General features: G+C 32.9%; 92 protein-coding genes (2 of these 92 running past the window's edge). 67 read left to right on the forward strand and 25 right to left on the reverse strand.

The features are described from left to right. The 3 genes in view from M4I21_RS05835 to M4I21_RS05845 are tightly spaced (at most 24 nt apart) and all read left to right on the forward strand, a layout consistent with a single transcriptional unit that may run on beyond the window. A protein-coding gene (locus M4I21_RS05835) for a sialate O-acetylesterase (RefSeq protein WP_249558181.1) crosses the window boundary here: on the forward strand, positions 1-81 show its final stretch. The gene continues 744 nt to the left of window position 1, outside the view; 81 of the gene's 825 nt are visible here — the last part of the coding sequence; the start codon falls outside the window, past its left edge; its stop codon occupies positions 79-81. 4 nt (positions 82-85) lie between these two features. Further along, entirely contained in the window at positions 86-1,534 is a 1,449-nt protein-coding gene (locus tag M4I21_RS05840) for a sulfatase family protein (protein ID WP_249558182.1), read from the forward strand. A gap of 24 nt (positions 1,535-1,558) precedes the next feature. Then, positions 1,559-3,115: a sulfatase gene (locus M4I21_RS05845; RefSeq protein ID WP_249558183.1), complete on the forward strand. Its 1,557-nt coding sequence runs from the start codon at positions 1,559-1,561 to the stop codon at positions 3,113-3,115. 67 nt (positions 3,116-3,182) lie between these two features. On the opposite strand, the gene M4I21_RS05850 is transcribed toward M4I21_RS05845, so the two are convergent. Continuing rightward, the gene (locus tag M4I21_RS05850) at positions 3,183-3,812 is read right to left on the reverse strand and encodes a chloramphenicol acetyltransferase (RefSeq protein ID WP_249558184.1); all 630 of its coding nucleotides are present in this window, start codon (positions 3,810-3,812) and stop codon (positions 3,183-3,185) included. 178 nt (positions 3,813-3,990) lie between these two features. Here M4I21_RS05850 and M4I21_RS05855 point away from each other — a divergent pair, with 178 nt between their 5' ends. The 29 genes from M4I21_RS05855 (at position 3,991) to M4I21_RS05995 (ending at position 45,802) form a co-directional block, all read left to right on the forward strand. After that, positions 3,991-5,919, forward strand: coding sequence for an FAD-dependent oxidoreductase (locus M4I21_RS05855; RefSeq protein ID WP_249558185.1), 1,929 nt, complete (start codon positions 3,991-3,993; stop codon positions 5,917-5,919). 77 nt (positions 5,920-5,996) lie between these two features. Beyond that, positions 5,997-7,061 carry a hypothetical protein gene (locus M4I21_RS05860; RefSeq protein ID WP_249558186.1) on the forward strand — a complete coding sequence of 355 codons (1,065 nt, stop codon included), beginning with the start codon at positions 5,997-5,999 and terminating at the stop codon, positions 7,059-7,061. A 9-nt stretch (positions 7,062-7,070) separates the two neighbouring features. Continuing rightward, entirely contained in the window at positions 7,071-8,489 is a 1,419-nt protein-coding gene (locus M4I21_RS05865; protein ID WP_249558187.1) for a carbon starvation CstA family protein, read from the forward strand. A 227-nt stretch (positions 8,490-8,716) separates the two neighbouring features. Further along, positions 8,717-11,815, forward strand: a complete 3,099-nt coding sequence (locus M4I21_RS05870; protein WP_249558188.1) for a SusC/RagA family TonB-linked outer membrane protein — start codon at positions 8,717-8,719, stop codon at positions 11,813-11,815. A gap of 19 nt (positions 11,816-11,834) precedes the next feature. Continuing rightward, positions 11,835-13,640 (forward strand): RagB/SusD family nutrient uptake outer membrane protein, encoded by a 1,806-nt coding sequence (locus M4I21_RS05875; RefSeq protein WP_249558189.1) that lies wholly within the window; start codon positions 11,835-11,837, stop codon positions 13,638-13,640. 28 nt (positions 13,641-13,668) lie between these two features. Next, complete coding sequence (locus M4I21_RS05880; RefSeq protein ID WP_249558190.1) at positions 13,669-14,133, forward strand: DUF5018-related domain-containing protein; 465 nt, start codon at positions 13,669-13,671, stop codon at positions 14,131-14,133. Between the two features lie 142 nt (positions 14,134-14,275). After that, entirely contained in the window at positions 14,276-16,921 is a 2,646-nt protein-coding gene (locus M4I21_RS05885; RefSeq protein ID WP_249558191.1) for a hypothetical protein, read from the forward strand. Between the two features lie 243 nt (positions 16,922-17,164). Continuing rightward, positions 17,165-18,532 carry a TlpA family protein disulfide reductase gene (locus M4I21_RS05890; RefSeq protein ID WP_249558192.1) on the forward strand — a complete coding sequence of 456 codons (1,368 nt, stop codon included), beginning with the start codon at positions 17,165-17,167 and terminating at the stop codon, positions 18,530-18,532. Positions 18,533-18,589: 57 nt separating this feature from the next. Further along, positions 18,590-18,910, forward strand: coding sequence for a hypothetical protein (locus M4I21_RS05895; protein WP_249558193.1), 321 nt, complete (start codon positions 18,590-18,592; stop codon positions 18,908-18,910). Between the two features lie 237 nt (positions 18,911-19,147). Continuing rightward, positions 19,148-19,777, forward strand: a complete 630-nt coding sequence (locus M4I21_RS05900) for a hypothetical protein (RefSeq protein ID WP_249558194.1) — start codon at positions 19,148-19,150, stop codon at positions 19,775-19,777. A gap of 251 nt (positions 19,778-20,028) precedes the next feature. Then, positions 20,029-22,617, forward strand: coding sequence for an AAA family ATPase (locus tag M4I21_RS05905; RefSeq protein WP_249558195.1), 2,589 nt, complete (start codon positions 20,029-20,031; stop codon positions 22,615-22,617). A gap of 351 nt (positions 22,618-22,968) precedes the next feature. Continuing rightward, on the forward strand, positions 22,969-23,859 hold the full coding sequence (locus M4I21_RS05910) for an energy transducer TonB (RefSeq protein ID WP_249558196.1): 891 nt from the start codon (positions 22,969-22,971) through the stop codon (positions 23,857-23,859). Between the two features lie 136 nt (positions 23,860-23,995). Continuing rightward, on the forward strand, positions 23,996-24,733 hold the full coding sequence (locus tag M4I21_RS05915; protein ID WP_249558197.1) for a hypothetical protein: 738 nt from the start codon (positions 23,996-23,998) through the stop codon (positions 24,731-24,733). A gap of 80 nt (positions 24,734-24,813) precedes the next feature. Beyond that, positions 24,814-25,398 carry a hypothetical protein gene (locus tag M4I21_RS05920; RefSeq protein WP_249558198.1) on the forward strand — a complete coding sequence of 195 codons (585 nt, stop codon included), beginning with the start codon at positions 24,814-24,816 and terminating at the stop codon, positions 25,396-25,398. Positions 25,399-25,480: 82 nt separating this feature from the next. Continuing rightward, positions 25,481-26,752 carry an outer membrane protein assembly factor BamB family protein gene (locus tag M4I21_RS05925; RefSeq protein ID WP_249558199.1) on the forward strand — a complete coding sequence of 424 codons (1,272 nt, stop codon included), beginning with the start codon at positions 25,481-25,483 and terminating at the stop codon, positions 26,750-26,752. A gap of 83 nt (positions 26,753-26,835) precedes the next feature. After that, the gene (locus M4I21_RS05930; protein ID WP_249558200.1) at positions 26,836-27,339 is read left to right on the forward strand and encodes a hypothetical protein; all 504 of its coding nucleotides are present in this window, start codon (positions 26,836-26,838) and stop codon (positions 27,337-27,339) included. A 168-nt stretch (positions 27,340-27,507) separates the two neighbouring features. Next, positions 27,508-28,572 carry a hypothetical protein gene (locus tag M4I21_RS05935; protein ID WP_249558201.1) on the forward strand — a complete coding sequence of 355 codons (1,065 nt, stop codon included), beginning with the start codon at positions 27,508-27,510 and terminating at the stop codon, positions 28,570-28,572. A gap of 291 nt (positions 28,573-28,863) precedes the next feature. After that, positions 28,864-30,468 carry a putative Ig domain-containing protein gene (locus M4I21_RS05940; protein ID WP_249558202.1) on the forward strand — a complete coding sequence of 535 codons (1,605 nt, stop codon included), beginning with the start codon at positions 28,864-28,866 and terminating at the stop codon, positions 30,466-30,468. 12 nt (positions 30,469-30,480) lie between these two features. Continuing rightward, positions 30,481-31,887 (forward strand): sulfatase, encoded by a 1,407-nt coding sequence (locus M4I21_RS05945; protein WP_249558203.1) that lies wholly within the window; start codon positions 30,481-30,483, stop codon positions 31,885-31,887. A 14-nt stretch (positions 31,888-31,901) separates the two neighbouring features. After that, on the forward strand, positions 31,902-33,317 hold the full coding sequence (locus M4I21_RS05950; protein WP_249558204.1) for a sulfatase: 1,416 nt from the start codon (positions 31,902-31,904) through the stop codon (positions 33,315-33,317). Between the two features lie 60 nt (positions 33,318-33,377). Beyond that, on the forward strand, positions 33,378-34,934 hold the full coding sequence (locus M4I21_RS05955; RefSeq protein WP_249558205.1) for a sulfatase: 1,557 nt from the start codon (positions 33,378-33,380) through the stop codon (positions 34,932-34,934). 11 nt (positions 34,935-34,945) lie between these two features. Continuing rightward, a complete protein-coding gene (locus tag M4I21_RS05960; RefSeq protein WP_249558206.1) occupies positions 34,946-36,406 on the forward strand; it encodes an alpha-galactosidase in 1,461 nt (486 codons plus the stop codon). 9 nt (positions 36,407-36,415) lie between these two features. Next, positions 36,416-38,488: a glycoside hydrolase family 2 protein gene (locus M4I21_RS05965; protein ID WP_249558207.1), complete on the forward strand. Its 2,073-nt coding sequence runs from the start codon at positions 36,416-36,418 to the stop codon at positions 38,486-38,488. 10 nt (positions 38,489-38,498) lie between these two features. Next, positions 38,499-39,968 carry a sulfatase family protein gene (locus M4I21_RS05970; protein WP_249558208.1) on the forward strand — a complete coding sequence of 490 codons (1,470 nt, stop codon included), beginning with the start codon at positions 38,499-38,501 and terminating at the stop codon, positions 39,966-39,968. A 167-nt stretch (positions 39,969-40,135) separates the two neighbouring features. Continuing rightward, positions 40,136-41,593, forward strand: coding sequence for an arylsulfatase (locus tag M4I21_RS05975; protein WP_249558209.1), 1,458 nt, complete (start codon positions 40,136-40,138; stop codon positions 41,591-41,593). Between the two features lie 47 nt (positions 41,594-41,640). Beyond that, positions 41,641-43,353 carry a GMC oxidoreductase gene (locus tag M4I21_RS05980; protein WP_249558210.1) on the forward strand — a complete coding sequence of 571 codons (1,713 nt, stop codon included), beginning with the start codon at positions 41,641-41,643 and terminating at the stop codon, positions 43,351-43,353. After that, entirely contained in the window at positions 43,353-43,913 is a 561-nt protein-coding gene (locus tag M4I21_RS05985; RefSeq protein ID WP_249558211.1) for a gluconate 2-dehydrogenase subunit 3 family protein, read from the forward strand. Before M4I21_RS05980 ends, M4I21_RS05985 begins: the two co-directional genes overlap by 1 nt. 21 nt (positions 43,914-43,934) lie before the next feature. Further along, complete coding sequence (locus tag M4I21_RS05990) at positions 43,935-44,852, forward strand: hydroxypyruvate isomerase family protein (RefSeq protein ID WP_249558212.1); 918 nt, start codon at positions 43,935-43,937, stop codon at positions 44,850-44,852. Positions 44,853-44,863: 11 nt separating this feature from the next. Next, positions 44,864-45,802, forward strand: coding sequence for a sugar phosphate isomerase/epimerase family protein (locus M4I21_RS05995; protein WP_249558213.1), 939 nt, complete (start codon positions 44,864-44,866; stop codon positions 45,800-45,802). A gap of 43 nt (positions 45,803-45,845) precedes the next feature. Here M4I21_RS05995 and M4I21_RS06000 read toward each other — a convergent pair whose 3' ends face one another. Beyond that, positions 45,846-48,575: a carboxypeptidase regulatory-like domain-containing protein gene (locus tag M4I21_RS06000; protein ID WP_249558214.1), complete on the reverse strand. Its 2,730-nt coding sequence runs from the start codon at positions 48,573-48,575 to the stop codon at positions 45,846-45,848. A gap of 247 nt (positions 48,576-48,822) precedes the next feature. On the opposite strand from M4I21_RS06000, the gene M4I21_RS06005 reads away from it, so the two are divergent. The 11 genes from M4I21_RS06005 to M4I21_RS06055 all read left to right on the forward strand — a co-directional run bounded on the left by M4I21_RS06005 (position 48,823) and on the right by M4I21_RS06055 (position 68,032). Further along, a complete protein-coding gene (locus M4I21_RS06005) occupies positions 48,823-50,181 on the forward strand; it encodes a glycosyl hydrolase family 28-related protein (RefSeq protein ID WP_249558215.1) in 1,359 nt (452 codons plus the stop codon). Positions 50,182-50,391: 210 nt separating this feature from the next. Next, on the forward strand, positions 50,392-51,804 hold the full coding sequence (locus M4I21_RS06010; RefSeq protein ID WP_249558216.1) for a sulfatase: 1,413 nt from the start codon (positions 50,392-50,394) through the stop codon (positions 51,802-51,804). 12 nt (positions 51,805-51,816) lie between these two features. After that, a complete protein-coding gene (locus M4I21_RS06015; RefSeq protein WP_249558217.1) occupies positions 51,817-53,238 on the forward strand; it encodes an arylsulfatase in 1,422 nt (473 codons plus the stop codon). Between the two features lie 4 nt (positions 53,239-53,242). Further along, entirely contained in the window at positions 53,243-54,781 is a 1,539-nt protein-coding gene (locus M4I21_RS06020) for a sulfatase family protein (RefSeq protein ID WP_249558218.1), read from the forward strand. 12 nt (positions 54,782-54,793) lie between these two features. Next, positions 54,794-57,139 carry a glycoside hydrolase family 2 TIM barrel-domain containing protein gene (locus M4I21_RS06025; RefSeq protein ID WP_249558219.1) on the forward strand — a complete coding sequence of 782 codons (2,346 nt, stop codon included), beginning with the start codon at positions 54,794-54,796 and terminating at the stop codon, positions 57,137-57,139. A gap of 377 nt (positions 57,140-57,516) precedes the next feature. Then, positions 57,517-59,421: an alpha-1,3-galactosidase-related protein gene (locus M4I21_RS06030; RefSeq protein ID WP_249558220.1), complete on the forward strand. Its 1,905-nt coding sequence runs from the start codon at positions 57,517-57,519 to the stop codon at positions 59,419-59,421. 84 nt (positions 59,422-59,505) lie between these two features. Next, positions 59,506-62,616 (forward strand): SusC/RagA family TonB-linked outer membrane protein, encoded by a 3,111-nt coding sequence (locus tag M4I21_RS06035; RefSeq protein ID WP_249558221.1) that lies wholly within the window; start codon positions 59,506-59,508, stop codon positions 62,614-62,616. A 10-nt stretch (positions 62,617-62,626) separates the two neighbouring features. Further along, positions 62,627-64,375: a RagB/SusD family nutrient uptake outer membrane protein gene (locus M4I21_RS06040; RefSeq protein ID WP_249558222.1), complete on the forward strand. Its 1,749-nt coding sequence runs from the start codon at positions 62,627-62,629 to the stop codon at positions 64,373-64,375. A gap of 12 nt (positions 64,376-64,387) precedes the next feature. Continuing rightward, positions 64,388-64,870, forward strand: coding sequence for a hypothetical protein (locus M4I21_RS06045; protein WP_249558223.1), 483 nt, complete (start codon positions 64,388-64,390; stop codon positions 64,868-64,870). Between the two features lie 88 nt (positions 64,871-64,958). Continuing rightward, complete coding sequence (locus M4I21_RS06050; protein ID WP_249558224.1) at positions 64,959-66,524, forward strand: sulfatase family protein; 1,566 nt, start codon at positions 64,959-64,961, stop codon at positions 66,522-66,524. A 32-nt stretch (positions 66,525-66,556) separates the two neighbouring features. Beyond that, a complete protein-coding gene (locus M4I21_RS06055) occupies positions 66,557-68,032 on the forward strand; it encodes an arylsulfatase (RefSeq protein ID WP_249558225.1) in 1,476 nt (491 codons plus the stop codon). A gap of 70 nt (positions 68,033-68,102) precedes the next feature. Here the strand turns inward: M4I21_RS06055 and M4I21_RS06060 are convergent, their stop codons facing one another. After that, the gene (locus tag M4I21_RS06060; RefSeq protein WP_249558226.1) at positions 68,103-69,116 is read right to left on the reverse strand and encodes a LacI family DNA-binding transcriptional regulator; all 1,014 of its coding nucleotides are present in this window, start codon (positions 69,114-69,116) and stop codon (positions 68,103-68,105) included. Positions 69,117-69,267: 151 nt separating this feature from the next. Here M4I21_RS06060 and M4I21_RS06065 point away from each other — a divergent pair, with 151 nt between their 5' ends. Further along, positions 69,268-70,290, forward strand: coding sequence for a sugar kinase (locus M4I21_RS06065; RefSeq protein ID WP_249558227.1), 1,023 nt, complete (start codon positions 69,268-69,270; stop codon positions 70,288-70,290). Between the two features lie 42 nt (positions 70,291-70,332). Next, a complete protein-coding gene (locus M4I21_RS06070) occupies positions 70,333-71,004 on the forward strand; it encodes a bifunctional 4-hydroxy-2-oxoglutarate aldolase/2-dehydro-3-deoxy-phosphogluconate aldolase (protein ID WP_249558228.1) in 672 nt (223 codons plus the stop codon). 519 nt (positions 71,005-71,523) lie between these two features. On the opposite strand, the gene M4I21_RS06075 is transcribed toward M4I21_RS06070, so the two are convergent. Then, positions 71,524-71,661 carry a hypothetical protein gene (locus tag M4I21_RS06075; RefSeq protein ID WP_249558229.1) on the reverse strand — a complete coding sequence of 46 codons (138 nt, stop codon included), beginning with the start codon at positions 71,659-71,661 and terminating at the stop codon, positions 71,524-71,526. A gap of 465 nt (positions 71,662-72,126) precedes the next feature. On the opposite strand from M4I21_RS06075, the gene M4I21_RS06080 reads away from it, so the two are divergent. After that, the gene (locus M4I21_RS06080; RefSeq protein WP_249558230.1) at positions 72,127-73,266 is read left to right on the forward strand and encodes a hypothetical protein; all 1,140 of its coding nucleotides are present in this window, start codon (positions 72,127-72,129) and stop codon (positions 73,264-73,266) included. 155 nt (positions 73,267-73,421) lie between these two features. On the opposite strand, the gene M4I21_RS06085 is transcribed toward M4I21_RS06080, so the two are convergent. The 4 genes from M4I21_RS06085 to purU form a co-directional block, all read right to left on the reverse strand. Continuing rightward, on the reverse strand, positions 73,422-74,195 hold the full coding sequence (locus M4I21_RS06085; RefSeq protein ID WP_249558231.1) for a hypothetical protein: 774 nt from the start codon (positions 74,193-74,195) through the stop codon (positions 73,422-73,424). A 159-nt stretch (positions 74,196-74,354) separates the two neighbouring features. Continuing rightward, on the reverse strand, positions 74,355-74,963 hold the full coding sequence (locus M4I21_RS06090; RefSeq protein ID WP_207174468.1) for a short chain dehydrogenase: 609 nt from the start codon (positions 74,961-74,963) through the stop codon (positions 74,355-74,357). A gap of 67 nt (positions 74,964-75,030) precedes the next feature. Continuing rightward, positions 75,031-75,369 (reverse strand): Crp/Fnr family transcriptional regulator, encoded by a 339-nt coding sequence (locus tag M4I21_RS18645; protein ID WP_349628837.1) that lies wholly within the window; start codon positions 75,367-75,369, stop codon positions 75,031-75,033. A gap of 488 nt (positions 75,370-75,857) precedes the next feature. Beyond that, positions 75,858-76,706, reverse strand: a complete 849-nt coding sequence (gene purU / locus M4I21_RS06100) for a formyltetrahydrofolate deformylase (RefSeq protein WP_249558232.1) — start codon at positions 76,704-76,706, stop codon at positions 75,858-75,860. 144 nt (positions 76,707-76,850) lie between these two features. Between purU and M4I21_RS06105 the strand changes: the two genes are divergently transcribed. After that, a complete protein-coding gene (locus M4I21_RS06105; protein WP_249558233.1) occupies positions 76,851-80,300 on the forward strand; it encodes a methylmalonyl-CoA mutase family protein in 3,450 nt (1,149 codons plus the stop codon). A gap of 75 nt (positions 80,301-80,375) precedes the next feature. Here M4I21_RS06105 and M4I21_RS06110 read toward each other — a convergent pair whose 3' ends face one another. Continuing rightward, complete coding sequence (locus tag M4I21_RS06110; protein WP_072304772.1) at positions 80,376-80,765, reverse strand: hypothetical protein; 390 nt, start codon at positions 80,763-80,765, stop codon at positions 80,376-80,378. Positions 80,766-80,879: 114 nt separating this feature from the next. On the opposite strand from M4I21_RS06110, the gene M4I21_RS06115 reads away from it, so the two are divergent. The 3 genes from M4I21_RS06115 (at position 80,880) to M4I21_RS06125 (ending at position 83,776) form a co-directional block, all read left to right on the forward strand. Continuing rightward, complete coding sequence (locus tag M4I21_RS06115) at positions 80,880-81,344, forward strand: Lrp/AsnC family transcriptional regulator (protein ID WP_249558234.1); 465 nt, start codon at positions 80,880-80,882, stop codon at positions 81,342-81,344. 57 nt (positions 81,345-81,401) lie between these two features. Then, complete coding sequence (locus tag M4I21_RS06120; RefSeq protein ID WP_249558235.1) at positions 81,402-82,235, forward strand: mechanosensitive ion channel family protein; 834 nt, start codon at positions 81,402-81,404, stop codon at positions 82,233-82,235. A gap of 128 nt (positions 82,236-82,363) precedes the next feature. Further along, on the forward strand, positions 82,364-83,776 hold the full coding sequence (locus M4I21_RS06125; protein ID WP_249558236.1) for an alpha/beta hydrolase: 1,413 nt from the start codon (positions 82,364-82,366) through the stop codon (positions 83,774-83,776). Here M4I21_RS06125 and M4I21_RS06130 read toward each other — a convergent pair. Together M4I21_RS06130 and M4I21_RS06135 are read right to left on the reverse strand one after the other, a co-directional pair. Next, positions 83,763-84,524, reverse strand: coding sequence for a DJ-1/PfpI family protein (locus M4I21_RS06130; protein WP_249558237.1), 762 nt, complete (start codon positions 84,522-84,524; stop codon positions 83,763-83,765). The genes M4I21_RS06125 and M4I21_RS06130 overlap by 14 nt on opposite strands. Then, the gene (locus M4I21_RS06135; RefSeq protein WP_249558238.1) at positions 84,521-85,723 is read right to left on the reverse strand and encodes an MFS transporter; all 1,203 of its coding nucleotides are present in this window, start codon (positions 85,721-85,723) and stop codon (positions 84,521-84,523) included. Before M4I21_RS06135 ends, M4I21_RS06130 begins: the two co-directional genes overlap by 4 nt. A 229-nt stretch (positions 85,724-85,952) precedes the next feature. On the opposite strand from M4I21_RS06135, the gene M4I21_RS06140 reads away from it, so the two are divergent. Beyond that, the gene (locus M4I21_RS06140; RefSeq protein WP_249558239.1) at positions 85,953-86,600 is read left to right on the forward strand and encodes a DUF1684 domain-containing protein; all 648 of its coding nucleotides are present in this window, start codon (positions 85,953-85,955) and stop codon (positions 86,598-86,600) included. Positions 86,601-86,669: 69 nt separating this feature from the next. On the opposite strand, the gene M4I21_RS06145 is transcribed toward M4I21_RS06140, so the two are convergent. The 4 genes from M4I21_RS06145 to crcB all read right to left on the reverse strand — a co-directional run bounded on the left by M4I21_RS06145 (position 86,670) and on the right by crcB (position 90,080). After that, a complete protein-coding gene (locus M4I21_RS06145) occupies positions 86,670-87,686 on the reverse strand; it encodes an outer membrane beta-barrel protein (protein WP_249558240.1) in 1,017 nt (338 codons plus the stop codon). Between the two features lie 120 nt (positions 87,687-87,806). Beyond that, a complete protein-coding gene (locus M4I21_RS06150; RefSeq protein WP_249558241.1) occupies positions 87,807-89,087 on the reverse strand; it encodes an ammonium transporter in 1,281 nt (426 codons plus the stop codon). A 30-nt stretch (positions 89,088-89,117) separates the two neighbouring features. After that, positions 89,118-89,456 carry a P-II family nitrogen regulator gene (locus M4I21_RS06155; protein WP_072304763.1) on the reverse strand — a complete coding sequence of 113 codons (339 nt, stop codon included), beginning with the start codon at positions 89,454-89,456 and terminating at the stop codon, positions 89,118-89,120. 252 nt (positions 89,457-89,708) lie between these two features. Then, complete coding sequence (gene crcB / locus M4I21_RS06160; RefSeq protein WP_249558242.1) at positions 89,709-90,080, reverse strand: fluoride efflux transporter CrcB; 372 nt, start codon at positions 90,078-90,080, stop codon at positions 89,709-89,711. A 529-nt stretch (positions 90,081-90,609) separates the two neighbouring features. On the opposite strand from crcB, the gene M4I21_RS06170 reads away from it, so the two are divergent. Next, a complete protein-coding gene (locus M4I21_RS06170; protein ID WP_249558244.1) occupies positions 90,610-90,996 on the forward strand; it encodes a pyrophosphohydrolase domain-containing protein in 387 nt (128 codons plus the stop codon). Between the two features lie 53 nt (positions 90,997-91,049). Here the strand turns inward: M4I21_RS06170 and M4I21_RS06175 are convergent, their stop codons facing one another. Then, positions 91,050-92,117 carry a branched-chain amino acid aminotransferase gene (locus tag M4I21_RS06175; RefSeq protein ID WP_249558245.1) on the reverse strand — a complete coding sequence of 356 codons (1,068 nt, stop codon included), beginning with the start codon at positions 92,115-92,117 and terminating at the stop codon, positions 91,050-91,052. A 107-nt stretch (positions 92,118-92,224) separates the two neighbouring features. On the opposite strand from M4I21_RS06175, the gene M4I21_RS06180 reads away from it, so the two are divergent. The 9 genes from M4I21_RS06180 (at position 92,225) to M4I21_RS06220 (ending at position 100,490) form a co-directional block, all read left to right on the forward strand. Continuing rightward, positions 92,225-92,728, forward strand: a complete 504-nt coding sequence (locus tag M4I21_RS06180) for a DUF4920 domain-containing protein (RefSeq protein WP_249558246.1) — start codon at positions 92,225-92,227, stop codon at positions 92,726-92,728. A 4-nt stretch (positions 92,729-92,732) separates the two neighbouring features. Continuing rightward, on the forward strand, positions 92,733-93,395 hold the full coding sequence (gene mnmC2, locus M4I21_RS06185; RefSeq protein WP_249558247.1) for a tRNA (5-methylaminomethyl-2-thiouridine)(34)-methyltransferase MnmC2: 663 nt from the start codon (positions 92,733-92,735) through the stop codon (positions 93,393-93,395). Positions 93,396-93,495: 100 nt separating this feature from the next. Next, on the forward strand, positions 93,496-94,056 hold the full coding sequence (locus M4I21_RS06190; protein WP_249558248.1) for a nucleotide exchange factor GrpE: 561 nt from the start codon (positions 93,496-93,498) through the stop codon (positions 94,054-94,056). Positions 94,057-94,065: 9 nt separating this feature from the next. Then, positions 94,066-95,193: a molecular chaperone DnaJ gene (gene dnaJ / locus M4I21_RS06195; protein ID WP_249558249.1), complete on the forward strand. Its 1,128-nt coding sequence runs from the start codon at positions 94,066-94,068 to the stop codon at positions 95,191-95,193. A gap of 120 nt (positions 95,194-95,313) precedes the next feature. Next, positions 95,314-96,243 (forward strand): ABC transporter ATP-binding protein, encoded by a 930-nt coding sequence (locus tag M4I21_RS06200; RefSeq protein ID WP_249558250.1) that lies wholly within the window; start codon positions 95,314-95,316, stop codon positions 96,241-96,243. Beyond that, positions 96,243-97,580, forward strand: a complete 1,338-nt coding sequence (locus M4I21_RS06205; protein ID WP_249558251.1) for an ABC transporter permease — start codon at positions 96,243-96,245, stop codon at positions 97,578-97,580. Before M4I21_RS06200 ends, M4I21_RS06205 begins: the two co-directional genes overlap by 1 nt. Position 97,581: 1 nt before the next feature. Then, positions 97,582-98,427 (forward strand): mechanosensitive ion channel family protein, encoded by an 846-nt coding sequence (locus tag M4I21_RS06210; protein ID WP_249558252.1) that lies wholly within the window; start codon positions 97,582-97,584, stop codon positions 98,425-98,427. A 23-nt stretch (positions 98,428-98,450) separates the two neighbouring features. Further along, positions 98,451-99,317 (forward strand): DUF6268 family outer membrane beta-barrel protein, encoded by an 867-nt coding sequence (locus M4I21_RS06215; RefSeq protein WP_249558253.1) that lies wholly within the window; start codon positions 98,451-98,453, stop codon positions 99,315-99,317. 9 nt (positions 99,318-99,326) lie between these two features. Beyond that, on the forward strand, positions 99,327-100,490 hold the full coding sequence (locus M4I21_RS06220; RefSeq protein WP_249558254.1) for a sigma-54-dependent transcriptional regulator: 1,164 nt from the start codon (positions 99,327-99,329) through the stop codon (positions 100,488-100,490). Positions 100,491-100,563: 73 nt separating this feature from the next. On the opposite strand, the gene M4I21_RS06225 is transcribed toward M4I21_RS06220, so the two are convergent. From M4I21_RS06225 to M4I21_RS06250, 6 genes are all read right to left on the reverse strand, one after another. Next, positions 100,564-100,941: a PH domain-containing protein gene (locus M4I21_RS06225; protein ID WP_249558255.1), complete on the reverse strand. Its 378-nt coding sequence runs from the start codon at positions 100,939-100,941 to the stop codon at positions 100,564-100,566. Between the two features lie 14 nt (positions 100,942-100,955). Beyond that, positions 100,956-101,327 carry a hypothetical protein gene (locus M4I21_RS06230; protein WP_249558256.1) on the reverse strand — a complete coding sequence of 124 codons (372 nt, stop codon included), beginning with the start codon at positions 101,325-101,327 and terminating at the stop codon, positions 100,956-100,958. 56 nt (positions 101,328-101,383) lie between these two features. Further along, positions 101,384-102,169: a carboxypeptidase-like regulatory domain-containing protein gene (locus tag M4I21_RS06235; RefSeq protein WP_249558257.1), complete on the reverse strand. Its 786-nt coding sequence runs from the start codon at positions 102,167-102,169 to the stop codon at positions 101,384-101,386. Between the two features lie 156 nt (positions 102,170-102,325). After that, complete coding sequence (locus M4I21_RS06240) at positions 102,326-104,170, reverse strand: DEAD/DEAH box helicase (protein ID WP_249558258.1); 1,845 nt, start codon at positions 104,168-104,170, stop codon at positions 102,326-102,328. Between the two features lie 154 nt (positions 104,171-104,324). Beyond that, a complete protein-coding gene (locus M4I21_RS06245; RefSeq protein ID WP_249558259.1) occupies positions 104,325-104,954 on the reverse strand; it encodes a DUF4337 domain-containing protein in 630 nt (209 codons plus the stop codon). Then, positions 104,947-105,531, reverse strand: a complete 585-nt coding sequence (locus M4I21_RS06250) for a non-canonical purine NTP diphosphatase (protein ID WP_249558260.1) — start codon at positions 105,529-105,531, stop codon at positions 104,947-104,949. The genes M4I21_RS06245 and M4I21_RS06250 overlap by 8 nt, the downstream gene beginning before the upstream one ends. 94 nt (positions 105,532-105,625) lie before the next feature. Between M4I21_RS06250 and M4I21_RS06255 the strand changes: the two genes are divergently transcribed. Both M4I21_RS06255 and serA read left to right on the forward strand, forming a co-directional pair. Continuing rightward, positions 105,626-106,078: a methyltransferase family protein gene (locus M4I21_RS06255; RefSeq protein WP_249558261.1), complete on the forward strand. Its 453-nt coding sequence runs from the start codon at positions 105,626-105,628 to the stop codon at positions 106,076-106,078. A 148-nt stretch (positions 106,079-106,226) separates the two neighbouring features. Further along, positions 106,227-108,119, forward strand: a complete 1,893-nt coding sequence (serA, locus tag M4I21_RS06260; protein ID WP_249558262.1) for a phosphoglycerate dehydrogenase — start codon at positions 106,227-106,229, stop codon at positions 108,117-108,119. 62 nt (positions 108,120-108,181) lie between these two features. Here serA and M4I21_RS06265 read toward each other — a convergent pair whose 3' ends face one another. The 3 genes from M4I21_RS06265 to rlmH form a co-directional block, all read right to left on the reverse strand. After that, positions 108,182-109,189 (reverse strand): PDZ domain-containing protein, encoded by a 1,008-nt coding sequence (locus M4I21_RS06265; protein ID WP_249558263.1) that lies wholly within the window; start codon positions 109,187-109,189, stop codon positions 108,182-108,184. 165 nt (positions 109,190-109,354) lie between these two features. Next, a complete protein-coding gene (locus M4I21_RS06270) occupies positions 109,355-110,917 on the reverse strand; it encodes a TlpA family protein disulfide reductase (protein ID WP_249558264.1) in 1,563 nt (520 codons plus the stop codon). A gap of 85 nt (positions 110,918-111,002) precedes the next feature. Then, entirely contained in the window at positions 111,003-111,476 is a 474-nt protein-coding gene (gene rlmH, locus M4I21_RS06275) for a 23S rRNA (pseudouridine(1915)-N(3))-methyltransferase RlmH (RefSeq protein WP_249558265.1), read from the reverse strand. A 124-nt stretch (positions 111,477-111,600) separates the two neighbouring features. On the opposite strand from rlmH, the gene nadC reads away from it, so the two are divergent. The 4 genes in view from nadC to priA are tightly spaced (at most 8 nt apart) and all read left to right on the forward strand, a layout consistent with a single transcriptional unit that may run on beyond the window. Continuing rightward, positions 111,601-112,458: a carboxylating nicotinate-nucleotide diphosphorylase gene (gene nadC / locus M4I21_RS06280; RefSeq protein WP_249558266.1), complete on the forward strand. Its 858-nt coding sequence runs from the start codon at positions 111,601-111,603 to the stop codon at positions 112,456-112,458. Then, complete coding sequence (locus M4I21_RS06285; RefSeq protein WP_249558267.1) at positions 112,458-113,444, forward strand: YihY/virulence factor BrkB family protein; 987 nt, start codon at positions 112,458-112,460, stop codon at positions 113,442-113,444. Before nadC ends, M4I21_RS06285 begins: the two co-directional genes overlap by 1 nt. Beyond that, the gene (locus tag M4I21_RS06290) at positions 113,431-113,871 is read left to right on the forward strand and encodes a DUF2147 domain-containing protein (protein ID WP_249558268.1); all 441 of its coding nucleotides are present in this window, start codon (positions 113,431-113,433) and stop codon (positions 113,869-113,871) included. Before M4I21_RS06285 ends, M4I21_RS06290 begins: the two co-directional genes overlap by 14 nt. Positions 113,872-113,879: 8 nt before the next feature. Then, positions 113,880-115,343: the 5' portion of a replication restart helicase PriA gene (gene priA / locus M4I21_RS06295; RefSeq protein ID WP_249558269.1), read on the forward strand. The gene runs 993 nt beyond the window's last position; the window shows 1,464 of its 2,457 coding nt (coding positions 1-1,464); it begins with the start codon at positions 113,880-113,882; its stop codon lies beyond the right edge, outside the window.

Raw genomic sequence — 115,343 nt, forward strand, 5'->3', positions numbered from 1 at the left:
GACAATGTGCATTATAATGCAGAAGGACAAAAACGTTTAGGAATTGCCTTTGGAAAAAAAATTATTAAATTAAATAAATAAGAAAATGAATTTAACTAGAGTAATGGGAGTCTTGCTTATGGGGACTCTTTTAATAAGCTGCAACTCCAAGCCTAAAAAAGAAAATCAAGTTGCTATAGATTCTACAGCCCAAGACAAGGTAAACATATTATGGGTTTTTGGTGAAGATATAAGCCCTTGGATGCCTGCTTACGGAGATAGTACGGTTACTACACCAAACATAGATTTTTTAGTAGACAGTGGTGTTTTATTTAAAAATGTATATTCTATGTCTGCAGTATGTTCGCCAACTAGATCTGCAATGATTACAGGTTCTATGCCAACAACAATAGGTGCGCATAACCATAGATCGGGTAGGTCTAAAAATGTAAAAGTTACATTGCCAGAATATGTGCAAATACTACCTCAAATATTTAAAGAAAAAGGATACCATACTTTTAACGAGGGTAAGGACGATTTTAACTGGCAGTACAATTGGGACGATTATTGGACTGGCCCACATAAAGTAAATAAATTTTACGGAATAGAAGGTCACGGTAGTTGGAACGACAGAAAAGAGGGTCAGCCATTTTTTGGTGTCATAGAGTTATTTGGAGGTAAAAATAAAAATAAGCCGCCAACATTAGTTAACCCAGACTCTGTTAAAGTACCACAGTATTATCCAGATATTCCTGAGATTAGAAAAGAGATAGCGGCACATTACAATCAAATTAAAATGACCGATATTGAGATTGGTACCATTATAGAAAAACTAAAAAAAGATAATTTATACGATAAAACAATTATTATTTTTATGTCTGATAATGGCTATAAAACACCAAGAGATAAACAGTTTTTGTATGATGGTGGTTTGCATATGCCTTTGGTAATTGCTAGTCCAGGAAACCCAGAGTTATTAAATAAAAAAGGAATTCGTGAAGATATGATTAGCTTGTTAGATGTTACTGCAACTACATTGGCTTTGGCAGATATAGAAATTCCTGAGTATATGGAAAGTAAAGATATTTTTGCATCCGATTTCCATAGAGACTTTATTATTGCAGCTAAAGACAGATGCGATTTTACTATTGATAGAGTTAGAGCAGTGCGTACAAAAGACTTTAAATACATAAAGAATTTTATGACCGACAGGCCATTAATGCAACCGCAGTATAGAGACAATAGACCAACGTTTATTGCATTAATGAAAGCATTTAAAGATGGTGTTCCTTTTACCAACGACTGGTTAAAAGATTTTAGACCTGCGGAAGAATTGTACAATTTAAATGAAGATCCAGATGAAGTACATAATTTAGCTAACGATCCTAAATACGCAGATGTATTAGAAAAACTTAGAGGTAATTTAGACGATTGGATAAAAAAAACGGATGATAAAGGACAGTACCCAGAGTCTAAAGAGCAATTAAAAGTTATTTACGATCGCTGGGGAGAACGTTGTGTTAACCCGGAGTACGATGTGGTTAAAAGTGAGTAAAATCAAAATTATAAACTAAATAAAATGCGTAATTTTTTAAAAGTAAATACACTTTGTTTTTTTATAGGTACACTGCTATTTGTTTCTTGTAAAGAGAAACCAGAAAGTAAAGATGTAGCACAGGAAACAAGAAGTAAACAGCCAAATATTGTATTTATTTTGGTTGATGATCTTGGCTATGCAGATGTTGGTTTTAATGGGTCTAGTTATTATGAAACTCCAAATTTAGATGCCTTAGCTAAGGAAAGTTTGGTGTTAGATAACGCCTATATGTACCCAACATGTTCGCCATCTAGAACTGCAATTTTTACGGGTAAACAATCTTTTAGAACCGGTGTTTATACAGTGCCAGTCTTGGAAAAAGGTACGGCAGAAGAAAATATTTTTTCTAGGTGGACAGTAGGTAAAGAGCATACCATTTTTGCAGAACCATTGGCGGAAGCTGGTTACAAGGCCATACATATTGGTAAGTGGCATATTGTTGGTCCTAATCCGTTGCAAGAATTAGAAATGACTTTTCCTATACAACAGAAACTTACGCAACCAGATCCGGGAGATTATAGTTGGGTGGCAAAACATAAAACACCAGAAATACAGCAGTACTACCCAGAAGGTCGTGGTTTTATAAAAAATGTTGCGGGTACCTACCGTGGTGATCCTGCTTTGGAACCCGGTGGATACAAAAGCGTAGGTGGTGGTTATATAGCACCATTTAGCAATCCGTTTATAGAGCAGAAACCAACAGATGAATGGCTTACAGATAGACTTACAGATGAAGCTATTGAGTTTATTGGAGATCATAAAAATGAGCCTTTCTTTATAAACTTAGATTATTATGCAGTGCACGCACCTGTTAGAAAACGTAATGAAGAATTATATCAAAAATATTTAAACAAAGAGGTAGATTCTGTTACAGGTCAAGGTATTGCAGCTAAAATGAAAAGAAAAGAACATTATGCCGGTTATGCCTCTATGGTAGAATCTGTAGATGATAACGTAGCCAGAATTGTAAAGTATTTAGATGATAATGGTCTTAGAGAAAATACAATGATAATTTTAACTTCAGACAACGGGTATAATGGCGGACAAAGTAAAAACGATTTACTACGTGGTGCTAAAGGTTATATTTATGAAGGCGGAATAAAAGTACCCGCTTTGGTAAACTGGCCAGGTAAAGTACAAGCAAGAAGAAGTAAAGAAGCTATAACAGCATTAGATTTTTTCCCTACATTTTTAGATGTCGCTGGTATTAAAGATTACCAAGGTGAGTTAGATGGTAACTCTATTACACCAATATTTAAGAATGATGTAAAAGAGTTTGCAGAACGTCCTTTGTTTTGGCATTTGGCTAGTCAATGGAAACACGGTACTTGTTCTGTAATTCGTAAAAACAATTACAAGTTAATTCAGTTTTTAGCAGATGGTAAGTTAGAGTTGTACAACTTAAATGAAGATCCGTCTGAGTCTACTAACTTAGTAGAAACTAATAAAGATGTGGCTAATACTATGTTAGCAGAATTAGTAGAATGGCGCAAAGAAAATAAGGTGCCCTTGCCTCCAAATTCTATTTTAGAGTTTTAAAATATTTTACAGATAGTTAAAAATAAAATCCTTGTTAGCGTAGTAAAATGCGATAACAAGGATTTTTTTATTCATTCAATAAAGCCTGAAACTTATCTACAAAAAGACCCACGTGGTAACCATCTACCAAACCGTGATGCGCGTGTATAGATACAGACATTGTTTTTGTATTGTCTACTGTAATTAGTTTTCCAAAAGATATTTTAGGGCAGCTATCTGGGTATTTGTAATTTCTTGCGTGAGACATACTGGTAAAGTTTAACCACGGTAAAGCAGAAAAATGTATCACGTTAATTTTATCATCTTCACCAGGAAATAAACTGGTAGATTCTTGTACTCTTTTTATCACTTGTAAAGCATCATCCCTAAAAGCAATTTCATCTTCATTATAATTTACAAAAGAAAAACCAAAAGTATGGTCTGGTCTGCTTATGGTTGGTGATGCGTTTATAGTATCAAACAAATACACCTGATCATCTATAATTCTATATTTAAAATTTTCAATTTGGTTTGCTGCTTCTAATGCACGGTATAAATAATAAAGAAAGAACGAAGTGTTGTTTTCTTTTGCTTTTTTGTATGCCTTAGTACAGTCAACGGTAACCGTGATTCCAAAAAAAGGTTCATCAAACTTAGAAAAAAAGTTATAATGATCTTTTCTATTCCATGTATCAATGGCAACCAAAGTTTTAGTCATAGTCATAATTTTCAGTAAAAATAGTAAAGAAAATGGGCAACATACTTTATAATTTACAGAAATAAAAATGAAATAGTACGCTTAACTACATTATAATTACGCACCAAAACATTTATATGTATAGGAACTAGTAATTTGTTCCTATAAAGAATACAGACCAACATTTTAGCATTATATAATGGAAAGAAGAAAGTTTTTTAAAACAAGTACAAAAGGGGTATTAGCAGCTAGTATGTTGCCAATAGTAGGGGAGTTAACAGCGCAAACATCACACACAGAAGATGTAGCTGCTCCTAACTGGAATACAGATGCAGACGGACAACAATTTCATTTAAATAGAAAAAAAACAATTACAGCAGATGTTGTTGTAGTTGGTGCTGGTATGGCAGGTATTTGCGCCGCAGTATCTTCTGCAAGAATGGGGAATAAAACAGTTTTAATACAAGACAGACCAGTACTGGGTGGTAATGCCTCTAGTGAAATTAGAGTAACCGTAAACGGCGTACAGAGTTTAAAAAATAAACATATTGTAGAAAGAGAAACAGGTGTCTTAGAAGAAATGCTTATTGAAAATTGGCATTTTAACGAGCAAGAATCTTATCCTGTTTGGGACCACGTTTTGTATGATTTTGTTAAGAGAGAAAAGAATTTAGAACTGTTTTTAAATACACAGGCGTATGATGTGGTTAAAGATGGCGATAAAATAAAATCTGTTTTTGCTAGGCAAACTACAACAGAAATGGCATATACCTTTAATGCAGATGTATTTATAGATTCTTCTGGTGACGGTTTTATGGCTGCAATGGCCGGAGCAGAATACAGAATTGGTAGAGAAGGTAAAGAGGAATTTGGAGAGTCTTTTGCCCCAGATGTGCCAGATAATTGGGTAATGGGAGATTGTATTATGATGGTGACCAAGGATATGGGCAGACCAATTAAATTTAATCCGCCAGCATATGCAATTCCGTTTGACTCAGAAACTGCTTTTAAGGATAAACATCGTAAAATTAAACAAGTTAAAGAAGGCTTTTGGTGGGTAGAAATTGGTAGTAATAATGATATTATTGGCGAGAGAGAAGAAATAAAACACAAACTGCTAGCACGTTTTTATGGGGTTTGGGATCATATAAAAAATTCAGGTAATTTTCCTGAAGCTGAAAATATAGCTTTAGATTGGATAGGTTCTGTACCTGGCCGTAGAGAATCTCGTAGGTTTATGGGAGATTATATTTTAACGCAACCAGATATGGAAGAATACCGTCATTTTAATGATACTGTTGCCTATGGTGGCTGGTCTTTAGATGAGCACTGTCCGGGCGGCATAGAAAATTTAACCGAGCCAGCTAGTTATTTTCATTCTAGGTTTGAGCAGGTTTATGAGATTCCTTTTCGTTGCTTGTACTCTAAAAATGTAAGTAATTTAATGATGGCTGGGCGTAATGTAAGTGTATCGCATATGGCATTATCATCATCACGTATTATTGCCACATGTGCATTAATGGGGCAAGCCGTAGGTACAGCTTCTGCTTTGTGTGTACAGCATAAAGCTACACCTAGAGAAATAGGTGAAAAGTATATAAATGATTTGCAAGAGCAGTTGTTAAGAGACGATTCTTACCTGCCTAACAGACCTGCAAATGATAAAAATGACAAAGCAAAACAAGCAAGTGTAATCTTTGGTTCTTCTACAATATCTGGTGATGTAAAAAACTTGGTAGATGGTGTTGGTAGAGATGAGGTAGAAAAAATACACCATTGGCAAGCAGATGGTTTGCAGGCAGAATTACAGTTAGAATGGAAAAAGAATATAGATTTATCTAGTGTAGAGTTTAAGTTTGATACCAATTTGCAACGTAAAATGATGATGCATAAAAATCCGGCTAAAAATAAAGGCCAGGTTATTGGTGTACCGCCAGAATTGGTAAAATCTTTTACGGTAGAAGCAAGAGAAAAAGGAAGTTGGAAAACCATTGCTGAAGTTAAAGACAATAGAACACGTTTGGTGAAAGTTAATTTTAGTACATTAAAAACCAACGCAATACGTGTTACATTTAATGATACACATGGCGACCCTAATATTAAACTTTTTGAAGTTCGTTGTTATTAATGTTTTTACGATATACATACATAGTCACAGTTGCTTTTTTAGCGCTTTTATTTACTGATAAAAGTGCTAAAACGCATTTGGCGCAATCGAAAAACGAAATAAAACACCACATAAAAGTCCACCATCCTGGTAAAGGACAAAATAATATTGAAGATGCAGTACTTGTAGAAGTAAAAGGTAAAAACAACTTACCGGTATCTTATTATATGGATGTAGAATCTGTAATTTGTTACGAGAACTTGTGTAAAATTGTTCCAGTGCGTATTATTTGGAACACTATTGGCGAGTACCAAAAATATGAGCTAGCAGAAGGTGTAGCTTTAGAAAAGTATGAGGGAGAACCATATGCAGAAGAAGATTATAGTAAAACACAAAAAATACTTTTAGATGGTGACTCACCTTTTAAAAGCATTAGAATAGATGAAATTTTAACAACCGTAAAGTCGCACGATATTGTAGACGCTGTTGCAGGCGAAACCTTGTTAGAGTTAAACGAAGAAGATACTGTTCACGGCGCGTCCTTAACATGTTATACGCTTTGGCATTGGGCACACGGCCCTGTTGTAGATAAAATAAAAGAGGTAACAGCTTCTAATTTTTCAAGCAAGGAATATGTTGCTTATTTAAATAGTGGTAATCGTCAAAAACAATTATTTGCTATAGCTCAGTTAGAAAATAAAAAAATCTATACTAAAAATGTATTAGTAGCCTTAGAAAAGCAAACGCTTGCGGCTAATGAGCTTATTCGTTCTTCAATTCAATATCTAGAGAAAAGCGAGCCAACGGTATATACATCAACCTTAAAAACTTTTTTGCAAGAAGGTAATGATGTGTTAAGTGTTGCAAGTTTGCAATCTTTACTAAACTCAAAAGTACCGGTAACAAGCAACTACGTAACAAGTTTAAGTAAGCTGTTATCTAAGGAAGTAACGTACCAAGAGGTAACCTTATTTATTAGGCTTTTAAAGCAACAAAAAAATGCTTTATATAGTACGGAATTGGTGGCTAACTTTATACCGCTTTTGCAAAAGGATATTCTTATATCTAGAAATGTATATTGGTTTTTACAAGACCAGAATTTAACTGCATCACAAAAAAATACGCTTGCCAGCTTTGCTAAAAAGCATAAAAATCAACTTTAAAAAACCAGTATGATCTCTTTTGTAATTTGTGTAGTAATTCTAGTACTTGGTTATTTTGTATACGGCAGCTATGTAGAAAAACAATTTGGTATAGATGTAAACCGTAAAACGCCAGCAATAACAAAGGAAGACGGTGTAGATTTTGTACCGCTTAAACTGGGTAAAATATTTTTAATACAGTTTTTAAATATAGCAGGTTTAGGACCTATTTTTGGTGCTATATCTGGTGCACTTTGGGGACCTGTAGCTTTTTTATGGATTACATTTGGGTGTATTTTTGGAGGCGTAGTACATGACTACTTTTCCGGAATGCTATCTATGCGTCACGGCGGACAAAGTATACCTGAAATAGTGGGTAAATATTTGGGTAATGGTGTAAAGCATTTTATGAGAATTTTCGCCGTAGTACTGCTAGTTTTAGTGGGCGTGGTTTTTGTAAAAGGACCAGCAAGTATACTGCAGGAACTTACAGGTATTAGCGCATCTACAATGGTTATCGTTATATTTTTATACTACATTTTAGCCACTATGATCCCCATAGACAAGCTTATTGGTAAAGTATACCCATTGTTTGGACTGTCTTTATTACTTATGGCTTTTGGTTTATTTGGAGCACTAGTTTTTCAAGATTTTACCATTCCAGAAATTACTTTTAGTACGTTAAAAAATATGCATTCAGATCCAGATACATTTCCTGTGTTTCCATTGGTATTTGTTACTATTGCTTGTGGTGCGGTATCAGGATTTCATGCAACACAGTCGCCTTTAATGGCACGCTGTATTTCTAATGAGGCAGATGGTAAAAAAGTATTTGCTGGCGCCATGGTTACAGAAGGTATTATAGCTTTAATCTGGGCAGCAGTAGCAATGTCATTTTTTGGTGGTGTTGGTCAGTTAGGAGAGGCAATGGCACAAGACGGACACAATGCAGCTTGGGTGGTAAATATAATTTGCAATACCATGCTGGGTAAAGTAGGTGGTATTTTAGCCGTATTTGGCGTAGTAGCAGCACCAATAACATCTGGAGATACTGCTTTTAGAAGTGCACGATTAACCATTGCGGATTCCTTTAAAATAAATCAGTCTAAACTATCTAAAAGATTGCTAGTTACCATACCACTTTTTGTTATTGCAGTAGTACTTACCAAGGTAGATTTTGCCATTATATGGCGTTATTTTGGGTGGTCTAATCAGGTAATGGCAACTATAGTTTTATGGGCAGCAGCCGTTTATATGAAAAAACAAGGCAAAAAGACCTGGTTTATTCTTTTTCCGGCTGCATTTATGACTACTGTAGTGGTTACTTATATCTTGGTCGCGCCAGAAGGCTTTATGTTAAATTACACCTTGTCTTATAGTTTAGGTATAGTGGTAGCATTATTTGTAACTGCGTGGTTTTTAATGTCTAAAAAAGTAGCTAAAGAATAGGTAATTGACTTCCTTTTGCCTTTTTCTTATCGATTTAACGACTACGTTATAAAATATTTTTAAAGTGTAATTTATTGGTTTGTAGCATTCTGTACTAATATGCACATATTATTTACCATTGAATACAAAAAAAAATAGAAAGTAGATACCTTCGATATCAGAAATAACATCAAATTAACAATCTCTGTTAAAAGGTGTTTAATTTTTATAACAACTAAAACTTAAAAATGAAAAAAAACAAACTCAAAAATGCTATGAGGTGGAAGTTGCCACTTTATGTGTTGTTGCTGTTGGTAGGTATTAGCGCTTATGGGCAAAATACAACTATTACAGGTGTTATTAGTTCTACCGATGATGGTATGCCATTGTTAGGAGCTAATGTATTAGTAAAAGGTACAACAATAGGAGTTGTATCGGATTTTGATGGAAATTATAGTATTAACGCGCCAAGTGGTTCTACGACTTTGGTCTTTTCTTATATTGGTTTTAAAACCAAAGAGATAGCTATAAATGGAAAAACAGCTATAAATATTTCTTTAGATTTAGACGCTGCTCAGTTAGATGAGGTTGTAATTATTGGTTATGGTACTTCTACCAAAAGAAAGATGGTAGGAGCTATATCTACTTTAGATAACGAAAAATTAGAGCAAACACCTTATATGAATGTGGGTGAGGCATTGCAAGGGCAAGTTGCTGGTCTTATTGTACAAAATAATGGTGGTGGCCCAGGTGCTTCTCCGTCTGTGTCTATTCGTGGTGGCGGTAGTCCATTGTACGTAATAGATGGTGTTATCTTGGGAGAACAAGATTTTAATGCAATTAACTCAAACGATATAGAATCTATTAGCTTCTTAAAAGATGCTTCTGCAACAGCAGTATATGGTTCTAGAGCAGGTAATGGTATTGTACTAGTTACAACCAAAAGAGGTAAAGATGGTAAAATGAATATTAACTATTCTTACAACTACCAAATTAGTGAACCTACTGTTTTACCAGAGCAAATGAACTCTTACCAGTATGCGCAAGTGCAAAATGCAGCTAGTGCTTTTGAGGGGTTACCAGTACCGTATTCAAATGCGCAATTAGAAACAATACGTAACCATTCTGATTTAGATACGTATCCAGATAACAACTGGTTAGATTTAACCTTAAAAGATTATGCTCCAGAGCAACGTCATAATTTATCTTTAAATGGAGGTAATGAAAAATCGAACTACTTTGTTTCTTTAGGGTATGTAGACCAAGGCGGAATTTTAAAAGAAGACGTTGTAAACTACGAACGTTTTAACATAAGAAGTAACCTTACTACTAATTTTGAAAAAATTGGTTTAGAGGTGGGTTTAAATGTAAATGCCAGTTTAGAAAAATACGAGGAACCTTATGCAGGTATGTTTAGTATTTGGCGTGCTGCAAACCAAAATACAAGTGCTCTTTATAGAGCATATAATTTAGATGGTACCCTAGCAGGTGGAGGTAATGGCGATAACCCATTGGCATTAATAGATCCGGATGAAGGGTACAACAGAACAAGAGATAAATTTATAAACACACAGTTAAGTCTTAAATGGCAAGTACCTGGTGTAGAGGGTTTAAAAATTGGCGCAATGGCCAACTACAGAGATGGTGATGGTTGGGGTAAATTATGGGAGTACAATGTACCGCTTTATATGCAAGACGGTTCTTTAGCTCCACAAAAAGCACCAGCATTAAGTCAGTCATCATATTACAATACAAGTACGTATTTAGAAACGAGTATAGCTTACGGGCGTACTTTTGGCGTACACGGTATAGATGCTACTTTTGTGTATAACCAAGGAAATAATTTTGCAGCAAACTTAGGAGCTTCTCGTAGAGATTATATTTCTGGTGCAGTAGACCAGTTATTTGCAGGGCCAGCTATTGGTAAAGATAATGATGGTAGTGAAAGAGAAGGAGCTAATGCAGGTTATGTATTTAGATTAAAGTACGATTATGATTATAAGTACATTTTAGAATTAAGTGGTCGTTATGATGGTAATGATAACTTTACAGAAAAGAAGCGTTGGGGATTTTTTCCGGCATTCTCATTTGCGTGGAATGTTACAGAGGAAGATTTTATGCAATCACTTAAAGAAAAAAATATAATAAATTCTTTAAAACTAAGATCATCTTACGGTAAAACAGGGGTAACACAAGGTGTAAATAGGTTTGGTTATATTCCTGTTTATAACTTAGAAGCTAGTGCTTACACTATTGGTAATTCCTTAGTAAATGGATATTCTGAAGGTAATTTGGTTAAGCCAGAAGAACTTACGTGGTACACAAGAGAGTCTTTTAATTACGGATTAGATTTTTCTTCTATGGGTGATAAGTTAAGCGGTACTTTTGAATACTTTAATTACTTAACTACAGGCTTTTTGGTAAGTCCAAGAAATGTGTATTCTCAGCCTTTAGGAAAAGATTTACCACAAGTAAGGTCTAACTCTGCGCAACGTAGAGCAGGTTTTGAGCTTGGTTTACGATATAAAGGTGGTAAAGGAACAGATTTTCAGTATGAAGTTGGAGCAAACTATGCTTACTTTAATCAGCTATGGGAACAGTTAGATACAGAAGATCAAGCTACTTTATACAACCCGTACACAAGACAAACACACCGTACAGATTACTGGCAAGGTGGTGCAGTATACCAAACAGATGGTTTATACCAAGGAAACGGTGATATTTTAAATACTCCAAGACTATTAAGTTCAACCGCAACTCAAGGCGGAGATATACGTTACGTAGATTCTAACGGAGATGGTAAAGTAGACGAGCAAGATAAAAGGTTATTAGGTAAATCTTCTGTACCACACGGAACTTACGGTATAGATTTTAAACTTAAATACAAAGGGTGGTCTATGTCTGGTTTGTTCCAAGGAACAGGAGATAGGTATATTGGTTTTGATCGTTTTATAGCAGCAGAAGCAAAAAGATTAACGTATGTGTACCAGTTAGATTATTGGACACCTAACAATACAAATGCTTTATATCCTAGACCAATAACTAGTGTTGGGGTTAATGGTGGTAATAACGATATTATTAGTAATCCATCAGACTACTTCCTTAAAAACGCAAAGTATTTTAGACTTAAAAATCTTCAATTAGGGTACGATTTTAAAAAGACATTATTAGCAGATGCAAAAGGCTTATCAACCTTTAGAATGTTTGTTAACGGAACCAATTTGTTTACTGTATCTCCAGTAAAAGATTTCTTTGATCCGGAACAAGTACAAGGTAATGCTGGGGTAGTAAGTTATGGTTACCCAATACAACGTACATATTCTTTAGGTTTAACTGTTGGATTTTAATAAAGTAAAAAAGTAAGCGATGAAAAAAATATCGACATATATAATAATAGCAATACTAGGCTTCATTAATTTTTCATGTGATGATGATCTTTTAGATACAAAACCTCTAGATAAGTATACAGAACTAGATGTTTGGAGCGATTTTAACTTAGCGCAAGGCTTTGTGTATAACACCTATGCATCTGTAATACCAGAACTAATGGTGAACCCATTAGATCCAGACCCAAAAGGTGGCGGAGCAGGTGTAGACGATTTTACAGATAATATGGTACTGGTAAAATCTAACAAAGTGGCACTAGATTTAATGGATCAGTTTTATGATGCTGGTTGGGCAACAAACAACTCATACTACTTTTTTGGTAACGCACCTTTGGGTAAAAAAGCACCTATAAAAAGAAATTCTTTTGAGGTTATTAGAGACTGTAATTTAATTATAGAAAAAGTAGCAGCATCTCAAGGAATACAAGAATCTGCTAAACCAGGTTTAATTGCACAAGGTAAAATGCTACGTGCTTTAATCTACTTTTCTAAAGCACGATTATTTGGTAAGTATGTTATTGTAGATAAGGTGTTAACAGAAGAAGACAATTTAAAATTACCACGTTCTAAAACTATAAAAGAAACGTACGATTTTATTATAAAAGATTTACAAGCAGCAGCAGAAGATTTACCATTGGCTAATAATGCAGAACCAGGTAGCTTAACAAAAGGTGCAGCATATGCATATTTAGCAGAAATTGCTTTACACGGTGCTGCTTATATAGAAACTGGTAAAGACGATTATTACGCAATAGCTAAAAAAGCCAGTGAAGATTTAATTGGTTTAGGTTATGCTTTAGATGATGATTATGGTGCTGTTTTTAATAGTTATGATACCGCTTTAAATTCTTCTGGTATTATTTTAGGATTGTATTCTAATATAGATGCAACCTTGTGTGTGCTAACGCCTATGCAACGTACAATGCCTAATATGGAAGTTGCAAAAACAACGGGAACGCCACAATTAAAAGAATCGTTTTTAGGGTGGACAACCTGTATGCCTTCTGCAGACTTAGTAGATGATTATTTGGTAGAAGATACAGATGGTGTTGCTAAAAAATGGGATCAGACTTCATATTATCAAGACTACATAAATACAGGTGGGTTTTTATCTGAAGCTATTTATAATGAACATAGAGATGCTCGTTTTTTTGCATCAATAGTACAAGATTCATCTAAATTCTTTTCTAATACAGTAACTACAAGAGTAGGTGGTAATATGCACTATGCACAAAGTACTAAAGGTACAGAGGCATCTACTATTTCCGGATACTTTTTACGTAAAGGTATTTATGAAAGTATAGAGGGCTATAAGTCTACAGTATTTACAGATCACCACCAAGTGGTTATGCGTTTGGGAAGAGCGTACTTAAATTATGCTGAGGTTTTATTGCGTTTAAACGATGTGTCTACGGCTGTAGAATACATAAACAAAACAAGAACGGTACACGGTAAATTACCAGCACTATCTACAGGTATTACTAGCGCAGAAGCGTGGAATATGTATAAGATAGAGCGTAGAGTAGAATTGTTTTTTGAGAACGATAGATACTGGTCTCTTTTACGTTGGGGTAAAGAAGATGGTGGCGGAGTAATACCAGAACTAAACGATAAGCAATACACGTATTTTGAAATTTCTGAAGACGGAAAATCTTTTGAAAGAAAACCAGTATTACTTAAAGTAGGGAACCAAAAGAAAAGGTTTAGCCCTAAGCGCTACTTGTTCCCTGTACCGCAAAACGAAAGAATTTTAAACGATTTACTAGACCAAAACCCAGGGTGGTAATCTACTAATAAATTAAAGTATACTTAAGATGAAAACAATTATAAAATATATAACCGTACTAGTACTTTGCATCGTAAATACCTCTTGTTTAAAATCTGGTTTAGAAGATTTGCCTGCCTTTAGTGATGCAGAAATTACAAGTTTTAAGTTCGAGTATAGATGGGTAGATAACGCTACAGAAAATAGTCAATTACAGGTAATACAATTGCCTACAGAAACTATAATTAATACAGATGATGCTATAATTAACTGTATTATAACCGTACCAGCTGTTAACGCAGATTTTTCTGCTGCGGTAAGGGACAATGTTACACTGGCTGGCATTGTTGGATATACAGATATTTCTACGGCTGCTACCATAGCACCAGTAGGTACTGCGCCAACACTTGGTAAAGTCGCAGATTTTAGTGCAGATACAATGGAGTATAAAGTTACAGCTGCAGATGACTCTAGTAAAGTTTGGACCTTAGTAATTTCTGATTTTATAAAGTAAAAAATAAGAAGGTATTATGTTTGGAATTAGGAGCTGAACATATGTTTGTTATCTTGTATAAAGAGTAATGATGGTCTTAAAATGTAGTACTATTTAAGATGTATAATCATTACTCTTTTTTTTTAAAACAAAACCATTAAAAATGAAAAATCAATATACATTTATACTTGTATTTCTTTTAATTATAGGAAATGCTAAAGCACAAAATTTTACAACAGAAGGCAATGGCATACGCAATGCTATTGTTGCAAACATAAATAAAGATCAAATTTTATACGTATCCGAGTTAGATGGTGCGGTAGCTGCATACACACTCTCTGGTGAAAAAATATGGAGCCAACCAAGTACAAACCCAGCCTTACTATTTAATATAGCAGCAGCAGATATTACAAATAATGGTAAAGATGAGCTTATTGCGGCAAGTGCTAACGGTTCTGTGTACTGTTACAATCACAAAGGAGAAATCCTGTGGACGTTTACCCCAAAAGATAAAGTTAGGTTTAGTGAAGTTGCTGTTATAAACAACGGAAAACCACAAATATTTGCAGGCGGTAATAACTATAAGTTGTATGAGTTAGATGCTAAAGGTAATTTGGTGTCTACCACAAAAATAGATGGCGTAGTACGTAAATTAATGCCGGGTAACTTTATAGAAAAAGACAAACAGAGTCTTTTTGTAATGACCTATGTTCACGATAAATTTAGATGGGAGTTTTTAGGCTTTTTAGATCCAGATACAAAAGAAGCGCTTAAAAGTTTAGATTTTAAAGACAATACCTTAAAAGAACTAGGCAAAGCAATGATTACAGATTTTGCTGTAGCAGATATAAATAACAACGCTTTAGACGATATTTTAATTTTTGGAGACACGTCTTTTAACCCATTTTTTACAGCAATAGACGCTAATTTTAAAGAGTTGGCAAGTTACAGTGGCGGCAGAAAAGAAACTCAGAGGTATGCACATAGCAAAGGAGCATATTTACCAAAGAGTAAAGAAATTATGTTTCAGCACGGTAGTGTAATCTACATTTTAGATACAAAAGGAAATTTAGTACTAAAGGCAGGTAAAAACTACAAAAACAAGGTGTATAGTGATATTACCTACGTACCAAGTAAAAACAGCCTATTTGCAGCTGGTGAAGTAGATGGTGGTAATGCAGTTTATGTATACAATTTAGATGCTAAAAATTGGTGGAATACAACCCAAGAAAAGCAAGGTAGAATGTTAGAGGTTCAAGAAAATTTAGCCAAGCTTTACCAACAAACATTAGATTTTAAGTTACCAGCATATCAAAAAAAATCTGAGAAAGATTGGGTAATGATTACCTCTAAAAAAGTAGATGCTGCGGTAAATAACCTAAACGGAAACAATGTAAAATTTGTAATTCAGAAATCGCCAAAAGAGAGTACAGATCGTTCTGCATTGGTAAAAATTATTGGTAAAGATGCGCTAAAAAAAGACAAGCGTGGCAAGTACCAAGACTCTAGAGAAGACATTGTACAAATGGCCATAAAATATGAGGCAGAAGGGCAGCCATTTACCTTTTGGGCAGGCCACGGTAACGATCCTTTTTACATACAAATAGAAACCTTAGAAAAAATATTAGAAGTAGCACCAAACACCTGTTACGGTTTTGTGTATGCAGAAATGGCAAATGTAGACGACCCTAGAGTGCAACACTTTGTAAGGGAGTATATGCCAAGACTAGCAAAGGCAATTCGTAAAAACAACAGAGCAAAACTGTATTTTAGATACAAAAATATGTTTTGGGCAGCAACCGCTCACTTACCATTATGGAAAGAGATGTTCTTTTCTAATACCTATACTGATATTTTAGTACCAGCGTCAGAAGATACAAGTAACAGAATACAAGAACTTAATTTAGCAGGTCGTGTAGGTATGCAATCTAGCGGATATGTAAACGATTTTGCAATGCGTTTAATAGACGATAACCCAACAAGCTGGAGACCACTTTCTCCAGGCGGACAAACATCTATTTCTCCTTATTTAAGACAAGGAACATTAATGGCAGCTTATGGTGCTAGGTATGGTGTAGTAGCAAACAACCCTTTTACGGAAGAACCGGGTTTAAACGTACTATTTGCTTTAATGAAATCTGGAGTTTTACCATTAGTAGAACCAAAAGATATTATGTCTATTAGTTCATGGCATTTAATACAAGATGTAGATGAAAAACTAATACACACCGTAGACAACCACCATAATTTAAAACAATATAGTAAGGCAGATGCCGATGCCGTATTCTCATTAGGACAAATGCATTGGGCAGGTACAAACATACCAGAGTACGATTTTTCTAGCGCAGCCTTAGGCGTAAAATACAGATGGTTAAACTATATGCCAGTACTGCCAAACGGTATGGTAGCCGTAGCACCAATAGAGGCTAAAAGTTTTGTAGAAAAACAAGGCAAACCCTATTTTGTATCTACAGCCAAAGTAGGTATTAAAAACGGAGTTAAGGTACCTGCAAAAGAGTTTGGTGCGGTTATAAAGGCAACAGTAGCAGAAGGAGCTAAACAATTACCAATAATAGTTTCTGGAGCATCTTGGAGCGCTATACGATTAGATGATACGCATACACGTTTAATTTTAATAGATCCAGGTTACATAAACCCACAAGACACAAAAGTTATGGTAACCTTTGCGCACAAAACACCCAAACAAATAGTAGATATTTTATCTAAAGAGGTGTTTACAGCAACCAACAATAAAATAGAAGTAACAGTACCAGCAGGATCTATGCGTTTTATAGATGTAGCGTATTAAGCACCTAACACTTATTTATTTTCTCCTTTTATAGTGGTTTGTAAAAACTAGCGTAAAAGGAGATTTTTTTTATGGGCAAATTGCAAATAAACACCCAATTGATGCCATTTATATATTATATTAATGCAATTACACATATCTATAATTGTACTACAAAAAAATAGTTTTATATTGTAAGAAAATTAAGCGCGTTAAATTTGTAGTTGCGTTTACTAACTAGTTGTAAAACATTTTAACAAACCAATGAACAAAATTCTATTCCTAATATTAATAACACTTTTATTAACTTCTTGTAAAGAAGAAAAACATACTGAATTAGAAAATCCACAAAAGAATATAATAGTCAAAAAAGATTCCTTTTCCATTTCATTAGAAATGCCTGCAAAAACATCTAAGAATATAAATGTTTGGCTAAAACCTTATGATGAGTTTAGTTTAGTATTTAAAAATAATAGTAATAAAGATACTATAATCACAAAAAAACTTCCTTTGTTTTATGACTATTATCAAATGATATTTCTCAAGTCGAAATTTGACGAAAACAAGAATTTGCAAATAATATACAGACATTTTATTGCAAGCCAAGAAATGACTGATTTACAACTTAAATGTGATTCAAATTTAATTGAATTAAAAAATAAAACTTCTCAAAGCATTCTCACAGACAGTATTCATAAAAGCTACAAGTATTTAAGAAGAAAACATTTAGAAAATAAAACAATAGGGAGTGAAAATTATAGTAAAGAATTGGATAGTCTAAACGGTTATTTTAAAAAATTAACAAACAATCAAATACCGAACTCTCAAATAAATGAAATGCTCTATTTGGGTGAAATACAAGAAGCAAATCCCAAAGACAAACGAGTAGAAGAGTTTATAAAAAATAGCGATATAATAATGATAGGACACGCTCAATTAAACCTATTATTCAATTACTTTAAAAATAATGCCGAATTATTAGATTACGAAAATTTAAATACAAAAAACAATTCTGAAACTTATATTGAACAACTTGCTATTGGTGCATATCGTTTTTTGAAATTAAAGGATAACAAGGGAGATGCAAAATATAATAAAGCTGTGGATTGGCTAAAAACTACTGATTTTTATAAGAGAGATTCAACACATATTAGAAAAGAAATAACACCTTTAAATAACAAAAAATTTAAGGAATATTTGAGCAAAATAGAGATGATTGACATAAACGATAAGAAAATCAAAATTGCTGAAATACTTTCTGAAAATAATTCTAAATATTACTTAATTGACTTTTGGGCTACGTGGTGTGTGCCTTGTATACAAGGTGTAAAGACAATGAATAATATGGTAATTCCAAAAGATGTTAAGGTTTTGAGTTTTAGTGTTGATAAGAAAAAAGACAAGGAAAAATGGAAGATAAAAACAAACGAATTAGAACAGAAATTGACTTTTTGGTTTGATGAAGAAATAGAGACTAACAAAGGATTTACCAAATTTATGGAAATGCAGAGTATTCCTCGTTATGTGTTGATTGACAGAAATATGAACTTAATTGACCCGGCGTTTTATCTTCCACAAGAAATACAGTTTTTATTAAAATTAAAAGACATAAAAAACCATAATTATTGGTAAAAATCGTTTTAGAACAATGGCTATAATTAATACGGGTTTTGGCGCTTAACCATAAGTTTGGGTATATTTACTAAGTCCGCAAAAGAGTTTGGTGCGGTTATAAAGGCAACAGTAGCAGAAGGAGCTAAACAACTACCAATAGTAGTTTCTGGAGCATCATGGAGCGCTATACGATTAGATGATACGCATACACGTTTAATTTTAATAGACCCAGGTTACATAAACCCACAAGACACAGAAGTTACTGTAACATTTGCCCATAAAACACCCAAACAAATAGTAGATATTTTATCTAAAGAGGTGTTTACAGCAACCAACAATAAGATAGAAGTAACAGTACCAGCAGGATCTATGCGTTTTATAGACGTAGCGTATTAAGCACCTAACACTTATTTATTTTCTCCTTTTATACTGGTTTGTAAAAACTAGCGTAAAAGGGGATTTTTTTTAACAGTGAAATGTAAACTATCACCCAATTGCTACCGTTTATATATTATTTTAATACAATTACACATATCCGTAATTGCACAACAAAAAATGTTTTTATATTGTAAGATAATTAAGCGCTAAGAATAGAAATATGCGTTTATTTATAGTTGGCAATAATTAACCAGAATGAGAATAACAAATCAGCAAAAAAAAGAACTTTCAAGTATTTTCAATCAAAATGAACTTAATTTACTTGATTTTGAAGCTTCAGGCAGTTATCAGGAATTTAAGATTAAATTTAAGTTTGATTATTTCTCTTTTAATATTATAAAAACGGATAAAGACCAATATCAAATCACAATACAGTCGATTGATAACACAAATGCTGGTACGACTGTTACGAAATGGGATGGAGTCATACATCGTTTTAAGTTATGGTCAAACGAAATAAGTTCTGAATTAAATACACCAAATGGTTGGGGAACATTTGAGAACGAGAATTACTTAAATACAGATTATGATGATTTAAATAAGTCTTTTTCAAAGAATGAAAAGGAATCAATAAGACAGAGTCTTAAGTATATTAAGAAAAAGGTAAAAACATTGGATGTTTCTTCTGACACACTAAAGATTATTGAACATAAACTAGATGAGTTAGACACCAAAGTAGATGATTTGAAAAAGTTTGATTGGAAATCTTTGTTCATAGGAACTATAGCCAGTCTAATTATGTCATTAGGTATTACACCAGAATCAGCAGGGATGTTATGGGAAATGATTAAAAGTTCGTTTAGTGGACTAAAACTTAAAGGTTGAATATAAAATAACTATTGCCAACAAAGCCTAAACGTAATGCGGACTTTTGGGCAAAATTGAAAGGTCTGTGTTTATTTGCAAAGTCTGCTAAATCTTATGGATTTAGCTTTGGACAAAATAAAGAAAAAGCAAAATCCATAAGCTTTAGCTTCGTGCGCAAACGGAAACGAAAAGTTTCCTTGCCTCCGCACTACGCTTAGCTCAAACGTTAGCTGTAAGCCAAAAAAACTATATAACTAATAATTTAAAAGATGTCTATATACCAAGAAATTTTAAACTGGTCGCAAAGTAGACCTCTTTTTATCCAAGATGCATTAAGAAGGATAATAACTTCAACAACAATTGTACAAAACGATATTGATGAACTGTTATTATTGCTCAAAAAAGAATGTGGAGATACATCAATAATTTTAAATGCAATTCCATTAAACAATACTCATATACCAACTTCCACATCCGCCAACGGAATTTACCCAAAGTTGGTCAGTCTTAAAAATCCGATTAATATTTGTGCTTTACATAGTCAGGGAAATTTACAGTTTTCAAAAAATGGATTAAATGTTGTTTATGGAAATAATGGTTCCGGAAAATCAAGTTACTCAAGAATTTTAAATAAACTCTGCTGGAGTCGTAACCCAAGTGTTGAATTAAAAAAAAACGTTTTCAATCCTATTTCAAATCAACAACAAGTTGAACTCACAATTGAACACAATAGCTCTAATATTGACTTTACTTGGACTGAGAACAGTCCAAGTCATCCATCTCTAAATTCAATTTTTATTTTTGACAATGGTTGTAGTGACGTCTATATAAATGGAGAAAATCCTACTGAATACAAACCGATTGGAATTGATGTACTTGAAAAATTAGTTTCAATCTTTGGGGAACTTTCTCAATCATTAAACTTGGAGGTCATTACTTTAAACACTCAAAAACCTATTATAGATAATTCTCTTTCTTCTTCAATTTCCGCTCAATGGTTCGCAAATATTGAAAACTTAATTAAGACAGAGATTGATACTTATATTCAATTTAGACAAGCAGATATTGACAGAAAACAAGAATTAATACGATTAACGAATTCACAAAACCCTCAACAGAATATTGAAGTTTTAAATGGTAGAAAAATTAGACTTACCAATTATATAAGGCAACTTTCAGCAATAGAAAATTTATTTAGCGAACAGAACATTACTGAACTAATAGGAATTAGAACAACTTTTGAAAGTACTAATCAAGCATATCAAATTTCGGTAAATGGTTTAAGTGAACTTAACACAATTGAAGGACTTGGAAATAATCCTTGGAGAACACTATGGGATTCTGCTAAGAATTTTGCTCATAGTTCCAATATGTCAGATGGAGAAAATTTTCCTTCATCCGAATCTTTAGAAAAGTGTGTGTTATGTCAACAAGACTTAGATGAAACAGCACAGCAAAGACTAGTTGCCTTTAACCAATTTGTTTTAAATGACATTTCTACACAACTAACCGCAATTAACTCTACTATTCAACAAAGAAAGCTATCCTATAACTCATTAGTCATTCAACCAATAGAAAATTTTGCAGAATTAGAACAATCAATTCCTGATTTCAGAAATAACTATACTCAATTTACTCAACTCATTACAACATTAAAAAGTAGAGTTGTCGCATACTTGGAAAACGGTGGCGAATTTAATATTACTAAGCCTATTTTGTCTGAACACATTTCAAGTTTAATCCCAGCTATTGATGTACAAATTCAGCAAAACACCCAGCTTCTATTAAATAGAAATGCATTAGATATTGAACTGAAAGAGCTAAATACAAAAGAATTTTTATTCGCCAATAAAACAGCTATTCTTCAAAATTATGACGAGTATAAATTTAAAGCTTGGATTAGTCAATGCCGAGCTAAATTAAATACTAGAACAATATCAATAAAGATTGGAGAAATAATGGAAAATCAAGCTGTCAACTTGCAACACCAAGAATTTATTTCTCACTTAAATTCATTTAATACTGAACTCGCATCTAAGGTGTTAATTTCGCGAACTCGAACAAGTCAAGGTAATACATTTCAAAGATGTAGTTTGAGCGGTATTAATGATAGTATCAACACTGTTTTGAGCGAAGGCGAGCAAAAAATAGTAGCCTTATCAAATTTTTTGGCAGAATGTACTATTGATGGTCGATTAAACTCAATAATTTTTGATGACCCAGTAACATCATTAGATATGGATTATCGAGATTTAATTGCATCTAAAATCGTTCAATTATCACAAAATAGGCAAATTGTAGTTTTAACTCACGATTTATCTTTCTTACGTCTTTTAATAGATACTCATAAATCAGTAACTACAATAGACTGTGCTATTATTGGTATTGATAAATATAATGGGATTAGTGGAATAGTCACGGATGAAATTCCTTATTTGGCTAAAAACGTTCAAGAAAGAATTGATTCAATAAGAAGAATTTTAAGAGAACACGATTCGCTTGGGTTAACAGATGCTCACGGCAGAGAAACTAAACTAGATTCTGCTCGAAAAAGGTTTAGAATGCTTGTAGAACGTACTGTTGAAGAAATTCTTTCAAATAAAACGTACGAACGTTTTTCTAAGAATATTCATTTAAAAAAAGGAAATCTTTCAAGCTATATAGTTACTGAACAATCAGATATAGACTTTCTTTTAAACCTATTTGGTAAATACTCTATAACTGAACACGATGGAGGAACATCAACAATTCCACAACTACCGAATAAAACTGTGATTGAACAAGACATAACTGATTATTCTAATTGGAAAAATACATTTAAAAGTAAGCTAAGAAATTTCCAAGCAACATATAACTAAAAAGGCGAACTGCTAACAATGGATATAATAAATAGACCTATTGTGCTAACTCCAAAGTTTTGTGCTTTTCTACTATTTTTGTTTTTAAACTTAAAACAAAAGTGTTTTTAACCTGCTACGTTTCTTATACTTAGCGTTAGCTGTAATTTAATGTGAAAGCACTTAAAAACTCAAATACTCAAGGAATCGTGGAAAGCTACTTTGACATTGAAAAAGGGTATTCTTATTTACTTCTCCCCAACAAATTTTTAATATCGAATATTTATTAATAACTAACAAATATATGTTGGTGGTTACATTAGTCCTAAAAGTTTTTAATATTTGGAGTGTTAACTACACAATAAAACCATTATGAAATTTAAATTAGCTTACAACACTTTCTTTGTCGCTTTGTTTTTTACTTTCACCTTAAGTGCACAATACAACCAAACCAATGGTGATGGTATGGAAATAACTTCTTACAGACCGTTTGAAGAAGTTACCGATTATGCCAATTTTAGCGAATGTACAGCAACCACGGCAGGAGCACAAAACGTTTGTTTTACAGGTAAATTACAAGCGTTTTTTAATGAGAACTTAAAGATGCCTAAAGATTCTATTTCTCAAAATTTTAATGGAAAAGTATATTTTAAATTCTTTACAGATACTAAAGGAGAGCTAGAATCTACGGAGATGTATAGTAGGCCAGAAACTAAATTTATTGAAGAAAAAATAGATCTGATTCTAAAAAAACTCCCTGCACTAAAAGTGGTTCAATTAAAAGATACGGCTGTTAGTACTGGTTATGTGTTGTATGCAAAATTTAATCCAGGAGAACGTATTCGTTTAAAGGTTATAGATATTAAAGTAAGTAAAGAAAATTTAAAAGAAGAAGAAGAAATAGCTGAAGATAATGTACCCTTTTTTATTGTAGAAGATGTACCCATATTTCCTGGATGTGAGGATATGGACAAAAGCAGCCAGAAATCTTGTTTTCAAAATAAATTAGGCAAACACATTGTTAAAAATTTTAGATACCCAGAAGAAGCTGAGGAATTAGGAATGCGAGGTAGAGTAAACATAATGTTTGTTATTGATAAAGATGGATCTGTAAAAAACATAAAAACCAGAGGACCACACCCTTTATTTGAATTGGAAGGGCGAAGAATTTTTGCAAAACTTCCTCGTATGACTCCTGGTAAAGTAAAGGGAAAACCCGTTAGAGTTCCTTTTAGTATACCTTTAACGTTTAAACTTAACTAATTACAAGAAACTTAATTTTAAAATTAGAGCAAGTAGTTTAGGCATATCTATTAGGGCATTCAAATACTTTGTTTTTAGTTAAATACACCATTAATTATTTAGATAAAAAACGTTACACAACATTAACTAGCAACAAATGAAAATAGCACTGAACATACTTTTATTTCTTTTTTTAACTTCTTGTTCTAGTCAGGTATATTTAGAAGACGGAAATTTTAGTTTAGAAAAAATAAATCTTAGCTCATTTAACGCAAAAGAATTCTACTCTAAATCTTTGAAAGCTGAGTGGTCTGATTACCATAAAAAAAGAAAAAATGATGTTAGTCCTATCTATTTTTTTCAAACAGATAGAGATACAATTGATGGCGGAGGAAACTCTTTTAGAATAGATACGCCTTATGCAGTAACATACATGCAGAGTGCTAGAGCAGGAGGTAATACTTGGGAGAAAGATTATTGTTTAGCTACATACAGTTCTTTAAAATTTGATGAGCTCAATGCTGTAACCGATTTAAGTAATAACACAATATTGGTTTGTGCGTATGCAGAGGAGGCTGAAAAAACAGAGATTAAAAATACAATTAAGGGGTTAAACAATAAATATGGTGCTTTTAAACTTTCAGAATCTTCTGCGGGTTTTACTAGATCTAGTGTTCGGAAATGGGATGCCGGTGATGTTATAATTTCTATGGTGTCTGATGTTATAGTAGACTTTAAAAATGTAATATTAACAGAAGAAGAAAAGGAAGAGATAGCTAAAATAGAGTCTGAAAATTTGAGTTCTGTATATTTATTTTTTACAAAAAAAGAGTCCTATAACAAAATTAAAGAAATGAACACTAGAATTGGATTTCTGACTAGTTTTGAAGATTAATGTCAGTTTCGAACTTTAGTGCTTAATCACGGAATAAATGATATATAAGAACGTTACCTCACCTTTGAAGAAACCATTTTATGAGAAATTTTTTACTGATTTTACTTTTAGCAATAAGTTTTCAATCTTTTGGCCAAAAAAACTACCGCATTGAAAAGTGTATTTGGAGTATTACACCACCAGCGGCATATAGTGCTAGAGTAGATAATTTTGAAAAAATAGTAAAAGCTGGAGAAACATATATTAAAAAGCAAAAAAATGATGGTGTTACACTATCTACAGATGATACAGTCCTCTTTTCATTAGCAAAAACAGATGCTGTACAAATGAATATTGTTTTAGCGAGTTATAAAAATAATGAAAGTATTGAGCAATACACGCTTAAGGGGTATGCAGAAATACTAGGAGAATATTTAAAAATTCACCCAAAAGATAATAACCCCAAAAATACCGTAAATGTACTAGTGCGTGAATTGGTTATTGATAAAATAAAATTCTACCTAATTAGAAAAACCACAAATTATACAGTAGAAAAATATTCCTATACGTCTGACTATTATGTTGCAGAAATTGAAGGTAAAGAGTTTTCTATAACTGCAATTTATGATAATGAATTTGATAAGCAAAAAATAGAAAAAGCAGTGCTAGAATCTACTTTTAAATAAAGAACACCGTACCAACAAAATAAAGCACAAACTTTCTATTTTGAGCTTTGTGGTATTTATAAAAACAAGACAATATTTATTTATGAAATCTCAGTTATTATTATTTTGTATCTCAGTATTACTTATTTCTAGTCAGTGTACATCTCAAAAAAAAGAAGAGCCTTCTAAAACTTCAGAAACAGCTATACATACCAAGAATTATAAAAATAAAAGCTGGCCACAATATATGGGGCCTGCTATGGACGGAAAGGTTAAAAGTAAATTTATACCAAAGAGAAAGCCAAAAGTTACGTGGGAATTTAAATATGAAGGAGGCAAACCAACACCACTCGTTGTAGATAATGGAACAACTTTTTTTGGTACAGAGTCAAAAGATATTTATGCAATTGACAGTATTGGTAATTTAAAATGGAAAATTAAACTGGATAGTAAAATTAAGCATAGCCTATTAGTTTCTAATCATATTTTGGTTGCGGCTCCAGATTCAACATTTGTGTATGGTATTAATGCTAAAAATGGTAAAGTGATTTGGAAACGAGACTTTTCATACGAATATAAAAGTTATATATCTGATAAGAAAGATATGTTTGGAAACGCAATTGTAACAGACACTGCAGCGTATACCATTAATAAAAAAAGAACAAATGAAACGGCACCTTTGCTTAGAGGAGATAACGTTTTTATTACGTTAGAAAAACATATGGTGGCATTGGATATTAAAACAGGTGGTACACAGTATTTTTTTAATGCAAATATAGGAAGTGGTATCCCTCCTTTAATAACGGAGAATGTTATATACGTTAATGATGGCCACCGTAACTTATACGCACACAGTAAAAAAAACGGAGATTTAAAATGGAAGTCTAAATTATATGATTTAAACGAAGGAAAACCTTTTGTATATGAAGACACCTTATATGTTTCTAGTTATAGCCATTTAAATAAAATAGATAAAAAAACAGGAAAGCGGTTAGGCATAATGGCTTTTTCCGATTCTGAAAAAAAATATGACATTGTAGATAATGGTACACATTACCTAACAGCAGATGGTTACCATACCCATATGGGTGTAAATTATGGCTCTTATGTAAAAGCATTTAACTTAAGTTCTGGTGAAAAAATATGGAGTTATAATGTAGAAGGTAAATATATAACCGAATTAATTATGGTAGGAGATTATTTATATTTTGGAGACTCTACTGGCACTGTATATATACTGGACAAAACTACCGGAGAAAAGTTTTTTAGTGGGTATCTTGAAGGTGCTATAACAGACCCATTATCTTATGCCAATGGGACCATATACGGAGCTTATGAAAAAAATAAGCACTTTGTAATTTTTGCTCTAAATTAAATAACAAGAAACTGAACGAATAAAAAACGCGTCACAGCACCTTATAAATCACACGTAATACGAATCATTAATACGCATTAAAAATGAACAAATTACTTATAATAATTTCAATATTATTTTTAAATATTGGAACTAAAGAACATAAAGGTTTAAACTCTAAAATAGAGATTAGCACTGAAGATATACATCTTGAGGGTGCTACAAACGTAAATAGGAATATTTTATACAAAGGAACTCTAAACGGAAAAACTAAAATATCACTGTACTTAAATGAGCAAGAACATCCTTGCGGTGGAGAAATGACTTTATTAAACGCTATGTACAAGTATGATAATCAAAAAAAATGGTTGCTGCTTAATACAACTACAGACATTCAAAAAAAGAAATACTGTATGGTCGAGGATAATTTTACCGGAGCGTTATTTTTAGAAGAAGAAGGGGATTATTTAAGAGGCAATTGGGTAAGTCCTGATACAAAACAAAAATACGAAGTTGAGTTAAAAAAAGTTGATTTAAATAAAATAGAAAAGGATAAATTAGACGAAATTTTATTTGATGATTTATTATATAGCAAAAATGATTGCTAAGTATTTTTTATAATTTTTGGTGGTCTAGTTTTAAAAGGATATAAAATATACTACCAACAATATAGGCTATACTTAATTAATATTTTCTTAGTTGTGTAAAACTTATGTAACTTTCTATTCAGTTTTTATTTGTTAATTTAGAGGCGTAACTATAAAATTAAACCATTAATGAAAAATATTTTTAGAGCTATTACCATAGCGGTATTCGTAATTGTTGCATCTTGCTCAGAAGACGATACAAAAGATCAGCAAGCCGTAAACCAGGAAACTATTCCGTTAGCAGCAAATACGGTATCAGATAACGTTATAATTAAAGGAGCAACCAAAGAAGAAGGTATGCCGCCGGTACCTAATGAGGCAATAACGTTAGGCATTGCAAATAGTGGTAAAGCAGCTTTTTTAAATGAAGGTTTTGAAATTAATTTAAAATCTAACGTAGATATAGTTGGTGCTTATTTACAATTTAAAGATGAAAGTGGTACTGTATCTAGCAGTTATTATGATATTGACCTTACAGAGAACAGTTTGTCTGGTAAAGTAAGCACGATTAGTGCTAAAGGAGATGAATTTACTTTAGACGTTGGTTTTAACAGCGATGTTAAATCTGGTACTTTTTGTTATGTAGTTTGCGTTTATGATAGTCAAGGAAATATAAGTGCACCTATACAAGTATGTACTACAGTAGAAAGCTGGGGAGGAAATTCAGATTTAGTGGGTACTTGGAATTATACTAAAAAAGAGGTTACCGAAGATGGTGAAACAAAAATAGTTTTAGTAGGAGAGAATGGTTGTAATGAAAGGTCTATATCTTGTGAGGATGAAGAATTATTTTACGAGGATTGTACGCTTATAGAATATCAAAACTTCACTTTAAATGAAGATGGCACTTTTACCTATGAATATAAGAATGTGATTAACAATTTAGATTTTGGAGCCACATTTTCGGAATGCGAGCCTATTTTTAAAGAGGAATATGTATTTATTGAAAAGTTTAAGGGCTTTTGGGCATATCGCGAAGCAGAGTCAAGTTTAAGTTTGGTCTTTTATGAGCAAGTTCGCATCACTGATGGTGAGGTAGAAAACAGAAGCTTTGAGAATGGTGAGGGCATTGTTCTTAGTGATACACCTATAGAGCTTAATGACAAAATACTTGTCCGTATCATTAATAGAGATACCGATGAAGACGGTATCAATGATTATACTTTTAAAACTTTTTCAGAAAAAGCGAATTAAAAACACAAACAATAGTATTAGTAATTTAATTGGTGCATTTATGTTGTAGTTGTGAAGCTTATGGTAATGAGAACATATATGATTGTTTTATTTGACTAGAATCTACTTTTAAATAAAAACGTAGAACTACATTCCCTTAACTTAGTAACGTGCTTATATTTTTATGTAAGCACGTTTTTTTATGCCGTATACCTTAAAAATGCACGTTAGAATACAAAAGTTTGACTAAGAGAAACATTCTAGTCCGTTGTTCTTTGTTATTTAGCAATACCAATTTTAAACAAACCACAAATGCTAAACAACTTATACACTAAAACTCTTTGTTTATTAGTATGCTGCATTCTTACCGTTTCTTGTAACTCTAAAGAAGAGCAAAAAACTTATAAACCAATAAATGTAGAGGGTAAATATATTTTAACACCCAAAGCAAGTGCTAGTCCAACTATAAACGGACCAGCAATATTTGGGGTACGTCCAGGATCCCAATTTCTATATAGTATTCCTGTAACCGGAAAAAGACCAATGGAGTTTGCTGTAAAAGGATTGCCTGAAGGTTTAAAACTAAATACAGAAACGGGTTTAATAAGTGGTGTTATAAAAGACCTACAAAAAAGAGATTATGCCTTAACATTTGTGGCTAAAAACAAAAAGGGAGAACAAAAAAAGAACTTTACCATTGTAGTGGGTGAAACCATTTGTTTAACTCCGCCAATGGGCTGGAATAGTTGGAACTGCTGGGGGCCAAGTGTTACGCAACAAAATGTAATTGCATCTGCACAAGCAATGGTGAACAAAGGCCTAGCAAATTATGGATGGAGCTATATAAACGTAGATGATGGTTGGCAATCTCACAGGGGTGGCAAACACCACGGTATTTTAGCAGATTCTACTAAGTTTCCAGATATGCAGGCAATGGCAACTAAAATTCATAATATGGGATTAAAGGTTGGTATTTATTCGTCACCTTGGGTTACTACATATGCTGGGTATATTGGTGGTTCTAGTGATACCGAAAACGGATATTGGGACCAGTCTATGAACGATAAAAAACTTAAAAAGAAACGAACATTTACCAGAGTTGCTGCACATACTTTTGATGAAAACGATGTGGCACAATGGACAGATTGGGGTATAGATTATTTAAAGTACGATTGGAACCCTAACGAGCCAGAAAGTACCATACGTATGGCAAATGCTTTAAAAAATAGTAATAGAGATATTGTATATTCACTAAGTAACACAGCTCCTATAGAAAATGCTGCATTGTTTGGAGAAATTGTAAATTGTTTTAGAACAGATGGCGATTTAAAAGATAGATGGGGCGGAAAAGGAAGTCATAAAAGTATAAGAGACGAGTGGGTGGCGCATAGAAACTGGCTAGAAAAAGGTTTCGCAGGTGCTCCTGGTCATTTTCCAGATCCAGATATGTTAGTTATTGGCGAGGTAAATACAAGAAGTAAAAATCCACAACCATCTCGCTTAACTGCAGATGAGCAATACTCGCACGTATCACTTTGGTCGTTATGGGCAGCACCCTTATTAATTGGTTGCCCTATAGAAACTATGGATGAATTTACGGTTAACTTAGTAACCAATTCAGAGGTATTGGCAATTCATCAAGATGAAGTAGCAGTTCCAGGAAAAACAGTTTTTTATGATGATACTATGGAGATTGTAGTTAAAGAATTATCAGATGGTAGCAAAGCAATTGGTCTTTTCAACCTAAACAATAAAGAACAAATTATTACTGTAAATTGGGAGTTGTTAGGTATTTCTGGCCCTCAGTCTTTTAGAGATGTTTGGAGACAAAAAGATATTGGTGGGTTTAATAATGAGTTTTCTGCCAGTGTACCTAGGCACGGCGTAATATTTGTAAAAGTTACTAGTATTAAATAACCTTTTGTTTGTATGAGATTTATAACATTTATATGCTGTTTTTTACCTTTAGTTTTATTTTCACAAACGAATAAACCCAACGTTGTTTTTTTGTTGGTAGATGATGTTGGTTGGGGAGATTTTAGCTGTTATGGTGCTACATTTAATGAAACGCCAAATATTGATAAGTTAAGTAAAGACGGAATGCTTTTTGTAAATGGATATGCAGCTAGTACTGTCTGTTCTCCGAGTAGAGCTGCAATTTTAGCAGGTAAATATCCTGCAAAGTTAAAATTAACAGACTGGATAGATGGTCATAATTATGCCTATGCTAAACTAACAGTACCAGATTGGACATTAAAATTAGATCACAAAGAAAAATTACTACCAGAGGTATTAAAAGACCAGGGCTACACAACGGCATTTTTTGGTAAATGGCATTTAATGCCTATTAACAGAAAAGATTTTGACGACCATTACCCAACCAATCACGGTTTTGATATAAATGTAGGTGGTAGAGAATGGGGACAACCAAAAGGTAGAGGTAAGTATTTTTCTCCTTTTGATATGCCTAATTTAGACAATGGTAAAAAGAACGATTTTTTAACCGATAAGTTAACCAACGCAGCAATAACATATTTAGACACGGTATCTAAAAAAGATCCTTTTCTACTATATTTTTCTTATTATACAATACACGGTCCGGTGATGGCACCAAAGACTATAATAGAAAAATATAAAAAAAAATCTAAAACTTTTGTAAACACTAAAAACGAATATGTTAGCGCCACAAGAGCAGCAATGGTAGAACGGTTAGATGTTAGTGTTGGTAAAATACTAGACAAATTAGATGCGCTAGGTATTGCAGATAATACCATTATTATTTTAACAGGAGATAATGGTGGTAATTATGACGAAACCACAAACGGATTAAGAGGGTACAAGGGCTTTGCTTATGAAGGCGGAGTAAGAGAACCTCTAATAGTAAAGTGGCCCAATAATATAGCACCAGGCAGTAGATCTGCTGTGCCAGTTATGGGAATAGATTTTTATCCTACAATTTTAGATATGGTAGGTATTGCAGATTATAATGCTAAAGAAATAGATGGCGAGTCTTTTTTACCGGTACTTACGGGAGAAAAGAATAAATTAAAACGTAAAAGTTTATTTTGGCATTATCCCCACTATCATAGAACAAAACCATATGGAGCTATTTTAGATGACAACTGGAAATTATTAGAGTTTTTTGAAGATGGTAATTTAGAATTGTACAACTTGACTACAGACCCTAATGAAACAAGGAACCTAGCAAACATTAATGTGGCTAAGACACGTAAAATGAAAAAGAAACTAGTAAAATGGAGAGCATCTGTTGGGGCACAAATGATGACAGAAAATCCAAATTATGATGCTACAAAAGCAGACCTAAGAGTTAAATAATTTAAGTTTTTAAAATGAGAAATAGAATTTATATCAGCCTAGTTTTTATACTGCTTATTTGTAGTGTAGTTACGGCTCAAAATAATAAAAAACAGCCTAACGTTTTATTTATCATGGTAGATGATTTAAACGATTGGGTTGGTGCTTTTGGGGGCAACCAACAAGCTATAACACCAAATATAGATGCGTTGGCAGCAAAAGGTGTCGTTTTTAAAAATGCCTATTGTTCTGCGCCATTATGCAACCCATCTAGAACCAGTATTTTAACGGGTTACCAGCCAAGCACAACAGGTGTTTATGGTAATAACGAGGTTTTTAGAGAAATAGAGGGTTTTAAAAATACGGTTACTTTACCGCAGTATTTTGAAGAAAACGGGTATGAAACTGCAGCGGCAGGTAAAATTTTTCATAATGCAAGAGGAAGAGGTAAAGAACCAAAAGAGGGTAGCGATCCAGGCTCTTTTCAACAAGAAAAAATAGGGAATGCAGGTACAGTGTATCCGTCAGATGAAAATCGTCATTCGCATAATTTAAATTTAAAAAAATACGGAGTTAAGGGTTCTTTTTTAAGATCTTTTGACTGGTATGCAACAGACTCAAAAGATGAGGAAAATAACGACTTTAAATCGGCTCAATACTGTGCAGATTTTATAAATCAAGAACATACAAAACCCTTTTTTGTTGCTTGTGGTATTTTTAAACCACACCTGCCTTGGTACGCACCTACAAAATATTTTGATTTATACAATTTAGATGCTATTAAACTACCAACTGTTTTAGAAAACGATTTAAGTGATGTTGGTAGAATGGGTAATAATATGGCTAAAAAAGGAGTGCATAAAGCCATTTTAGATTCTAATAATTGGAAACAAGCCGTTAGAGCATATTTAGCAAATATTTCTTTTGCAGATGCTTGTGTTGGTCATGTATTAAATGCGTTAGAACAAAGTGATTATGCAGATAATACTATTATTGTTTTAATGGGAGACCACGGTTGGCATTTAGGAGAAAAAGAACATTGGTCTAAAAACGCATTGTGGGAGCGCGCTGCAAAAACACCATTGTTAGTGGTAGACCCGAGAACCAAAAATGTAGGTATTAGTACAAAAATTGTATCTCTTTTAGATGTTTATCCCACTTTAGTAGATATATGTAATCTTCCAGAGAAAAAAGATTTAGAAGGGGTAAGTATAGCAAAATTATTACAAGATTCTAATGCAAATTGGGACCATACTGCTTTAACTATTAAAGCAAAAGGAATATACTCTTTACGTAATAATGATTATAGATATACAGTATATTCAGATGGTTTTGAGGAGTTGTACAACCACAAAATAGATCCTAACGAATGGACAAATATTGCAAAAGACAAAGGGAGTAAAACAGTACTAACTCAATTTAGAAAAGAACTACAACAAAAACTAAAGTAAACATTGCTTTTACGCATACCTACAATTGTTATACTAAAGCAGACATAAATTTATTTTTTTATGTATTATTTAGAGGTGTTAAATGACACCTGTATAATGAGAAATAGAATGTATAGAATAGCAATTGTACTTTTACTTTTTTGTGTTTATACCAAAGCACAAAATAAAAAGGAGCAACCCAATATATTATTTATAGCTATAGATGATATTAATGATTGGGTATCTCCTTTAGGGGGCAATACACAAGCCATTACACCTAGTATGGATAAGTTTACCAAACAAGGGGCAATGGTCTTTAAAAATGCAGTTTGTGCAGCGCCTATATGTGGCCCATCTAGATCCTCTTTATTATCTGGTTTTTTACCAAGTACATCTGGTGTTTATGGTAATGCACATAATATGTTGTATTCAGATATTGTTAAAGAGAATGCCACACTACCAGAATACTTTTCTAAAAACGGATACCACACCTTAGCAAACGGTAAAATATTTCATAAACACGGTACCGCAAACGGTACAGATTTTGGGCATTGGGCTTTTAATGAATTTGCTCGTGCACGTAGGTATAATAATGACCCTGTAGATAAAACCAAATACACCTCTTCTAAAGCGGGTATAATAAATGGGGTTAAAAATGAAAACTTTAAAAACAAGAATGCAAAACTAAGCTGGGGACCAACCACTGATCCTTTTAAGGAAACAGTGGATTATATGGTTGCAGATTGGGCAAGATCACAACTAAAAAGAGATTTTGATAAACCATTTTTTATGGGTGTTGGTTTTATTAAGCCCCATTTACCTTGGATAGTACCACAAGAATTTTTTGATTTATATAAGCTTGATGAAATAGTACCACCAGTGGTAAACGAAACAGACTTAGATGATATTTTAACCCCGGATGGCAACAAGGCATATAAGCCTACAGGAGAATATAAATGGGTTAAAAAACACGGATTAGAAAAAGATGCTACCAGAGCATATTTGGCAAGTATATCTTATGTAGATGCTTGTTTAGGTATGGTTGTAGATGCTTTAGAGCAAAGTAAATATGCAAATAATACTATTGTTGTGGTTTGGGGAGATCACGGTTGGCACTTAGGGGAAAAGCAACGTTACCTTAAAAATACAACTTGGTTAGAGGCCGTAAAAACACCATTGTTTGTACGTGTACCAGGTCTGAAAAAAGCTATTGTTGTAGATAAAAACGTAAGCTTAATAGACTTGTATCCTACTTTAATTGAGTTAAGCGGATTACCAAAAAAAGAAAATTTGGACGGACACAGTTTTGCTAGTTTAATAGATAATCCCCAAGCAAAATGGGACTATCCAGGTATAACAATTACGCAAGACGGTACGTCTGTTTTACTAGGGAAATGGCATTATATGATAACGGTTACTGGTACAGAGCAGTTGTATAATATTGATGAAGATCCGTTAGAATGGAAAAATTTAAGTACAGATCAAAAATACAATCATATTGTAACCGATTTAAAAAAGTGGGTTCCTGTAAAAAGGAAAAAACCGAGCAAACTTCATTTTGGTAAAATGAAAAATTATGTAGATGCACCAGCAGATCCTACAATTAAGCCAACTAGAAATTTAGATCAACTACACTAATACATAAAAGAATGTCTAACAGAAGAAATTTTATTAAAAAAGCTGGCCTTGGAGTTGCTGGCGCAAGTATATTAAGTTGTTCTTCTACGGCCAAAGTTGCTGTAGAAAAATCTGAGGATGATTACTTATCTGCTAGTACTGTATCAGGATCTAGTGCAATAGAAAAAGTTACTTTAAAAGTAAAAACACCTTTGTTTTGTCCGTACCACAGTATATCTACGCCAGAAGAAAAAGGTGGCGGGGCACATTATTACAAGAGTAGTGCATTTACACATAATCCGTTTACCATAGAGGCTTCAGGTATGTCTGGATCTCCAATTATTGTAGATGCTAATGGTGTTTTTGTAGGCTTTATGACCACTTTTGGTTTTGAAAATAGTACGTTTAGTTTTGATGGTAATGAAACCCTAACCATTAGCGTACCAGAAGGTCAGGAGTTATTTATAGAAGAATCTGGAGACGGTGATGCAGCTTGGAAAGCGTATAATAGAGAAATGATGAAACGTCTTAATTTTAAGCCGTTAACAACAAATTATCCTAAGTTTTGGAGTGATGTTGAATATTGTACTTGGGTAGAGCAAAAATACTTATCTAAAGAAAGACAGGGACATTTTAATTTGCTTACGCACGACTTTGTTAAGGACTATTTAGATAAAATAGTGGCGTATGGGTATCCAAAAGGTAAAATGACTCTAGATCACGGCTGGGGACAGTTTCCTAATGGTACCGTAAATTCTGGTTTTGGTACTTGGCATCCAGATCCAAAAAAGTTTCCCGACTTTGAAAAAACAATGGGAATGATTAATGAAAAAGGATTTACACCTGGACTTTGGATTGCGTTTCCTAAAATTCATCACGCTAGTAGTATTGCCCAAAAGTACCCAGATATGTTAGGTAGTTGGAAATCTAGTGGAAAAGTAAATAAAGCCACAGCAGAACGTTGGTTAAACCCTAAAGCAGATATTTTTGAGTATGCATCAGAAGTTATTTATAGGTTTTATAAAATAGGGGTAAAAAAGTTTAAGATAGATATGTCTTACAACACAAAATCAGACATGTTGCACATACATAAAGAGTTGTATCGCGCAGCAAAAGCAATAGACCCAACTATAGAAATGGAATTTCATGTACCAGACATCTTTTTTACAAAATTTACAGATGTAACAAGAACTAATGATGTTTGGTTAAATGACAAATACAATTGGCCGGCACGTGTAAAAACACATTACGAGGTTACTTATAAATCTTCTCCAGGGCGTGGTATAAACATAGATCATATTGGTGGCAATGATACAGGAGCCATAACAGAAGCCAAGTTTTTACAGCATTTAGATATGTATAAAGGAAAAACAGGTTACCCTTTAGTTTCTGTTTTGCCTCATCATTACAGTCAAAAATGTGTAGATGCTACAGGAGATTATTTATGGGATTATCACAAGGGAGAGCGTAAATTTATTTCGGACTTTTATTAAAATAATACTATGACTTTTTTAAAAATTAAGAATTTTTCATTTTTTCTATTTCTGACTTTATTCATTTTAAAAATACAAGCGCAGGATACAAGTAGAAGTGTTTTGCCTATGAATGCGGATTGGAGCTTTGTAAAGTCACCAGAAGGTACCTTAGAGGTTAAAAATGCTAGTTGGGAAACAGTTTCTGTACCACATTCTTGGAACCAATCTGATATGCATGAGGGAGAAGGTTTTTATGAAGGCGTTGGCTTGTATAAAAAGATCATTAAAGCTCCTGAAACTTGGAGTAATAAACGCGTTTTTATAAAGTTTAAAGGTGTAGGTCACGTAACCGACGTATATATTAATAACATACATGTTGGGCAACATAAGGGATCTTTTAGTGCTTTTATTTTTGATATTTCTCCATTTTTAAAATTTGGGGAAACCAATACTATTCTTGTAAAAGCAGATAATACAGCAAGAGAAGATGTAATTCCTGTAAATCATAATTTATTTGGAATTTATGGTGGAATATATCGTCAGGTTGAATTAATTGTTACCGGTAAATTGAATATAACAACTACAGATTATGCGTCATCTGGGGTGTATATTAAACAAAAAAATGTAACTACATCATCCGCAGATATACAAGTAGAAACAAAGTTAGAGAATACGCTAAAGAAGACACAAAATGTAAACTTAAAAACGACGGTATATAACAATGCGGGCGAAATAGTTGCTGTCAACTTAAAAAATATAATGGTATATCCGCAAGGTAGACAGTCGTACTATCAAACATTAGTACTAAAAAAACCTCATTTGTGGCAGGGTATATTTGATCCTTATTTGTATAAAGTAAAGGTTGTTGTTAGTTCTGAAAATGGAGAAAAGATTGATGAAGTAACACAAAAAATAGGACTTAGAACTATTGAAATTATAGCGGGTAAAGGTTTGTTTTTAAACGGAAAAAAATATCCAATGTATGGCGTTAATAGACATCAAGATTTATTTAAACACGGTAATGCCCTAACTAAAGAGCAAGAAAATAGAGATATAGAATTAATAAAAGAAGTTGGAGCAACAACAGTAAGGTTGGCTCATTATCAGCAATCAGATCATTTTTACACTAAATGTGATAGTGTGGGTTTTTTGGTTTGGGCAGAAATCCCTTTCGTAAATCAAACACGAAAATCGGAATCGGATAATGCAAAATTGCAAATATCAGAATTGATTAAACAAAATTTCAATCATTCTAGTATTTATATTTGGGGAACTTATAATGAAGTTTGGGCAAAAACAACCTCGGACTATGCTCCGGTTTTAATTAGAGATTTACATGATTTAGCAAAAACATTAGATCCAGATCGTTATACAGTAGGAGTTTCGGGAAAACCAGATATTGAAAACCCCAATAATTTAAATACAGATGTACACGGTAATAATAGGTATTTTGGTTGGTACCAAGGTGAGAGTGCAGCCGATTTAAAACCTTGGTTGGATAATTTAAAAAATAATTATCCAGATTTTAAGGTCATCTTATCAGAATACGGAGCAGGTTCAAATATTTTTCAGCAAGCGGAGGTATTGCCTGATAAAATAGATCCTAAAGGGCAATTTTTTCCAGAATCTTATGCCAATAGGTTGCATGAAACGCAATGGGGAATTATTAATGATAACGGTTACCTAATTGGCAGTTATGTTTGGAATATGTTCGATTTTGGTCTGCCTTTATGGTCTAGAGGAGGTATTACGAAACGCAACCATAAAGGATTAATAACATTTGATAGAAAAAATAAAAAGGATGTGTTTTACTGGTACAAGGCTAATTGGAATCCTGAGCCTATGATTTATATTTCGGACAGGCGTTTAGTTAATAGAACGCAGGCAGAAACAGATATACACGTATATTGTAATGTAGAAGATATAGAGCTATATGTAAATGGCACAAAAATAAAGTCTGTACATACAGGGGCAACTAAGGTTCATTATATATACAAAGGAGTAGCACTTAAAAAGGGAAAAAATAAGGTAGTAGCCAAAGCAAAAGATAACGGGGAGATAATAGAAGATAAGGTAGTTTGGAATTTAAAAAAGAAATAAAACACATAAAATGAAAATAAAACAAAACATTTTTGGTGCAGCAATAGCTATTGTTTGTACGGCTAGTAGTATGGCGCAGAAAAAACCTAATTTAATTATTATTCATACAGATGAGCATAACTTTAGAACCTTAAGTTGTTACCAAAAATTATTACCAGAGGAGCAAGCATTTATTTGGGGAAAAGGCAATAACTCTATCACTCCAAATATTGATAAAATTGCAGATGAAGGTGCAATTTGTACTAGTTACTATGCATCTTCTCCTGTATGTACACCATCTAGAGCATCGTTAGTAAGTGGTTTGTATCCGCAAGCAACAGGTGCACCTAAAAACGGGTTGCATATAAGTGAAGATATACCAACATTTGCAACAATTTTAAGAGATAAAGGGTACGCAACTTCTTATGTAGGTAAATGGCATTTAGCAGGTCATGAAAAATATAGTTTTAATATAAAGTACAAAGCTGGTTTTGATGATAATAGATATATGATGCGTGGTGGCCACGCTCCTTATTTTAAAATAACACCAAAAGGAGTAAAAGGTATTAATGAAAAAGTAGCTGCTAAATTACCTGCAGATGAGGTAGTGCATTTAACAGATTACTTTACAGATAAAACATTAGAAATATTAGAGAGAGATAAAAACAAACCTTTTGCGTTAATGCTTTCTATACCAGATCCACACACGCCAGATTATGCCAAACCACCATACAATACAATGTATAAAGATTTAGATGTTAAGGCACCTAAAACAATGGCAGCAGAGTACACTGCAATTAAACCATCTTGGGCAGTAAGTGATGAAAACACCAATGAAGCATCGGGTAAAGCCTCGTTTGAAAAACAAAAAGAAGCTTTAAAGCAATACTTTGGTATGGTGAGTCATATAGATGATAGTGTTGGCCGTATTTTAAAGTTTTTAAAGGATAACAATTTAGAAGAGAATACTATAATTGTATTTACATCTGACCACGGAGATATGTTTTTTGAGCACAACCGTAGAAATAAAGGAGTGCCTTATGAGGCTTCTGCAAGGATTCCTTTTGTAATTAGATATCCAGAAAAAATTAAAGCAGGTAAAGTAATTAATACCGCATATACTAATGTAGATTTTGCGCCTACTATTTTAAGTTTAATGGATGTAAGTACAGATGCTACTTTTGATGGTAAGGATACTTCAAAAGATTTTTTAAGTAGAAAAAAAGAAATTACAGATGCAGATAGGTTAACCTATTATGCAAAAAGCGGTGGCTGGTGGGTTACTGGCGTTACCGATAGGTATAAGTTAGTATTGGATAAAAAAGAGAAACCATATTTATATGATTTAGAAAAGGATCCGGATGAACTAATAAATTTTTATAATGATGTTGCGTATAAGTCTATAAGAGATAAAATGCAGAAAGAGTTATTGGCGCAATTAATACAATACAAAGAGCCAGGATTAAAAGGTACAAGCGGAAGCGCTTATATATTAAATTAAGTTAGTTTTTTATTTTCTGTTGAGCATCAAAAAAAGGGAGTTTTCTTTTTTTGATGCTTTTTTTGTAGCTACCAGTAATTAAACGTAGAACTACAAACTATTTATTAAGAAGAACACATTTTTAAATGGTTTTATTGAATTTTAGATGATTAAAAAAATGAATTAAAATGATGCTTCAGCTTATAAATAACTTTAAATTTTTAACGCTAACAATTGTTAGTGCCTTTTTGCTTTTTAGCACAGACGGAATTAGTCAATCTAAAAAAAACAAGAAGAAACCAAATATCATATACATAATGGCAGATGATTTGGGGTATGGTGACTTAAGTAGCTATGGGCAACAAAAGTTTAATACACCAAATATTGATGCTCTTGCAGCAAAAGGCATAAAATTTACTCAGCATTATAGCGGTTCTGCCGTTTGTGCGCCGTCTAGATCATCGTTAATGACAGGTCAGCATACTGGGCACACATTTGTTCGTGGTAATCTGGAGGCCGGTAATGATGAAAAGGGACAAGTTCCGTTACCAGATAGTGCTTTTACTATTGCAGAAATGTTACAGCAAGCAGGTTATAAAACCGGTATGTTTGGTAAATGGGGCTTAGGTTTTGGTACTGGCGATCCAAATAATCAGGGTTTTGATGAGTTTTATGGTTATAACGATCAAAAATTAGCGCATCGTTATTACCCGTCCTACTTAAACCACAATCAAGAAATAGATTTTTTAGTAGGTAACAACTGGATTAATACACAAACGTACGCACAGGATAAAATACAAGAAGCAACGCTTAATTTTATAGAAGACAATAAGGAAAAACCATTTTTTGCTTACGTGCCTTTTGTGTTACCGCACGCAGAATTAATATCTCCAAAAGATTCTATACTGGCTAAATATATGGGGAAATTTAAAGAAGTGCCTTATACCGCAGAAGATTCGTACTCATCAGATTATGGTCCAGATATTGTAAAATACAAGTATTGCACACAAGAAACACCCTATGCTGTTTTTGCATCTATGGTAGATAGGCTGGATGTTTACGTTGGTCAAATTGTAGCTAAGTTACAGGAGTTGGGATTAGAAGAAAATACTATTATTATGTTTACAAGTGATAATGGTCCCCATGATGCTGGTGGTGCAAATCCTGAGTTTTTTAATAGTGCAGGTGGTTTTAGAGGTATAAAAAGAGATTTGTATGAAGGTGGAATAAGAGCACCATTTATAGTTTCTTGGCCTAATAAAATTAAAAAGGGAACTGTAACCAATCATATCTCTGCTTTTTGGGACGTTATGCCAACTTTGGCAGAAGTTGCAGCAGTACCAAAACCAAGTACAACAGACGGAATTTCATTTTTGCCAACGTTATTGGCTAAAAAGAAACAAAAACAACACCCGTATTTATATTGGGAGTTCAATATTAAAAACGGACGTAAAGCTGTTAGAAAAGGAGATTGGAAAGCAGTTGTTTACAATGTGAAAAAAAACGGAAAAACAGAACTTTATAATTTAGCCTCAGATCCATCAGAACATACAAATGTTGCTAGTAAGCATCCAGAAATTGTTGCAGAAATGGAACAAATAATGACAGCTGCACATACAGATTCTACTATTTTTCCTTTGAACTAAGTTAAATTATTAAGACATCAAAATAGACCAAAAAAAACCAATAAATAATGAGTAAATTTTATTTTAACGAAGAGCAAGATTTTTATGATGCTATTGTTGTAGGTACAGGAATTAGTGGTGGTTGGGCAGCAAAAGAACTTTGTGAAAACGGACTTAAAACATTAGTGCTAGAGCGTGGTAAAATGGTAGAGCATATTAAAGATTATACTACAGCACATTTAGATGATTGGGATTTTCCTAACGGGGGAAAATTAACTAGAGAACAAAAAGCACAACAGTTAAAGCAAACTAGAACAGGACGTATAAACAATGCGGATGTTAATAATTGGTTTGTAAACGATTTAAAGCACCCATATACAGAAACAAAACCGTTTGACTGGGTACGTGGTTACCATGTTGGTGGTAGGTCTATAATGTGGGGAAGACATAGTTACAGGTGGAGTGAGATTGATTTTGAAGCAAATGCTAAAGATGGTCATGGTGTGGACTGGCCCGTACGTTATAAAGACATTGCTCCTTGGTATGATAAAGTGGAAACTTATATTGGTGTATCTGGAGAAAACTTGGGATTAGAGCAATTACCAGACGGACAGTTTTTACCAATGATGGAACACAATTGTGTAGAACAACATTTTAGAGATGGTGTAGGTAAAAATATGGATGGTAGAGTGGTAACTGCTGGTAGAATAGCACACATTACAGGAGATAAAAAGTTTGAAGGGCGTACCAAATGTCAGTTTAGAAATCGTTGTACACGGGGTTGCCCTTTTGGAGGTTATTTTAGTAGTAACTCATCTACTTTACCTGCAGCAGAACGTACTGGAAATATGACGTTAAGAGTAGATTCTATTGTGTCTGAGGTTATTTATGATCCAAATACAAAAAAAGCAAGTGGTGTAAAAGTGATAGATAGCCTTACAAAGGAGGAGTTTATTTTTAAGTCAAAAGTAGTTTTCTTGTGTGCTTCATCAATGGCATCTGCATCTATATTATTACAATCTAAATCTGACCGTTTTCCTAACGGATTAGGAAATGATTCTGATCAAGTTGGAAGAAACGTAATGGATCATCATTTAGGAACAGGAGCAAATGGTACTATAGACGGTTTTGATGATAAATATTATAAAGGAAGACGTCCTGGTGGTATCTACATTCCTAGGTTTAAAAATTTAGGAGGTACATCTAACAGTAAAGATTATATAAGAGGTTATGGCTATCAAGGGAGTGCTAGTCGTAAAAACTGGAAAGATGCTGTGGCAGAATTAACTATGGGAGAGCCATTAAAAGAGGCCATTTTAAAACCAGGAGGATGGACAATGGGTGTTGGTGGTTTTGGAGAAATATTGCCATACCAAGACAACCGTATGTTTTTAGATTACGATAAATTAGATGAATGGGGCTTGCCAACGGTAAATTTTGATGCGGAAATTAGAGATAATGAGCATAAAATGAGAGAAGATATGGTAAACCAAGCAGCAGATATGCTTAAAAAAGCAGGTTTTAAGGATATTAAAGCTAGAAATGGCAAGTACAATATGGGACACGGTATTCATGAAATGGGTACTGCTCGTATGGGTAAAGATCCAAAAACATCTGTGCTTAATGCACACAACCAAATACACGCGGTACCAAATGTATATATAACTGATGGTGCTTTTATGGCATCGGCAAGTTGTGTAAATCCGTCTTTAACGTATATGGCTTTTACTGCAAGAGCAGCAAACCACGCAGCACAAGAACTTAAAAAAGGAAACTTATAATGGACAGAAGAAAAGCATTAATGCAAATGGGAATGTCTTTGGGCTATGTGGTAGCAGTACCAACTTTTGTAAGCATATTACAAAGTTGTGAAGACAAGAAAGAAGAAGTTTGGACACCAACATTTTTTAAAGCAGCACAAGGTTTAACTTTAGTACATGTGGTAGACTCTATTTTACCAAAAACAGATACTCCGTCTGCATCAGAAGTAAACGTCCATATATTTTTAGATGGTTTTGTTGCTGATGTTATGGATGTAAAACAGCAGAACGATTTTAAAAAGACCTTAGATGCAATAGCACAGAGTGCACTAGCTAAATCTAATAAAAAGGAAGTAGCAGAATTAACACAAAAAGATGTGGAACCTGTTGTACGCGAGTTTTTAGAAGCTAAAGGAAAAGAAAATGCTTTTGTTAAAAAGATTAGAGAGTTAACTATTTGGGGCTATAAGTGCAATGAATATGTTGGGGAAAAAGTATTGGCATATTTGCCTATTCCGGGAGAGTTTATTGCTTGTGATAGTGTAGAGGAATTAACAGGCGGTAAAGCATGGTCTATCTAAATTAATGCAAATACTATAAAAATGAAAAGAAGAAATTTTATACAAAAGTCAGCCCTTTCTGCCAGTGCATTAACATTAGGAAGTTCTATTGCTTACGCAGCAAATAAGCATCAAAAAGTGATGAAACCTACTTTTAATTTAAAATATGCTCCGCATTTGGGTATGTTTAAAAATCATGCAGGTAAAGATCCTATAGATGAGTTAAACTTTATGGCAGACCAAGGCTTTACCGCTTTTGAAGATAATAAAATGCGTAAAAGAGATATTGCCTTACAAGAGAAAATGGCAAGCACAATGCAAAAAAGAGGCTTAGAAATGGGCGTTTTTGTAGCAGTATTTTTAAAAGAAGGTAATGTAGCATCTGGAGATAAAAATATACAAGAAGCATTTTTAAAACACTGTAAAGAATCTGTAGAGGTTGCAAAAAGAGTAAATGCAAAGTGGATGACTGTGGTACCTGGTAATATTGCCGATAAAGTAAGAGCAGGCTACCAAACGGCTAACGTTGTAGAAACTTTAAAACGGGCATCGGATATTTTTGAGCCACATAACCTAACAATGGTTTTAGAGCCATTAAACTTTTTTAATCACCCTGGAGCCTTTTTAACAGATTCTCCGCAAGCTTATGATATTTGCAAAGCTGTAGATTCTCCGTCATGTAAAATTTTGTTTGATATATACCATCAACAAATACAAGAGGGTAATTTAATACCAAATATGGAAGCTTGTTGGGATGAGATTGCATACCTGCAAATAGGTGATAACCCTGGACGTAATGAGCCAACAACAGGAGAAATAAATTATACAAATGTGCTTAAATTTATTCATGATAAAAAGTACAATGGTATTTTAGGTATGGAACACGGTAATTCTAAACCAGGAAAAGAAGGAGAAAAAGCAGTGTTAGAAGCGTATAAACAAGTAGATAGTTTTAAGTAAAATAATATAGAATGAAAAGAAGAAATTTTTTACAAAAATCTGCACAAACGGGAGCTTTACTTACCTTGGGTAGTTTAATACCTAATACGGTATTAGGAATGCCTTTTACCAAGACAGATACCGAATTATTTTTTAAGTTGTCTTTGGCAGAATGGTCTTTTCATAGAGCTATAAAGTCTGGAGAAATGGATCATTTAGATTTTGCTGCCAAAGCACAAAGTTTTGGCTGTACAGGTGTAGAGTATGTTTCTAACTTATTTAAAACTAAAGCCAAGGACAAAACCTATTTAAAGCAAATGAATACGAGAGTTGCAGATGCAGGTGTAGAAAATGTTTTAATTATGATAGGCGGAGAAGGTAACTTAGCTACAGCAAACGCACAAGACCGATTAAAGGCTATAGAAAGGCATTATAAATGGATAGATGCTGCTCATTTTTTAGGCTGTAAAACCATACGAGTAGACCTAAGAGGTGGAACAGATAAAACGGAAGCAGCAAAAGCATCTGCTGCTTCTTTAGCAACATTAGCTAATTTTGCTAAAAGCTCTAATATAAATGTGGTAGTAGAAAATCACGGTGGATTTTCATCAGATGGGGTATGGCTTTCTAATATTATGAAGCAAGTAGGTCTTAGTAATTGCGGAACCTTACCAGATTTTGGAAATTTCTGTATAACAAAGGATAAGAATAAAAATTGTTTAGAGTCTTATGACCTTTATAAAGGTATGGAAGAATTATTGCCTTTTGCGAAAGGTGTAAGTGCTAAAAGCAAAAATTTTGCTGCTGATGGTACAGAGACAGATATAGATTTTTATAAAATAATGAAACTTGTTAAAGAGTCAGGATACACTGGTTTTGTTGGTATAGAGTATGAGGGTACTTTACTATCTGAAGATGAGGGAGTACAAAAAACAAAAGATTTGCTGTTAAAAGTAGCAAAGCAATTATAAGTTTATTGTTAGTTTAAGTTGAGATAAGGAGGCTAAATTGTTATTATTTAGCCTTCTTTTTTGTACCTCCTAATTTGTGTGTAAAGCTTAAAATAATATAGCGACCTAGACTTTCAGACTCTGTTTCTTCAAAGTAATTAATAGTACTTCTTCTATCTATATTAATATTTTTATCCAATAAATCTATCAATACTAATTTTAATAAATTACTTCTATTTTTAGTTAGAGCGTAAGAAACGGTTGCATTCCATAAAGGGAGCTTTTGGTTACTATTAAATTTATCATCAACAAAAACAAGATAATCTAACTGTGTATTAAAGCTTAGTTTTTTGGTAAAATCCTTATCAAACATTACAAAGTATTGCTGTTTTGTATATTTTCTGTCTAAATTGTTTTCTATAGAAAAAGTGGTGTTGTTTGTGCTGTATGTAGCACCAGCTTTAACATCTAAAGTACTCTTGTTACTGTTTTCTAAAAGTAGGCTAAGCATAATATCTGTAGACTTTACTTTATTGGTTTGTAAGTTAACAATAGAATTGGCACTGGTGTAGGTGTTTTTATTTTTAAAAGTATATCTAAGTCCAATATCCTTTAATTTTTGTCCAAAGCTTATGCTGCTATTAAAACGTTCTTTTTTGCCGTTATTTTGGTAACTTATAGTTCTTATATAGTCATCATCTATGGTGACGCTTCTAATAATTGCATCTGTTGTAATTTGGTAATCAAATTTGGTATTAAAACTTAAGTCAGATTTAAAGTTATGCACTACAGTATTTATTGTAAATGCATTGGTTTTTTCTGCACTTAAGTCAGGATTACCTTTTCTTATATTATATGGGTTTATATCATTAATAACTGTGGAGCTTTGAAAACTATTAGGGTTACGAATAAATTTTCTGTAGTTAAGTCTATATTTTTGACCTCTAACAGGTTTGTACATAATATTTGCCATAGGATTAATATAAAGTTTATTAGAAAGTCTATTGGCATCTGTAATAACGCCAAAAGACCTACTAAGTTCTTGTAACTCTATAGCTGCATATGTATTTAACTTGCCGGGACTGTAGCTGTGTGCTAATCTTGTTTGGGCACTATTTTCTATATGCTTGTATTTATAAACCAGCAACTCATCTTTAGAGGTTGTAGTTATTGTGGTTTTAGATTGATGAACATCTTCGTTATTTGTTCTATTTCTTAAATATGTTTCTAGTTTTGCGTAGTGGTTGTTACCTAAGGGCTCTGTATATTTAAAGTTGAGGTTTACCGTAGTGGTTGAAAAATCTTCATCCCTAATAGCATCAATAGTACTGGTGGTAGGGTTATCTGTATTTTGTCTTCTTGTAATTTGTGTTGTTTGGTTATTTAATCTGTTAGAGTTGTTTACTGTTGTTTTTAACCCAACATTAAAACTACGTCCAATTTTTGCCAATCGTTGGTAAAAGTTAATGGTAACGTCTCCAATGCTTTTATCTCTTTTGTTATTAGATGCTGCTATGTTAGTGGTAGCCAATTCATTTAAATCATTAAAATAAAAACCATCCCTGTTGGTTATATAGTCAATATTATCCTTGGTAAACTTTCCTTTAACTAACAAGCTATTGTTTTTGTTAGACTTGTTTTTATAATCAAAATTTAGATTGTAATTATTAGAGCTGTTATTAAAGGTATTCTCTGTTCTGTAGTCAAAATTAGAGTTGTTAGAAAAATTTATTCGTTTTGTATTAGAGACGCCTTCATTGTCAGATAAATTGTAAAAAAAATCTATATTTAAAGACTCTTTATCTTTAAACTCGTGACCAATATTTATACCGGCAACACCGGTTTTTAAATATCCGCTTAAGCTTTTGGTTTTTAGATTTGTGTCATCATCATCAGATTCATCTGCAATACCATTGGCATTTTTTAAAAAGCCCTGTATATTAGAACCTGTAACGTTTATGTTGTTAAGTTTTCCTATTACAGAAAACTGGGTTTTAGATGTAAATTTATTGTAATTAAGGTTGCTAAAATATTTACTGTCTAAGCCCATACCGGCAGATACTTTACCAAAACCATTATTCTTCTTTGTTTTTTTTAGGGTGAAATTTATGACCATTTGTTTGTTACCATCGTCTACACCTGTAAGTTCAGACTCATCACTCTTTTTATCTATAATTTCTATTTTAGCAATTGCATCTGCAGATAAATTTTTTAAAACAATAGATGGGTCTCCACCAAAAAACTCTTTACCATCTACCATTATTTTAGCAACCGAATTACCTTGAGCGTTAATATTTCCGTCAGCGTCAATTTCTAAACCTGGTAATTTGGTTAGTAGTTCCTCTAAGTTATCATCAGAATTTGTTTTAAAAGAGTTGGCGTTGTAAGCTATAGTATCTTGTTTTATTTGTATTGGTACTACGGCAGTTAATGTTATTCCGTCTAGAGCAAATGATTCTTCTTTAAGTACAATTGTATTAAGGTCTAGTAAATCTGTATTATAATCAATATTCTTAAAAAAAGATTCAAACCCCATAGATGAAATCTGTAGAATATAGTTTCCTAATTTTGCTTTATCTAAGGTAAATTCACCGGCGTTATTGGTTATGGTATAATCTACGTAAGTGGAATCTTTTGGATTTAGTAATGTAACCGTAGCTGCTTCAATAGGTTGTTTGTTTTCTTCTGTAACTTTTCCTGTAATACCACTTTTAGATTGGGAAAAAACTGTTGTAAAAGAAAAAAAGAGGATAAATATATAACTAGTTGTGGTAATTTTTTTCCTTTTAGACATAGACTGTTTGGTTGTAGTTTCAATTAAAAAATAGCATTGGTTATGTGCTATAAGTTCAAATATAACAGGTTAATACTGCCTATATGTAGCTTAAAATAAATTTAGTTTTTTTATTGATAAGGACATGGACAAGGGCCTTTTTTTTCGATTTACTGATAAATACATCTTATTTATTTGTAAGTACAATCTTACTAAAAAGATAAGGTAGTTTTGTAGTGCAAATAAATATAAACTTTAATTTTTTACTATGATGAAAAACAATTCAAACAATTGGGTAAACTTTCAAACTCCTAAATTAAATAATTTTCGGGTTAAACGTATTTTTTTAGGGGTATTAGCAGCAGGTTTTATTTCTTGTTCAAATGATGATTTACAAGATCCTGTGCCTTTAAACGATTCTAGTTCACTTTTAGATGAGGGCACTAGCGTAAAAGTACTAATGCTTAAAGAAAAAGATTTTTATACCCCGCCAACTAGTTATGCAGTAACAAAAAACTTAGTTAAAGATTATGGTGCTGATAAATTGTTTTCTACAGATGATAGTCAAAAACTGCAAAACGCAATTAATGATATCTCTGACAAAGGGGGAGGCAAGCTATTTATACCAAAAGGTAATTATTCTGTATCTGATGTAAAGCTAAAATCTAACGTGCATGTTATAGTTAATGGCGAAGCGGTAATTAGACCATCTGTTAGGCCTAATACAAACAAAAACTATGCAATGTTTACCTTTGGTAAGGAGTCTGCAGTAGTAAAAAACGTTAGTTTTAGGAGTGCATCTTCAACTAAATTTACGGTAGATTTAACCAAGGCTAACAATCCAAATGTTGCTGTATTTAATTTTAACAATGTAGAGAATTTTTCAATATCGGACTTTAGGGTAAAAGATAACTTAACTAAGTTCTCTTCTGTAACGATGGGAATTACGGAGTTTAATAATAAATACTATTGGCCTAGAAATGGTGTTATTAAAAATGCAACTACATTAAACTCTGACTATGGGTACGGTTTGGTACAAATACAAGCGGCAAAAAATGTTTTGTATAAAGACCTAAGTGGCATTGGTGGTGTAACATTAAGACTAGAAACTGGTTGGACATTTATGAACGACTTACAAAAAGGAGGAGTAGAAGATATGTTTGGAGAAAATATTTCATGTACTAATGGCAATGCAGCAGTTATGGTTTCTCCGCACGCTATGCATAATGGTAAAGTATACGTAAATGGTATAACAGCTAATAGTTGTGGCTTTGCTGTGCGTTTAGAGGGTGGTTTTGTTTCTAAAAAATACTCAACTCCAGGATTAACAGATGGTACTTTTAGTAACGTAACTATTAATAATGTAAAGGCTACTTTTGGAACTAAAGATGCGCAATTAAAACCAAAGCATTATAAATATATGCCCTGTAATTTAAGGAGTTCAATAGATGAAAACCCAATAGTTGCTGGCGGAGATTCTTATAACGGACCATCTATAAGTGCAGTTGTAAATACACCTAATTATGCTGTTACTTTAAATAAAAATAGTGTTAAAGGTACTGGTTTTACAGAAGGTTATGTAATAGTAACGGATGCACAAGCTAAAACAGACGCAGAATGTAATTAATTAAGAATATGTTTTTAATAATGACTCTTAAATGAGTATTTAGTTTTAATTAATTAAACCAGAGCACTTAAATGTTCTGGTTTTTTTGTAAAAAGTATGTTGCTTTAACTGGTAATGTGCGTTTAATTTACTAATAAATACATATTGTAAACTACTAGGCACATTTGCTATAATGATATTAAAGATATTTACGCTAAACATTTTTATATTTTGAAAAGAGCAAACATTTACAAAAAGACCTTACTACTTGCTGCTGTCACTGGATTAGTTTTTACCTCTTGTAAAAATAAACCCAACCAAACAGCAGAAGTAACAGTAAAAGAAGAGGTAGTAAAAAATGAAAAACCAAATATTGTGCTATTATTTGTAGACGATTATGGTTGGTCTGACATTGGGTATAGAAACCAAACTTTTACTACGCCTAACTTGGATAAATTTAAAAAAGAAAGTTTAGACTTTAATAGAGCATATATACCGACACCTACTTGTAGTCCAAGTAGGTTGTCTTTGCTTACGGGTAAAGAAGCAATTAGGTTGGGTATGCCAAGACATATTGCATTGGACAAAGATAATCCTGATGCCGAATATAATTTATGGCCTTCAGATCCTGTGCAAATGCCTTCTAGAAATTACTTGCCTTTAGAAGAAGTAACATATGCAGAACGTTTACAAGAATTAGGGTATTATAATATGTTTATTGGTAAATGGCATTTAGGGCATCCAGGACGTTACCCAAAAGACCAAGGTTTTGATGCCGAATATGGAACCACAAACTCTGGACATCCAAAAAGTTACTATTACCCATTTTTTAAACAAGAAGATGATCCAAGAGGCTTTTTAAAGTCGGGAGTTAAAGAAGGAGATTATTTAACAGACGTGCTTACAGATGGCGCTGTTAATTTTATAAAAGACTATAATAAAGAAAAGCCATTTATGCTTTCGTTTTGGTATTATTCTGTTCACGGTCCGTCTATAGGTCGTAAAGATTTACTTAAAAAACACCAAGATGCAGGTCTAGAGGGTAAATACGCACACCACGCTGCTATGGTAGAAGCTATGGATGAGTCTGTTGGTCGTGTACGCAAAGCATTAGAAGAAAAAGGAATTGCAGATAACACGGTAATCATTGTACTATCAGACCAAGGTGGTGCGTATACAAATGCACCATTAAGTGGCGGTAAAAAAGGAGGTAATACTTTAGGTGAAGGTGGTGCTCGTGTACCATTACTAATAAATTATCCTGGAGTAACTAAAGCCAATACAGAGACAAATGTACCTGTGCAGTCTATAGATATTTATCCAACCTTAATAGAAATTGCATCTGGTAAAAAATGTGAAGACACTCAAATTAACGGTGTTAGTTTACTTCCGGTTTTAAAAGGTGAAACACTAGAAAAACGAAATTTATATTTCTTTAGAAGTTATGAAGATCAATATGCCGCTGTAATGGCGGGCGATTTTAAACTTATAAAATACCATAGTGGTACATACCATTTATTTAATGTAGCTAAAGATATAAGCGAGCAAGATGATTTAATGGGTAAGGGGCTTCAAATAGAAGAAGAGCTTAAAAACGATCTTGCAAATTGGGAAAAAGAAGCTGTTCCTGTTTATTCAAAATAGAATATTAGATTTATGAAAAACCTTATTTTATCAATCTTTATACTTGCAATTTGTATTTCTTGCGGTTCTAAAGATAAAAAAGACCTTGCTTTAACTGATAAAGAACCTAAAGAAACCCCTCAAACTAAAAAGCCAAATATTATATTTTTATTGGCTGATGATATGGGCTATGGTGAGCTAGGTTCTTACGGTCAAAAAGTAATTAAAACTCCGTTTTTAGATAGTTTAGCATCTGTAGGTATGCGCTTTACAGATTTTTATGCAGGTACATCTGTATGTTCACCATCTAGAGCTGTGTTAATGACGGGTCTACACACAGGCCACGTTAGTATTCGTGGTAATAAAGGAGAATATCCTAATAAATATGATAGAGTACCTTTAAAAAAGTCTGAAAAAACAATAGGAGAAATGCTACAGCAATCTGGCTACCAAACAGCTATGATTGGAAAATGGCATTTAGGAGTGCCCGAAGATGTATCTACTTGGGCAAAAGGCAGAGGTTTTACGTATGCTGTACAAGAACAATGGGGAGAAGATGCTAACGGTAATGAGATAGATGAACGTGTACACTGGGTAAACAACAATCAGGATTCTATTTTTTACAACTACAATAACTACAGCTGTCTAGATGAGTTTAGAACCAACTTTGCATTAGAGTATTTAGATAAAAAGGACGCTAGTAAACCTTTTTTCTTATACATGTCTTATAGAACACCACACGCACACGAGTTCTTTTTAAGTAAAAATGATTTGTATACTGATAAAATAGAGGAATGGCCAGAGATAGAGCGCAGACATGCAGCGCGTATAACAATGTTAGATGCACAAATAAAACGCTTGTTTACTAAACTAAAAGAAAGTGGCGAGTTAGATAATACGTTAATTGTGTTTTCTAGTGATAACGGACCAACCAATGAAAATCATCATGATTATACCTTTTTTAATAGTTCTGGTAATTTAAATGGCTACAAAAGAGATGTGTATGAGGGTGGCGTAAGAGTACCAATGATAGCTTATTGGAAAGAAAAAATAAAAGGAGGAACTACAAGTAACCATCCTAGTACTTTTTACGATGTTATGCCAACTTTGGCAGAAGTAGCAACGGCAAAAGTGCCAAATAAAACAGACGGAATTTCTTTTTTGCCAGAACTTTTGGGCAAAAAACAAGCAAAACATAATTTTTTATATTGGGAAATTCAAGAAGGCAGATCAGTAAAAGGGTACAGGCAGGCGACAAGGTTTGGTAGTTGGAAAGCAGTACGTTACAAAGATAATTATCACACAGAATTGTATAATTTAGATACAGATTTGTTTGAGAAAAATGACGTATCTGCGCAGTATCCAGAAATTGTAGAAAAGGCAAATAAAATATTAAAAGAACAAAGTGTACCAATAGCGCATTATCCATTTTCTGGTGGCGTATTTAAAAAGTAAAACTATGATAAAAGTTAAAGAAATTTTATGGTGTGTAGCATTGGCTTTGCTGCTAATGGCTTGCGGTGGTAAAACCGATAAAAAAGTGGCTGTTGTAGAAACACCTACAGAAGCTAAAAAACCAAATATTATTTGGATAATGGCGGAAGATATGAGTACTGACTTAGCCTGTTATGGTATGCCAGACGTTAAAACTCCGTTTTTGGATAAAATGGCAAAAGAGGGAGTGCTTTTTACCAATGCTTTTGTTACAAATCCTATCTGTTCTCCTAGTAGATCTTCTATGATGATTGGTACACATCAACTAAAAACAAATACTCATAATCACCGTAGTAATAGAGAGGTTCCCTTAGATCCACAATTTACACCTTTTACTAAATTATTAAGAGATGCTGGTTATACTACCATTTTGGGGAACCATGCTGTTTTAAATAAAGGAAGAAAAATAGATGTAAATTTTAAGCATGAAGCTATTGGTGCTTGGGACGGAAAAACTCAATTTGGATTGTTTGATAAATACGATACCATTGAAAAATCTGATCAACCATTTTTTGCTCAAATACAATTGCAAGTGACACACAGAGGAGAATGGTGGGATAGAATTAGAGAAGAATCTAAACACCCAGTAAATCCTGAAACGCTTACATTGCCTCCTTATATGGCAGACCATCCTGCAGTACGCTTAGATTGGGCTAAATATTTAGACCAAATAGAATATATGGATAGTGAGGTTGGTATGCTGTTTAAAGAATTAGAAGATAAAGGATTAGCAGATAATACTATTGTAATTTTTATAGGCGATAACGGTCGTTGTAATATTCGTGGTAAAGGCTATTTACAAGATCCGGGTTTACGTATTCCTTTGTTAGTACATTACCCTGCTAAATTTAAAGGGAATAAGGTAAGAAAAGATGTTATTAGTGCAACAGATATAACGGCAAGTATTATAGATTTTGCAGGTATACCAGTACCAAGTTATATGACAGGTTCACCTATTTTTAGTGATAATTTTAATAGAGAATACAATTATGCAGCTAGAGATTTATGGGATGAAATTGTAGAAAAATCTAGGTCTGTTACAACAACGGAATGGTCTTACATACGTAATGATATGCCAGAGGTTCCTTATGATGCCCACCAAGCATATTTAGAGTTTTATAGGCCAGCTGTGCACGTAATGCGTACGCTTTATAAAGAAGGAAAGTTAAACGAGAATCAGGCTCCGTTTTTTGCGCCTACAAAACCAAAAGAAGAACTATACCATTTAACAGAAGATCCTAATGAATTGGTAAATTTAGCCGAAGATCCAAAATATGCAGATGTGTTAGAAAAATTGCGTAATAAAACAGCCGTTTTTGATGAGCAGATGAAACCTGTTAGTGCTATTTATGATCCTATACTAACAAATGGACCAGAACTAATTGCTTGGGTTAAAAAAGAAAAACCAGAAGAATATAAAAAAATGCTTGCTGGAGCAGAAATAGGGCATAAAAAAATGAATAAGGAATACAGAGCAGCTTTAAAAAAGGCAAATAAAAAATAAGAATTACCAAAAATGAATTACCTGAAAACCAAAACTGCTTTTACTCTTTTTGTTTTATTAGTAGCTGTTGCAGTGCAGTCTTGCACAAAAGATGTGCCTACTACAATAGCTATAAATAAAGATTGGAAGTTTAAAATAATAGACGAATCTAAAGTAGCAGCCAAAGACTTGGCTACAGCAGAATTTAATGATAAAGATTGGCAAAGTGTACAATTGCCACATACGGCAAATATAGAGCCACTGATTGTTAATAACCAATGGCAAGGCATATGTTGGTATAGAAGAACAATTGCTATTTCTAATGATGATGCTAATAAAAAGGTGTTTTTTGAGCTAGAAGCGGCAATGAATTTTTCAAAAATTTGGGTGAACGGAAAATTAGTTTCTGAACACCACGGTGGATATTTACCAATAGCTTTAGACTTATCGGACTATATAAAAGCAGGAGAAAATTCTATTGCTATTAGACTAGATAATACAGATAATGAAATTACAGGGCCAAAGCCATTAAAACGGTTAGACTTTAATATGTATGGTGGTTTGTATAGAAATGCAAAGTTATCAGTTAAAGAAAATGTGTATATTTCTAATGCTGTATTGGCCAATAAAGTTGCGGGTGGTGGTATTTTTATTACCTACCCAAAGGTTAATACATCTTCTTCTTTGGTAAACATTAAAACAAATGTTGCTAATGATAGTAATGAGGAGCAAAGTATTACCGTAGTACAAAGTATACTTAAAAATGGTAAAGTAGTAAAAGAAAATACATCAGATAAAATAACTGTTGCAGCCACTAAAAGTACAGATCATATTGTACAGTTAGCTATAGATAGTCCTGACTTATGGTCACCAGACAACCCTAATTTGTATGAGTTAGAAACTAAAATACAAGTAAAAGGTAAAACAGTAGATGTACAAAAAACGAAATTTGGTATTCGTGTTTTTGAGTTTATAGAAAACCAACTATATGTAAACGGTGAAAAAACATTTTTACGTGGTGTAAATAGGCACCAAGAGTATCCTTTTATAGGGTATGCCTTGTCTAACAACGCACAATACCGTGATGCTAAAAAAATAAAAGATGCTGGTTTTAATTACATAAGATTATCACACTACCCGCAATCTCCAGCTTTTTTAGATGCTTGTGATGAGCTTGGTTTGGTTGTTATAGACGCCATTATGGGTTGGCAATATTATAATGATACAGATGCTTTTAGAGAATATTGTTACCGTTCTGCATCAGAATTAATACGAAGAGATAGGAACAGACCATCTGTTTTGGCTTGGGAAGTATCTTTAAATGAGACCAAGATGCCTATTTTCTTTATGGAGGAATTAAATAAAATAGTACATGCAGAATATCCTGGAGACAATGTATATTCTTGTGGTTGGATGGATGATGTGTATGATATTTATTTACAAGCGCGCCAGCACAGAATTATGCATCCACATGCACTAAAAGATAAGCCATACTCTGTATCTGAATATGGAGATTGGGAATACTACTCTAACAACGCAGGTTTAAATCAGCATAAATTACCAAAAGATATTAGACTAGAAAAGAGTAGTAGGCAGTTAAGAGCAGATGGCGAAGTTAGATTGTTACAACAAGCTTACAATTTACAAGAATCTCATAATGATAATTTAACAACACCAGCGTATTCAGATAGTTATTGGGTGATGTATGACTACAACCGTGGGTACCATAATGATATTGAAGCTTCAGGTATTATGGATATTTTTAGGTTGCCAAAATTTGGGTATTATTTTTACCAAAGTCAGCAAAGTTTTCATCAAAAAAAGGTATTAAAGATAGCAACGTACTGGAATAATAATTCGCCTACAGATGTAAAAGTATTTTCTAATGTAGATGAAGTTAAGTTGTTTTTAAATGATGAATTAATAGCAACGCAAAAACCAGATCAAGATCGTATATCTACAAAACTTACACACCCACCGTTTACATTTAAATTAGGGTCTTTCTCTGCCGGAACTCTAATGGCTAAAGGATTTGTTAACGGAGAACAAGTTGCAGAAGATACTGTAAAAACACCAGAAAAGGCTACTAAATTAAAAATTTGGGTAGATGAGAGTACTAGACCTGCTGAGGCAAATGTAAACGATGTTTTATTTGTATACATAGCTGCGGTAGACGCCAATGGTACGGTAATACCAGATTTTAATGGCGCAATAGATATTACAGTAGGTAATGGATTAGAAGTTTTAAATGTAGAAGCAATAACAGCTGAAGCTGGTATTGCTACGGCAGTTGTAAAGGTTGGAGCAGAATCGGGATCCGTACCAGTAAGTGCACTATCTAACACCTTAAAAGGTACTTATGATTTTATGATAAAATAGTCTGTAGGGAAAAACATTCTGTTGATAAAAGACAGTTTCTAAGGGGATTAATTCCTTTTTAGAAGCTGTTTTTTTAGTTTTAGATTCAACCTAAAAGGGCTTTTTTTAATGCCTTAGCAAAGATGATATGCTTTTTACGGTATTTTCGCAAAATTTGGAGGTTATATTGTAAATCTGCCATACGTTTTATTCGGCTTAAATGCCGTTTTTATCCCTTTTAAATTAAAAAAAATAAAAGTAATTTCAATTGTAATGTATTGATATTGTAGTTTTTAGGTGTTGTTTTACGGAAAGATACATTTGATTTACGGGTATAGACAAAGTTATTGCATAAAAACTGCAACTTTATGAAACAATTAACATACTATCAGTAAATAATGAACAAGAACTCCAAAAATAATACGAATATAAAATTAGCACTATTTGTTGTCCTAATTACATTTATAACGAGTACTGGTTATGGTCAAAATAATGCATCAGAAAAAGTACTATTTAAAGTAAATATAGCAGAAGATGCTACACCATATGTATTGGCTAGAATTTTACAGGCAGAGGTGTCTCCAATTTCAGAAATTAAATTTGAAAAAGGAACATATCATTTTTATCCAGATTTAGGATTAGAAAAGTTTGTACATATATCTAATCATAATGATGTTATTGTAAAAACAGCTTTTCCTTTAGATGGATTTAAAAACTTAACGATAGACGGTCAAGGTTCTAGTTTTATTTTTCACGGAAGAATGATTCCTTTTTTAATAGACAATGCTACTAATATTACAATAAAAAATGTGTCAGTAGACTGGGCGCAATCTTTTCATAGTGAAGCAACAGTTGTTGCAAATAATAATGAAGAGCACACGTTTGATATTCAAATATCTAATGAGTACCCTTATGAAATTAGAGACAACCAATTAATATTTATAAAAGAATATTATGAGCACGATTTTGGACAGGCTATTTTATATGATCCAGTACGTAAAGCAATCTCTTTTAATACAGAAGCCTATACCTCTTTAGCATTATACAAAAAGGTAGATGTTAGTAGAAACATAGATAAAATTAAATACAAGTACCCTACAGACAGGCAAGATCCAGATAAAAGAATTATTAGTAGAGAATCTTATATGGTTTTTAAAGAAATTACACCAGGTGTAGTGCGTATTTATAACCATAAAAAGAAATTACCAGAGGTTGGTAAAATTATAGTTAGTAAAGGAGAGCAGCAACACAATAGGTTGGCACCTGCTTTTAGAGTATCTAATACCATTGGTTTTAATGCTACTAATGTAAATGTACACCACGCTGGTGGTATGGGGTTAATTGCAGAAAATAGTGAAAACCTTATTTTAGATGGTTTTAATGTTACTCCGTCTAACGGGCGTATGGTGTCTACAAGTGCAGATGCTACGCACTTTGTGGGTTGTAGAGGTCAGGTTGTGTTAAAAAACTGTACATTTTCTAATCAGTTAGATGATGCAACAAATGTACACGGAACATACCAAATTGTACAAGATGTAAAAGACGAGTACACATTAGGTATTAGAATGGGGCATTTTCAGCAACAAGGATTTGTTATCGGTAGAACTAATGATAAAATCGGATTTTTACGTTTAACTAATTCATTTTTTCCATTTGCAGAAAATTCTATCAAGAGTATTAAAAAGATAAATAGCAGATACCAAATTATAACTTTTAATCAAAAATTACCAGCAGACCTTAAGGTTGGTGATTTAATAGAAAATCTAGATGCTTACCCAGAATTAACGGTAGAGAACTGTACAATTAAAAATAACAGAGCACGTGGTTTGTTAATTTCTACACCTAGAAAAACAGTAATTAAAAACAATTTTTTTAGCACAGAGATGGAAGGTATTTTAATTCCGGTAGAAAGCGGAAATTGGTATGAGTCTGGTAGTGCTAGGGATTTACTAATAACAGGCAATACTTTTCAAGATTGTCAGCACAGCGGTTTTAATAGAGGTGTTATTAGGTTTGATACAGATGATGATAATAAAAACACGGCATTTAAAAATATTAGAATAGAGAATAATGTTTTCAATCAGTTTGATAATTTAATTCTTCAGGTGAAAAATGTAGATGGTTTATTGTTTACAAAAAATACAATAACAAACTCGGGTACGTTTCCTCAGCTGCATGCAGACAACCCTGCAATACGTATAGAGCATTCAAAAAATATTCAATTTAAAAAGAATACATACAAGGGGAAAGCATCTACAATTTTAGAAGCAGATGACTCAGCAGGTAAATTAAAGTTTAAATAAAAATACTAACTAAAAACTCGGCAAAAAATGAAATAACGATTAAGAATACATAATAACTAACTAAAAAACTAAAACTTATAGAAAATGAAAAACAAAATAAAACGCCCCAAGCCAAGGACAATTGGTTCTAAGGTACTACTAATGGTACTGCTGTTGTTCTTCACTTTTACTTCATTTGCACAAGAAATAGAAGTAAAAGGAACAATTACAAGTGCTGATGATGGCTTGCCAATAGCAGGTGTCTCTGTAGTGGAAAAGGGAACAACAAATGGAGTAGCCGCAGATTTTGATGGTAATTATGCTATAAAAACTAAAGTAGGAGCAACTCTAGAATTTAGCTTTATTAGTATGCAAAGAAGAGCTATTAAAGTAACAGGAAATAAACTAAATGTTGTTTTGGAGCCAGATTTAGAGGCTTTAGATGAAGTAGTTGTTATTGGGTATGGTACAGTTAAGAAGAAAGAACTTACCGGAGCCGTAGCGCAAGTAAAGTCAGAGGCAATTGAAAAATTTATAACACCAGATTTAGCTTCTGCTTTACAAGGGCAAGTAGCAGGTGTAAATATTACTGCAAATTCTGGAGAACCAGGAGAACAGTCTAGCATACAAATTAGAGGTATAACATCTTTATCTGGTAGTAATACACCATTGTTTGTTGTAGATGGTATACCACAGCAAGGAGATCCTAGGTTAAGCGCTAACGAAATAGAAACTATAGATGTATTAAAAGATGCTGCTTCTGCAGCTGTATATGGTACTCGTGGTGCTGCCGGTGTAATCTTAATTACAACAAAAAGAGGTAAAGAAGGTGCAATGCGTGTAGAGTTTAACCACTCTTACGGTATACAAGACTTAGGAAAAAACATACCATTGTTAAATACTAAGCAGCAGCTTTATTTTGAGACACAAATGAAAAAATACTATCCACAAGCTTTTGATCCAGGACCAAATAGAGCAGAATGGTTAAGTAATGATAACGATTTAAGAGACATTGTATTAATAGATAACACAGAAAGTAAAACCTATAATTTAAATATTTCTGGAGGAACAGAAAAATTTACGTACAATGTAGTAGGTGGTTATTTTGATGCAGGAGGAGTGCTTATTGGTTCTTCTTTTAAAAGGTATAATGGTAGAGCAAATACAACGTACAATACAGAGAACTGGAAAATTAGTACAAGTATTGGGTATACATTAGAAGACAGGAATAGAGCAACAAACAGTTTGCTTACAAACGCAATACGTTACAAACCTTATTACCCTATAATAGACAGAACATCTGATGTGTTTTTTACAGAATCTGGACAAGGTGGTGTAGAAACGCCCTTAAATACATTAGCGCAAAATCTTAAAAGAAAAGATAACGAAAAGACAGATAAGATTAATGTTAGTTTAAGTATTAACCGTAAAATTACAGATGACCTTAATTTTACGACTAGAATTGGAGCCAACATAAACAACGCTGTTAGAAACATATTTAGACCAAGGTTTGAGCTTTTTGATGTTACCACAGAAACATCTGAAGTAGATCCATTAAAAAGTGGTGTATCTGCACAATCATCTAGATTAAGTGTTTTTAGTTGGGATGGAAGCTTTAACTATAAAAAATCTTTTGGAGACCATACTGTAACGGCTTTAGCTAGTACCTCTTTTGACGAAAGAAATTTCCAATCTTTTATAGCTTCTAGAAACGGAGTTATTTCTAATGAGGTAGAAGTAATAAATAATGCAGGACAAGATCCTTTAGCAGAATCTGGAATTAATTATGTTAGAAAAAACATAGGTTTAATTGGTAGACTGCAATACAATTACAAAGGTAAATACTTACTTTCTGGTTTAATTAGAAGAGATGGTTCTAGTAAGTTTGGAGAAAACTACCGTTGGGGTAACTTTCCTTCTCTTTCTGGAGCGTGGAATGTATCTAGTGAAGAGTTCTGGTCTTCTTTAAAAGGAACAGTAAATAACTTTAAAATTAGAGCCAGTCACGGTACAGTGGGTAATGATAGTTTTAACGATTACCAATTTGCATCTGTAATTTCTGGAGAAAGAGATTATATTTTTGATCTTAATGATGCTGTTGTCAACTTAGGCTCTGCAGTAGTTGCATACTCTAATCCGCAAGTAAAATGGGAAACTTCTATATCTGATAATATTGGTATAGATTTAGGTTTCTTTAAAAATAAATTTACACTTACCGCAGATTACTACGTAACTAAAAAGGAAGATATGTTGTTCCCAGTTAGGTTGCCAGGATCTACAGGTGTAGTTACTGGTCAGCCGCAAAATGTAATTTTAAATATTGGTAATATGACCAATAAAGGTTTAGAAATAGGTGCACAGTACAACGAGAAAATAGGAAAAAGTAAAATTACTATTGGTGCTACGTTTACTAAAAACTCTAATGAAATTACAAGTATTGTAGATGGTGTAGATATTATTTATAACTCTAATTCACAAGTACTAGGTTCTCCTGCTACAGTTTTTAAAGTTGGTAGAGAAGCAGCTTCATTTTGGTTGCACCAAACACAAGGAACTATAAAAACAGAAGAACAATTAATAGCTTACCAAGAATTAGACTCTAATGCAAGACTAGGAGATTTAATATATACAGATCAGATTACTGTAGATACCGATAATGATGGTATAGCAGATGCTGGCGATGGTAAAATTACAGATGATGATAGGGTATATTCTGGTAGTGGTTTACCAGATTTTGAAGCTGGGTTTAACTTTACATGGGCATATCAAAATTTCGATTTTTCTATGAACTGGTATGGTTCTGTAGGATCAGAAATTATTAACGGTACAAAAGCAGATGCTTTTACTAGAGGTCGTCACAGAGATTTATACAATATGTGGACACCAGAGAACCCAACATCTAATGTGCCTTTTTATATAGATCGTAATGGGAGACATCCAAATTATGATGGTGACACAGATTTATGGGTAGAGAGTGGTGATTACCTTAGACTTAAACAAGTTTCTTTAGGGTACAGCTTAGATAAGGATATGCTAATGAAAAACGGAATTTCTAAATTAAGAATCTATTTTTCTGCACAAAATCCGTTAACAATTACTGGTTATGATGGTTATGACCCCGAAGTAGGCGGGGGTAATGTAGCGCAAAGAGGACTAGATTTATCTAGATTTCCATTAACATCTTTGTATTCACTGGGTATTAACATAAGCTTCTAAACAAAAAATTATGAAAAAGTATATAGTTATAATCGTATTAATTGCGGCAGGGGTTTTTCATTCCTGTTCAGATTATCTAGAAGAAACCAACCCTAATTTTTTGTCTTCAGATACATATTGGAGAACATTAGAGGAATCAGAATCTAACCTTACATCTGTATATGGCGGTATGTTAGATCATTTTATATTAGATTTAGAAGAAGAGTTTTACCGTACAGATTTGGCACATCCAGGGCCTAGAAATAACCCAACAGGTGCTTATTTACCTTGGTACCAACACCGTCTAACTTTTGATAATTCTATTGTGCAAAAAAGATGGGATTCTAAATACAGAGTAATTTGGAGAGCTAACCAAGTTATAGAAGGTTTAAATTCTATGACAGATGATCTTAAATCTAAACAAAGATGGACAGAGCAAATGGCACAAGCTCGTTTTTTTAGAGGTTTAATGCATTTTTATTTGCACTCAACTTTTAATGAAGGGAAAATAATTATTAGAGAGTCGGTTCCAAAATCAACAGCAGATTACTCTAAAGCTCTGTCTACATCAGAAGAAGTTATAGCATTTTTTACTGAAGATTTAGAGTATGCTTATAATAATTTACCATTGCAAATGAAACCTATTTCTAGGGTAGATGCAGGTGCTGCAGCAGTAATTTTAGGAACTAGTTATTTGTATAGAGGTGAGTATGATAAAGCTAGTACATATTTTAATGATGTTATTAACAATGTAAAAGGCGATTATGGCTATGAGCTGGAGCAAGATGTTTCTAAAATGTTTACTACTGCTGGGGAGTTTAACTCAGAATCTATTTTTGAAATTAACTACGGCAACGATCAACAATTAGAAGATGGCTTTTTTAATGAGGAATCATTTAATAACAGGTTAGCACGTAGATCTGCACCAACGGCTAAACACGCAGAAGAAAAATTAGCTATAGGCGGACAAGCACAGTTGTTACCTTCTGCTTGGTTAACATATGCGTACTCTACAGAAGCTATGGATATGCAAGATCCTAGAAATTATGTAGATGGGGATATTTCGGGTATACTTAGAACAATTCCATTACGTGGGGCGCAAACAATAGCCGTAGTAAATGATGAGATATCTGAATATTATAAATATACAGCTGCGCAGACAACAACTTTTGGTGGTACTAGATTTTCAAATTATAAAAAATATACCAATCACATAGGCCACGTAACAGAGTTTGAAACATCTACATCTCCTTGGAAATCTGGTAGAAACGTAGTTGTTAATCGTTTGTCTGGTGTGTATTTAATGCAAGCAGAATGTATGCTAAATACAGGTAATGTAGGTGGTGCATTAGACTTAGTAAACCAAATACGCCAACGTTGGGGATTACAATTATTAGGTATGCCAGATGGTAGTGCACACGATTTTGATGGTGTAACTTATTCATCTACTACATTAATGCAACATTTAATGTATAAAGAATATCCTTTAGAGTTGTCTTTAGAAGGTTTTTCTACAAGAACAATAGATTTACGTCGTTGGGGAGTAACTTTAGAGAGGTTTCAAGATTTAAGTACTCAAGTTTTTTCTGTAGGAGATTATACTTATACAAGAACAAATGGTAATGAGGCATTACGTAAGCAAAGTTTATTGCAAACAGGCAATGGACCTAAAAAATTCTCAGAATATACAGATGCGGCTGCGGCTTGGTCTGCAGGTGAAACTGGCTATTTTGAAATTCCACAAGGGGAAAGACTTAACAATAATAAGATTAACGACTAAAAACAGAACCAGATGAAAACGATACATAATAAAATAAAATTTTGCTTAGCATTAGTTGTTCTGTTCTTTGCGTTTAGTTGTGAAGAAGAAGATGATTATGAACCACCATATAATGATTTTTCTAGTCTTACTATTTGGACCTCTTTTGAATTTGATGACGAAGAACAAGAAATACAAGAAATTGTGGTAAATAAATACGTTGCCTTTAACGATATATCTAGAGGCTTGTTAAGTCATGAGTGGCAAATTGAAGATGGTATGCGGTATATGAATGGTAATTTTACAGCAGCAGATACTTTAAACTATGCACGCTTTGTAAAATCTGGTGTAGGTAAAGTAACCTCAGACGAAGCAATCTATGTTCTTTTTGATGAGGTTGGAGAAAAAAATGTGAGACTCATAAATACCTATAAAGATTCTGTAGCAGAATCTGTAAAAGTAGATGATGTCTGGAAAGTAGATAAAACAATAACAGTTACTGTTTTAGAAGAATAATTTATAAAGGTTCCGTTTCAATTTAATATTGAAATGGAATCTTTTTTTTAATAGAAATAAGCATAATTAATAGTAAAATTAACACCCTATGAAAAAAACTCTTAACCTGGTAGTACTTTCATTTGCATTAGTAGCATTTGGTTGCAAAGATAAACCTAAAGAAAAGCAAGAGGTTGCAGTAGAAGAAAGTAAAGACGTAAAACCTAATGTTGTTGTTATTTATTTAGATGACTTAGGGTATGGAGATATTAGCTCGTACGGAGCAACAGAATTAAGTACGCCAAATATAGATGCTTTAGCTTCTGGTGGCTTAAAGTTTACAAACGGTTATGCATCTTCTGCAACTTGTACTCCTAGTAGGTACGCGTTATTAACAGGTATGTATCCTTGGCGTAATAAAGATGCTAAAATACTACCGGGTACAGCACCATTGTTAATTAGTACAGAACAACAAACATTGCCTAAAATGCTTAAAAGTCAAGGATACCAAACAGCAATAGTTGGTAAGTGGCATTTAGGGCTAGGAACAGGAACTGTAAATTGGAATGAGCGTGTTTCTCCAGGTCCTAATGAAGTTGGCTTTGATGAAGCTTACATACTAGCTGCAACACAAGACCGCGTACCAACAGTTTATATAGACAATGGTAATGTTGTTGGTTTAGATCCTAAAGACCCAATAGAAGTAGATTATGAAACAAATTTTGAGGGTGAACCTACGGCTATAGATAATCCAGAAATGGTAGATATGAAATGGCACCACGGACACAATAACAGTATTGTAAACGGTATTGGTAGAATAGGGTTTATGAAAGGTGGCGATGCCGCTAAATGGAGTGATGTGGATATGGCAGATCATTTTTTAGCTAAAGCACAAGACTACGTAAAAACGCATAAAAATTCTCCATTCTTTTTATACTATGCAATGCAACAGCCACACGTGCCACGTACACCACATCCTCGTTTTGCAGGCAAGTCTGGATTAGGTCCAAGAGGTGATGTTATTTTAGAAGCAGACTGGTGTATTGGCGAGTTTGTAAAAACATTAAAAGAAGAAGGTCTTTTAGAGAATACTTTAATTGTTTTTTCTAGTGATAATGGTCCTGTTTTAAATGATGGGTATTATGATGATGCTGTAGAAAAAATAGGAAAACACGATCCAAAAGGAGGTTTAAGAGGTGGTAAATACAGCTTGTTTGAGGCTGGTACACGTGTTCCTTTTATAACGTATTGGAAAAATCATATTAAACCTGGTGTATCTGATGCTATTGTTTGCCAAATGGATTTATTAGCTTCTTTAGCAGATTTAGTTGGTACAGAAGATAAGACTACAGACAGTAAAGATATTTTGGAAACGTTTTTAGGTAAAACGGATAAAGGAAGAGATAATTTGGTCATAGAGGCAACCTCAAGAACTGCGTTACGTAGTGGAGATTGGTTAATGATACCTCCTTACAAAGGAAAAGTATACCAAGAAAAAGTAGATATAGAAACAGGTAGTAGCCCAGATTTTCAATTGTACAATGTTAAAGAGGACAAGGGACAACAAAATAATCTTGCAAAATCTAAGCCTGAAAAATTGCAAGAAATGGTAGCTGAGTTTGAAGCTATTCGTGGTAAAAATTACAATAACATTCAGCAATTAAAACTTAGGTAATTTATTATTTTTAATAATTTAGAATGAAATTAATGAGATTTATAAAGACTAGCGTATATGTTGTTTCTACATCATTGCTTTTTTTAGCTTGTAAAGAAACAAAAAAGCAACCTGAAGCAACAGTTGTAAAAGAGGAAGTTGTACAACCAAAGCCTAATATTATTTACATTCTAGCAGATGATTTGGGTTATGGCGACTTAAGTAGTTATGGTCAGGTAAACTTTAAAACACCAAACATAGATAAGTTAGCTGCCAGAGGTATAAAATTTACACAGCATTATACAGGTTCTGCGGTATGTGCACCGTCTAGATCTTCTTTAATGACTGGTTTACACACAGGGCACACGCCCATTAGAGGTAACAGAGAATTAAAGGGACAAGAAGGACAGGAGCCAATACCGGCTTCTAGTGTTACCATAGCAGAGGTTTTAAAAGACGCGGGCTATACTAATGGCGCTTTTGGTAAATGGGGATTGGGTTTTATAGGTTCTACAGGAGATCCAATAAATCAGGGTTTTGATGCCTTTTATGGCTACAACTGTCAACGTATGGCACACCGTTATTACCCCCCACATTTATGGAAGAACGATGAAAAAGTACTTTTAGAGGGTAATGATTATACCAATATGGTTACCTATGCACCAGATCTTATACAAGAGGAAACTTTAAAGTTTTTAGAAGATAATAAAGACAAACCATTTTTTGCTTACGTGCCTTTGGTTTTGCCTCATGCAGAGTTAATGGCGCCTAAAGATTCTATTTTTAAAAAGTACGATGGTAAGTTTAAAGAAGTACCACATACAACTAAAGAAAGTTACACGTCAGATTATGGGCCAGATATTAACCCAGCCGAATACAGCTCACAAGACAAGCCATATGCAATGTATGCATCTATGGTAGACAGGTTAGATGTGTATGTAGGGCAAATTGTAGCTAAGGTTGAAGAACTAGGCATTGCAGACAATACAATTATTATGTTTGCTAGCGATAACGGACCACATAAAGAAGGTGGTGCAAGTCCGGCTTATTTTAATAGTGGAGGCGGATTAAAAGGACAAAAAAGAGATTTGTATGAAGGTGGTATACGTACCCCTTTTATAGCAGTTTGGCCTAACAAAATTAAAGCAGGTACTACTACAAATATGGTTTCTGCTTTTTGGGATATTTTACCAACGGTAGCAGATATTACAGAAACTACAATTCCGGTTGCTGTAGATGGAGTGTCATTAGTACCAACTTTACTAGGCCAAGGCGAGCAAAAACAGCACGATTATCTGTATTGGGAATTTAATATTCAAAAAGGTAGAAAAGCAGTTAGAAAAGGCGATTGGAAAGGAGTTTGGTATAAAATGAATGCAGCAAAACAAGGAAAGTTTGAACTGTATAATTTAGCTAAAGACCCTAAAGAAGAACACAATGTTGCTTCTGCAAACTTAAATACAGTAGCAGAATTAAAACAAATAATGAAAGATTCCCATTCCGAGTCTGAGTTATTTCCGTTTGAGTAAATTCTATTTTTAATACATTAAAAAGTCGTGCTTTGTAGCACGACTTTTTGTTTATATATATTGTTTTTATTTAAGACGATTCTCTAACAATAAGCTTAGCCTCTAATATCTTTTTATTTAATTGCTGAGTAGTTGTTTTTTTATCTGCATACTCTAAAAAAGTCTCAGCTGCTAGTTTACCAATTTCGGCACTATGTTGGTCTACTGTAGTAATGGTTGGTGTAACCATTGTAGTAAAGGGTTCGTTACCAAAACCAACAAGCGCAATAGTTTTGGGCACAGCAATATTTTCTTCCTTTAAAATTTGTAGAGCACCAAGAGCAGCATAATCACTAGCAGCATAAATAGCATCTGGTGGGTTTTTAAGAGCTAGTAACTTTTTCATTTGCGTTCTACCATCTTCAATAGTAAGGTTACTTTCGCTTACATACTCATCAACCAAAGTAAAGCTGTGCTTTTGCAGTGCATCAACATAACCTCTAATTCTATTGTTGAAAATACGCGTATGTTTAAATCCGCCTATATGAGCAATGTTTTTTCGTCCTTGTTCTACCAAATGTTCTACAATCATATGGCTACTATCATAATCGTTAATACCAATATAATCTACATTTAAATCGTTTTCACCTCTATCAAACAAAATAAGCGGAATGCCTTTTGACTTTATTTTTTCAAAATAATCTAAATCAACAGTTTCATTTGCCATAGACGCAATAATGCCATCTACCTGCGTAAAAAGCAACGTATCTATATTGTTACATTCTTTGGTGTAAGACTCGTTAGATTGGGTTACAATTACATTGTAGCCCTTACTGTTTAAAACCTCTTCTATGTTTTGTAAAACCGATGAAAAATAAGAACTATTTGTACTTGGTACCATAACACCAACCAGGTTACTTTTACCACTACGTAAGGCGCTAGCAAGGTTATTTGGCTGGTAATCTAAATCTTTTGCTATTTTTTTTACAGCGTCTTTTGTCTTTGTACTAATTCTAGAATCGTTACGTAATGCTTTAGAAACTGCAGCAGTAGATATGTTTAACTTAACAGCAATATCTTTAAGAGTGGTTTTTTTGTTTGACAATTTTTAATATATTTGCTTAATCGATTAACCAAAAGTATTAAAAATACAATTACAATCAAAGCTATTGTTGTTTACAACGCGGTTTTGATTTTATTTTAACGCAGTGCTTAATCGATTAACCAATGCCTATTTTAATTAAAATGTATTAAAAATGAAGAAAGTTGTAACCTTTGGGGAAATAATGTTGCGTTTATCTACAGATAGACATTTACGCTTTTCACAAGCCAATAATTTTACAGCTACGTATGGAGGGGGAGAATTTAACGTTGCAGTTTCTTTGGCAAACTATGGCTTAGAGGCCGAGTTTGTAACACGATTACCAGACAACGATTTAGGTAGAACAGCCTTAATGGAAATTAAAAAAAGAAACGTACTGGCAAACAACGTTGCCTTTGGAGGCGATAGGTTAGGAGTCTATTTTCTAGAAACAGGAGCAGGTACAAGAGGCAGTAAAGTAGTGTACGACAGGGCAAATAGTGCAATGGCAACAATACAAACGGGTACAATAGATTGGGAAAAGGTATTTAAAGATACGGCCGTTTTTCATTGGAGTGGTGTTACGCCAGCAATTTCTCAAGACGCAGCAGATGTTTGTTTAGAGGCTGTTAAAGTTGCAAGTAAAATGGGGGTATTTATTACATCTGACTTAAATTATAGATCCAAGTTGTGGCAATACGGTAAAGAGCCAAAAGATATTATGCCAGAATTATTATCTTACAGTAATGTAATATTGGGAGATTTAGATACCGCCTTCTTTATGTCGGGCCAGCCTACTGTGGAGCCCAATTATCAAAAAAGAGCAACCCTACCAGAGTTGTATAACAAGTTATTTAAATTGTATCCTAAATTGGAGAAGGCAGCAACAACATTACGTTATTCTATAAGTGCGTCTCACCAACAAATAGGTGGTATTTTATATGACGGTACAGAGTTATTTGGTGCAGTTGTAAAAGATGTTACACCTGTTGTAGACAGGGTTGGTAGCGGAGATGCTTTTATGGGAGGCTTAATTTATGGTTTGTTAAATACAGAGTATACACCACAACAAGCAGTAGATTTTGCAGTAGCAGCTTGTTGTTTAAAACATACAGTATCTGGTGATATTAACTTGGTAACAGTAGAAGAAGTAGAAAAATTAATGCAAGGAGATGCTTCTGGCAAAGTAGCTAGGTAACTTGTAAATTAGTAAAATAAATAAAATACAGTACATACAATTATGGCACAATATACTAGAATAGAAGTTTTTAATAAGATGAATGAAACAGGGTTAGTACCCTTATTTTATCATTCTGATATAGAAATAGCAAAGAATATTTTAAAAGCGTGTTATAACGGTGGTGCAACATTAATGGAGTTTACTGCTCGTGGCGACTTTGCTTTTGAGGTATTTTCTGAGTTAAACAAATACGCTATAAAAGAATTGCCAGGTATGGCATTAGGAGTAGGTTCTGTAACAGATGCCGCTGCTGCTTCTATGTATATGCAAATGGGTGCTAATTTTATAGTAACTCCATCTTTTAGAGAAGATATTGCCATAGTTTGTAACAGACGTAAAGTACTATGGTCTCCTGGATGTGGCTCTTTAAAAGAAATAAACACGGCTGAAGAATTAGGCTGTGAGGTGGTAAAATTGTTTCCAGGGGCTACCTATGGAGCAGATTTTGTAAAAGCCATAAAAGGGCCACAACCGTGGACAAGTGTAATGCCAACAGGTGGCGTAACCACAGAAGAAGATAATTTAGCAATGTGGTTTAACGCAGGTGTAACTTGTGTGGGCATAGGCTCTAAATTAATAAGTAAAGACATTATAGCTAATAAAGATTACAATATTTTGGAGACTACAGTACAGCAAACAATTGCAGTTATAAAAAAACTGAAACAAAAATAATAAAGGCCCTTTTAGGGTTATACTAGACACAACCAACAGGCCATATTCATTTTTTTAATGGGTATGGTTTTTTTAAGTCTAAAAGTTAATAGTGTTTTACACTTTAAGTAGCTATAGCTACCATTTATACTTTAATACGGTATAGTTATACAATTAAAAGTTTATGAGCTTAAAATAGTTCTAAATTGTAATTGTAAAAGCTTAAATTAAAATGTGTTTTAAAACATAGAAATTAGATCGTGGTATTAAAGTTGAATAAATAATTAAAACCATAAAAACCTTTATAATGAAAAAACTACTATTTACCGTATTTACCTTTGTAACTATTTTTGCTACGGCACAAGAAAAACGAAGTGGAGAAAGAAGAACAAAGGCTAGTGCAAAATTATAAGAATCTAATGTAAAGGAAAGCCCGTTATATGTACAAGCAAAAAAATTAGAAGAAGAGTATGCAAATAAAGTTTTAGCAGAGTGGATTAAAGAAAACGATGCTAGTAAAATCTACATATGTCCTATATGCTATCCTAGTAAACCAAGTGGACCTCTTGCTCTTGGTTTAGGAGCAATAATAGCTGTTGGCGCAATTAATAATCCAGATGACAATACACAGGAAAAAGTAGCAAATATATTCCATAGCAAGGCCGAACATAAAAACATAAATCAATCTGATAAAGATTTAGAGCTAAAAAAATACATAGAGTTGCTGCAAAGAGAAATTAAAAAATAAACATTAGGGTTATACTAGACACAACCAACAGGCCATATTCATTATTTTAATGGGTATGGTTTTTTTATACTTAAAAAAGTAGTTAATTTTTCTTTTTAGACTGATGTTGTTACCAATTATACTAAAAATTAGTGCAATTCCACATATTCGTAATCGTAGTACAGAAAATAGTTTTAAATTGTGAGAAAATTAATGCGAATTTTGTGTTTAATCAAGAGTTTAGTGTATTGTTTAAAGTCCACCGAATAGAATATTACGCGATAGCGAAATGGTCTATTTTGGCTTTAGAACAGAGAAATTAAAAGCAAAATATTTATATTTAGCTAAATGTTAACCCCTAAAATGTAAGTATCGTTTATACATTATGTTTTATACAATAGTCATTATCTATAATTTTGAAAATACTTAGGTTAAAAAAAATAACACTTATAATCATAGTACTGTTTATAAGTATAAGTTTTATAAGAGAACAAATTAGTTTATCAGAACTAGAGAAATTTAAACCCTTAACTAGTATTACAGAACGTGTACATTCAAAAAATTATGAAATTACATCAATAAATGGTACTCTTCCAGTTTTGTACGACAGTATAAAAAATCAATTTTATTTAAAAAATAAGAGCGGTTTAACTAAATTAGATAACCAAGGAAATGTGATGTTTTCTGATGATCTATTACATGAAAAATCGTACATAAGTACTTTAGATTATAATAATTTTATTCCCTTTGTATTTACATCAAAAGGAGTTTATGACTTTTCTGGTAAAGAGCTTATTTTTATGCCTTTTGAGGAAAAATTAAATGTCAAAACTGAATTAAATAATAGCAACTTCAAATCTATTTTTGAAAAAAAATATAATAGCGCTGACTTAGTTATCTATGGAAATGAAATAGGGAATGAAACAACTAAATTTAGAATCTATTTTAGAGTTGATAATAAATGGATTTTGTTGCTATCTCAAAAAGGAGATTATAATCAATTTAGACAACCCGAAACGTTTACAAAAAATACTAACCCTACAGCACAAATTGATTACAGTAAATTTTCTTCAAAGTTTTCAAATAAAAAATTAATCGCTTTAAAAGATAATCAAAGTGGTTTTTACACAGCAAAAGAAAGAGATGGTAATTTAAACAACTATTTTACTAAAAATTTAAATGAACCAGAATTAGACTATCAAACTACAAATGAATTCAAAATGGTTGCTGTAAAGAATAAAAGTACTTACGGTTTACCGGATTGGATGAATCACACTTTTTTTAAACTCGCTTACTTTGAATTAAACTATAACAATGAACAGCTATTTTTTAAGGGAAATACAATTAAATATAATGCATTAGCAAATGAATATACTGATGTAGACTTTTACTTATATGAATTGCCTAAAAATATGAGAGCTAAAACGAAAGTGGCTTTTATCGATTTTGGAAATTATTCAGGAATTGCAATAGATCCAAAAACGAATTATTTAGAACCTCAAATTGAAAACACTGGAATATTTATAATTAAACCAACAAATAGGAGCTACAGGTAGCGTCTTATAGTATTAATTACTAGTAAAAACTTACTTCTAAAACCTTTAGCGTGTTTGCTAGCGGCATAATAAATATACACAGACCTTATAGTTTTGCACTAAAGTCCGCATGAGGTTTTATTAGCCTCTAAACCTGTCATTGTTAACAACTGACTTTATTCATAATATTCATTACCTTCTGAATCTATATATCCAGTTTTGTTATCAATTGTTTTGAATCTTGCTAAACTGTATTCAAAATCATCAAGTTCTATGTATTTAACTTCTGTTATGCCGTAGTAACCAAGTTTATTATTGATTTTCACCTTAAACAATCCAGATTTATATGTCACTTTGTCAAAAAACTGTACATCTTTTTCATATAAAATGCCTTGCTTTTGGTTGAAATCAATTATTAAAGCATTAGGAAATGTTTTTGTATAGTTAAAAATGAAAGATTCTGAGTTATAATTTATTTCTTTTTTACCATTTGAAAAGTTAATTTTCTCAATCCCTTTTTTATGAATTGAATCAATTTTTTTTGATAAAACAGTATTTTCTAAATCATTTAAGTATTCATTTTTTATTAAAAAATAGTACTCTCCTTTTTCAATTATTTTGTAATGATATTCTTTTACTCCAGTTCCACAAATCATTAGTGTCAAATTCTCTTTTTTCCTTATCTTTTTTCCTTTATAATTGATGTAAGAAATTTTATTTTTGTCATCTAAAATTTGCATATATTTTCCTCCTATTAACGCTTGATAGAATTTTAGGTTTTCAAAAAAAATCTTTTTGTCGTTTTTTTTAATGGAGTAGGTATTAGAGCTTAATTCTTTATAGATCTTGAATTTTTCGTGATACTTATAAATTAAAGAATCCTTTTTTTGAGAGAAAGAATTTGAAATATTTAAAGTTAAAAATAAAATTAAAATTAAAAGTGTTCTCATGATTCTTAGGCTTTGTATGCAATGTTTCGTGTACGGTTTGTTTCGTGTTGTAAGCGCCTAATTTAGTAAATAATAACTAAATAAAAAGCCCTCACAAACTTTCGTAAATAGGTGAGGACTTAGCAATAAATTATATATGGTGTTGGCGGTAGTTTTTATTTATGCATCTACAAAAATTACTTGACCCGTAATAAATCCATCAACCGAACGTTCAAAAGCTTTACCTACTAACTTTCCAGGAACAGGCTCAAAACCTGGCATCATTTCACCATAAACATCCCAAGCCTCTTCTAAAACAGTTGGGTTTATTGAGTTTACTCGGATTCCTCTTGGCATTTCAAAAGCAACACATTTAACAAATGTGTCAATAGCGCCACTAGTAGTAGCATCAGCAATTGCAAAAGGTATAGGCTTAGTATTTAAAATTCCTGTTATTAAAGTAAATGACCCCTTATCTGCAATATATTCTTGACCAATACGTACAATGTTTATTTGTCCCATCATTTTACTTAAAATGGTACTCATCCATTGTTCTTCGGTCATTTCAGTAAAATTTGCATATTCACAAACACCAACAGTGTTTACAACAGCATCAAAATGACCAACATCTTCGTATAATTTCCTTAATGATGCTTCGTTTGTAATATCTACTTGAAAGTCATAATTATCGGCAGACCGTCCAGCGGTTATAATTTTATGTTTTCCAAGACCAGTTAAAGCAGCTTGTCCCATTTTTCCGTTTGCTCCAATTAAAATTATTGTTTTCATATAATATTTGTTTTTAAATTATATGCAAATTTATGAAGCACTAAAGGTTTATGAAGAGGACATTTGTCTAATACGTAATATTAGCCCTTATTCGACTTAGGTGACGTTGTGTAACGCCTAGGTAAGAAGCTATATAATGTAGTGGAATTTCTTTGATATATTCAGGTTGCGTTGTAATTAAATCTAAATAGCGTTGTTGAGCCTTATCTTTTTGATGATTAAATATCCATTTTTCTAATTCAACATATTCCTTTTCGGCAATAATTTTCAAAAAACGCAACCAATTACTATTTGATTTGGCTAAATTTTCTAACGTTGCTTTTGGTATTGAAATTATTTCAGCATCTGTTAGCGCTTGAATATTTTCTTCAGATTTTTTTTGTGAAATAAATGAAGAATAAGCCATTAATAATTTATTAGGAAAAGTAAAACAATATGTGATTTAATCGTCATTATTTGAATAATAATAGGAACGAAAAATTCCACTTTTGACAAAAGCTATAGAGTCGCAAATTTCATTATTATTAATATATAAATCGCCTTTTTTTAATAAAATAGTTTGAGATAAATTCAAGAAATCATTAATTTCAATGTCTGTAAATAAATTAAATGATTTTAAATATTCGTTCATTTCTTTCTTTGATGTTTGGTATGCTTAAATTATCTCCAACTTACTTATATACAAATATTTAGGTTTCTTATATCACCAATATGGCAGGATATTCGGAACTTTTGTTCCATTTATCATTCTGCATATTTTTTATAAAAACAACTCTTATTCTTAGTTTTCTTACAATTTATGTATGTTTTATAAATTATCAAACGAAATTTTTATTTTTCTTAAACTTGTTTCAGATACGTCTGTATAAATGTAAAGTATTTAAAATTAGGTTTTTAGAGGAAAACAATCGTTTTATTATTAAAAACCATCGTTTTTCGTTCTATATGAAGTTTTATACCCCTAGCAAGTACTATTTTTTCTAGATCTCTACCTTTAGCAATTAAATCGTTTATACTGTGTGTATGAGACACGGTTGTAACATCTTGCTCTATAATTGGGCCTTCGTCTAAATCTGCGGTAACATAATGACTCGTAGCGCCAATAATTTTAACACCTCTTTTATAAGCTGCGTGGTATGGTTTAGCACCTGCAAAAGCGGGTAGAAAAGAGTGGTGTATGTTTATTATTTTATTTGGGTATTGGTCTATAACGGTTTGACTAACAATTTGCATATACCTAGCAAGTACAATAAAATCTACCTTAAATTCTGCTAATAAATCCAGTTGCTTTTCTTCAGCTTCTTTTTTTGTTGTTTTTGTTACAGGTATATGGTAAAACGGAATATTAAACTGGGTAGCAATACGTTCTGCTTTCTCGTGATTGCTTATAATTAAAGGTATTTCTACGTCTAGTTCTCCAGAGCTATGTCTGCTTAATAAATCGTACAAACAATGGTTGTACTTACTAACAAAAATGGCCATTTTTGGTACCGTAATTTCTTTGTGTACTTCCCATTGCATTTGGTATAATGCAGCTAAACTTGTTTTAAATTCAGCTTTAAACTCGGCATATGTAAGTGCATTGCTAAACTCACTCTCTAATCTCATAAAAAAAGTAGCACTTTCTTTATCTACATATTGGTCTATATATACAATATTGCCGCCCCTAGTATGTATAAAATTGGTTACACTGCTTATAATACCAGCTTGGTCAGGACAATTAATAAGTATAGTTAGCTTCATAAATAGTAAAATTAAGCTAACTAATTTAGGGTATTATCAAATAAGGCTCCTTAGTTTTTGTTATTTTTATAATATTAGATGTTTTAGGTGATATTTTTTGCAATTTTCGTAAATTGCAAGTCTAAAATTAGCTATTTAACAGGAATGGAACAACAGAAACCATATACACCAAAAAATAAAATAAGAATTGTAACAGCAGCGGCTTTGTTTGATGGCCACGATGCAGCAATAAATATAATGCGCCGTATTATACAATCTACAGGCGTAGAAGTAATTCACTTAGGGCACGACCGTAGTGTTGCAGAAGTTGTAGACTGTGCTATACAAGAAGATGTAAATGCAATTGCAATAACGTCTTACCAAGGTGGGCACAACGAGTATTTTAAATATATGTACGATCTGTTGCAAGAGCGCGGAGCAACACATATTAAAATATTTGGTGGCGGTGGTGGTGTAATACTACCAGAAGAGATTAAAGACTTAATGGATCACGGTATTACTAAAATTTATGCGCCAGATGATGGTCGTAAACTAGGGTTGCAAGGTATGATTAATGATTTGGTAGAACAGAGCGATTTTCCTGTGCCTGCATTAAAATTACCAAAGAACACCTCTATTTCTAAGTCGATAAGAAACAAGGATATAAATACAATTGCTAGATTAATTAGTCTTGCAGAAAACAGACATGAAGAGTTTGTAGCGCATTTTTCTAAGGTTGAAAAATCGGATAAAAATGTACCTGTACTTGGTATAACTGGTACTGGTGGTGCTGGTAAATCTAGTTTGGTAGATGAGCTTGTAAGACGATTTTTATTAGATTTTCCTGATAAAAAAATAGGCTTAATTTCTGTAGATCCATCTAAAAGAAAAACCGGTGGTGCTCTTTTAGGAGATCGTATACGTATGAACGCTATTAATAACGACCGTGTTTACATGCGTTCTTTAGCAACAAGACAGTCTAATCTTGCATTATCTAAATATGTAGAAGAAGCAGTAGAGGTTTTAAAAGCTGCTGAGTACGATTTAATTGTACTAGAAACTTCTGGTATTGGACAGTCTGATACCGAAATTATAGAACACAGTAACGTATCTCTTTATGTAATGACGCCAGAATTTGGTGCTGCTACACAATTAGAGAAAATAGATATGTTAGACTTTGCAGATTTAGTTGCACTTAATAAGTTTGATAAGCGTGGTGCACTAGATGCAATTAGAGACGTAAAAAAACAATACATGCGTAACCATAATTTATGGGACACGCCACAAGAAGATATGCCAATATTTGGTACTATGGCTAGCCAGTTTAACGACCCAGGCATGAACAGGCTGTACACCCGAATTATGGAAACATTAGTGACTAAAGCAAATGCAGATTTACAATCTACTTTTAAATTTGCAAACGAGGTAGAAGATAAGGTATTTGTTATACCACCGGCTCGTATACGTTATTTATCAGAAATAGCAGAAAGCAATAGAGGTTATGATGCTAATGTAGATACACAAGCAAAGGTAGCACAACGTTTATACGGAGTATATCAAACAATATTATCGGTTTCTAATACGGCTAAGAATGAAGTTGCTTTATTAATTAAAAGCGGATTAGACGCAGATGCAATTTTAGAAAACGTAAAAGAAGAAGTAGATAAAGATTTTTTAAATTTACTTTTTAAAGAGTTTGATAGGGTTAAGATGAATTTAGACCCGTATAACTGGGAAGTTATTACGACCTGGGATGCTAAGGTTAATAAGTACAAAGAACCTATTTACAGCTTTAAAGTAAGAGGTAAAGAAATTAAGATAGAAACACATACAGAGTCATTATCTCATTCGCAAATACCTAAAGTAGCTTTACCAAAGTACCAAGCTTGGGGAGATATTTTACGCTGGTGTTTACAAGAAAATGTACCAGGAGAATTTCCGTATGCCTCAGGTTTATATCCGTTTAAAAGAACAGGAGAAGATCCAACGCGTATGTTTGCTGGTGAAGGCGGACCAGAACGTACAAACAGACGTTTTCATTACGTAAGTTTGGGTATGCCAGCCAAAAGGCTTTCTACTGCTTTTGATTCGGTTACTTTATATGGTAACGATCCAGACCATAGACCAGATATTTATGGTAAAATTGGTAATGCAGGGGTTTCAATCTGTTGTTTAGATGATGCAAAAAAATTATATTCTGGGTTCGATTTAAGTCACGCTATGACATCGGTTTCTATGACTATTAATGGTCCGGCTCCTATGTTATTAGGTTTCTTTATGAATGCCGCTATAGATCAAAATTGCGAAAAGTATATTAAAGAAAATGACTTAGAAGCACTGGTTGAAGCTAAATTTAAAGAGGTTTATGATAGTAAAGGTTTAGACAGACCAACATACCAAGGAGGTTTGCCAGAAGGTAACGACGGTTTAGGTCTTATGTTATTAGGTGTAACTGGTGATATGGTACTACCTGCAGATGTATACGCAGAAATTAAAGCAAGTACGTTAGCGCAAGTGCGTGGTACAGTACAAGCAGATATTTTAAAAGAAGATCAGGCGCAAAATACCTGTATATTTTCTACAGAATTTGCTTTGCGTTTAATGGGCGATGTACAAGAGTACTTTATAGAAAAAGAAATTCGTAATTTTTATTCGGTTTCTATATCGGGTTACCATATAGCAGAAGCTGGTGCCAACCCAATAACACAATTAGCATTTACATTAGCTAATGGCTTTACATATGTAGAGTATTACTTAAGTAGAGGTATGGATATTAATAAGTTTGGACCAAACTTATCTTTCTTTTTCTCTAATGGTATAGATCCAGAATACGCAGTAATTGGTAGAGTTGCACGTAAAATATGGGCAAAAGCTTTAAAATTAAAGTATGGTGCAGACCCAAGAGCACAAATGCTTAAATACCATATACAAACATCTGGGCGTAGTTTACACGCACAGGAGATAGATTTTAACGACATTAGAACTACATTACAAGCGCTATACGCTATTAATGATAACTGTAACTCTTTGCATACAAACGCGTATGATGAGGCTATTACAACACCAACAGAAGAATCTGTTAGACGTGCAATGGCAATACAATTAATTATAAATAAAGAATTAGGACTTACTAAAAATGAAAATCCTATACAGGGTGCATTTATAATTGAAGAGTTAACAGAACTTGTAGAAGAAGCTGTTTTATTAGAGTTTGATAGAATTACCGAACGTGGTGGTGTTTTAGGTGCAATGGAAACAATGTACCAGCGATCTAAAATACAAGAAGAAAGTTTGTATTATGAAACATTAAAACACACAGGAGAGTTTCCTATAATTGGTGTAAATACGTTTTTAAGTTCTAAAGGATCGCCAACAGTATTGCCTGCAGAGGTTATACGTGCTACCGAAGAAGAAAAACAAGCGCAAATTGAAACCTTAAAAAGTGTACAGAGTAGAGCTGAAAATACAGAAGAACTATTAGAAGACTTACAAAGGGCAGCTGTAAAGAATGAAAATATTTTTGAGAAACTAATGGAGGTTTCTAAAGTATGTACATTAGGACAAATAACAAGTTCGCTTTTCCAAGTAGGAGGGCAGTACCGTAGAAATATGTAGTCTAAAATTACAGTAAACAAAAAAAACACCTAATATCTATTAGGTGTTTTTTTGTTTTACTAAGTATCTGTTTTTTTAGCGTAAAGACTTGCGCCAATTTTTATATGTTTTTCTAAAGCTGGTAATTTCTGTGCGTAAAATATTTAAGTATTCTTTTTCTTTAACACCGTGGTGCTCTAAACCATTACAGTAAGACAAGATGTTCCTGGTAATAATATTAATAAACCGAATACTATTAAGCTTAGCGTGCTTACAGTCACTGCGCTCTGCTTGCTCTATTTGTATAGGCAACAAGATAGCGTCTGTTAGTATGGAGTTGGCCATAATATCTGTTAAGCTACTAGACTTGTATAAGTGCAACAAATCTTTATTGTAGCTAAAATAAGAAGCTAGTTCTCTACTAGTGTGGCAAAGCGCAAGCGCTTTTTTGTAAACCGGTACTGTGCTAAGATTTCTGTATGGCATTACTGTGTCTATTATATTATAAAATTACATCCTTATTTCTATTGTTATGATTATGAATCAAAAGTGAATTTTTATATTTACTTTTGATTCTAAATATTTTAAACACAAAAAGCTTTGAATAACAAGATTGATGCAATTGGATGGAAAATCATTACCTATCTACAGAAAAACGCAAGAGAATCTTTTGCTCATATTGGTAGAGAAGTAGGCTTATCTGCTCCTGCGGTAGCAGAGCGAGTAAAAAAAATGGAAGACCTGGGTGTTATTACGGGTTACAAGGCTATGGTATCTCATACAGAAACTGGCTATCAGCTTAAAGCAATTATTACATTGCGTGCTTTTATGGGGAAACTAAAACCATTTTTAGAATTGGTAACCACTTTTGATGAGGTTATAAATTGTTATAGAATTACGGGTAACGAAAATATTATAATGGAAGTGGTACTTAGAAACCAGTTTCATTTAGAACAATTTATAGATAGATTAATACAATATGGAGAAGCGCGTACCCATATTATATTATCTGATGTAGTTTCTAACGGGCCTATTAAAAAAATAGAGGCGTTGAATAGAGAATAGACAGTAAATTTGTAATTTGCGCCTTTAAAATAAATATATCTTTTTAGTTCAATAGAAATGCAAGCAGAAGATTTAGACATTATTGGAAAGTACATGCAAATAGCAACGGATAAAGCGGTGTATTTTTTACCTCGTATTATTGGTGCAGGTCTAGTTGTTTGGATAGGCTTTAAGGTAATAAAAAAGATATTAAAAATGATTGGTGTTGCCCTGGAAAAAACGGGCATTTCTAAAACACTACGTCCATTTGTATCTTCTTTAGTCGGGGTTTTATTAAAAGGTACTGCTTTATTTATTGCGGCTTCTATTGTTGGTGCAGACTTAACGGGGTTAATGGCAATTTTAGCTGCTGTTAGTTTTGCTATTGGTATGGCATTGCAAGGTAGTTTGGGAAACTTTGCATCAGGTATTTTAATTCTGACATTAAAACCATACAAAATTGATGATTGGATACAGCTAGAGGATAAATTTGGACGTGTTTCTGAAATAGGGATTTTTAGTACAGATATTGTTACTCCAGGAAACAAAGTTCTAATTATACCAAATTCTAAGATTACAGACTCGGTAGTAACTAATTACTCAGAAAAAGGAATGATTAGGCTAGAGTTGTTAGTAACGATGCCGTACTCAGAGAGTTTTCCTAAAGTAGAAACTATTATTATTGATGCTTTATTAGAACTTCCAGGGGTATTAAAAGATCCAATTCCGGATATCGGTATTCAAACTTTTGATACGCATACTATACAATTATTAGTTAGACCTTTTGTAAATCCAGACGATTATTGGCCAGTTACTTTTGAGGCTAATAAAGCAATAAAAAATGCATTCAGTAAACACGGTATACAAGTAGCATACTCAGAGGGTGTAGAAATGGGATCAATAGGAGATTAATTATTTTTGATCTATATTTTCTTTCTTTTGGCTAGATTTTTGATGTTATATTTTGTGTTAAATACAAAGAATAAATCGTTACTTTTAGCTTTTAATGGTAACCAACTAACAAGAAAATACCGTAACCTGTGAAAAAATTAGTATTACTGCTGTTTGTTATTGTGAGCTTACAGATTTCTGCGCAAGAATTAAGATTAAAAAAAGGAGTAGTTGTAGATGCTATAAAAGTATCGGACTCATTACCACAAAGTTTTTCACTTTTTCTTCCTTCAAATTTTAATACTGATAAAAAGTGGCCCGTTATGTTTATTGTAGATTACAATGGCAAGGAAAAACAGGTAATACGTTTATTGGCAAATACAGCAGAAAGAGAAGGGTATATTTTAGCTGCTTCTAATAATTTAAACGATACACTATCAATATCTAAAAATATACTAGCATTTACCAAAACATACAATGCAATTGTAAGTATGTTACCTTTAAACGATAGTCAAGTATATATTTCTGGTTTTAATGCCGGCGGACGGTTAGCCACAACAATACCCGCTTTTATTTCTAATATAGATGGTGTGTTGTCTTATAACGCAGCTATAGGTAATATAGAAATTATAAATGTAGATAAGCCTTACCAGTATATAGGTATTGTTAGTTCATCTAACTATAACTATATGGCAATGCTAAGCAATAGAACCATCTTAAATAGATTAAAGTTTCCCAATCAATTGTTTGTGGTAGATGAAGCTAAGGAATGGCCTAGTCAAAATAGTATAGATAAAGCTTTTTCTATATTCAAGTTATCTGCAATGGCAAAGGGCAATGTTAGTAAGGATACTACTTATGTAACAGAGAATTTTACTGCAATTACAAGTGAAATAAATAATTTAGTTGCTGCTAATAAATTAAAAAAAGCAAAAGACTTAATAGATCAGTCTATTGTAGTTTATAAGCCTTTTAAAAATATTGAAGCCTTAAAAGATAAAAGCAATGAGCTACGTAAAAACAAAATTTACAAATCTTTAAGACGAGCAGAGAATAATATGTTTTTTAAAGAGCAATCTTTAAAAGATGATTTTAATTACTATATAGAGGAAGATGCATACACCTATAATTTTAATAATTTAGGTTGGTGGGCGCATCAGATAGATGAAATAAGTAAGTTTAAAAACAGCACTGATCTAGAACAGCAGAAAATGGGGCATAGGCTACATAGCTACTTAGTTGCTTTAACCGATGATTTTACAGAATCTAATTTAGTAGAAAAAAATATAGATTATGATGCGCTTAGCTTTTTATATATGCTAAAGACTATAGTAGCACCAGAAGCATACGATGCATATTTAGAAATAATAGCTCTTAGTGCTAAAAACGATGATTTTGGAACTTCTATTTTCTACCTAGAAGAATTACTTAAAAACGGATACACCAATGCAGATAAACTCTATGATTTAGAGTTTACCACATTGTTGAAAATTACGCCAGAGTACAATCAACTAATTGAAAAATACTTAAAAAAAGGTCGCTATATTCTTAAGGAAGAATAAGGTGTGGTACCTTATTAACATCCCAGTCTATAACCAAACCGCCAGCTAAAGATTGTGCTACCTCTTTGCCGTATAAATGCTCACATAAGTAAAGTGCTGCTTCAAAACTTTTAGCGCCACCAGCAGAGGTAATATACTTTTTATCGTGTACAAATAATGCATTGTCTGCCACTTTTAAGTGCGGAAAAGTCTTTTTGTATAATTCTATATCACTAGGAAATGTAGTTGAGGTTACGCTGTCTAGAACACCAGCTTTGGCAAGTACAAAAGCGCCATCGCAATGAGATGTTATAAATAATGCATCCTTGTTTACCTTCTTTACAAAATTAAGCATAGCGGTATCTTTTAAGTCAGAATCCAAATGGTGCTCTGCACTTGGTACAACTAGTATGTCAATTTTTGGCAATACATCTTCAATATAATTGAAATCTGGTAAAATGCGTACGCCTTCAAAAGTGGTAATTGGTTCTAAGGTATTTGCCACTGTAAAAACATTCATCGACTTAATGTTTTTTCTAAATTTTGTGTGCTGAAAAATATCAAAAGGAGCTGTAAACTCAGTATTAAAAGTACCGTCCATTATTAAAAATGCTACATTGTAACGTGTAGAATCTAATTTGGGGTAAAATCTTTTTGGACTAACTTCTTCTAGCTTTTTTTCTGTTGCCAGTACTTCTTTCTTTTTGTTAGTGCAAGCAATAACTAGAGTTACTAGTAAGCTCAAAATTATATAGTTTAATTTTTTCATTTGTTTGTAATTGCTATTCGTTTTAATAGTAAAAGTAGTAAAATACCTAAGACTGATATTATAGTAATAACATTCCAGGTTAAAGTATAGCCATTATTGGCAATAGAGTGCATACCATAATTATGGGCAAAAATATGAGAAATTGAAAAAGCAATACTGTATAAAGCCATATATTCTCCTTGGTTACCCCTTTTGGAGCGCTCCATAGCAATAGCGTTAGAAAACGGAAAAGCAATCATTTCTCCTAATGTCATTAGTAACATGCCAATGACTAATATACCTGCCCAAGAGAACAAGTTAAGGAGTAAAAAACTTAGGCCAACTAAAGCTAAACCAAAAATTACATAATTGGTTTTAGAGTGGTTTAATTTTTCTAAGTATTTAATAAGTGGCATTTCAAAAGCAAATATTAAAAAGCCATTCATCGCTAATAATAGTCCAATTTTAAATTCGTCTAGCTTGTATATATCACTATAGTAAATAGGCACGGTGGAAAAGTATTGTACAAAGCAAAAACCAAATAAAACCATAGCAGCTACAAATACCCAATAGTAACCATCTCCGTAAGCAGATTTTGGATTTTCGTTTTTACTGCTATCCATTACTCTAGCTTTTTTAGGATTTAAGACCACTAAAAGTAAAATACTGGCTAGTATACAAGTTAAACCATCTACCCAGAAAAGTCCAACATAACCTAAAGATGTTATTATAATTCCGCCTACCGCAGGTCCGGCAGAAAAACCAAGATTAATAGCTAGTCTAATTAGTGTAACAGATCTTGTTTTATTTTCAGGTTTGCTATATGCAATAAGTGCTACAAAAGCTGCAGGCCTAAAGCAATCTGCAACAATCATAAGTATAAATATGCCAACACAGATAGACTCGTAAGTGTGTAAAAATTGTAATGCAACAAATAAAATGCCACTACTAAATAAACTAAAGAGCATTACTTTATAATACCCAAATTTATCTGTTAAAGTACCTCCTAACCACGAGCCAATTAAAGAACCTGCACCAAAACAAGACATAACAATACCAACATTTTCTAATGTTAGACCAACATCATTAATTAGATAGAGCGATAAAAAAGGGATCACCATTGTGCCGGCTCTATTAATTAGTGTAATTAGAGCTAGCCACCATACCTCAGTAGACAGCCCTTTAAAAGAGCTTATGTAATTTGCATAAAGATTTTTCATTTTGGTTGGTATAAAAAAAGCCTGACGATTTTTTTTCGTCAGGCTTAGTAATTGTATTGTAAATATGTTTATTTCAATATTATATACAGCAGCGCTGACACCTTGTTAAGGTACAGTAGACAGATGATTTGTAAATTGATAATTTTTGCATTTCGCTATTATTGATAAGCAAAGCTAATTAAAAAAAGTAATAAGTTGTATTTTTGCAGTATTAATTTAAAATGATAAGATGAGGTATACTGTATTTTTATTTTTAGTGGTATTGTTAAGTTGTAATGGACAAAAAAAATATCATACAAATAAAGTTGAAGAAGAAATAGCAGCAACTAAATCTGATAAACTTAAAGGAATTTTAGAGTATCATAAAAAATTAAATGATGATTATAGGGATCCTAAAACATCTCCTTTACCTACTAAGTATAGAAAAGACTTTAATGGGTTAGAGTTTTTTACGCCAGATACAACCTACATTGTTAACGCTAAATTAAAATTAGCTCTTGGTGCACCAACATTTTTAATGCCAACTACAACGAATCAAAATCAGGAATATAAATTATATGGAACGTTACACTTTACCTTAAATGGTAAACAGTTGGAATTAGAGGTGTATCAAAATCAGCAATTAATAAAGCAGAAGAAGTATATAGATCATCTGTTTTTGCCTTTTTTAGACAATACCAACGGTAAAGAAACGTATGGTGGAGGAAGATATATAGAGTTATCTATACCAGATGAAGATTATATAACTATAGATTTTAACAGGGCTTATAACCCTTATTGTGCTTATAGTAAAAAGTATTCTTGTCCTGTTGTACCAGCTGTTAATACTTTAGATACAGAAGTAAGAGCGGGGGTTAAGGCCTTTAAAAAAGAATAAAAAAGAGAAAGTCCAGTGCACATACTGGACTTTCTACAACAACCAAACTATAAACTAAACTTGCTTTTTTTAAAACGAATAAATTGCGGCAATTAAAAAGGTAGATAAGCTTTTTGATGGATCTCCATCATTATCAAAAAATGGCTCATTGTTACTCCAAGCATCTAACCTAACTTCTGGCTTAATTATTAAATCTTCAACAATAAAGCTACCAGTTAATGTAGTTGCAAAAACACTTGGTTCATTGTCTAAGCCATCAATCATTTGAGTGAAATACTCGCCTCTTAATCCAAAAGTGACTGTTTCAGATGTTTTTAACTGTGGATATAAAGCAACACCAGCAAAACCATTACCTTCATTGTCAGCATAAGCACCGTTAATGCCTAGGTAAAAACTATCAGATAAATCAAAACCACCTGTGTAGTCAATTTCAAAACCTAAGTTAGCTTTGTCGTCATAATATAAATTTAAATACTGTCCTGAGTAGCCTAACTGCGCTCCCAAAGAGTATTGGCTCGTTAAGTTATTGTCTACATCTGTAACATTCATTACAGCAAGCATTAAGCTAAAATCATCAGATAATGTAAAGTCTGCTTTTAAACCAGTATGAGAAAATGGTCCGCTAGAAAATAGGTGAGACGTACTGTAGTTGAAGTTACCTACAGGAGAAATAACTTCGTATCCTAAAAATGTATTAAAACGTCCCATTGTTAATTTTGTCCCTTCACTTACGTTCCAGTAAGCGTATAATTGATTAACATTTAAACCTGTAATTGCTTGTTCACCTCTAGGTCCAAATACAAGGTCTGCTACAGCTCCCGTTTTTTCACCTTCATAACTAGCAATAATATTAGCCATACCCAAGGCAAAACCAGTTTCATTAGCAAATGAAGTTAATGGAGCTACTGGTTCGCCGCCAACAGCTTTGTCATCTGCTGTTAAGTTTGTTCTGTAATATGCGTCTACAGACCCGCTAATGTTTAATTTTTTTTCCTCTTCTTCTTGAGCAAAAATTACGGTTGTAGATAAAATCATTATTGAAAATGATATTTTTTTTAAGTATTTTGTGGTCGTATTCAATTTCATATTAAATAAATTATAGATCCTTAAGTATTAAGGGTTTGTTAGTGAATTTTATTTTATGTTTTGAAACTTTTTAGTTACGGAGCGTTCTGCAAAACGCTCCGTTTTTAGTTTCTTTAGTTTTTATTTTTCAGTAGTTGTAAATTCTGGATAAACTTCTATGTCGTGTTCGTGAACATCTAAGCCATCTACCTCTTCTTCTTTAGTTACTCTTAGTCCTATAGTTTTCTTTAAAACAAAAAGAACAATGAATGATGTAATTCCTGCCCAGAAAATATAAGCTAAAGAGCCATATGTTTGTACCAATAATAATTTACCGCCACCACCGTGCAGTAATCCGCCTTTTGATGCAAAAACACCAACTAAAACAGTACCAAGAAAACCACAAACACCGTGTACAGAAACAGCTCCTACTGGATCATCTATTTTTAATTTTTTATCAATAAACTCTATAGAAAGTACTACTACAATTCCGCATATAAGACCAATAGCTAAAGCGCCCCAAGCGTTTACAGCACCACAACCGGCGGTAATACCTACCAAGCCAGCCAAAGCACCGTTAAGTGTCATAGAAATATCTGGTTTTCCGTATTTTAACCACGTAAAGAAAAGAGCAGATATAGCACCAATTGCTGCTGCTAAGTTGGTGTTTATAATTACACTCCCTGCTGCAATAGTGTCAGATCCACCCCAAGCTAATTGAGAACCGCCATTAAAGCCAAACCATCCTAGCCATAGAATTAAAACACCTAGTGCACCAAGTACCATATTATGACCTGGTATAACTTTTACCTTTCCGTCTTCGTATTTGCCAATACGTGGGCCAACTAAAATAGCAGCTACTAATGCAGCAGAGCCACCAACGGCGTGTACTACAGAAGATCCTGCGAAATCTACAAAGCCAGCAACATCTAGCCAAGCATTTTTGTCAAACGTCCAATACCAACTACCAGAGATAGGGTAAATTATTGTGGTTAGTATAGCGGAGAATATAAGGTAGGTAGAGAATTTAGTACGTCCAGCTATTGCTCCAGATACAATTGTTGCTGCAGTAGCGCAAAATACTGTTTGAAAAAATAAGTTGTACCAGTCATCTGCAGAGAAAAAGAAATACCCTTGTTCTGTTGGGCTAGATCTAAAAAGGCCCCCTAAAACAGTATCGCTACCATACATAATTCCGTAACCTACTGCCCAGAACATTATAGAACCAACACAAAGGTCCATAATGTTTTTCATTATTATATTACCCGAGTTTTTACTACGTGTAAAGCCAACTTCTACCAGTGTAAAACCTGCCTGCATAAAAAATACTAAAATGGCAGCAATTACTATCCATAAAGCACTTATATCACTAGTGATAGATTCTACGGCTTTGTTTAATGCGTCTTGTTGTACGTCAGTCATAATCTTAATTTTAAGTATATCTTGGTTTGGTTAGTTAATTCCGGCGTTACCGTTTTCTTTAGTTCTAATACGGTATGCGTCGCTAATTTCAGATACAAATATTTTGCCGTCGCCTACATTGCCTGTGTAAGCTGCATCTAAAATTGTGTTTACAGTTTTTTCTAAAAACTCATCAGAAATAACTATAGATAAATACCTTCTTTGTATATCACTTGTGCTATAAGATATGCCTCGGTATACGTGTCCTTGTTTCTCGTTGCCTACTCCAGTTACATCCCAGTAACTAAAAAAGTTTACTTCAATCTTATGTAACGCTTTCTTAACGTCGTCAAATTGAGATTTTCTAATAATTGCTTCAATTTTTTTCATATCGTTTGGTTAATTACAGGGTAAATGTATTTTATAATGTATTTACTTCTAAATTTTGAGGGGTATGTTTTTTATTTTTACGATATAAATAAAATAACCCCCATTAAAAATGGGGGTGTATAAATAATAAATTAATATTTTGTTAAATTGATATTATGAAAAAGTATATTTTGAGTAAAAAGGGGTGTTCTAATAGTTTATTTGCAACTATTAGTTATTTTATGTAGAAATTAAGTGAAATTTTAAGAAGTATTATAAGGATTTAGAAATCCAGAAACCACCTATAACGGCAAATATGCCAAAAGTAATACTGAGGACAGTATATAATGTAAAGTGTAAAAAGTCTCCGTTCTTTAATAAAGATTGGTTTTCTAATGCAAATGTTGAGAAGGTGGTAAAGCCACCGCAAAAACCTGTAGCTAAAAGTAGTGCTTGGTTTTCTGTTAAGTAATTGCCTTTTAAAGTTAGTCCTATAATAAGTCCTATGATTAGGCTTCCTATTATGTTAACTAAAAAAGTACCTAAGAATAAAGGTTGAAATGAGTTATTAAATGTTTTGCTAACAAGAAAGCGTAATACACTCCCAGCTCCACCACCTAAAAAGACAAGTAACATTTGTTTCATACCTCAAAGGTAAAAAACTAAATTGCTTTTTTGTACTTCGTAGTAATAATATTAAGTGGGTAAACTTTTGCTGAAGGTTGTTCTATCGTTTTCTTTGCTTTAGACGTATTACGATTAACGCTAAATACCAGTAGTACAGCGTTTATAATAACTAGAATAAATAATATGTTAAGAAAAATAGTCATTTGACAGAGTTTGTTATCAGTACAACGCAAAAATACGTGTTTTCTTACACTACAACGAAGAAAGTCTACTTTTTGTTGTGTGTTGCTTGATTTTTGTTGTGAATGGTAGTAAAACGTTAATTTTTTAAAAAATGTTTAATAAAGAACAACGAAATAATGAAGATTATAAATGTTAATACGATCCATTTAACACCGGTATAGTTTTTTAAATGTAATTTTTTGTCCTTTTTATATGTAATTACAATAAGTATTGTAAAAGCGATAAAAAAAAGAGCAGCAAATATATATTGTCCGGTGGTAAACATATTTCTATTTTTGTGCAAAACTAACGTAAAATTATACAAATGAAAAATAAACTTAAGGCAGTAGAGTTATTTCATAAATCTTTTGGGGCAGGAGTTTCTCAGGAATTAAAAGCAGATCTAGGCGAGCAAAGAAATTTGTTGCGTTTTAACCTTATGGACGAAGAGAACAAGGAGTATTTAGAGGCAGCCAATAGCAAAGATATGGTAGAGGTTGCAGATGCCTTAGGTGATATGTTATATATATTGTGTGGTACTATTTTGGAACACGGTATGCAATATAAGATTGAAGAAGTTTTTAATGAGATACAGCGTAGTAATATGAGTAAGTTGGGAGCAGATGGTAAACCTGTCTATAGGGAAGATGGTAAAATACTAAAGGGGCCAGGTTATTTTAAACCTAGTATAGCTAGTATTTTAGAAAAATAAAAAGAGTGCCTTAGTAAGGCACTCTTTTGTTTTATATAAGTTAGCGTTACAGCTTATTCAACTTTAAAACGCCATCCAAATTTATCTTCAGATTTGTTGTATTGTATACTAGTAATGTGGTTTTTTAATAACGTTGCGTAACTATCATCTACACTAGGTAGCATATAATCTGTATCTCTAAATCCAAAACCAGAAATAGGAGAAATTACAGCTGCTGTACCGGCGCCAAACATTTCTTTTAAACTACCATCTTTAGCGGCATCTACTAATTCTTTTACCTTTATTTTACGAACCTCAGTTTTAATACCTTGGTCTTCTGCAATTTTTAAAATACTCTTACGTGTAATACCATCTAATATACGGTCACTTGTTGGGCACGTTAATAATGTATCGTTAATACGTACAAAAACGTTCATAGCACCAGCTTCTTCAATATACTCGTGTGTGTTATCGTCTGTCCATATTACTTGTTGGTACCCTTTGTCTTGTGCTAATTTAGTTGGGTAAAACTGACCAGCGTAGTTACCACCAGCTTTTGCAAAACCAACACCGCCATTTGCAGATCTAGAATATTTTTCTTCAATAAGTACTTTTACTTCTCCAGAGAAATAAGATCCAGAAGGAGCACCACAAATAACAAACTTATATTCGTCTGCTGGTGATGCGTGGAAACCTAATCCTGTTGCAAAAATAAATGGTCTAATATATAAAGAACTTCCTGCAGATTGTGGAATCCAATCGCTATCAGTTTTTAATAACGCTTTAAGACCTTCCATAAAATAGTTTTCAGGAATTTCTGGAATAGCCAATCTTTTAGCAGATAAGTTTAAACGTTTGTGATTGTCTAAAGGACGAAACATCCAAATGGTATCGCTCTCATCCTTGTAAGCTTTCATTCCTTCAAAGATAGATTGCCCATAATGAAAAATCTTAGCAGAAGGATCTAAAGAGATAGGTTGGTAAGGAACAACTTTAGGTGCCTCCCAAGCGCCATTTTTATAATCGCAGACCAACATATGGTCCATATAAATACTTCCAAACGAAAGATTATCAAAATCAACATCGTTTATTTTAGTGTTTTTTGTCTTTTCTACACTAATTTGGTTTGTAGTAACATCCATAGTATTCAGAATTTAAGATCATAAAATTAATCAATTATCAGTACTAGTACTTCTTTTTTAGATTAAAAATGTTCAAATTTGCATTCTATCACTAAATTTTATCAGATATGAAAAGTTTTAACATTTTGCTTGTAGTAATTTTATTGTTTATGTCTTGCAAAGAGGCTAAAAAAGAAACGGTAACACCAGAAGAAGGCACAAAAACAGAAGAATTAGCATCTTTTGGGGAAAAAATTACTCCAGACAATGCTAAAGTTACTAAGGAAATAGCCGCTGTGTACCATAATTTGGCTGTAGCAGATACAGTTGCTACAAAATTTACAGGAAAGGTATTAGATGTTTGTCAGTCTAAAGGATGTTGGATGAAATTAGACTTGGGTGACGGTGAAGAAGCAATGGTAAAGTTTAAAGACTATGGTTTTTTTATGCCTAAAGATATTGCAGGTAAAGAAGTAGTTGTAAATGGTAAAGCATTTGTAGAGCAAATGTCTGTTGATGAGCAACAACACTATGCAGAAGATGGTGGAGCAACGAAAGAAGAAATAGCACAAATTACAGCACCAAAGAAAACGTATAGGTTTGAGGCTGATGGTGTGCTTTTAAAAGAATAGTTATTTGAAACGCAAAATAATTACAACTGGTGATGGTTCTAAAACCATACAGATAGAAGAATGGGACGAGCAGTACCATTCTAAACACGGAGCAATACAAGAAGCGTATCACGTATTTATAAAACACGGCCTGTCTTTGTTTAAAGATAGTGCCGTTTCTATTTTAGAAATTGGTTTTGGTACAGGGTTAAATGCCTTAATAACCACTCTAGAAGCTTCAAAGAATAATTTAACAATAGCATATACAGGTGTAGAAGCCTACCCTGTGGCCTTAGAAGAAGTAGCGCAACTTAATTATGTAGCGCAATTAAATGCTCCAGAATCTAAAGATGTATTTACTAAAATGCATACATCTGCTTGGGAATTAAAAGAAAATATTCTCCCATATTTTTCCCTTTTAAAAAAGCAACAAGATTTTTTAGATATTAAAGATGAGGCTGCTTTTGATCTTGTTTATTTTGATGCCTTTGGGGCAAGGGTTCAACCAGAGTTATGGACAGAAACCATTTTTACTATAATGTATAAAGCATTAAAACCTAATGGTGTGCTTGTAACATATGCAGCCAAAGGCAGTGTAAGAAGAGCTATGTTGGCAGTAGGTTTTACTGTGGAGCGTTTGCCTGGACCTCCTGGAAAAAGAGAAATGCTTAGAGCAACTAAGTCATAATAGCATTTAAGTAGAAACTTTAATGACATTTTGACAATTTTGAAGAATTGGCAGTACTTTTGCCATCTTATAAAATCAAGATTATAAACGTTAGCATATAATGAGTAAAAAAGATAAAGCTGAAGAAGTAGCACCAGACGAAATAGTAAATAACGTTACTGAAGATGTTACGGAAAATACAGAAGCTCCGGCAGAAGAGGTCGTAGAGTTGTCTGTTGAAGAACAATTACAACAAGATTTAGCAAAAGAAAAAGATAAGTTTTTACGTCTATTTGCTGAGTTTGAAAACTATAAAAAGAGAACGTCTAAAGAACGTATGGACTTGTTTAAAACTGCAGGCCAGGAAATAATTGTTTCAATGCTTCCTGTTATAGATGATTTTGACCGCGCTATGAAAGAAATTTCTAAATCTGAGGATAAGGAATTGGTAACAGGTGTAGAGTTAATACAGAATAAATTTACAGGAGCCTTAAAAACAAAAGGTTTACAAGAAATAGAGGTTTTACAAGGAGATGCATTTAATGCAGATGTACATGAAGCTATTACGCAAATACCAGCTCCAGAAGAGAAGCTTAAAGGTAAAATTATAGACGTAATAGAGAAAGGATTTACGTTAGGAGATAAAATTATTCGTCACCCTAAAGTAGTTGTTGGGAACTAAAAACAAGAAATGAAAGAGGATTTTTACAGCATATTAAGCATTACCAAAAGTGCAACTGCGGCAGAAATAAAAAAAGCATATCGTAAAAAAGCCATAGAGCATCACCCTGATAAAAACCCAGGAGATCCTAAGGCAGAAGAGCTATTTAAAGCAGCAGCAGAAGCATATGAGGTTTTAAGTGATCCAGATAAAAAAGCAAGATACGATCAATACGGTCACGCAGCCTTTGAAGGTGGTGCTGGTGGTAGAGGCGGAGCAGGTGGCTTCGGCGGTATGAACATGGACGATATCTTTAGTCAGTTTGGAGATATTTTTGGCGGCGGCGGCTTTGGCGGTGGTTTTGGCGGCGGTTTCGGTGGAGGTCAGCGTAGAGTAAAAGGTTCTAATCTTAGAATTAGAGTAAAACTTACGTTAGACGAAATTGCTAATGGCGTTGAGAAAAAAGTTAAAGTTAAGCGTAAAGTGCAGGCAGAAGGTGTTACATATAATACATGTAGTACGTGTCACGGTTCTGGACAGGTAACAAAAATCGCAAATACTATTTTAGGAAGAATGCAGACATCTGCAGCCTGTAGTACTTGTGGTGGTAGTGGTCAGATTATAGATAAAAAACCAGCGGGTGCAGATGCGCAAGGTTTAATTGCTAAAGAAGAAACAGTAGCTATTAAAATACCAGGTGGTGTAGAAGATGGTATGCAGTTAAAAGTATCTGGTAAAGGAAACGGAGCTCCGGGTAACGGAGTTAATGGTGACCTTATAGTACTTATAGAGACTGAAGAGCATAGTACGCTTAAGAGAGAAGGTGATAACCTACATTACGATTTATATATTAGTCTTTCTGAAGCTGTTTTAGGTACTTCTAAGGAGATTGATGCTGTTGGAGGTAAAGTGCGTATTAAGTTAGAAGAAGGTATTCAGTCAGGGAAAATACTACGCTTAAGAGGTAAAGGTATTACTAGCTTAAATGGTTATGGTGCCGGAGATCTTTTGGTGCATGTAAATGTTTGGACTCCTAAAGAATTAAATAAAGAGCAAAGAGACTTTTTTGAACGTATGAGAGAGAATGAGAATTTTGTTCCTCATCCAGAAAAATCTGACAAATCTTTCTTTGAAAAGGTAAAAGATATGTTCTCTTAAAGAATATAATACATTGAGCAGAGTTTATCTCTGCTCATTTTTTTTCCCATCCTTGTGCAAATAAGGGTGGGTTTTATTTTTATATGGCACCATTTATCTATCTTTGAAAAAATTGATAGAATGAGTACTATTTTGGCGGCTAAAGGTGTTTCTAAAAAATTTGGAGATCATACAGCCCTAAACAATGTTTCCTTAGAGATACCTAAGAATTGTATATATGGTCTACTTGGACCTAATGGCGCAGGGAAAACTACGCTAATACGTATTATAAATCAGATTACTTATCCAGATACAGGAGCCGTTTTTTTTGATGGCAAACCTTTAAAGCCAGAACACATAGCTACTATAGGGTACTTGCCTGAAGAAAGAGGTTTGTACAAGAGTATGAAAGTTGGTGAACAAGCTTTGTATTTAGCCCAACTTAAAGGCCTGTCTAAGGCGGAAGCGACCAAGCGCTTAAAGTATTGGTTTGATAGGTTGGATATTGGCGACTGGTGGAATAAAAAAGTGCAGGAATTATCTAAGGGTATGGCCCAAAAAATACAGTTTGTTGTAACTGTACTTCATCAACCTAAGCTGTTAATTTTTGATGAACCTTTTAGTGGTTTTGATCCTATAAATGCAAATATTATAAAAGATGAAATTCTTCATTTAAAAGATGAGGGCGCTTCTATTATTTTCTCTACCCATAGAATGGAATCTGTAGAGGAGTTGTGCGAGTATATTGCACTTATTCATCAATCAGAAAAAATACTAGACGGAAAACTATCTGACATCAAAAAAGAATATAAAAACAATATTTTTAATGTTGGTCTACAGGTGTCAGAACAGAATGATATTTTAAAGAACTTAGAAGAGAAACATAAAATTTGGACTCCGACTTACAATAAGCAAGATGAGCAGTTAGAATTTAAAATACAATTACCTTCTAATGATACTGGTGCATTATTAGGGTATTTATCAGAAAAAGGAAAAGTAAACCACTTTGTGGAAACAATACCGTCTGCAAACGATATTTTTATACAAACCGTAAAAAGCAAAACAAAGTAGTGGGGAAATTAAGCTTAATTATAAAGAGAGAGTATTTAGCTAAAGTAAAAAATAAGTCGTTTATAATAATGACTTTTTTAAGTCCAGTTTTAATGGTAGGTATGGTTGCTTTGGTGCTGTACTTAGCAATGCTAAATGGTAGTGATAAAAGAGTAATTACTGTATTAAACGAGAGTAGTTTTTATACAGATGACTTTGGTAAAATGGAAGATGTGTCTGTTGTAAAGTTAAAGAACTTAACCTTAGAGCAAGCAAAAGACTCTACCGAACAATTAGGGTATTATGGGTTGGTGCACGTACCAAATGCTAGTACATTAGAGGAGGCAACTAATGGATCATATTTTTACTCTAAAGAATCGCCAACAGATGGTTTTTTAAATGAGTTAGAAGATGTTTTTCAATACAGATTAAAGCAAAAGAGATTAGAGAGTTTAGGTGTGTCAGAAGATCAATATGCTGCCATAAGTAAAAACTTTTCTATACACACAGCAACATTCCAAGGGAAAGAAAACTTAAAAGGATTAAATGAGCTTAACGCTATAATTGGTGGTGGTTTTGGTTATTTAATTATGATGTTTATAATTATCTATGGTAGTTTTGTTATGCGTAGTGTTATAGAGGAAAAAACAAGTAGAGTAATAGAGGTAATTATATCTTCTGTAAAACCTTTTCAGTTAATGATGGGGAAGATAATAGGAACATCTTTGGCGGGCGTAACTCAGTTTATTATTTGGGTGGTGTCTGGTTCTATTTTGTTTTTAGTTGTGTTTTTGATTTTGGATTTAGATATGGAAGCATTGGAAAGCGCAGGCTCTGGTTTACCACAAGCACAAGCAATGAATGTGGCAAGTAGCGGTATGGAAGAAAATATACAGCAATATGCAGAAATGTTTTTACAAATACCGTGGCTGTCTTTATTTAGTTTTTTCTTAGTTTATTTTATCTTAGGATATTTAATTTATAGTTCTATTTATGCGGCTATTGGTGCAGCAGTAGATAATGAAACAGATACGCAACAATTTATGCTACCCGTAATATCGCCATTAATGTTGGCTATTTATGTTGGTTTTATCTCGGTTTTTAGTAATCCGCATGGACCTGTTGCAGTAGGCTTTTCTTTATTTCCGTTAACATCGCCAATTGTAATGTTAATGCGTTTATCTTCTGGGGTAGGAGAAGGTGGTGTGCCAGTTTGGCAATTGGTAGTTTCTATTGCTTTGTTAATAGTAACGTTTTTATCTATTGTTTGGTTGGCTGCAAAAATATATAGAATAGGGATATTAATGTACGGTAAAAAACCAAGCTATAGGGATCTTTATAAGTGGTTAAAGTATTAATATGGAAGAGTTAAAAGAAGTATTAAAATTCTTAAAAGACATTATGTCTTATAAGTTGGTAGATGGTGATAATGTAGATATTTCTATAGGGACTCTATTTACTATTGTTATTGTTCTTTTTGCTGTTACCTATATTTTAAAATTAGTACATAAAATTGTGGTAGCTAAACTGCCGCAAGACGATAAAAATAAGTTTTTAAGCATCTTTGGGTTTTTAAAATACTTTTTATACATTTTAGCTGTAATAACTGTTTTGCATTCTTCTGGTGTAGATTTAACCGTTTTGCTTACCGCATCCGCGGCTTTATTTGTTGGTTTAGGTTTTGCGTTACAATATCTTTTTCAAGATATAATTTCTGGAATTTTAATTATTTTGGATCAGTCTTTGCATATTGGAGATATTATTGAGGTAGAAGGTAAGGTTGGTAGGGTTTTTGAAACTAGACTTAGAACAACAAGAGCTTTAACTAGGGATGATAAAGTAATTGTGATACCGAATCATAAGTTTTTAACCGATAGTATTTATAACTATACACAGAACCATAAAACGACTAGAGAAAACGTCAAAATCGGGGTAGCTTATGGTAGTGATGTTCAACTGGTATCTAAATTGTTAATAGAAATTATAGATGCTAAAAAGGGAATTTTAAAGGCTCCTAAACCTTTTGTTTTGTTTGAAGACTTTGGTGATTCTGCTCTTATGTTTTCTGTAAATTACTATACAAATGACAGTTACGGGGATCCAAGAATAAAGAGCGATTTGAGGTTTTTAATAGATGCTTCGTTTCGGAAAAACAATATATCTATTCCTTTTCCACAAAGAGATATACATATTATTAATAAATAATTTAGGCTATACCCGTTTTACATATGAAAAAACTGTTTGGGTTTTGTTTTGTTCTTCTAGCACAGTTTGTATTTTCTCAAAGTTCGGATCTTGTTAGAATAGAATATACAACCTTGCCAAAAGAAAAGTCTTCTAGAAGTATTTCTAGATTTCGTTTTTTGGCTAATGTGCCCATCAAATTAGATGACAGAAATTATTTAATTGCAGGAGCAGAGTATGGAATTATTGACTTTGCAAACGATAGTATACATCCTTTTAGTAGTGAAGAATTAGAAAAATTAAGAATTATAGATCTTAATATAGGATACGCTCACAAGTTAAATGAAAAATGGACCTTTGTAGGTTTGGTTACGCCAAGATTGGCTTCTAATTTTGTAAATGGAGTACAACGAGAGGATTTTAAACTTAATTTCTCTGCGGTAAGTATAAAAACAAATATGGAGGCAGATAAGCCTACGCGTTTAATTTTAGGGTTGTCTTACAATAGTGCTACAGGTTTTCCGTTACCATTACCTATAATTAGTTATTATAAAAAGTTTCATCCTAACTGGTCGTATATGGTTGGTGTGCCGCGAATGGAGTTTAAATACCATTTAAAAGATAGTCATAGTTTTAAAGCGGCATTATTATTGGATGGTTACTTTGTAAATGTACAGAATAATATTTCCTTGCCAGATAACGATTTGGGTTCTGGTTTGTCATTGTCTGTAATTGTAGGTGCATTTGGCTATCAATACAATATAAATAAGAATATTTCTTTTTATTGTTTGGCAGGGCACACTTTATCACAAAGAGGCTTGTTAAGAGATGATAAAAGAAAACAAGTATATTCGTTGTATGATGATGGTAATGTATATTTTAAAACAGGATTTAAAATATCAATTTTTTAAAACACGTATATGTCAAAAATATTAGTAATAGAAGATGAAGCTGCAATACGCAGAGTTTTGGTAAAAATATTATCAGAAGAAAGTGAAACTTATAATGTTGAAGAGGCAGAAGACGGTTTAAAAGGAATTGAGGCGATAAAGAAGAACGATTACGACCTAGTTCTGTGCGATATTAAAATGCCAAAAATGGATGGTGTAGAGGTGTTAGAAGCTGCGCGTAAAATAAAACCGGAAGTTGCTTTTATTATGATATCTGGACACGGAGATTTAGATACGGCAGTAAACACAATGCGTTTAGGTGCCTTTGATTATATTTCTAAGCCGCCAGATTTAAATAGATTGTTAACAACAGTTCGTAATGCTTTAGATCGTAAAGAGCTTGTTGTAGAGAATACGATCTTAAAAAAGAAGGTAAGTAAAAACTACCAGATGATAGGGGAGAGCGATGGCATATCTTTAATTAAAGATATGATAGAAAAAGTAGCTCCTACAGATGCGCGTGTTTTAATTACGGGATCTAATGGTACAGGGAAAGAATTGGTTGCACATTGGGTGCACGAAAAAAGTCCGCGTAGCAAAGCGCCATTTATAGAGGTTAACTGTGCTGCAATACCATCAGAATTAATAGAGAGTGAACTTTTTGGGCACGTTAAAGGTGCATTTACGTCAGCTGTAAAGGATAGGGCAGGTAAGTTTGAAGCAGCTAATAAGGGAACTATTTTTTTAGATGAAATAGGAGATATGAGTCTGTCTGCACAAGCAAAGGTGTTGCGTGCTTTGCAAGAAAGTAAAATTTCTAGAGTTGGTACAGATAAAGATATTAAGGTAGATGTTAGGGTTATAGCGGCAACCAATAAAGATTTAAAAAAGGAAATTGCTGACGGTAATTTTAGGGAAGATTTATACCATAGATTGGCGGTTATACTTATTAAAGTACCTTCTTTAAATGATAGGAGAGATGATATTCCTTTATTAATAACCTATTTTGCAGATAAGATTGGTAAGGAGCAAGGAACGTCTAAAAAGGTATTTTCTGAAAAAGCAATTTCTTTATTAAAGAGTTACGATTGGACCGGGAATATTAGAGAGCTACGTAATGTTGTAGAGCGTCTTATTATTTTGGGTGGACAAGAAGTTACAGAGGAGGATGTAAAATTATTTGCTAGTAAATAATTCTAGTTTAAAGTATACAAAAAAGCCTAGATTTTTAAATCGAGGCTTTTTTGTATTTATATGTTTGGGAGTATTACATTACTTTGCTTCCTAAGTATTTTTGTACTTCGTAAACATCTATGCTTTTGTTAAACTTTTTACTTACAGAAGGTAGGTTTTCACTAGAAATCCAAATTTTTAATTCGGCATCTAAATCAAATGTACCTGCCGTCTCTAAAGAAAATCTAGAAATACTCTTGTAAGGCATAGATTTATATTCTGCCTTACTACCAGTAATGCCTTGAACGTCTATTAGTATTAAACGTTTGTTGGTAAACATAAAAGTGTCTCTTACTAATTTAAAGCCCAGTTCTACTTGTTCTCCATCTATTAATAGTCTTCTGTATTTCTCATTAAGTTTTTCTACAGAAACTTCACTAGCATTACCAAGTAATTTGTTAAATATCCCCATTGTATTCTTCTTAACTAGTTAGACTCCTCAGTAGTGCTTTCTTCTTTGTCTTCTTCTTTTCCTTTGTTTAGCAATTTACTAGATACTTTGTATTCTGCAGCGTAAAGCATAGCTGGAGTTGCCTTTTTAAAATCGTAAAAAGCTCTTTTGTACCATTTAGAGTCTGTTGCTTTTTTTCTGTAATCTTCGTTTGTTTTAACGCTTGCAAATTCTTCGTTTACGTAAGGCTTAATAGTATGAATGCCAATGCCAAAATATTCAATACGTTCTAAGATCATAGCAAAGTCTAGCTCAGAAAAGTAATAGTTTTCTTCTGTATCAAATCCTGTGTTTACGTTTTTAAGATCTGTAAATATATTTTTTTGTAAAAATTCTAATTTTTCCATAGTTAGGATAGTATGTGTATGTTGTAAACAGTATGTACTGTCTTTTTTATGTTTTATTATTTTTTTCGGTTTAAAACCTTATACTCTTCATAACAGCCGCTAATGGCATCTAATATTTGCAAATCGTTTGCGGTAAGTATAAATGTTTTAGAGTAGTTACAGTTGCTTAAAATGTCTTCAATATCAATCTTTTCTAGCTGAAGTAACTCGGCAAGAGTTTCTCTGTCAAATTTTGCAGCTAATAAATCTCTAATACGATCGTCTTCTTTTATTTGTCGCAATTTACGCATTTGCGCAGGTTTTTTTCCAAATAAATTACGGAGTAAATCGGCAGGGTTTAATATGGCGCCAAGTACTTTTGTAACAGCACTAGGGTTTTTATTACCAGCCTCGTAACCTGTATTTAAACCTGAGATTGCATATTGGTAAGAATCGTTTAGTGTTATGTTTTTTGCATCAATCTCTAAAAAACCGGTTAACTCAAAAGGTTTTACAACCACTTCTTCCAAGGCAAAAGCAAGTTCTGTTAGTGTTATTTTGGTATCCTTAAATTTAAGCATATCATTAGTAACTCTAATTTTTTGAGATTTGAAACCAAGATATGTTAAGTATAATGTATCATTAGCTACGGCAGGTATTTTAAATTTACCATCTTGATCTGTAATGGTACCTTTAACTTGGTTTAGGTTTATAATATGTACGCTAGACATTGGTTCGTCTGTTAGTGCATTTATAATTGTAGCTGCGAACTCGTTTTCTTCTTCTTTAGAATTCTTTTTTTTATCCTGAGAAAAACCGGAAAAGCAAATAAGGCTAAAGAGAAGTAGTATGTATTTGTTCATAAAAATTTGTCATTTATCTAAAGCTGAAAAGTCTAAGATATTAAAGATTGTCTCTTCTTTAAAGAGTTGTTGGGTTTTTAAATTATTTTAAAGGTAGTAAATAAACAAAAAAAATACGCCGAAGCGTATTTTTTAATATTCTATTAACTTAAAAGATTAGTATCTTCTTTTCGTTTTTTTGCTTCCGTAACCTCCACCGCTATCGCGACTTCCTCTACTTTCGCTGCTACGAGAGCGGCTTCTATCTCCACCACCTCTGCTATCTCTACTACCACCACTACGAGATGAAGAAGAACGATCTCTGCCTCCGCCACTGCGTCCGCCACGATCTCTTCCTCCACCACCACTACGTCCGCGGCTTCCGCCACCTCCAGGGTTGTTAGATACTTCAACGTTTACAAATCTACCGTCTACTTTAAATTCAGTAAATGTTGCTAATACTTTTTCAGAGTGTTCTGCATCTGTATTAAAGAAAGAGAAACTCTCTTTAACGTCAACTTTAAATACATCTTCTTTACCAAGACCAACAGTGTCTTTTAAGAAATCTTTTAAAGTCATCCAGTCGTAATCATCACGCTCACCAACATTAATAAAGTAACGTACAGAACCACTTGTTGGTACTTCTGCTTTATCTCTACCGCGATCGTTACGATCTCCGCGTTCACCACGGTCAGAACCAGAACTGTTAAGATCTTTAGTTTTGTTGTAGTAATCGTGGAAACGACCAAATTCTGCAGATATTATCTTTTTAATAAGGTCTTCTCTGTCTACACCTTCTAGTACTTCGTTAATTGCAGGTAAATAATTGTTTATTTCCTCATTAATTTCAGTAGCTTTTATTTTGTTTGCTAAGTGATGTAACTGAGTCTCACAAATTTCCATTCCAGTTGGAATTTTCTTTGCTAAGAATTCAGTTTGTAACTTGTTCTCTATAGCTTTTATTTTACGTAATTCACTACGTGTAATAATTACCATAGATACACCAGACTTACCAGCTCTACCGGTACGACCACTACGGTGTGTGTATGTTTCTATTTCATCTGGTAATTGGTAGTTTATTACGTGTGTAATATCATCTACATCAATACCACGTGCAGCAACATCTGTTGCAACAAGAATTTGTATTTGTTTTTTACGGAATGAGTTCATTACCAAATCTCTTTGGTTTTGACTTAAATCTCCGTGTAAAGCACCTGCGTTGTAACCGTCTTCAATTAAGTTTTCGGCAACTTTTTGAGTGTCTCTTTTTGTTCTACAGAAAATCACAGAGAAAATATCTGGGTTTGTATCTGCTAATCTTTTTAAGGCAGGGTACCTGTCTCTACCACCAACAACATAATACTCATGTTGTACAGTAGAAGCACCTGCATTTTTAGAACCCACAGTAATTTCTTGTGGATTGCGCATAAATTTCTTAGCAATTGTAGATACTTCTCTAGGCATAGTTGCAGAGAATAACCACGTGTATTTGTCATCTGGAGTGTTAGATAAAATATCTTTTATGTCTTCATAGAAGCCCATATTTAACATCTCATCAGCCTCATCTAATATACAGTAGTCAAGTTTAGAAATGTTAACCATACCACGGCTAATCATATCTTTTATTCTACCAGGAGTAGCAACAACAATTTGTGCTCCTCTTCTAATTTGGTTTGCTTGATCTGAAATACTAGCACCACCGTAAATTGCAACTACATTAAGTCCTTTTTCGTATTTAGAATACGCTTTAAGCTCGTTTGTAATTTGTAAACAAAGTTCACGTGTTGGTGAAAGAATTAATCCTTGTGTAGTTCTGCTGCTTTTATCAATTTTCTGAATTAACGGAAAACCAAAAGCGGCTGTTTTTCCAGTACCTGTTTGGGCTAATGCCACAAGGTCCGTATCTTGTTCTAAAAGAATTGGAATTGCCTTTTCTTGTACCTCTGAAGGAGATTCAAACCCAAGGTCTGTAATAGCATCTAGTAAGGACTTATCTAGTCCTAGTGCTTCAAATTTTGTCATAATATGTTGTACTTAATCGCAAATATGTATGTTACATAGAGCGTTTATCACATTAGAACTCAGAGTAACACATGCTATACTAGCGGCGTTTTTATTAAGTTGCAAAGGTACGCTTTATATTCTAAATAACTAAGGAACCTAAGTTTATCTTAAATTAAGGGGCTAAGCTGTAACCGTAAATAGACATCACAACACCAATGATACCAAAGACTACCATCATTATTACAAGTGCTTTTTGAAGCTTCGGATTATCGTAAATAATGATACAAACAGCGCCTAAAACAATGCTAATTTGAAAAAAAAGTACACCAAAATCGAACTTACGTGTCGCGATATCGTATTTTTTTGCTAATAATTTCCACTCATTAATTCCTACTATTACTCCTTTTTTACCATCTAAATCTTGTACCCATTCTTTTTTAGGTAGGTTTTTGGAGCCAATTAAAATCTCTTTTTTCTCTGCTTTGTATTTAGCAACCTTAAGTTTGGTCTTTTCAATCTTTTCGTAAACAAAGCTTTTTTTATCTTCTGTAATAGTATTTGTATACATTAAAGCTTCAAGATTATCTAACTCACTTTCTTTTAGACTTTCTTTAATACTTTTAGATTGGTACCAATTAGAATAGTTAACGATCTTATTATGAGCAATCATCATTTCCTCCTCTAGTTCACCATTAACCAATTGCGATATTGCCATTAGTGCAGCGAATAAGGCAATAAGAACGCCTCCGTAAGCTTCTGCACGTTCAGATGCTACAGAAACTTCAACTGTGTCTTTATGCATTTTTATAATCTTTTAAATATGCTATTAATTGTTTTGTGGCTTTAGCTCTATGGCTAATTTGGTTTTTGGTTTCTAATGGTAATTCTGCAAATGTTTGGTGGTATCCGTTAGGTTTAAAAATAGGATCGTATCCAAAGCCTTCTTTTCCTTGTTTGTCCTTTGTAATAGTACCTTCTACAATACCATTAAAAACTATTTGTTCTCCGTTTAGGTTTAGAGCAATGGTAGTTTTAAAATGTGCAGCTCTATTGGTATTGTTCCCTAACTTATCTAATAGTTTAGCCATATTGTCTTCAGCGTTTTTTTGCTCACCAGCATAACGTGCAGCGTAAATACCAGGTTCACCATTTAGTGCATCTACCAGTAGTCCTGTGTCATCAGAAAAACAAGGTAAATTGTAGTTCTCTGTAATGTAATTTGCTTTTTGTATCGCATTACCTTCTATTGTGTCTGCTGTTTCTGGAATCTCTTCAATGCAGTTTATGTCTGTTAAGGAAACAAGAGTTATAGTGTTAGGCAGCAATGCTTTAACCTCTTTGAGCTTGTTGTTATTATGCGTAGCAAATACAATTTTCATATCTAAATAGTTTTCAGTCTAACTAATCTTTTTAATAAAGCTCGGTAAAACGTCGGCCAAAAGTAGTAATTTTATTCTCTTAAATTTAATAAGTATGTCGTTAAAGCTTCCGCCTGTAGTAGTGGTATTTATTTTTGGTTTGCTAATGTATGTTTTGGCACGGTTTTTACCTTTTGGAATTTTCGATTTTTTTGGAAGAACAACGCTTTTAAAAGGTTTGTTAGTGGTTATGATTTTTGTTTTAGGAGCATCAACCTATAAATTTTTTAAGGCAAAGACAACTGTTAATCCTAAAGATTTAGATAAAACGAGCACATTGGTTACAAGTGGAGTATACGCTTATACTAGAAATCCTATGTATTTGGCTATGCTGTTGCTGCTTATTGCTTGGGGTTTGTATTTAGGTAATGCATTTAATTCTTTGTTGGCGGCAGGTTTTGTGTCTTATATAAATGCATACCAGATAAAACCAGAAGAAGAGGTTTTAACAACAAAATTTGGTAAGGAATTTACAATGTACACCAAAAAAGTACGTCGCTGGTTCTAATTCTATTATCATATTCTTAATTTAATGGGGGTTAAAAAACAATTTATATACTATATGTTGTGATACGCTTTTTTTGCATTAATTTTTAAATAGAAGTAGGGGTGTACAGGGTAATATTTTTTACTTTTACTACTTAAATTGTTTTAAAATGGTAGACCAAGGGAGAAAATATGTTTTTGATTTTGATAGCACTTTAACCAGAGTTGAAGCTTTAGATGTTTTAGCAGAGATTTCGTTACAAGGCAATGCAAACAAAGATGAAATTATTAGGGAAATTCAAGAAATTACCAACCTAGGAATAGATGGTGATATTTCCTTTACAGAATCCTTGGAAAAGCGAATAAAACTGCTAAACGCTCACAAAAGCCATTTAACACAGTTGGTAGAACAGCTTAGAGATAAAATTTCTAAGTCTATTGAAACGAACAAAGATTTTTTTCAGAATTATACGGATGATATTTATGTAATCTCTTGCGGATTTAAAGAGTTTATAGATCCTATAGTGAAAGAGTATGACATCCCATCTGATAAAGTATATGCAAACACATTTAAGTTTGATGAAGACGGAAATATTATTGGGTTTGACGAAGCTAATGTATTGGCCTCTCACAACGGAAAAATAGAATGTCTTAAAAATTTACACTTAGAAGGTGAGGTACAAGTAATAGGAGATGGGTATAGCGATTATGTGATGCGTGAAGCTGGTATTGCAGATAAGTTTTTTGCATACACGGAAAATGTAAGTAGAGATAAAGCTACAACAAATGCAGACCACGTTACACCTAATATGGATGAGTTTTTGTTTGTGAACGATTTGCCAAGAAAAATATCATACCCAAAAAATAGAATAAAAATATTGTTGCTAGAAAATGTGCATCCGGCAGCATTTCATAATTTATCTGAAGATGGTTTTTCTGTAGAATTGGTAAAACACAGTTTACCAGAAGATGAATTAATAGAAAAATTAAAAGGGGTACACGTTTTAGGTATTCGTTCTAAAACACAGGTTACTAAAAAAGTATTAGAAGCAGCAGATAAATTATTAGTAGTTGGTGCTTTTTGTATAGGTACTACACAAATAGATTTAGAAAGTGCAAAGAAAAAAGGTGTTGTTGTTTTTAACGCTCCTTATAGTAATACGCGTTCTGTAGTAGAATTGGCGATAGGAGAAATTATTACATTAATGCGTAATGTGTTTCCTAGGAGTCAGGAAATACACAATGGGCAATGGAATAAAACTGCAGCAAACTCTAGAGAGGTGCGTGGTAAAAACTTAGGTATTGTAGGTTACGGTAATATTGGCAAGCAATTATCTGTTTTAGCAGAAGCAATTGGTATGCGTGTGTATTATTATGATGTTAACGACCAATTAGCTTTAGGAAATGCAGTTAAATGTAACACGTTAGAAGATTTATTAAATGTATCTGATGTTGTAACATTACATATAGATGATAACCAAGTAAACAAAAATTTTATTGGTGAGCGCGAAATTAATCAAATGAAAAATGGTGCTATGCTTATCAACTTATCACGTGGTTTTGTGGTAGATATACAAGCTTTAGTTGCCGCATTAAAAAGTGGTAAAATTGGTGGGGCAGCAGTAGATGTATATCCGGAAGAGCCACGTTCTAACGGTGCGTTTTTTACAGAGTTACAAGGTTTAGAAAATGTAATACTTACGCCACATGTTGGTGGTAGTACAGAAGAAGCACAAAGAGATATTGCCGATTTTGTGCCTAATAAGATTATGGATTATATAAACTCTGGTAATACTGTAGATGCTGTAAATTTCCCAAGCATACGTTTGCCAAGACAAACAAATGCACATCGTTTTTTACACATTCATAAAAATGTACCAGGAGTTATGGCTAAAATAAACAAGGTTTTAGCAGAGTACGAGATGAACATTACGGGCCAGTATTTATCTACGGATAGTGATGTTGGTTATGTAATTACCGACTTAGATAAAAAGTATAACAAAGAAGTTATTAAGGCTTTAAAAAAGGTAGAAAACACTATTAAATTTAGAGTTCTATATTAGTATCTTACTACTTATAAATTAAAAAAGGCTGTACTGAAAAGTGCGGTCTTTTTTATTACATATTATTCTAGATAATTTTTCACCTTAGTTTTTATAAAGAATATGTTCTTTTTCCTTTTTAGTTTATAGCTAATAACGTTTCCTAGTTTTGTTTTTAGCTGCTCTATTTCTGTATTGTTTAAATCCTTAACGGGGGTGTTGTTTATTTCTAAAACTTGATCATTTAAGGAAACTTCTGAGGTATTAGTTTTATTGGTGAAAGTGGTGCTCACAAATGCTTTTTTGCCTCTTTTTATAATTTTAAAACCATCAGTAATTAATTCAGACGCTACCTTTACGTTATCTCTAGATTGTTCTAATATTAGCCTATTCTGGTTACTGTAAATGGAAAAATGCTTTAGCATTCCGCCTCCTATAAAACCAATAAACTTATTGTTGGGGAAATTGTTTAGTGTTGTATTTGCAATATCTACTAGTACACCATTGTACGTTTTAGTCCCAATAAGTACTTTAGTTTTATTGGTTATAAGTGTATTGTTTAAGCCATTTGAGTGTGCTGTTAACATAGCTACGTTTACATAACTAAAATTATTTACAATGCTTTTTTTTAATTCGTTTAAATTATTGTTTGGGTAATTTAGCAACGTAACATATCTGCCATTTCCTGTATCTAGCATAAAGTGGCCAGATATAACTGTGTCAGCAATTGTAACTGTACCATAAATTTCATAAAAACCGTACAGGTATAAATTGTCCTTGTTTTTTGATAATAAGATACTATTACTTTGATCTAAATTTTGCTCTTCATTAGTGCTCAGTGTTATTCGTTTTTTATGGTAATCAACTTTTACATTAAATTGTTTAAAAAAGTCTAGGTTAATGGTTGCTTTATGAAAAGCATTAGAATCGTATTCGTTAACTAATACACTTCTTATGTTATCTTCTTTTGTTAAATAGCGATTAAATGTATCTCCTAGAGAGATTGTAATATCTTTTTTGGTTAAATCTATATGGTTTTTTCTGGCAAACTGATGATCAATATTAAAACCACTAGAACCTGTGTCGTACATAAAATAACACACGTTGTTATTTATTTTACCTTTTATAAATATTCTGTTTTTAACTAATTTAAAAGGAAGTGTATGTACTATATTTTGACAAAAAATCGTAGTAGAAAAACTAAATAATAGTATGTAAAGGAGTTTTGTTTTCAAATATTAGTTAAAGTATTTGTACTATTTAGTAGAAACTATTTTATTAATAATTCGTTTAAAATTTATACTGTCTGATGGTCTTGGAGCGTTTTCTAACATAATTTCATTGTTTTTGTTTATTATAGAATATCTAGGAATTGTTTCTATCCTTAAATACTTTAGAAGTTTAGGGTATTTGCTGTTTAGTAATAAATACTGTTGTTTACTCTCTAGTTTAGACTCTAATGTTTTGGATTTTTGTAACCACTGTTTCTGGTTTTCATCAATAGAAATGTAAATCCAGTTAATAGGTTGTTTTTTAGATAAATTGTTTTTAAAGTTAGAGCTCTTTTTAATTTCAGTAATGCAAGGACCACACCAACTAGCCCAAAAATCTATAACTTTTATTTTACCCTCACTTTGCTTTAAAATATCTTTTAACTGTATAGTGTAGCCTTTAATAGTTAACAATTTTTCATCTAAAACAATACTAGGAAGTTCTAAATTTAAAAGCTTTGTTTTTTCTTGAATAGCAGTTAATTCATTTACGTAAGATGCATTTTTTAGTAAAGGCTTATACTCGTTAATAACCTTATTAAGAATATCTACATTGGTTTTGCTGTTTCCAAATCCTTTTTCATAATAATCATAAATAAGTCTGCTTATGGCAAAATGCTTTAATTCTCCGTCTAGGTTTTTTTCTATAAAATTTTTTTCTTTAGTAAAGGTTTTTTCTGAATAGTCTAAATAATCATAAGTAACAAAATAGTGTCTAATAAAGTCAGTAAGGCTTCTTTTAAAATAGTCATTATTAATTAATTCTGGTTTTTTAAAATCAGCTATGGTAACATTGTTAAAGTATTTTTTTGGATTAAAAATTTCTTCAGATTTTAAATTTTTAGGTTTATTTAATGTAGAAAAAACACTTTCTGTATTGTTAAAATAACTTACAGAGCACTCCGACTTTATATTTCTAGGAGCCATTAAGTTGTATAAATATTCATATTCTATTTCTTGGCTAACAAGACTTTTAAAGTCGTTAGAAACTACATTGTTTTTAATATAAGATTCATAGAAAAGTTTTTTTGCGTTATAGACATAAGAGCAACTGTCTTTATATTGTTTAATGTTATTTTTAAATGTAGGCCACTTTAACTGTAAAGAATCTAAAGCAGTGTAGAAATTATAATGAGAAGCATTTTTACCTAAAAATTGTAAATGCCCTTTCTCAGTAGAAAACTTTATACTATCACCAGGAGAAACTAAAACACGAGTATTGTAAAAATCATCTCCAAAACTCATTAATTCAATAATTTGTGGCTTTTCTATACTATCTAATGTATTATTATAAACACTGTCATATACCCTTTTATTTTGTCCCTTGTGGTTTGTTCCGTATAGGTAAGAGTAATTTAGGATGTTAAAAAATTCTAGAGCTTTTTTGTCATTAGATGTTCCTCTAATAACAATAGGTTTATAAGTTTTTTTAGTGGTATTTGTCTGTTCAGTGCTAACTGAGGTGGTTGTTTTGTCTTTTTTGCAGGCAAACAATAAACTAAATAATATGAAAAGTGTTGTTATGTATAATAGTTTATTGCGTTTCATATTAAAACTAATTTTTTTAGTTCTAAAATATAACTTTATATCATTTAAATAAGAATAAGACTATTAAAAATTAGTTAAAGCTATTTTACCTATGATGATAAGGCTCATTGCGTAGAATAGTAAACCCTCTATAAATTTGCTCAACCACAAATAAACGTACCATCTGGTGAGAAAATGTCATTTTAGAAAGGCTAATTTTTCCTTTTGCTGTAGTGTAAATGGCATCACTAAAGCCATAAGGACCTCCAATAACAAAAACCAATTGTTTAATTCCGGCATTCATTTTCTTTTGTAGGTAATCAGAAAAATCTACAGAAGTAAACTGTTTTCCGTTTTCATCCAAAAGAACAAGTACATCTGTAGGAGTTAATTTTTTTAAAATAAGCTCACCTTCTTTTTCTTTTTGTTGGGCTTCAGATAAATTTTTTACGTTTTTTATATCGGGAATAATATCTAAATCAAACTTAATATAATGCCCTAATCGCTTTTCGTATTCAGCAATTAAAGCTTGTAAATTTTTATTATCGGTTTTGCCAATGGCTAGTAGCTTAATAGTCATGCCACAAATATAAGCGTCAATTTTTAAAATTAGTAACTTAATATATGCATTATATAGATTATCAAATAAACAGCTAAAGTTTCAGAAAACATTTTAGTAAATTAGCACAAAACAAAATAGATTAATGATTTCAGAAGAGCAGTTTCAGAAAGAAATAGACCTAATTATAAGTAATGCAATACGTGAAGATGTTGGTGATGGTGATCATAGCTCTTTGGCGTGCATACCTGCTGCTGCAAAAGGCAAGGCAAAACTCTTGGTAAAAGATCAAGGTATTATTGCAGGTGTAGAATTTGCAAAACAAGTTTTTGCATATGTAGATAAGGGCTTGCAAGTAGAAACACTTATTAATGATGGTGAAACTGTAAAGCAAGGAGATATTGTTTTTTATGTAACTGGTAGCTCACAAAGTATATTAAAAGCAGAACGTTTGGTATTAAATGCAATGCAACGTATGAGTGCAATTGCTACTAAAACCAACTTTTTTGTAAAATTATTAGAAGGTACAAATACTAAAATTTTAGATACACGTAAAACGACACCTGGTTTACGTGCTGCAGAAAAATGGGCTGTAAAAATAGGAGGCGGAGAAAACCATAGGTTTGCTTTGTATGATATGATTATGCTAAAAGACAACCACATAGATTTTGCAGGTGGTGTAACCAAAGCAATAGAGAAAACAAAAGAATACTTAAAAGAATCCGATAGAGATTTAAAAATTATTGTTGAAGCTAGAGATCTAGATGAGATTAAAGAAATTTTAAAGACAGATGGTGTGTACCGTATTCTTATAGATAACTTTAATTACGAAGATACAAGAACTGCGGTTGCTTTAATTGGTGATAAGTGCTTAACAGAATCTAGTGGAGGTATTAATGAAAAAACCATTCGTGATTATGCAGAGTGTGGTGTAGATTATATTTCTTCGGGAGCCTTAACACATTCGGTATATAATATGGATTTAAGTCTTAAAGCAGTTTAATGTCGGCAGATATAGAAGCTAAACTAGCAAAAATACCAGTGGTAAATTGGATTGTAATGCTTTTAAAAAAGATTACATTACCAGCCTTTGTTGGCTTGTCCTTATACGATTTAATAGAGCTTTACCTTAATGGTATAATAAAAGGAACCCTGTCTACTAGAGCAAGTGCCATTGCATTTAGCTTGTTTATGGCATTGTTTCCGTTGTTAATTTTCTTGGTAACCTTAATCCCATTCTTAATACCTTATGTAGATTCTGGAAATCCGGACACTAATTTAAATACAGAGTTTATAGCGTACTTAGAGTATGTGTTACCTAATGCTATTAACGACTATTTTTTTGATCAGATTTACGATGAAATAATGAGTCAGAGGCGTGGAGGTTTACTTTCGTCTACATTTTTACTATCTACATTTTTAATAGCAAATGGCGTAAATGCTATTTTTAGCGGGTTTGAAAACTCTTATCACGTAGGGCTAAGCCGTCACTTTTTAAGGCAATATGCGTATGCTTTTATGGTAGGTTTATTACTGTCTATACTTATCATTGTAAGTGCAATTGTATATATGTATTTTGAGATTTATGTAATAGAAAACATATCAGACACCACGCAGGTTTACTTTGGGACTGGTTTGGAAGAAACAGATCTTTGGGCTACAGAAATTACTAAGATTATTTACTTTACATTTTTATCTTATTTATCTATTTCGATATTGTACTACTTTGGTACGGCTGAAGGTAAAAAGACTAAATTTTTCTCTGCAGGTTCTCTAATGACAACTATTTTATTTATCTTAACTTCTTACTTCTTTGGGGTTTACGTAGATAAGTTTGCAAGGTATAATGAATTGTACGGGGCATTAGGAGGATTATTAATTCTGATGGTTTATATTTGGTTAAACGCCAATATCCTTTTACTAGGTTTTGAGTTGAATGCAACATTAAATTCTCTAAAGAAAAAAATTATAAAGAATGATGAAGAATAAAACATACTTAAGCATAGCAATATTATTTTTTGTGGCTCATATTAGTGTAGCGCAATCTGTTTTTGGTAAATGGAAAACTATTGACGACAGAAACGGTAACGAAAAAGCCATTATTAACGTCTATGAGAAAAATGGCAAAATGTATGGAGAAATTGTTAAAATTGTTGATCCAAAACGAAGAAATGCTGTTTGTGAAAAGTGTGAAGGTGACTTAAAAAATGCTCCAATTTTAGGTTTACATATTATTAAAAATGCAGAAAAAACAGATAAGAACGAGTACAAAGGAAAATATCTTTTTGATCCAGAGCAAGCAATGACTTTTAGATGTAAAATTTGGTTAGACCCGGAAGATAGTGATAAACTAAAAGTACGTGGTTATTTAGCTTTTATCTACAGAACACAAACTTGGATTCGTGTTAAGGAGTAACACTTGTTATGCAGCATTTTATAAATGTAATTTTACCAATTCCTTTAGAGAAGTTATTTACGTATAGCATTACTAAAGCGGAAGCCAATTTTCTAAAAATAGGAATGCGGGTTGCTGTGCCATTTGGCAAATCTAAAATACATACTGCCTTAGTTGCAGAAATACACACTACCGCACCAATAGTATACGAGGCTAAAGAAATACATCAAATATTAGATGATGACCCTATAGTAACAGAACTACAAATTAAGCATTGGTCTTGGGTAGCGTCTTACTATATGTGTTCTATTGGTGAAGTTTTTAGAAGTGCCGTTCCTGGAGCTTTCTTATTAGAGAGTGAAACTTTAATTTTAAAAAATCCAGAGAGCATTGTACAAGAAGATGCTTTAACGGATGAAGAGTTTTTGGTGTTTGAAGCATTAGAACGCCAATCGATGTTAAAGGTGCAAGAAATTGCTGCTATAATAGATAAAAAGAACGTGCTTCCGATTCTTAAACGTTTATTAGAAAAAAATGTAATTCTAACCAAAGAAGAGGTCTACCAGCAGTATAAACCTAAATTGGTACGCTATGTTAAGTTAGGAGAAAAGTATCAATCAGAGGATGCTCTAGGTGCTCTATTAGACTCTTTGTCAAGAGCTCCTAAGCAAAGCAAAGTAATTTTATCTCTTTTTCAGTTACAAGGTAGAAATCAGAAAAAAATAACAGTTAAAGAATTAGAAGAAAAAAGTGAGTCTTCGGCATCAATAATAAAAACACTAATAGATAAAGAAATTTTAGAAGAGTTCTTTGTTAGAACAGATAGGGTGGTTTTTGATGCCGCAAAAAAGCCTTCACTTTTAAAAGAATTAAACGAATATCAAGAGAAAGCTTTACAGGATATAGAGGCAAGTTTTGCAGAAAATAAAGTTACATTATTACATGGAGTAACTTCTTCTGGTAAAACAGAAGTATATGTAAAACTTATTGCAGATTGTTTAGCAAAAGGGGAGCAGGCTTTATATTTGTTGCCAGAAATTGCTTTAACAACACAGTTAATTGCTAGACTTCAGAATTATTTTGGACAACAGGTCGCAGTCTTTCATTCTAAATATACCGTACACGAAAGAGTAGAGGTTTGGAACAATGTTTTAACGAACAAATCTAAGGCTCAGATTGTAATAGGGGCAAGGTCTTCTTTATTTTTACCATTCTCTAATCTAGGGTTAATTATTGTTGATGAAGAGCACGAGTCTTCTTTTAAACAATATGACCCCGCGCCAAGGTATCACGCAAGAGATAGCGCTATTGTTTTAGCAAACTTTAGTAGTTGTAATATTCTTTTGGGTTCTGCAACACCAAGTATAGAAAGTTTTTACAATGTAAAACAACAAAAGTATGGCTATGCACAGATAAACAGAAGGTTTGGTGATGTTCTAATGCCAGAAGTTGAGCTTGTAGACATTAAAGAACTTACGCGTAAAAAACGTATG

It is taken from the genome of Cellulophaga sp. 20_2_10, from assembly GCF_023476645.1.
Taxonomy (GTDB): domain Bacteria; phylum Bacteroidota; class Bacteroidia; order Flavobacteriales; family Flavobacteriaceae; genus Cellulophaga.

Coding starts and splice junctions, on each gene's coding strand:
- M4I21_RS06220 (WP_249558254.1), top strand. CDS start 99,327: ATGTCAAAAATATTAGTAATAGAAGATGAAGCTGCAATACGCAGAGTT.
- M4I21_RS06045 (WP_249558223.1), top strand. CDS start 64,388: ATGAAAACGATACATAATAAAATAAAATTTTGCTTAGCATTAGTTGTT.
- M4I21_RS06200 (WP_249558250.1), top strand. CDS start 95,314: ATGAGTACTATTTTGGCGGCTAAAGGTGTTTCTAAAAAATTTGGAGAT.
- M4I21_RS06240 (WP_249558258.1), bottom strand. CDS start 104,170: ATGACAAAATTTGAAGCACTAGGACTAGATAAGTCCTTACTAGATGCT.
- M4I21_RS06130 (WP_249558237.1), bottom strand. CDS start 84,524: ATGAAAAAATTAAACTATATAATTTTGAGCTTACTAGTAACTCTAGTT.
- M4I21_RS06235 (WP_249558257.1), bottom strand. CDS start 102,169: ATGAACAAATACATACTACTTCTCTTTAGCCTTATTTGCTTTTCCGGT.
- serA (WP_249558262.1), top strand. CDS start 106,227: ATGGTAGACCAAGGGAGAAAATATGTTTTTGATTTTGATAGCACTTTA.
- M4I21_RS05870 (WP_249558188.1), top strand. CDS start 8,717: ATGAAAAAAAACAAACTCAAAAATGCTATGAGGTGGAAGTTGCCACTT.
- M4I21_RS05905 (WP_249558195.1), top strand. CDS start 20,029: ATGTCTATATACCAAGAAATTTTAAACTGGTCGCAAAGTAGACCTCTT.
- M4I21_RS06155 (WP_072304763.1), bottom strand. CDS start 89,456: ATGAAAAAAATTGAAGCAATTATTAGAAAATCTCAATTTGACGACGTT.
- M4I21_RS05875 (WP_249558189.1), top strand. CDS start 11,835: ATGAAAAAAATATCGACATATATAATAATAGCAATACTAGGCTTCATT.
- M4I21_RS06055 (WP_249558225.1), top strand. CDS start 66,557: ATGAGATTTATAAAGACTAGCGTATATGTTGTTTCTACATCATTGCTT.
- M4I21_RS06245 (WP_249558259.1), bottom strand. CDS start 104,954: ATGCATAAAGACACAGTTGAAGTTTCTGTAGCATCTGAACGTGCAGAA.
- M4I21_RS05890 (WP_249558192.1), top strand. CDS start 17,165: ATGAACAAAATTCTATTCCTAATATTAATAACACTTTTATTAACTTCT.
- M4I21_RS05970 (WP_249558208.1), top strand. CDS start 38,499: ATGAAAATAAAACAAAACATTTTTGGTGCAGCAATAGCTATTGTTTGT.
- M4I21_RS06230 (WP_249558256.1), bottom strand. CDS start 101,327: ATGGAAAAATTAGAATTTTTACAAAAAAATATATTTACAGATCTTAAA.
- M4I21_RS05940 (WP_249558202.1), top strand. CDS start 28,864: ATGCTAAACAACTTATACACTAAAACTCTTTGTTTATTAGTATGCTGC.
- M4I21_RS06270 (WP_249558264.1), bottom strand. CDS start 110,917: ATGAAACGCAATAAACTATTATACATAACAACACTTTTCATATTATTT.
- M4I21_RS05955 (WP_249558205.1), top strand. CDS start 33,378: ATGTATTATTTAGAGGTGTTAAATGACACCTGTATAATGAGAAATAGA.
- M4I21_RS06110 (WP_072304772.1), bottom strand. CDS start 80,765: ATGCCATACAGAAATCTTAGCACAGTACCGGTTTACAAAAAAGCGCTT.
- M4I21_RS06225 (WP_249558255.1), bottom strand. CDS start 100,941: ATGGGGATATTTAACAAATTACTTGGTAATGCTAGTGAAGTTTCTGTA.
- M4I21_RS05945 (WP_249558203.1), top strand. CDS start 30,481: ATGAGATTTATAACATTTATATGCTGTTTTTTACCTTTAGTTTTATTT.
- M4I21_RS06050 (WP_249558224.1), top strand. CDS start 64,959: ATGAAAAAAACTCTTAACCTGGTAGTACTTTCATTTGCATTAGTAGCA.
- nadC (WP_249558266.1), top strand. CDS start 111,601: ATGATTTCAGAAGAGCAGTTTCAGAAAGAAATAGACCTAATTATAAGT.
- M4I21_RS06255 (WP_249558261.1), top strand. CDS start 105,626: ATGTCGTTAAAGCTTCCGCCTGTAGTAGTGGTATTTATTTTTGGTTTG.
- M4I21_RS06145 (WP_249558240.1), bottom strand. CDS start 87,686: ATGAAATTGAATACGACCACAAAATACTTAAAAAAAATATCATTTTCA.
- M4I21_RS06285 (WP_249558267.1), top strand. CDS start 112,458: ATGTCGGCAGATATAGAAGCTAAACTAGCAAAAATACCAGTGGTAAAT.
- M4I21_RS06070 (WP_249558228.1), top strand. CDS start 70,333: ATGGCACAATATACTAGAATAGAAGTTTTTAATAAGATGAATGAAACA.
- M4I21_RS05880 (WP_249558190.1), top strand. CDS start 13,669: ATGAAAACAATTATAAAATATATAACCGTACTAGTACTTTGCATCGTA.
- M4I21_RS05990 (WP_249558212.1), top strand. CDS start 43,935: ATGAAAAGAAGAAATTTTATACAAAAGTCAGCCCTTTCTGCCAGTGCA.
- M4I21_RS06265 (WP_249558263.1), bottom strand. CDS start 109,189: ATGTACGACACAGGTTCTAGTGGTTTTAATATTGATCATCAGTTTGCC.
- M4I21_RS05915 (WP_249558197.1), top strand. CDS start 23,996: ATGAAAATAGCACTGAACATACTTTTATTTCTTTTTTTAACTTCTTGT.
- M4I21_RS06250 (WP_249558260.1), bottom strand. CDS start 105,531: ATGAAAATTGTATTTGCTACGCATAATAACAACAAGCTCAAAGAGGTT.
- M4I21_RS06025 (WP_249558219.1), top strand. CDS start 54,794: ATGAATTACCTGAAAACCAAAACTGCTTTTACTCTTTTTGTTTTATTA.
- M4I21_RS06190 (WP_249558248.1), top strand. CDS start 93,496: ATGAGTAAAAAAGATAAAGCTGAAGAAGTAGCACCAGACGAAATAGTA.
- M4I21_RS06075 (WP_249558229.1), bottom strand. CDS start 71,661: ATGTTTTTATGTTCGGCCTTGCTATGGAATATATTTGCTACTTTTTCC.
- M4I21_RS06040 (WP_249558222.1), top strand. CDS start 62,627: ATGAAAAAGTATATAGTTATAATCGTATTAATTGCGGCAGGGGTTTTT.
- M4I21_RS06120 (WP_249558235.1), top strand. CDS start 81,402: ATGCAAGCAGAAGATTTAGACATTATTGGAAAGTACATGCAAATAGCA.
- M4I21_RS05885 (WP_249558191.1), top strand. CDS start 14,276: ATGAAAAATCAATATACATTTATACTTGTATTTCTTTTAATTATAGGA.
- M4I21_RS06180 (WP_249558246.1), top strand. CDS start 92,225: ATGAAAAGTTTTAACATTTTGCTTGTAGTAATTTTATTGTTTATGTCT.
- M4I21_RS05965 (WP_249558207.1), top strand. CDS start 36,416: ATGACTTTTTTAAAAATTAAGAATTTTTCATTTTTTCTATTTCTGACT.
- M4I21_RS06210 (WP_249558252.1), top strand. CDS start 97,582: ATGGAAGAGTTAAAAGAAGTATTAAAATTCTTAAAAGACATTATGTCT.
- M4I21_RS05930 (WP_249558200.1), top strand. CDS start 26,836: ATGAACAAATTACTTATAATAATTTCAATATTATTTTTAAATATTGGA.
- M4I21_RS05950 (WP_249558204.1), top strand. CDS start 31,902: ATGAGAAATAGAATTTATATCAGCCTAGTTTTTATACTGCTTATTTGT.
- M4I21_RS05910 (WP_249558196.1), top strand. CDS start 22,969: ATGAAATTTAAATTAGCTTACAACACTTTCTTTGTCGCTTTGTTTTTT.
- M4I21_RS05925 (WP_249558199.1), top strand. CDS start 25,481: ATGAAATCTCAGTTATTATTATTTTGTATCTCAGTATTACTTATTTCT.
- M4I21_RS06000 (WP_249558214.1), bottom strand. CDS start 48,575: ATGTCTAAAAGGAAAAAAATTACCACAACTAGTTATATATTTATCCTC.
- dnaJ (WP_249558249.1), top strand. CDS start 94,066: ATGAAAGAGGATTTTTACAGCATATTAAGCATTACCAAAAGTGCAACT.
- M4I21_RS05995 (WP_249558213.1), top strand. CDS start 44,864: ATGAAAAGAAGAAATTTTTTACAAAAATCTGCACAAACGGGAGCTTTA.
- M4I21_RS06065 (WP_249558227.1), top strand. CDS start 69,268: ATGAAGAAAGTTGTAACCTTTGGGGAAATAATGTTGCGTTTATCTACA.
- M4I21_RS05980 (WP_249558210.1), top strand. CDS start 41,641: ATGAGTAAATTTTATTTTAACGAAGAGCAAGATTTTTATGATGCTATT.
- M4I21_RS06015 (WP_249558217.1), top strand. CDS start 51,817: ATGAAAAACCTTATTTTATCAATCTTTATACTTGCAATTTGTATTTCT.
- M4I21_RS06105 (WP_249558233.1), top strand. CDS start 76,851: ATGGAACAACAGAAACCATATACACCAAAAAATAAAATAAGAATTGTA.
- M4I21_RS06175 (WP_249558245.1), bottom strand. CDS start 92,117: ATGGATGTTACTACAAACCAAATTAGTGTAGAAAAGACAAAAAACACT.
- rlmH (WP_249558265.1), bottom strand. CDS start 111,476: ATGACTATTAAGCTACTAGCCATTGGCAAAACCGATAATAAAAATTTA.
- M4I21_RS06135 (WP_249558238.1), bottom strand. CDS start 85,723: ATGAAAAATCTTTATGCAAATTACATAAGCTCTTTTAAAGGGCTGTCT.
- M4I21_RS05920 (WP_249558198.1), top strand. CDS start 24,814: ATGAGAAATTTTTTACTGATTTTACTTTTAGCAATAAGTTTTCAATCT.
- M4I21_RS06035 (WP_249558221.1), top strand. CDS start 59,506: ATGAAAAACAAAATAAAACGCCCCAAGCCAAGGACAATTGGTTCTAAG.
- M4I21_RS05850 (WP_249558184.1), bottom strand. CDS start 3,812: ATGACTAAAACTTTGGTTGCCATTGATACATGGAATAGAAAAGATCAT.
- M4I21_RS05975 (WP_249558209.1), top strand. CDS start 40,136: ATGATGCTTCAGCTTATAAATAACTTTAAATTTTTAACGCTAACAATT.
- M4I21_RS06140 (WP_249558239.1), top strand. CDS start 85,953: ATGAGGTATACTGTATTTTTATTTTTAGTGGTATTGTTAAGTTGTAAT.
- M4I21_RS06020 (WP_249558218.1), top strand. CDS start 53,243: ATGATAAAAGTTAAAGAAATTTTATGGTGTGTAGCATTGGCTTTGCTG.
- M4I21_RS06170 (WP_249558244.1), top strand. CDS start 90,610: ATGAAAAATAAACTTAAGGCAGTAGAGTTATTTCATAAATCTTTTGGG.
- M4I21_RS05845 (WP_249558183.1), top strand. CDS start 1,559: ATGCGTAATTTTTTAAAAGTAAATACACTTTGTTTTTTTATAGGTACA.
- purU (WP_249558232.1), bottom strand. CDS start 76,706: ATGAAGCTAACTATACTTATTAATTGTCCTGACCAAGCTGGTATTATA.
- M4I21_RS06090 (WP_207174468.1), bottom strand. CDS start 74,963: ATGAAAACAATAATTTTAATTGGAGCAAACGGAAAAATGGGACAAGCT.
- M4I21_RS05935 (WP_249558201.1), top strand. CDS start 27,508: ATGAAAAATATTTTTAGAGCTATTACCATAGCGGTATTCGTAATTGTT.
- M4I21_RS06005 (WP_249558215.1), top strand. CDS start 48,823: ATGATGAAAAACAATTCAAACAATTGGGTAAACTTTCAAACTCCTAAA.
- M4I21_RS05985 (WP_249558211.1), top strand. CDS start 43,353: ATGGACAGAAGAAAAGCATTAATGCAAATGGGAATGTCTTTGGGCTAT.
- M4I21_RS05960 (WP_249558206.1), top strand. CDS start 34,946: ATGTCTAACAGAAGAAATTTTATTAAAAAAGCTGGCCTTGGAGTTGCT.
- M4I21_RS06030 (WP_249558220.1), top strand. CDS start 57,517: ATGAACAAGAACTCCAAAAATAATACGAATATAAAATTAGCACTATTT.
- M4I21_RS05840 (WP_249558182.1), top strand. CDS start 86: ATGAATTTAACTAGAGTAATGGGAGTCTTGCTTATGGGGACTCTTTTA.
- M4I21_RS18645 (WP_349628837.1), bottom strand. CDS start 75,369: ATGGCTTATTCTTCATTTATTTCACAAAAAAAATCTGAAGAAAATATT.
- M4I21_RS06085 (WP_249558231.1), bottom strand. CDS start 74,195: ATGAGAACACTTTTAATTTTAATTTTATTTTTAACTTTAAATATTTCA.
- M4I21_RS06215 (WP_249558253.1), top strand. CDS start 98,451: ATGAAAAAACTGTTTGGGTTTTGTTTTGTTCTTCTAGCACAGTTTGTA.
- M4I21_RS05865 (WP_249558187.1), top strand. CDS start 7,071: ATGATCTCTTTTGTAATTTGTGTAGTAATTCTAGTACTTGGTTATTTT.
- crcB (WP_249558242.1), bottom strand. CDS start 90,080: ATGAAACAAATGTTACTTGTCTTTTTAGGTGGTGGAGCTGGGAGTGTA.
- M4I21_RS06290 (WP_249558268.1), top strand. CDS start 113,431: ATGATGAAGAATAAAACATACTTAAGCATAGCAATATTATTTTTTGTG.
- M4I21_RS06150 (WP_249558241.1), bottom strand. CDS start 89,087: ATGACTGACGTACAACAAGACGCATTAAACAAAGCCGTAGAATCTATC.
- M4I21_RS05900 (WP_249558194.1), top strand. CDS start 19,148: ATGAGAATAACAAATCAGCAAAAAAAAGAACTTTCAAGTATTTTCAAT.
- M4I21_RS05855 (WP_249558185.1), top strand. CDS start 3,991: ATGGAAAGAAGAAAGTTTTTTAAAACAAGTACAAAAGGGGTATTAGCA.